Origin of the sequence: Enterobacter chuandaensis (genome assembly GCF_039718975.1) — a bacterium.
GTDB lineage: Bacteria > Pseudomonadota > Gammaproteobacteria > Enterobacterales > Enterobacteriaceae > Enterobacter > Enterobacter chuandaensis.
In genome coordinates, this window is record NZ_CP097173.1 from 1,769,162 (window position 1) to 1,881,723 (window position 112,562).

Annotated in this window: 115 protein-coding genes, 2 tRNA genes, 4 other RNA genes and 1 riboswitch (2 of these 122 running past the window's edge); of the genes, 70 read left to right on the forward strand and 51 right to left on the reverse strand. The window is 56.0% G+C overall.

Translation table 11 applies throughout. The annotated features are described in order from the left end of the window. On the reverse strand, positions 1–922 hold the 5' portion of the coding sequence (locus MX657_RS08465) for a magnesium transporter (protein WP_346808076.1). Its footprint begins 80 nt before the window's first position; only the first 922 of its 1,002 coding nucleotides appear in the window; it begins with the start codon at positions 920–922; its stop codon lies beyond the left edge, outside the window. Between the two features lie 60 nt (positions 923–982). Next, positions 983–1,152: riboswitch (M-box (ykoK) riboswitch) on the reverse strand. 154 nt (positions 1,153–1,306) lie between these two features. On the opposite strand from MX657_RS08465, the gene MX657_RS08470 reads away from it, so the two are divergent. Beyond that, positions 1,307–1,810 carry a DedA family protein gene (locus MX657_RS08470; protein ID WP_119914890.1) on the forward strand — a complete coding sequence of 168 codons (504 nt, stop codon included), beginning with the start codon at positions 1,307–1,309 and terminating at the stop codon, positions 1,808–1,810. 74 nt (positions 1,811–1,884) lie between these two features. Here MX657_RS08470 and MX657_RS08475 read toward each other — a convergent pair whose 3' ends face one another. After that, a complete protein-coding gene (locus tag MX657_RS08475) occupies positions 1,885–2,679 on the reverse strand; it encodes an SDR family NAD(P)-dependent oxidoreductase (protein WP_346808078.1) in 795 nt (264 codons plus the stop codon). A 125-nt stretch (positions 2,680–2,804) separates the two neighbouring features. Continuing rightward, on the reverse strand, positions 2,805–3,248 hold the full coding sequence (locus MX657_RS08480) for a winged helix-turn-helix transcriptional regulator (RefSeq protein ID WP_119914888.1): 444 nt from the start codon (positions 3,246–3,248) through the stop codon (positions 2,805–2,807). 152 nt (positions 3,249–3,400) lie between these two features. Between MX657_RS08480 and agp the strand changes: the two genes are divergently transcribed. Beyond that, complete coding sequence (gene agp, locus MX657_RS08485) at positions 3,401–4,642, forward strand: bifunctional glucose-1-phosphatase/inositol phosphatase (protein ID WP_119914887.1); 1,242 nt, start codon at positions 3,401–3,403, stop codon at positions 4,640–4,642. Positions 4,643–4,678: 36 nt separating this feature from the next. On the opposite strand, the gene MX657_RS08490 is transcribed toward agp, so the two are convergent. Then, a complete protein-coding gene (locus MX657_RS08490; protein WP_014883300.1) occupies positions 4,679–4,906 on the reverse strand; it encodes a YccJ family protein in 228 nt (75 codons plus the stop codon). Positions 4,907–4,926: 20 nt separating this feature from the next. Continuing rightward, positions 4,927–5,523: an NAD(P)H:quinone oxidoreductase gene (gene wrbA / locus MX657_RS08495; RefSeq protein ID WP_006809323.1), complete on the reverse strand. Its 597-nt coding sequence runs from the start codon at positions 5,521–5,523 to the stop codon at positions 4,927–4,929. 390 nt (positions 5,524–5,913) lie between these two features. Between wrbA and MX657_RS08500 the strand changes: the two genes are divergently transcribed. Then, positions 5,914–6,084 (forward strand): general stress protein, encoded by a 171-nt coding sequence (locus MX657_RS08500; protein WP_001273664.1) that lies wholly within the window; start codon positions 5,914–5,916, stop codon positions 6,082–6,084. Between the two features lie 116 nt (positions 6,085–6,200). Further along, entirely contained in the window at positions 6,201–7,124 is a 924-nt protein-coding gene (locus tag MX657_RS08505) for a DMT family transporter (protein WP_119914886.1), read from the forward strand. On the opposite strand, the gene rutG is transcribed toward MX657_RS08505, so the two are convergent. The 7 genes from rutG to rutA are packed head-to-tail and all read right to left on the reverse strand — an operon-like array spanning position 7,112 to position 12,546. Continuing rightward, positions 7,112–8,434, reverse strand: coding sequence for a pyrimidine utilization transport protein G (gene rutG / locus MX657_RS08510; protein ID WP_346808083.1), 1,323 nt, complete (start codon positions 8,432–8,434; stop codon positions 7,112–7,114). The two genes, MX657_RS08505 and rutG, sit on opposite strands and share 13 nt — an antisense overlap. 21 nt (positions 8,435–8,455) lie before the next feature. Next, a complete protein-coding gene (gene rutF, locus MX657_RS08515) occupies positions 8,456–8,950 on the reverse strand; it encodes an NADH-dependent FMN reductase RutF (RefSeq protein ID WP_119914884.1) in 495 nt (164 codons plus the stop codon). Positions 8,951–8,959: 9 nt separating this feature from the next. Continuing rightward, positions 8,960–9,550: a malonic semialdehyde reductase gene (locus MX657_RS08520; RefSeq protein ID WP_346808085.1), complete on the reverse strand. Its 591-nt coding sequence runs from the start codon at positions 9,548–9,550 to the stop codon at positions 8,960–8,962. 9 nt (positions 9,551–9,559) lie between these two features. After that, entirely contained in the window at positions 9,560–10,360 is an 801-nt protein-coding gene (rutD, locus tag MX657_RS08525) for a pyrimidine utilization protein D (RefSeq protein ID WP_265194120.1), read from the reverse strand. Between the two features lie 7 nt (positions 10,361–10,367). Further along, positions 10,368–10,754: a pyrimidine utilization protein C gene (gene rutC, locus MX657_RS08530; RefSeq protein WP_008499822.1), complete on the reverse strand. Its 387-nt coding sequence runs from the start codon at positions 10,752–10,754 to the stop codon at positions 10,368–10,370. 11 nt (positions 10,755–10,765) lie between these two features. After that, a complete protein-coding gene (gene rutB, locus MX657_RS08535) occupies positions 10,766–11,455 on the reverse strand; it encodes a pyrimidine utilization protein B (protein ID WP_119914881.1) in 690 nt (229 codons plus the stop codon). Beyond that, on the reverse strand, positions 11,455–12,546 hold the full coding sequence (gene rutA, locus MX657_RS08540; RefSeq protein ID WP_041910549.1) for a pyrimidine utilization protein A: 1,092 nt from the start codon (positions 12,544–12,546) through the stop codon (positions 11,455–11,457). The genes rutB and rutA overlap by 1 nt, the downstream gene beginning before the upstream one ends. A gap of 245 nt (positions 12,547–12,791) precedes the next feature. Between rutA and rutR the strand changes: the two genes are divergently transcribed. Beyond that, complete coding sequence (gene rutR, locus MX657_RS08545) at positions 12,792–13,430, forward strand: HTH-type transcriptional regulator RutR (protein ID WP_346808089.1); 639 nt, start codon at positions 12,792–12,794, stop codon at positions 13,428–13,430. On the opposite strand, the gene MX657_RS08550 is transcribed toward rutR, so the two are convergent. After that, positions 13,427–13,822 (reverse strand): lysozyme inhibitor LprI family protein, encoded by a 396-nt coding sequence (locus MX657_RS08550; RefSeq protein ID WP_346808091.1) that lies wholly within the window; start codon positions 13,820–13,822, stop codon positions 13,427–13,429. The two genes, rutR and MX657_RS08550, sit on opposite strands and share 4 nt — an antisense overlap. Positions 13,823–13,873: 51 nt before the next feature. Then, positions 13,874–17,836, reverse strand: coding sequence for a trifunctional transcriptional regulator/proline dehydrogenase/L-glutamate gamma-semialdehyde dehydrogenase (gene putA, locus MX657_RS08555; protein WP_346808093.1), 3,963 nt, complete (start codon positions 17,834–17,836; stop codon positions 13,874–13,876). Between the two features lie 422 nt (positions 17,837–18,258). Between putA and putP the strand changes: the two genes are divergently transcribed. Together putP and MX657_RS08565 are read left to right on the forward strand one after the other, a co-directional pair. After that, a complete protein-coding gene (gene putP / locus MX657_RS08560) occupies positions 18,259–19,767 on the forward strand; it encodes a sodium/proline symporter PutP (protein WP_218728867.1) in 1,509 nt (502 codons plus the stop codon). A gap of 75 nt (positions 19,768–19,842) precedes the next feature. Then, a complete protein-coding gene (locus tag MX657_RS08565) occupies positions 19,843–20,262 on the forward strand; it encodes a DUF3574 domain-containing protein (protein WP_217479830.1) in 420 nt (139 codons plus the stop codon). Between the two features lie 47 nt (positions 20,263–20,309). Here MX657_RS08565 and MX657_RS08570 read toward each other — a convergent pair whose 3' ends face one another. Continuing rightward, positions 20,310–21,494, reverse strand: coding sequence for a NupC/NupG family nucleoside CNT transporter (locus tag MX657_RS08570; protein WP_080327587.1), 1,185 nt, complete (start codon positions 21,492–21,494; stop codon positions 20,310–20,312). A 251-nt stretch (positions 21,495–21,745) separates the two neighbouring features. Between MX657_RS08570 and efeU the strand changes: the two genes are divergently transcribed. From efeU to MX657_RS08595, 5 genes are all read left to right on the forward strand, one after another. Continuing rightward, positions 21,746–22,579 (forward strand): iron uptake transporter permease EfeU, encoded by an 834-nt coding sequence (gene efeU, locus MX657_RS08575; RefSeq protein ID WP_119914874.1) that lies wholly within the window; start codon positions 21,746–21,748, stop codon positions 22,577–22,579. A gap of 40 nt (positions 22,580–22,619) precedes the next feature. Then, entirely contained in the window at positions 22,620–23,747 is a 1,128-nt protein-coding gene (gene efeO / locus MX657_RS08580; protein ID WP_080327584.1) for an iron uptake system protein EfeO, read from the forward strand. A gap of 5 nt (positions 23,748–23,752) precedes the next feature. After that, positions 23,753–25,036 carry an iron uptake transporter deferrochelatase/peroxidase subunit gene (gene efeB / locus MX657_RS08585; RefSeq protein ID WP_119914873.1) on the forward strand — a complete coding sequence of 428 codons (1,284 nt, stop codon included), beginning with the start codon at positions 23,753–23,755 and terminating at the stop codon, positions 25,034–25,036. 499 nt (positions 25,037–25,535) lie between these two features. Beyond that, positions 25,536–26,327, forward strand: coding sequence for a phosphate starvation-inducible protein PhoH (gene phoH, locus MX657_RS08590; protein ID WP_173647354.1), 792 nt, complete (start codon positions 25,536–25,538; stop codon positions 26,325–26,327). A gap of 367 nt (positions 26,328–26,694) precedes the next feature. Continuing rightward, positions 26,695–28,200 (forward strand): alanine/glycine:cation symporter family protein, encoded by a 1,506-nt coding sequence (locus MX657_RS08595; protein ID WP_119914872.1) that lies wholly within the window; start codon positions 26,695–26,697, stop codon positions 28,198–28,200. 64 nt (positions 28,201–28,264) lie between these two features. On the opposite strand, the gene MX657_RS08600 is transcribed toward MX657_RS08595, so the two are convergent. The 7 genes from MX657_RS08600 to MX657_RS08630 form a co-directional block, all read right to left on the reverse strand. Beyond that, positions 28,265–28,401: non-coding RNA, RtT sRNA (locus MX657_RS08600), on the reverse strand. Positions 28,402–28,446: 45 nt separating this feature from the next. Further along, positions 28,447–28,583: non-coding RNA, RtT sRNA (locus tag MX657_RS08605), on the reverse strand. Positions 28,584–28,627: 44 nt separating this feature from the next. Continuing rightward, positions 28,628–28,764: non-coding RNA, RtT sRNA (locus tag MX657_RS08610), on the reverse strand. A 44-nt stretch (positions 28,765–28,808) separates the two neighbouring features. Next, positions 28,809–28,945: non-coding RNA, RtT sRNA (locus tag MX657_RS08615), on the reverse strand. A 44-nt stretch (positions 28,946–28,989) separates the two neighbouring features. After that, positions 28,990–29,077 (reverse strand) — tRNA-Ser (locus MX657_RS08620). A gap of 137 nt (positions 29,078–29,214) precedes the next feature. After that, a complete protein-coding gene (locus MX657_RS08625) occupies positions 29,215–29,892 on the reverse strand; it encodes an isochorismatase family protein (protein ID WP_080327580.1) in 678 nt (225 codons plus the stop codon). Between the two features lie 20 nt (positions 29,893–29,912). Further along, positions 29,913–30,773, reverse strand: coding sequence for a pirin family protein (locus MX657_RS08630; protein ID WP_336238513.1), 861 nt, complete (start codon positions 30,771–30,773; stop codon positions 29,913–29,915). Positions 30,774–30,882: 109 nt separating this feature from the next. Here MX657_RS08630 and MX657_RS08635 point away from each other — a divergent pair, with 109 nt between their 5' ends. Further along, the gene (locus tag MX657_RS08635; RefSeq protein WP_346808099.1) at positions 30,883–31,788 is read left to right on the forward strand and encodes a LysR family transcriptional regulator; all 906 of its coding nucleotides are present in this window, start codon (positions 30,883–30,885) and stop codon (positions 31,786–31,788) included. A gap of 132 nt (positions 31,789–31,920) precedes the next feature. Here the strand turns inward: MX657_RS08635 and MX657_RS08640 are convergent. Further along, a tRNA-Ser gene (locus MX657_RS08640) sits at positions 31,921–32,008 on the reverse strand. Between the two features lie 232 nt (positions 32,009–32,240). On the opposite strand from MX657_RS08640, the gene ghrA reads away from it, so the two are divergent. The 4 genes from ghrA (at position 32,241) to MX657_RS08660 (ending at position 35,155) form a co-directional block, all read left to right on the forward strand. Further along, positions 32,241–33,179, forward strand: coding sequence for a glyoxylate/hydroxypyruvate reductase GhrA (gene ghrA / locus MX657_RS08645; protein WP_080327577.1), 939 nt, complete (start codon positions 32,241–32,243; stop codon positions 33,177–33,179). An 84-nt stretch (positions 33,180–33,263) separates the two neighbouring features. Next, entirely contained in the window at positions 33,264–34,001 is a 738-nt protein-coding gene (locus MX657_RS08650) for a phosphatase (protein ID WP_119914868.1), read from the forward strand. Between the two features lie 20 nt (positions 34,002–34,021). Further along, on the forward strand, positions 34,022–34,576 hold the full coding sequence (locus MX657_RS08655) for a TorD/DmsD family molecular chaperone (protein ID WP_080327575.1): 555 nt from the start codon (positions 34,022–34,024) through the stop codon (positions 34,574–34,576). Between the two features lie 96 nt (positions 34,577–34,672). After that, a complete protein-coding gene (locus MX657_RS08660; protein WP_133300898.1) occupies positions 34,673–35,155 on the forward strand; it encodes a DUF1097 domain-containing protein in 483 nt (160 codons plus the stop codon). Positions 35,156–35,198: 43 nt separating this feature from the next. Here the strand turns inward: MX657_RS08660 and csgG are convergent, their stop codons facing one another. Genes csgG through csgD form a run of 4 tightly spaced genes read right to left on the reverse strand, consistent with a single transcriptional unit; the run spans position 35,199 to position 37,540 of the window. Beyond that, positions 35,199–36,032 (reverse strand): curli production assembly/transport protein CsgG, encoded by an 834-nt coding sequence (csgG, locus tag MX657_RS08665; RefSeq protein WP_119914866.1) that lies wholly within the window; start codon positions 36,030–36,032, stop codon positions 35,199–35,201. Between the two features lie 26 nt (positions 36,033–36,058). Next, positions 36,059–36,472 carry a curli production assembly/transport protein CsgF gene (gene csgF, locus MX657_RS08670; RefSeq protein ID WP_219367011.1) on the reverse strand — a complete coding sequence of 138 codons (414 nt, stop codon included), beginning with the start codon at positions 36,470–36,472 and terminating at the stop codon, positions 36,059–36,061. A 23-nt stretch (positions 36,473–36,495) separates the two neighbouring features. Then, complete coding sequence (gene csgE, locus MX657_RS08675) at positions 36,496–36,885, reverse strand: curli production assembly/transport protein CsgE (protein ID WP_080327572.1); 390 nt, start codon at positions 36,883–36,885, stop codon at positions 36,496–36,498. A 4-nt stretch (positions 36,886–36,889) separates the two neighbouring features. Further along, positions 36,890–37,540, reverse strand: coding sequence for a biofilm master transcriptional regulator CsgD (csgD, locus tag MX657_RS08680; protein WP_346808537.1), 651 nt, complete (start codon positions 37,538–37,540; stop codon positions 36,890–36,892). Between the two features lie 755 nt (positions 37,541–38,295). Here csgD and csgB point away from each other — a divergent pair. The 5 genes from csgB to ymdB all read left to right on the forward strand — a co-directional run bounded on the left by csgB (position 38,296) and on the right by ymdB (position 40,773). Continuing rightward, positions 38,296–38,751: a curli minor subunit CsgB gene (gene csgB, locus MX657_RS08685; protein ID WP_346808104.1), complete on the forward strand. Its 456-nt coding sequence runs from the start codon at positions 38,296–38,298 to the stop codon at positions 38,749–38,751. A 41-nt stretch (positions 38,752–38,792) separates the two neighbouring features. Further along, a complete protein-coding gene (csgA, locus tag MX657_RS08690; RefSeq protein WP_080327570.1) occupies positions 38,793–39,251 on the forward strand; it encodes a curli major subunit CsgA in 459 nt (152 codons plus the stop codon). A gap of 60 nt (positions 39,252–39,311) precedes the next feature. Then, the gene (gene csgC / locus MX657_RS08695) at positions 39,312–39,644 is read left to right on the forward strand and encodes a curli assembly chaperone CsgC (protein ID WP_346808106.1); all 333 of its coding nucleotides are present in this window, start codon (positions 39,312–39,314) and stop codon (positions 39,642–39,644) included. Positions 39,645–39,863: 219 nt separating this feature from the next. Continuing rightward, the gene (locus MX657_RS08700; RefSeq protein ID WP_254629696.1) at positions 39,864–40,124 is read left to right on the forward strand and encodes a type 1 fimbrial protein; all 261 of its coding nucleotides are present in this window, start codon (positions 39,864–39,866) and stop codon (positions 40,122–40,124) included. Between the two features lie 106 nt (positions 40,125–40,230). Then, a complete protein-coding gene (ymdB, locus tag MX657_RS08705) occupies positions 40,231–40,773 on the forward strand; it encodes an O-acetyl-ADP-ribose deacetylase (RefSeq protein ID WP_119914863.1) in 543 nt (180 codons plus the stop codon). A gap of 35 nt (positions 40,774–40,808) precedes the next feature. On the opposite strand, the gene mdoC is transcribed toward ymdB, so the two are convergent. Beyond that, positions 40,809–41,948 carry a glucans biosynthesis protein MdoC gene (gene mdoC / locus MX657_RS08710; protein ID WP_346808109.1) on the reverse strand — a complete coding sequence of 380 codons (1,140 nt, stop codon included), beginning with the start codon at positions 41,946–41,948 and terminating at the stop codon, positions 40,809–40,811. A 254-nt stretch (positions 41,949–42,202) separates the two neighbouring features. On the opposite strand from mdoC, the gene mdoG reads away from it, so the two are divergent. The 3 genes from mdoG to MX657_RS08725 all read left to right on the forward strand — a co-directional run bounded on the left by mdoG (position 42,203) and on the right by MX657_RS08725 (position 46,589). After that, positions 42,203–43,756 (forward strand): glucans biosynthesis protein MdoG, encoded by a 1,554-nt coding sequence (gene mdoG, locus MX657_RS08715; protein WP_080327565.1) that lies wholly within the window; start codon positions 42,203–42,205, stop codon positions 43,754–43,756. Next, entirely contained in the window at positions 43,749–46,277 is a 2,529-nt protein-coding gene (gene mdoH / locus MX657_RS08720; protein WP_346808111.1) for a glucans biosynthesis glucosyltransferase MdoH, read from the forward strand. The genes mdoG and mdoH overlap by 8 nt, the downstream gene beginning before the upstream one ends. An 84-nt stretch (positions 46,278–46,361) precedes the next feature. Beyond that, positions 46,362–46,589 (forward strand): YceK/YidQ family lipoprotein, encoded by a 228-nt coding sequence (locus MX657_RS08725; RefSeq protein WP_013097162.1) that lies wholly within the window; start codon positions 46,362–46,364, stop codon positions 46,587–46,589. A 6-nt stretch (positions 46,590–46,595) separates the two neighbouring features. Here the strand turns inward: MX657_RS08725 and MX657_RS08730 are convergent, their stop codons facing one another. From MX657_RS08730 to MX657_RS08740, 3 genes are all read right to left on the reverse strand, one after another. Further along, the gene (locus MX657_RS08730; RefSeq protein ID WP_023311118.1) at positions 46,596–46,970 is read right to left on the reverse strand and encodes a MysB family protein; all 375 of its coding nucleotides are present in this window, start codon (positions 46,968–46,970) and stop codon (positions 46,596–46,598) included. A gap of 97 nt (positions 46,971–47,067) precedes the next feature. Continuing rightward, positions 47,068–48,285, reverse strand: coding sequence for a multidrug efflux MFS transporter MdtG (gene mdtG, locus MX657_RS08735; RefSeq protein ID WP_080327546.1), 1,218 nt, complete (start codon positions 48,283–48,285; stop codon positions 47,068–47,070). A 140-nt stretch (positions 48,286–48,425) separates the two neighbouring features. After that, positions 48,426–49,352, reverse strand: coding sequence for a Kdo(2)-lipid IV(A) acyltransferase (locus tag MX657_RS08740; protein WP_346808114.1), 927 nt, complete (start codon positions 49,350–49,352; stop codon positions 48,426–48,428). A 222-nt stretch (positions 49,353–49,574) separates the two neighbouring features. On the opposite strand from MX657_RS08740, the gene MX657_RS08745 reads away from it, so the two are divergent. After that, complete coding sequence (locus MX657_RS08745; RefSeq protein WP_080327544.1) at positions 49,575–50,624, forward strand: rhodanese-related sulfurtransferase; 1,050 nt, start codon at positions 49,575–49,577, stop codon at positions 50,622–50,624. 41 nt (positions 50,625–50,665) lie between these two features. Here the strand turns inward: MX657_RS08745 and MX657_RS08750 are convergent, their stop codons facing one another. From MX657_RS08750 to mdtH, 9 genes are all read right to left on the reverse strand, one after another. Further along, on the reverse strand, positions 50,666–51,244 hold the full coding sequence (locus MX657_RS08750; RefSeq protein ID WP_080327543.1) for a YceI family protein: 579 nt from the start codon (positions 51,242–51,244) through the stop codon (positions 50,666–50,668). 1 nt (position 51,245) lies between these two features. After that, positions 51,246–51,812 (reverse strand): cytochrome b, encoded by a 567-nt coding sequence (locus MX657_RS08755; RefSeq protein ID WP_080327542.1) that lies wholly within the window; start codon positions 51,810–51,812, stop codon positions 51,246–51,248. Positions 51,813–52,030: 218 nt separating this feature from the next. Continuing rightward, a complete protein-coding gene (locus MX657_RS08760) occupies positions 52,031–52,144 on the reverse strand; it encodes a YceO family protein (RefSeq protein ID WP_080328158.1) in 114 nt (37 codons plus the stop codon). 60 nt (positions 52,145–52,204) lie between these two features. Beyond that, a complete protein-coding gene (solA, locus tag MX657_RS08765) occupies positions 52,205–53,323 on the reverse strand; it encodes an N-methyl-L-tryptophan oxidase (protein ID WP_346808116.1) in 1,119 nt (372 codons plus the stop codon). A gap of 116 nt (positions 53,324–53,439) precedes the next feature. Next, positions 53,440–53,694 (reverse strand): biofilm formation regulator BssS, encoded by a 255-nt coding sequence (gene bssS, locus MX657_RS08770; protein WP_003858012.1) that lies wholly within the window; start codon positions 53,692–53,694, stop codon positions 53,440–53,442. A 273-nt stretch (positions 53,695–53,967) separates the two neighbouring features. Further along, entirely contained in the window at positions 53,968–54,213 is a 246-nt protein-coding gene (gene dinI / locus MX657_RS08775) for a DNA damage-inducible protein I (protein WP_218728880.1), read from the reverse strand. A gap of 74 nt (positions 54,214–54,287) precedes the next feature. Then, the gene (pyrC, locus tag MX657_RS08780) at positions 54,288–55,334 is read right to left on the reverse strand and encodes a dihydroorotase (RefSeq protein WP_346808119.1); all 1,047 of its coding nucleotides are present in this window, start codon (positions 55,332–55,334) and stop codon (positions 54,288–54,290) included. A gap of 126 nt (positions 55,335–55,460) precedes the next feature. Next, positions 55,461–56,021, reverse strand: a complete 561-nt coding sequence (locus MX657_RS08785) for a lipoprotein (RefSeq protein ID WP_217479805.1) — start codon at positions 56,019–56,021, stop codon at positions 55,461–55,463. A 124-nt stretch (positions 56,022–56,145) separates the two neighbouring features. Further along, on the reverse strand, positions 56,146–57,354 hold the full coding sequence (gene mdtH / locus MX657_RS08790; protein WP_080327536.1) for a multidrug efflux MFS transporter MdtH: 1,209 nt from the start codon (positions 57,352–57,354) through the stop codon (positions 56,146–56,148). Between the two features lie 236 nt (positions 57,355–57,590). Here mdtH and rimJ point away from each other — a divergent pair, with 236 nt between their 5' ends. The 4 genes from rimJ to murJ all read left to right on the forward strand — a co-directional run bounded on the left by rimJ (position 57,591) and on the right by murJ (position 61,426). After that, on the forward strand, positions 57,591–58,175 hold the full coding sequence (gene rimJ / locus MX657_RS08795; protein WP_080327535.1) for a ribosomal protein S5-alanine N-acetyltransferase: 585 nt from the start codon (positions 57,591–57,593) through the stop codon (positions 58,173–58,175). Between the two features lie 9 nt (positions 58,176–58,184). Beyond that, entirely contained in the window at positions 58,185–58,835 is a 651-nt protein-coding gene (locus MX657_RS08800; RefSeq protein WP_346808122.1) for a YceH family protein, read from the forward strand. A 2-nt stretch (positions 58,836–58,837) separates the two neighbouring features. After that, positions 58,838–59,761 carry a Gfo/Idh/MocA family protein gene (locus MX657_RS08805; RefSeq protein ID WP_346808124.1) on the forward strand — a complete coding sequence of 308 codons (924 nt, stop codon included), beginning with the start codon at positions 58,838–58,840 and terminating at the stop codon, positions 59,759–59,761. Between the two features lie 129 nt (positions 59,762–59,890). After that, positions 59,891–61,426 (forward strand): murein biosynthesis integral membrane protein MurJ, encoded by a 1,536-nt coding sequence (gene murJ / locus MX657_RS08810; RefSeq protein WP_080327532.1) that lies wholly within the window; start codon positions 59,891–59,893, stop codon positions 61,424–61,426. 59 nt (positions 61,427–61,485) lie between these two features. Here murJ and flgN read toward each other — a convergent pair whose 3' ends face one another. From flgN to flgA, 3 genes are all read right to left on the reverse strand, one after another. Next, positions 61,486–61,911, reverse strand: coding sequence for a flagella biosynthesis chaperone FlgN (gene flgN / locus MX657_RS08815; protein ID WP_008500818.1), 426 nt, complete (start codon positions 61,909–61,911; stop codon positions 61,486–61,488). Between the two features lie 4 nt (positions 61,912–61,915). Then, a complete protein-coding gene (gene flgM, locus MX657_RS08820; protein ID WP_014883360.1) occupies positions 61,916–62,209 on the reverse strand; it encodes a flagellar biosynthesis anti-sigma factor FlgM in 294 nt (97 codons plus the stop codon). A gap of 93 nt (positions 62,210–62,302) precedes the next feature. Continuing rightward, the gene (gene flgA / locus MX657_RS08825; protein ID WP_080327531.1) at positions 62,303–62,962 is read right to left on the reverse strand and encodes a flagellar basal body P-ring formation chaperone FlgA; all 660 of its coding nucleotides are present in this window, start codon (positions 62,960–62,962) and stop codon (positions 62,303–62,305) included. A gap of 157 nt (positions 62,963–63,119) precedes the next feature. Between flgA and flgB the strand changes: the two genes are divergently transcribed. From flgB to flgL, 11 genes are all read left to right on the forward strand, one after another. Next, positions 63,120–63,536 (forward strand): flagellar basal body rod protein FlgB, encoded by a 417-nt coding sequence (flgB, locus tag MX657_RS08830; RefSeq protein ID WP_014883362.1) that lies wholly within the window; start codon positions 63,120–63,122, stop codon positions 63,534–63,536. A gap of 3 nt (positions 63,537–63,539) precedes the next feature. Then, the gene (flgC, locus tag MX657_RS08835) at positions 63,540–63,944 is read left to right on the forward strand and encodes a flagellar basal body rod protein FlgC (RefSeq protein ID WP_013097138.1); all 405 of its coding nucleotides are present in this window, start codon (positions 63,540–63,542) and stop codon (positions 63,942–63,944) included. Positions 63,945–63,955: 11 nt separating this feature from the next. Further along, positions 63,956–64,666, forward strand: coding sequence for a flagellar hook assembly protein FlgD (gene flgD / locus MX657_RS08840; protein WP_080327530.1), 711 nt, complete (start codon positions 63,956–63,958; stop codon positions 64,664–64,666). Positions 64,667–64,692: 26 nt separating this feature from the next. Continuing rightward, the gene (gene flgE, locus MX657_RS08845; RefSeq protein WP_346808126.1) at positions 64,693–65,943 is read left to right on the forward strand and encodes a flagellar hook protein FlgE; all 1,251 of its coding nucleotides are present in this window, start codon (positions 64,693–64,695) and stop codon (positions 65,941–65,943) included. A gap of 20 nt (positions 65,944–65,963) precedes the next feature. Then, the gene (locus tag MX657_RS08850; RefSeq protein ID WP_346808128.1) at positions 65,964–66,719 is read left to right on the forward strand and encodes a flagellar basal body rod protein FlgF; all 756 of its coding nucleotides are present in this window, start codon (positions 65,964–65,966) and stop codon (positions 66,717–66,719) included. Between the two features lie 11 nt (positions 66,720–66,730). After that, a complete protein-coding gene (gene flgG, locus MX657_RS08855) occupies positions 66,731–67,513 on the forward strand; it encodes a flagellar basal-body rod protein FlgG (RefSeq protein ID WP_000625853.1) in 783 nt (260 codons plus the stop codon). A 57-nt stretch (positions 67,514–67,570) separates the two neighbouring features. Next, entirely contained in the window at positions 67,571–68,269 is a 699-nt protein-coding gene (gene flgH, locus MX657_RS08860; RefSeq protein ID WP_023311139.1) for a flagellar basal body L-ring protein FlgH, read from the forward strand. A gap of 12 nt (positions 68,270–68,281) precedes the next feature. Beyond that, positions 68,282–69,379: a flagellar basal body P-ring protein FlgI gene (locus MX657_RS08865; RefSeq protein ID WP_080327528.1), complete on the forward strand. Its 1,098-nt coding sequence runs from the start codon at positions 68,282–68,284 to the stop codon at positions 69,377–69,379. Then, positions 69,379–70,332: a flagellar assembly peptidoglycan hydrolase FlgJ gene (gene flgJ, locus MX657_RS08870; protein WP_119914851.1), complete on the forward strand. Its 954-nt coding sequence runs from the start codon at positions 69,379–69,381 to the stop codon at positions 70,330–70,332. The genes MX657_RS08865 and flgJ overlap by 1 nt, the downstream gene beginning before the upstream one ends. A gap of 75 nt (positions 70,333–70,407) precedes the next feature. Next, positions 70,408–72,048 carry a flagellar hook-associated protein FlgK gene (gene flgK, locus MX657_RS08875; protein ID WP_346808131.1) on the forward strand — a complete coding sequence of 547 codons (1,641 nt, stop codon included), beginning with the start codon at positions 70,408–70,410 and terminating at the stop codon, positions 72,046–72,048. Positions 72,049–72,062: 14 nt separating this feature from the next. After that, the gene (gene flgL, locus MX657_RS08880; RefSeq protein ID WP_080327525.1) at positions 72,063–73,016 is read left to right on the forward strand and encodes a flagellar hook-associated protein FlgL; all 954 of its coding nucleotides are present in this window, start codon (positions 72,063–72,065) and stop codon (positions 73,014–73,016) included. Positions 73,017–73,090: 74 nt separating this feature from the next. Here the strand turns inward: flgL and MX657_RS08885 are convergent, their stop codons facing one another. Continuing rightward, positions 73,091–74,305, reverse strand: coding sequence for an MFS transporter (locus MX657_RS08885; RefSeq protein WP_346808133.1), 1,215 nt, complete (start codon positions 74,303–74,305; stop codon positions 73,091–73,093). A 145-nt stretch (positions 74,306–74,450) separates the two neighbouring features. Between MX657_RS08885 and MX657_RS08890 the strand changes: the two genes are divergently transcribed. Then, positions 74,451–75,353, forward strand: a complete 903-nt coding sequence (locus MX657_RS08890) for a LysR family transcriptional regulator (protein ID WP_429844764.1) — start codon at positions 74,451–74,453, stop codon at positions 75,351–75,353. Between the two features lie 41 nt (positions 75,354–75,394). Here MX657_RS08890 and rne read toward each other — a convergent pair whose 3' ends face one another. Continuing rightward, positions 75,395–78,505 carry a ribonuclease E gene (rne, locus tag MX657_RS08895; protein ID WP_346808137.1) on the reverse strand — a complete coding sequence of 1,037 codons (3,111 nt, stop codon included), beginning with the start codon at positions 78,503–78,505 and terminating at the stop codon, positions 75,395–75,397. Positions 78,506–79,077: 572 nt separating this feature from the next. Here rne and rluC point away from each other — a divergent pair. Continuing rightward, the gene (gene rluC, locus MX657_RS08900) at positions 79,078–80,025 is read left to right on the forward strand and encodes a 23S rRNA pseudouridine(955/2504/2580) synthase RluC (protein WP_059311031.1); all 948 of its coding nucleotides are present in this window, start codon (positions 79,078–79,080) and stop codon (positions 80,023–80,025) included. A gap of 78 nt (positions 80,026–80,103) precedes the next feature. Here rluC and MX657_RS08905 read toward each other — a convergent pair whose 3' ends face one another. Further along, positions 80,104–80,688 carry a Maf family protein gene (locus tag MX657_RS08905; protein ID WP_346808139.1) on the reverse strand — a complete coding sequence of 195 codons (585 nt, stop codon included), beginning with the start codon at positions 80,686–80,688 and terminating at the stop codon, positions 80,104–80,106. 140 nt (positions 80,689–80,828) lie between these two features. On the opposite strand from MX657_RS08905, the gene yceD reads away from it, so the two are divergent. From yceD to ptsG, 14 genes are all read left to right on the forward strand, one after another. Then, the gene (gene yceD, locus MX657_RS08910; protein WP_021240759.1) at positions 80,829–81,350 is read left to right on the forward strand and encodes a 23S rRNA accumulation protein YceD; all 522 of its coding nucleotides are present in this window, start codon (positions 80,829–80,831) and stop codon (positions 81,348–81,350) included. A 16-nt stretch (positions 81,351–81,366) separates the two neighbouring features. Next, positions 81,367–81,540 carry a 50S ribosomal protein L32 gene (gene rpmF / locus MX657_RS08915; RefSeq protein WP_003857964.1) on the forward strand — a complete coding sequence of 58 codons (174 nt, stop codon included), beginning with the start codon at positions 81,367–81,369 and terminating at the stop codon, positions 81,538–81,540. Between the two features lie 80 nt (positions 81,541–81,620). After that, complete coding sequence (plsX, locus tag MX657_RS08920; protein ID WP_218728890.1) at positions 81,621–82,655, forward strand: phosphate acyltransferase PlsX; 1,035 nt, start codon at positions 81,621–81,623, stop codon at positions 82,653–82,655. A 6-nt stretch (positions 82,656–82,661) separates the two neighbouring features. After that, the gene (locus tag MX657_RS08925) at positions 82,662–83,615 is read left to right on the forward strand and encodes a beta-ketoacyl-ACP synthase III (RefSeq protein ID WP_041910515.1); all 954 of its coding nucleotides are present in this window, start codon (positions 82,662–82,664) and stop codon (positions 83,613–83,615) included. 15 nt (positions 83,616–83,630) lie between these two features. After that, positions 83,631–84,560: an ACP S-malonyltransferase gene (gene fabD, locus MX657_RS08930; protein ID WP_119914846.1), complete on the forward strand. Its 930-nt coding sequence runs from the start codon at positions 83,631–83,633 to the stop codon at positions 84,558–84,560. Positions 84,561–84,572: 12 nt separating this feature from the next. Continuing rightward, positions 84,573–85,307, forward strand: a complete 735-nt coding sequence (gene fabG, locus MX657_RS08935) for a 3-oxoacyl-ACP reductase FabG (RefSeq protein WP_080327518.1) — start codon at positions 84,573–84,575, stop codon at positions 85,305–85,307. A gap of 154 nt (positions 85,308–85,461) precedes the next feature. Then, positions 85,462–85,698 carry an acyl carrier protein gene (acpP, locus tag MX657_RS08940; RefSeq protein WP_003857954.1) on the forward strand — a complete coding sequence of 79 codons (237 nt, stop codon included), beginning with the start codon at positions 85,462–85,464 and terminating at the stop codon, positions 85,696–85,698. Positions 85,699–85,789: 91 nt separating this feature from the next. Next, positions 85,790–87,031 (forward strand): beta-ketoacyl-ACP synthase II, encoded by a 1,242-nt coding sequence (gene fabF, locus MX657_RS08945; protein ID WP_032653212.1) that lies wholly within the window; start codon positions 85,790–85,792, stop codon positions 87,029–87,031. Between the two features lie 121 nt (positions 87,032–87,152). Then, entirely contained in the window at positions 87,153–87,962 is an 810-nt protein-coding gene (pabC, locus tag MX657_RS08950; RefSeq protein ID WP_346808143.1) for an aminodeoxychorismate lyase, read from the forward strand. Positions 87,963–87,964: 2 nt separating this feature from the next. After that, complete coding sequence (gene yceG / locus MX657_RS08955) at positions 87,965–88,987, forward strand: cell division protein YceG (RefSeq protein WP_252001404.1); 1,023 nt, start codon at positions 87,965–87,967, stop codon at positions 88,985–88,987. After that, complete coding sequence (gene tmk, locus MX657_RS08960; protein ID WP_346808144.1) at positions 88,977–89,618, forward strand: dTMP kinase; 642 nt, start codon at positions 88,977–88,979, stop codon at positions 89,616–89,618. Before yceG ends, tmk begins: the two co-directional genes overlap by 11 nt. After that, the gene (holB, locus tag MX657_RS08965) at positions 89,615–90,619 is read left to right on the forward strand and encodes a DNA polymerase III subunit delta' (RefSeq protein WP_346808145.1); all 1,005 of its coding nucleotides are present in this window, start codon (positions 89,615–89,617) and stop codon (positions 90,617–90,619) included. The genes tmk and holB overlap by 4 nt, the downstream gene beginning before the upstream one ends. Before the next feature lie 10 nt (positions 90,620–90,629). Continuing rightward, positions 90,630–91,424, forward strand: a complete 795-nt coding sequence (locus MX657_RS08970) for a metal-dependent hydrolase (protein WP_080327513.1) — start codon at positions 90,630–90,632, stop codon at positions 91,422–91,424. 297 nt (positions 91,425–91,721) lie between these two features. Then, entirely contained in the window at positions 91,722–93,155 is a 1,434-nt protein-coding gene (gene ptsG, locus MX657_RS08975; protein WP_028012724.1) for a PTS glucose transporter subunit IIBC, read from the forward strand. A gap of 70 nt (positions 93,156–93,225) precedes the next feature. Here ptsG and fhuE read toward each other — a convergent pair whose 3' ends face one another. After that, complete coding sequence (gene fhuE, locus MX657_RS08980) at positions 93,226–95,415, reverse strand: ferric-rhodotorulic acid/ferric-coprogen receptor FhuE (protein ID WP_346808148.1); 2,190 nt, start codon at positions 95,413–95,415, stop codon at positions 93,226–93,228. Between the two features lie 350 nt (positions 95,416–95,765). Here fhuE and hinT point away from each other — a divergent pair, with 350 nt between their 5' ends. The 8 genes from hinT to MX657_RS09020 all read left to right on the forward strand — a co-directional run bounded on the left by hinT (position 95,766) and on the right by MX657_RS09020 (position 101,853). Then, positions 95,766–96,125 carry a purine nucleoside phosphoramidase gene (hinT, locus tag MX657_RS08985; protein ID WP_006809243.1) on the forward strand — a complete coding sequence of 120 codons (360 nt, stop codon included), beginning with the start codon at positions 95,766–95,768 and terminating at the stop codon, positions 96,123–96,125. A 1-nt stretch (position 96,126) separates the two neighbouring features. After that, positions 96,127–96,501, forward strand: a complete 375-nt coding sequence (locus tag MX657_RS08990; RefSeq protein ID WP_080327511.1) for a YcfL family protein — start codon at positions 96,127–96,129, stop codon at positions 96,499–96,501. Positions 96,502–96,514: 13 nt separating this feature from the next. Beyond that, complete coding sequence (gene lpoB / locus MX657_RS08995) at positions 96,515–97,159, forward strand: penicillin-binding protein activator LpoB (RefSeq protein WP_217479942.1); 645 nt, start codon at positions 96,515–96,517, stop codon at positions 97,157–97,159. Continuing rightward, complete coding sequence (gene thiK / locus MX657_RS09000) at positions 97,140–97,964, forward strand: thiamine kinase (RefSeq protein WP_217479791.1); 825 nt, start codon at positions 97,140–97,142, stop codon at positions 97,962–97,964. Before lpoB ends, thiK begins: the two co-directional genes overlap by 20 nt. A gap of 11 nt (positions 97,965–97,975) precedes the next feature. Beyond that, entirely contained in the window at positions 97,976–99,001 is a 1,026-nt protein-coding gene (gene nagZ / locus MX657_RS09005; RefSeq protein WP_346808538.1) for a beta-N-acetylhexosaminidase, read from the forward strand. Positions 99,002–99,035: 34 nt separating this feature from the next. After that, positions 99,036–99,578 carry an alpha/beta hydrolase YcfP gene (ycfP, locus tag MX657_RS09010; protein ID WP_080327509.1) on the forward strand — a complete coding sequence of 181 codons (543 nt, stop codon included), beginning with the start codon at positions 99,036–99,038 and terminating at the stop codon, positions 99,576–99,578. A gap of 237 nt (positions 99,579–99,815) precedes the next feature. Then, positions 99,816–101,120 (forward strand): NAD(P)/FAD-dependent oxidoreductase, encoded by a 1,305-nt coding sequence (locus MX657_RS09015; protein ID WP_346808151.1) that lies wholly within the window; start codon positions 99,816–99,818, stop codon positions 101,118–101,120. Between the two features lie 193 nt (positions 101,121–101,313). Beyond that, positions 101,314–101,853, forward strand: a complete 540-nt coding sequence (locus MX657_RS09020; protein WP_028012731.1) for a glycine zipper 2TM domain-containing protein — start codon at positions 101,314–101,316, stop codon at positions 101,851–101,853. 63 nt (positions 101,854–101,916) lie between these two features. Here the strand turns inward: MX657_RS09020 and MX657_RS09025 are convergent, their stop codons facing one another. Further along, entirely contained in the window at positions 101,917–102,552 is a 636-nt protein-coding gene (locus MX657_RS09025) for a TetR/AcrR family transcriptional regulator (RefSeq protein ID WP_080327507.1), read from the reverse strand. A gap of 244 nt (positions 102,553–102,796) precedes the next feature. On the opposite strand from MX657_RS09025, the gene bhsA reads away from it, so the two are divergent. Continuing rightward, on the forward strand, positions 102,797–103,054 hold the full coding sequence (bhsA, locus tag MX657_RS09030) for a multiple stress resistance protein BhsA (protein WP_217479789.1): 258 nt from the start codon (positions 102,797–102,799) through the stop codon (positions 103,052–103,054). A 73-nt stretch (positions 103,055–103,127) separates the two neighbouring features. Here bhsA and ldtC read toward each other — a convergent pair whose 3' ends face one another. From ldtC to MX657_RS09045, 3 genes are all read right to left on the reverse strand, one after another. After that, positions 103,128–104,093: a L,D-transpeptidase LdtC gene (gene ldtC / locus MX657_RS09035; protein WP_080327506.1), complete on the reverse strand. Its 966-nt coding sequence runs from the start codon at positions 104,091–104,093 to the stop codon at positions 103,128–103,130. 157 nt (positions 104,094–104,250) lie between these two features. Further along, a complete protein-coding gene (gene mfd, locus MX657_RS09040) occupies positions 104,251–107,697 on the reverse strand; it encodes a transcription-repair coupling factor (RefSeq protein ID WP_346808154.1) in 3,447 nt (1,148 codons plus the stop codon). Between the two features lie 149 nt (positions 107,698–107,846). Continuing rightward, positions 107,847–108,920 (reverse strand): acyltransferase family protein, encoded by a 1,074-nt coding sequence (locus tag MX657_RS09045; protein ID WP_080327504.1) that lies wholly within the window; start codon positions 108,918–108,920, stop codon positions 107,847–107,849. 256 nt (positions 108,921–109,176) lie between these two features. Here MX657_RS09045 and lolC point away from each other — a divergent pair, with 256 nt between their 5' ends. The 4 genes in view from lolC to nagK are tightly spaced (at most 54 nt apart) and all read left to right on the forward strand, a layout consistent with a single transcriptional unit that may run on beyond the window. Next, the gene (lolC, locus tag MX657_RS09050) at positions 109,177–110,376 is read left to right on the forward strand and encodes a lipoprotein-releasing ABC transporter permease subunit LolC (RefSeq protein ID WP_119914839.1); all 1,200 of its coding nucleotides are present in this window, start codon (positions 109,177–109,179) and stop codon (positions 110,374–110,376) included. Then, complete coding sequence (gene lolD / locus MX657_RS09055; protein WP_346808156.1) at positions 110,369–111,070, forward strand: lipoprotein-releasing ABC transporter ATP-binding protein LolD; 702 nt, start codon at positions 110,369–110,371, stop codon at positions 111,068–111,070. Before lolC ends, lolD begins: the two co-directional genes overlap by 8 nt. After that, a complete protein-coding gene (gene lolE, locus MX657_RS09060) occupies positions 111,070–112,314 on the forward strand; it encodes a lipoprotein-releasing ABC transporter permease subunit LolE (RefSeq protein WP_346808157.1) in 1,245 nt (414 codons plus the stop codon). Before lolD ends, lolE begins: the two co-directional genes overlap by 1 nt. 54 nt (positions 112,315–112,368) lie before the next feature. Next, positions 112,369–112,562, forward strand: partial view of an N-acetylglucosamine kinase gene (gene nagK / locus MX657_RS09065; RefSeq protein ID WP_080327501.1) — the 5' end (the start) only. The gene runs 718 nt beyond the window's last position; only the first 194 of its 912 coding nucleotides appear in the window; the start codon lies at positions 112,369–112,371; the stop codon falls past the right edge of the window.

The following is a 112,562-nucleotide window of genomic DNA, read 5'->3' on the forward strand; positions in this document are numbered from 1 at the left end:
GCGCGGAGACGACCGCCGGGTCAATGCCGCAGCGCTTGAGCACCATCGGAATCACTGACGACACAATCGCGCTCCAGAGCGTAATGCACACCAGCGTCAGGCTGACGATAAGCGTGATTTCCAGCCCAATCCCCATCATCCAGGCGCGGATGCACCCGGCAATACCGAGCGTGACGGCAATCATCAGCGAGGTGGTCATCTCTTTTCGCAGCACGCGGCCCACGTCGAGCAGATGGACTTCCCCCAGCGCCATGGCGCGCACCAGCGTGGAGGTGATCTGCGTTCCGCTGTTGCCGCCCGTGCCGATCAGCAGCGGAATGAAGAATGCCAGCGCGATGGCGGATTCCAGCGCCTCTTCAAAATGCTGGATCACCGAGCTGGTGTAGGCTTCCGCGACAAACAGCAGCAGCAGCCAGACGGAGCGTTTCTTCCACAGGCTGAAGGCGCTGGTTTCCAGATAGGGCTTCTCCAGCGGCAGCGTCGCCCCCTGAAGCTGAGCATCTTCGGTGACATCATCTTCCAGCAGATGGGCGATTTCGCGCTCGGTCAGGCAGCCGACGAGCTTGCCGTGGGTGACCACGGGCACTACATCTGCGCCGCCGTGCGCCAGCAGTCCGGCAACATCGGCACGTTCATCCTCCGGTTTGACCTGCAAAAATTGTGAAATCATCAGGCTTTTAATTGGCTGCACGGTATCCGTGACCTGCAATAATTTGCGCACCGCAATCATGCCCGCCAGGCGACCCTGGTCTTCAATAAAAATATGCGACGGAATATCATCGTCTTTTAATTTTTCGAAAAATTGCTCGCGCGCCAGCGCCACGCATAATGAAATATCAAGGACGATAAAATCGGTATTCATATATTGCGCTACCGCGCTGTCATTGAATGCCAGGTTTTGGTTGTGAATAGCGTAAGACATAGTGAATTCCCTTTGAATAATAACATCTCTCAGGGGCGAGCAAGACAGGGCATGTCGAAGAGGAGATCCCCACGTCCTGGGTTCAGCACTGTACACCGTATCCCGCAAGGGAAGTTATACTGACAAAGCCTTGATTCGACAGTGCCTGTTTTACCCTGTGCCGGTTCTCTCGAACCCACCAGAGCGATAACGTGTATTTGTACAGGAGCCTCGCCATAACGAGATCGTTGTAAAGCGTGAGGGATAATACACTTATTTAATTTCACCGCTCAGAAAATTAAATAATGTTTAAGAACGGTTTAGATGAATCTTATTAATAAAATGTTGAGGGTTTATTTAAGGTTATTCCTTTTAAATAGAGGATTGATTAACGGGGGAAGGAAAATGGCGTGGTTTGATAATTTGCTGAATCATTTTGCGCATTATCCGGCACATCTGTTCGCGCTGTTATTCGTGATGGCGCTGAGCAAGTCCACGGTACTGATCTCCTCCGTGCTGCCGCCCGCCTCGGTGATGCTGCTGGCGGGTATCGGCGTCAGCCAGGGGAGTATGCATCCCGCGCTGGCGTGGCTCGCCGTGGTGCTGGGGGCATCGGCGGGTTCGGCGCTGAATTACCATATCGGCCAGCTGATGGGGCACACCCGGCTGGTCGCGCGCTTTACGTCGAAGCATGCCGCTACGTTTTTACGGATTCAGCATCAGCTGCAAAAGAACGGCGTCATCGTACTGTTTACGTCGCGCTTTCTGGCGGTGTTGCGTTATGTTGTGCCGCTGGCAGCGGGGATGCTCAGGCTGAACGCCGTCAAGGTCTACGCCGTCAGCCTGCTTTCCGCCTGCGCATGGGCGGCGCTGTATGTCGGCGCGGTCACCGGCATCAGCGCCTTTTGAGTTACAGACTCCCCATTCCGCCGTCCACCAGCAGCTCCGTTCCTGGCGTGTAGCTCGACTCGTCTGACGCCAGACTACGCTTTAACGTAGCGCGGTGCCGGAATCCCGGTGCGCGCGCTGTTAAACAGCTCAAGGCGTGCCGCTTCGTAGCGAGTCCACAAGGTGGCGTCATGCATCGGCGGAATAGTGATTGTTTCGCCCTGATCCAGACCCGCCAGCGACGCATCCACCATATCGTCGGTGGTCATCACCGACCCTTCCGGCAGGTCGTTCACCGTAACCCCTGAATGGCTCCAGATCTCCGTCGCGGTAGCGGCGGGCAGTACGGCCTGAATACGCACGTTGCTGTCGGTAAATTCTTCCTGTAACCCACGAGTAAAGCTCAACACCCACGCTTTAGTGGCGCTGTAGAGCGCGCTGCCCGCGCGGACATGGAGCGATAACACCGAGGCGATATTGATCAGCGTCCCACGATTGTTCTGCGCCAGGCGGGGCAGGATGGCGTAGGTCAGACGCATCAGCGCCGTGGTGTTGAGGGTGTTGATGGCCTGATGCTGCGCCACATCGCCCGCGAGGAACGGGGCCATCTGCGCGGTGCCCGCGTTGTTTACCAGCGTATCGATGGCGGTATTGCGGCGCAGCTCATTTTCCACGACGCGGATCCCGGCTTCATCGCTGAGATCGGCCACCAGAATATCGACGGCCACGCCGTAGCGCGTGCGCAGGTCGGCGGCGAGGGTTTTCAGGCGATCCTCGCGGCGGGCGACCAGCACCAGGTTAGCGCCGCGCGCGGCAAGACGATCGGCATAGACGGCACCAATCCCGGAAGAGGCACCCGTGATCAGGGCTGTGGTGATTTGCGTAGTCATCGTGTATTACCTCAAAGCAAAGTGGGTTATTTGGTTTCAATATGAAACTTAATTAACTCTCTGCTATTTGGTTTTATAATGCAACCAATTTACTGGGCATTTTGTGCTTTTGCCGTCTGGAACGATCAGGAGGGGAGTTTAGCCACGATCTCTTCAGGCGTCAGCTGGCTCCCATCGTCGGCGATAAGCGCCAGCTTGCGCAGGGGTTTGCGTTGTTCGCTATCGACGAGAACGGTGCCGCATTCGTTTTCAGCAAACAGGAATTCATTGCCCCACTGGGAGAGGGCAACCAGCACCGTCTGGAGCGCGCGTCCCTTGTCGGTCAGGACGTATTCCTGCCAGGCGCTGCCGTCGGAGGCGGGCTGAAGCCGAAGGATGCCTTCGTCGACCAGCAGTTTTAGCCGCGAGGTGAGCATGTTTTTCGCGATACCGAGGCTTTTCTGAAACTCGCCGAAGCGTTTAACTCCGCGCAGCGCGTCGCGAACGATCAGCAACGACCACCAGTCGCCGATGATATCCAGCGAACGGGCGACGGGGCAGGTACTCTCTTCAAGGCGGGTGCGTTTCACAGTCAGGTCTCCGGTCAGGTATGGTTTTATTATAAAACTAATTGGCACACCGCGTAAGCACGTTAATCATCAGTTTGAGAAATGCTTCCCGGAAAATTGTCACGAATCTGTCACACTGAACGCGACATTTTAAAACGAGTGAGGAATTAGGGATGAGAAAAGCACTACTCGCGCTGGCAGTCGCCGGTTCCATTTCAGCAACGTTTGGCGTGCAGGCACAAGAGACGCCGGAAGGGTATCAGCTGGAGCAAGTTTTAATCATGAGCCGCCATAACCTGCGCGCGCCGCTCGCCAATAACGGCAGCGTGCTGGAGCAGTCCACGCCGAAGCAGTGGCCGGAGTGGGAGGTGCCGGGCGGTCAGCTCACCACCAAGGGCGGCGTGCTGGAAGTCTATATGGGCCATTATATGCGCGAGTGGCTGGCGAAGCAGGGGATGGTGAAGACGGGAGAATGCCCAGCGGCGGATAGCGTTTATGCTTACGCCAACAGCCTGCAGCGTACCGTTGCCACCGCGCAGTTCTTTATCACCGGCGCGTTCCCGGGCTGCGACGTTCCTGTGCACCACCAGGAAAAGATGGGCACCATGGACCCAACCTTTAATCCGGTGATTACCGATAACTCGCCGGAATTCCGCGAAAAAGCGCTGAAAGCGATGGAGACCGAGCGGCAGAAAATGCAGCTCGCAGAAAGCTATAAGCTGCTTGAGCAGATGACGAATTACGCGGATTCCCCATCCTGCAAAGAGAAAAAAGTCTGCTCGCTGGCGGACGCGAAAGATACCTTCAGCGCCGACTATGAAAAAGAGCCTGGCGTATCCGGGCCGCTGAAGGTGGGTAACTCGCTGGTGGACGCGTTCACGCTGCAGTATTACGAAGGCTTCCCGGCCGACCAGGTGGCCTGGGGGGAAATCAAAACCGACCAACAGTGGCGCGTGCTGTCGAAGCTGAAGAACGGCTATCAGGACTCGCTGTTTACCTCCACCGAGGTGGCGCAAAACGTGGCGAAGCCGCTGGTGAAGTACATTGATAAAACCCTGGTCACCGAACAGGCGAAAGCGCCTAAGATAACCCTGCTGGTGGGGCATGACTCAAACATTGCTTCCCTGCTGACGGCCCTGGATTTCAAACCGTATCAGCTGCACGACCAGCAGGAGCGCACGCCGATTGGCGGCAAAATTGTCTTCCAGCGCTGGCACGACAACAATGCCAACCAGGATCTGATGAAAATTGAGTATGTCTACCAGAGCTCAGAGCAGCTGCGTAACGCCAGCGTGCTGTCGCTGCAGTCGCCCGCGCAGCGCGTGACGCTGGAGCTGAAAGGGTGTCCAGTGGATGCGAACGGCTTTTGTCCGGTCGATAAATTCAATGCGGTCATGAATAACGCGGCGAAATAAAAGGGAACCCCCCGCGTGATGGCGGGGGGAAAACGCTTAGACGTTTTTACGTTCGATGGTTTGCTCGCCCCAGAAGAGCGAGTCTTTGTCCGTTTTTTCGAAGGCGCGCACCAGCACCTCATCACTACCTTCTTCCCAAATCTGCTCGGCCAGCTTTTCATCGTACTTTGCGACTTCAAAGATGGCTTCGGCAATCTCCGGAGAGGTATTGCGTAAACTTGCCCATTCACCCACGCGGTGAGCTTTGGATTCTTGAGTTGGCATGCTTGTCCTCCTGTTGGGTGTTAGCCGTTCAGTTTTTTGGCGAGACCCGCGACGTATTCACCCTGATAGCGGGCGATAGAGAGTTCTTCATTGCTTGGCTGACGTGAGCCGTCTCCACCGGCAATGGTGGTTGCGCCGTACGGCGTACCGCCGCGCACCTGGGAAACGTCAAACAGCTCCTGCGCGCCGTAGCCAATCGGCACAATCACCATCCCATGATGAGCAAGGGTAGTCCAGGTTGAGGTGATCGTCTGCTCCTGACCGCCGCCGGTGCCGGTAGAGCTGAATACGCTGGCGAGTTTGCCGTAGAGCGCCCCGGATGCCCAGAGCCCGCCGGTTTGATCGAGGAAGGTACGCATCTGGCCCGACATATTGCCGAAGCGGGTCGGGGTGCCGAAGATAATGGCATCATAATCCGCCAGCTCCTGCGGGGTGGCAACGGGGGCATTTTGTGTTTTCCCCCCGGCTTTGGCGAACGCTTCCGCCTGCATGGTTTCCGGTACGCGTTTTACCACAACCTCAACGCCGTCCACTCTGTTTGCGCCTTCTGCTACCGCGTGAGCCATGGTTTCAATGTGTCCATACATGGAATAATAGAGCACCAGAACTTTTGCCATTTTGCATCACTCCTCGTTGGTTTTTCTGACAGCGGATCGCTGCGTTCTTTTAAAGATATGACATCACAGCCAGACTGCAAAAATGAACGGCATTTCTTTGATTTATAACAACATGGTTACAATAAGGTGCTGTAGCAAAATGAAACAACTTTCTGGACGCCGAATTTTGAAATGATAAGAAAGGCTTATGGATTTCCGTCGCGTTTTCTCACCCGAAAGGCTGAGATCATGTTGCAGGATATTACCTGCGGCTTGCCGGATAGCCTCAGTCCACTAAGCTTAGTTTCACGCGGCACAGATAAAGGCCCTGTCCTTTAGCCGCGCGGTGAAAGAATCCTCTTTTACTGAATGCAATATGATGTCTAATGTTTCACACTCTGGAGGTTAGAGATGGCAAACCATCGTGGTGGTTCAGGTAATTTCGCTGAAGACCGTGAAAGAGCATCAGAAGCAGGTCGTAAAGGTGGCCAGTCTAGCGGGGGTAACTTCAAAAATGACCCTCAGCGTGCATCAGAGGCTGGTAAAAAAGGGGGTAAAAACAGCCACGGCAGCAACAAGTAGTACGCCGGGTTAACTCCCTGCCGCCGGGTTTCCCGGCGGTTTTTTTATTTCTGCAACATTGAACTGTAACCAAAGGCAACGCACACTACAGAATTGTTCTCACTTGCTGGTGTCGCATGTCTGTTTCACGTTTTAAATTCTCCGTAAAACCGCAGGAAGCCATCCTGATTCTCATCACCATGTTCTGGGGTGGGACCTTTCTTGCCGTCCAGTACGCGGTGTCCCTCAGCGATCCGTTCTTTTTTGTCGGCCTGCGCTTTGCGACAGCGGCGATAGCCGTTGGGCTGATCTCCCTTAAAACGCTGCGGGGTCTGACGCTGAAAGAGCTTAAAGCGGGCGTAGCGATTGGGGTGGCGATAGCGATGGGCTACAGCCTGCAGACGTGGGGATTGCAGACCATCTCCAGCAGTAAATCCGCCTTTATTACCGCCATGTACGTACCGCTGGTGCCGCTATTGCAGTGGCTCTGTCTCGGCAGAATTCCGGGCCTGATGTCGTGCGTCGGCATCGTGCTGGCGTTTATCGGCCTGATTTTATTAGCCGGGCCGGAGAACAACCTGCTGGCGCTGGGGCCGGGGGAGATCATTACCCTCGTCGGGGCAATTGCTATTGCGGCGGAAATTATTCTGATCAGCGCCTGGGCGGGCAACGTGGACGTTAAGCGCGTGACGGTGGTGCAGCTCGCCACCGCGTCGCTGGTGGCGTTTGCGACGATGGTTCCGGCAGGCGAGTCCGTGCCGCCGATGTCCACGGGGCTGGTGGTGGTCGCGCTGGGGCTGGGGATCTTCAGCGCCATTATTCAGGTGACCATGAACTGGGCGCAGCGCAGCGTATCGCCAACGCGCGCGACGGTGATTTATACCGGCGAACCGGTGTGGGCGGGTATTTTCGGACGACTCGCTGGCGAGCGTTTGCCGCTGCTGGCGCTGGCTGGCGCGGCGTTTATTGTCGTCGGCGTGCTGGTGAGCGAGTTAAAGCTCAAGCGGAAGAAAAACGCGCTGCCAGAAAATGACAGCGCGACGTTAAATCACGAATCCTGATGCACGACGGCGCCCTGCGGCGCGGCGGCCATCCGGCGGCTCAGCAGGGCGTTAAGCACGATCGCGCCGAAGGTCGCCGTACCAATCCCGCCAATCGTAAACCCGCCCAGCGTCAGGGCAAAATCGCCCGCGCCCAGCACCAGCGTGACGGCCACCATGATCAGGTTGCCGTTCTGGCTGAGATCGACCCGGTGCTGCACCCAGATGTGCGCTCCGGCCACGGCGATCAGCCCGAACACCACAATCGATGCCCCGCCGATGACCGGTGACGGAATGGTGTGGATCAGCGCGCCGAACTTCGGTGAGAAACCAAGCAGCATCGCCATTACCGCCGCCGCCACGAAAACCAGCGTGGAGTAAACTTTAGTCACCGCCATCACGCCGATGTTTTCCGCGTAGGTGGTCACGCCGCTGCCGCCCACGGAACCGGAGAGCATGGTCGCCAGACCGTCGCCGACGAACGCGCGGCCCATATACGGATCCATGCTGCGTCCGGTCATTCCCGCCACGGCCTTCAGGTGCCCTAAGTTCTCTGCCACCAGGATCACTGCGACAGGCGCGATAAGCATCATCGCCTGGGTATTAAAGGTGGGCGAGGTCACCTGCGGCAGACCGAACCAGGCGGCCTGATGCAGCAGGGTAAAATCGACCGGCTTGCCCATGCCGAACACGTTCGCCAGCAGGGCGTAGATCAGGCAGGCGACAATCAGCCCGACCAGAATCAGCAGCCGCTGGATCATGCCCCGCGTGAACACCGCCACCAGGCCGATGCACAGCACGGTGATCACCGCCATCCAGCTTTCAAACGGCGAAGCGGAGACGCTTTTTACTGCAATCGGCGCGAGGTTAAGGCCGATCGCCATCACCACCGCGCCGGTGACGACGGGAGGCATCATCCGTTCGATCCAGCGCGTGCCGATCTTCATTACCACCAGGCCAATCAGGGTATAGACCAGCCCACAGGCGATGATGCCACCGAGGGCCACGCTCAGGTTGGGGTTGATCCCCTGGCCGTTAAACCCGGTGGTAGCGATAACGACGCCCACAAAGGCAGCGCTGGATCCGAGATAGCTGGGCACGCGCCCGCCGGTGACGAAAAAGAACAGCAGGGTGCCGATACCCGACATCAGAATAGACAGGTTGGGATCGAGCCCCATCAGCATCGGCATCAGCACCGTCGCGCCGAACATGGCGACCGCATGCTGGACGCCCATCACCATCGTCTGCCCGAGCGGGAGGCGTTCATCCGGCGCGACCACGCCTGCTTCTGTGGAGGTCGATTTCAACTGCCAGTGGGGAAATCCGAACATGGTCTGTCTCCTTAAAGCGCCTTAGCAGGCGGGTCGCATAAGCGCGTGGTAGCCGCGGTCAAACCACACCAGACCTTGCGGCTCGGGGTGGCGAATAATGGAAACGATGTCGCAAAACAGAATGTCGTGGGTACCGACGCTCACCACCTGGCTGATGCGGCAGTCAAACGAGGCCAGCGCATCCTCCAGACGCGGGCAGCCCGTGTCGCCCGTCTGCCAGCGGGCGGCGGCAAAGCGCTCGTCCATCGGCGTTTTGCCGCCAAACAGATTGGATAAAGGCTCCTGTCCGGCGCTCAGGGTATTCACGCACAGGGTGCGGTTTTCGCTGAACGTGGGCCAGACCGACGCGCCGCGGTTCAGGCACACCAGCAGGGTGGGAGGGGAATCCGTGACGCTGCATACCGCGCTGGCGGTAAAGCCCGCCATCCCCGCCGGGCCGTCGGTGGTGATGATGTTGACCGCCGCGCCAACGCATGCCATGGCGTCGCGAAAGGTTTGTTTATCCGGTGTCGTCATAATCGCTCCTTACGCCAGCCCGCAGGCATCGTCGAAGTCCAGACGCGGCAGGCGCCCGTAAAGTTTGCGGGTATCGCCGTAGCCAATGTTGATCAGCAGATTGCTTTTAAGCGTGGTGCCGGTGAAAAAGGCCTCGTCGACCTTTTGGCGGTCGAAGCCCGACATCGGGCCGGTATCCAGCCCGAGCGCGCGACAGGCGAAAATCAGGTACGCGGCCTGCATTGCGCTGTTGCGAAAGGCGGTCTCTTCCGCATGCGCGGGGCTGGTGGTAAACCAGCTCTTTGCATCGCCGTGCGGGAACAGCTCGGGCAGGCGCTCGAAGAATTCCCCGTCCCAGGCCACGATGGCCGTAACCGGGGCGGTGAGCGTTTTCTCGAGGTTGCCGCTGGAGAGCGCCGGGCGCAGCTTCTCTTTTCCCTCTGCGCTTCGCACAAACACAATCCGCGCCGGGGAGCAGTTGGCGGACGTTGGCCCCCATTTCATCAGGTCATAAATCTCGCGTAGCGTCTCGTCGCTGACCGGCAGATCCTGCCAGCCGTTGTGGGTGCGGGCGCCGGTGAACAGCGTTTCCAGCGCGGCGGGGGTAATGGCTTCGCTCATTAAAGCTCCTTATAAAGCGTGTTCATGGCTGTGCAGCAGGCTGGCAAGCCCGTTCAGCAGCAGGGTGTTAAAGGTGTCCGGCTCGGTGACGTTGCAGGCATGCCCGCCCTGGCGCATGACCGTTTTGTGGGCGTGCGGGAGGGCGGTGTGCAGTTCAGCGGAACAGACGGACGGCACCAGCATGTCGTCGGCGGAACAGATAATGTGAACCGGGCAGCGAATACGTGCGGCATGGCGGCAGAAGTCGGCTTTTTTCAGGGCGCTGAGCCTGCGCAGCAGGTTGCTTTTGCCCTGGAAATGGGCCAGCGCCAGCGCTTCTTCGGCCTCCAGACGCGGCGCGCGGGCGGCCATCCAGTCTGCCGGGTAGAGAAACAGCGGCTGCGCCTCGACCCACGCCTGCGCGCCGCCGGAATGCAGCAGCCGCTCGCGAACGTCAAAACAGCGGCGGGTGTGGGCATTGAGGGTCAGCCAGCCGTTGACGCACACCAGCGCGGTGAGTGAATCGGGCCTGTCGAGCGCCAGCTGCAGGCCGACCAGCGCCCCCAGCGCGTGCCCGACGACGCTGTAGCGCGCAATGCCTGCGTCAGCCAGCGCCTGGGCCAGCTCGTCCGCCATCTGCGCAAGGCTGTACCCTTCTGGCAGGGTGTCAGGGTTATTGCCCGTTCCCCGCTGGTCATAGCACACCACCTGATATTCCGGTTCAAGCGCGGCCTGCTGGGGCAGCCAGTAGCTGCCGCTGCCCCCGAGTCCGGCAATCAGCACCACCACGGGCGCGCCCTCGAACGGGGGCGGCGAGACGGAAAGTTTCATGGCTGCCTCACTTCGCGATGTGCGCAACGGTGGCGATCTCAACCAGCGCGTCCGGTTTTACCAGCCCGCACTGAATGCAGAACCGCGCCGGTTTATCGCCGGGGAAGAACTCGGCGTAGATTTCGTTAATCGCGGCGTAGTTTTTCCAGTCGGTGATAAAGATGCTGTTGAAGGTCACGTCCTCCATGGTGCCACCCGCCGTTTCGATCACGGTTTTGATCGTTTCCAGCACGTGGCGGGTTTGCGCCTTTGGGTCGTTGATAAACACCACGTTGTTGTCTTTATCAAACGGCAGCGTGCCGGAGACATACACCACGCCGTCGGCGAGGGTGCCGGGAACAAACGGGGCAATGGGTGTGCTGGTGCCCGGCGGAATAATCACGGATTTCGGCATCAGGCGTCTCCTCAGGCGATACGGGCGAGCGGCGGGGTCAGGGCGTCGCAGAAATCGGCAACGTTACTGACCCAGCCAAAAAAGGTTTCGATATTGAACAGGGCGGCTTTCTGGGCGAACTCCGGCCCGGCCTGATGGGTCGCGTCCTCCAGCACCACGCCGAAATACTCAAGGAAAAAGCCGTCGCGCAGGGTCGACTCCACGCAGACGTTGGTGGCGATACCGGTGAAGACCAGATGGCGAATGCCCCGGCTGCGCAGCAGGCTGTCGAGCGGGGTGTTGAAAAAGCCGCTGTAGCGCGGTTTCGGCAGGACGATATCGCCCGCCTGCGGTACCAGCTCGTCCACCAGCTGATAGTCCCAGCCGCCTTTGGCCAGCAGCTTGCCCTGCAGGTCTGGGTTTTTGCGCATGGTTTTCAGGGCGTTGGACTTGTGGAAGTTGGGCGAGCCGGGGCCGCCGGCCTCAACGTACTGGTCATCCCAGCCGTTCTGGAACCAGATGATGAGCATGCCCGCCGCGCGCGCGGCGGCGACGGCGGTTTTAATGTTCGCGATCACGGGCTGGGTGGCGGAGACGTCGAACCCCGCCAGATCCAGATAGCCGCCCTTGCTGGCGTAGGCGTTTTGCATGTCCACCACGATCAGCGCGCTCTGCTGCGGCGCAAAGGTGATGGCTTCCGGGCGAGCGTTTAAGGTCGTCATTACGCCACCTCCTTCGTGACGGCAGGGATATGGGCGCGGCACTGCATCAGCGGCTGAATGCGTTCGCCGAAGGTCTCCACGCCAGTGAGGAAATCATCGAAGGTCAGCAGGACGCCCTCCGCGCCGGGTACGGCCGCCACTTCGTCGAGCATTCTGGCGACGCTGGCATACGAGCCAACCAGCGTGCCCATGTTGATATTGACGGCGGAGGTCGGGTCGGCCATCTGGCGCACGTTGGTGTCCGCGCCGGAACGGGTGTCCTTCTGGCTCTGCTCGGTCAGCCAGCTCAGGGCTTCGTCGTCAGCGCCGTCCTTATACCGCTCCCATTTGGCGCGCGCGGCGTCGTCGGTTTCATCGGCAATGACCATGAACAGCACGTAGGAGCCCACGTCGCGCCCGGTCTTGTCGGCGGCCTCTTTCATTCGCGCGGCGGTCGGGGCGAAGGCGGCAGGGGTGTTAACGCCTTTGCCGAAGCAGAAGTTGAAGTCGGCGTATTTGGCGGAAAATTCCATCCCCGCGTCGCTCTGCCCGGCGCAAATCACCTTCATCGGCACCGACGGCTGCGGGCTGACGCGGCAGTCGTTCATGGTGAAGAAGTCACCCTTGAAATCGCTTTTTCCGGTGCCCCACAGGTCGCGCAGCACCTGCACGTATTCGGTCAGGTAGTCGTAGCGCCGCGAGAAATAATCGTCGCCCGGCCAGAGCCCCATCTGCTCGTACTCCGGCTTTTGCCAGCCGGTGACCAGGTTAACGCCAAAGCGGCCGCCGGAGATGGAGTCGATGGTCGAGGCCATGCGCGCCACGATCGCGGGCGGCAGGGTGAGGGTGGCCGCGGTGGCGTAGATTTGGATCCGCGAGGTGACCGCGGCCAGCCCGGCCATCAGGGTGAAGGACTCCAGGTTGTGGTCCCAGAATTCAGTTTTGCCGCCGAAGCCGCGCAGCTTGATCATCGAAAGCGCAAAGTCGAAATGGTAGTGCTCCGCCTTCTGCACGATGGCTTTATTCAGCTCAAAGGTCGGCATGTATTGCGGTGCAGTGGTCGAGATAAGCCAGCCGTTGTTGCCGATGGGTACAAATACGCCAATTTTCATCACGAACCTCTCTTCATTACGTCGCAGGTGTAACGGTGGTTTTGCAAAGGCAGTGCCAGTTTTGAAAATGGCTGTGTTATTAATGTGTTAATCAGAAGTTGGGGAGTTGATGCCGCTAAAAGTGGACTAAATGGTCAAAAACATTGCACAGAAAACAGGCACTCATGCGCGATGGGAGTGCAGAATGTCGTGGCGAGACGGGGGTTTTGCTATGCTGAGGGCAACGCAGAATAAGGAGAGCGGGAATGGCACAAGGCGCAGTGAAAACACCAGGTAAACGTTCGCAGGCGGTGAGCGCTAAGAAACAGGCGATCCTCAGCGCGGCGCTGGAGACCTTTTCACAGTTTGGCATTCACGGCACGCGCCTGGAGCAGGTGGCGGAGCAGTCTGGCGTGTCTAAAACCAATCTTCTCTATTACTACCCCTCGAAAGAGGCGCTGTACGTGGCGGTGATGCAGCAGATTCTCGATATCTGGCTGGCGCCGCTTAAGGCGTTTCGCGAAGAGCTGGCCCCGCTGGTGGCGATCGAGGAGTACATACGCCTGAAGCTGGAGGTATCGCGTGATTACCCGCAGGCATCAAGGCTGTTCTGCCTGGAGATGTTGCAGGGCGCGCCGCTGTTGCAGGCGGAGCTGACCGGCGATTTAAAGCAGCTGGTGGACGATAAATCGGCCATTATTGCCGGATGGGTCGCCAGCGGAAAACTGGCGCCCGTCGATCCGCATCATCTGATCTTCATGATTTGGGCCTCAACCCAGCACTACGCTGACTTCGCGGCCCAGGTCGAGGCGGTGACCGGTAAAACGCTCCAGGACGAGGCGTTTTTCCAGAGTACGCTGGATAACGTGCAGCGGATGATTATCGAAGGGATCCGTGTGCGCTAATCAGCCGGTTGGAAAGGGCAGCTTAAATTGCCCTCTTCACACTGCATCAACGAGGCCAGAAAGGCTTCGCGCTCCGCTGTTTTCTCCGTCAGGCACTGGTTGATAATCATCGGCTGAATAGTGCCACCTTCGGTTCCTGAACCCATCAATTTACAGTCTGCGTCACGCAGGGCGATCCACGCCTGCTGCGCCTTTTTCAGCAGGTCGCGCTGAGGGGCTGCCGCGCGTTTGATGGCGGCCTGGTACGTCTGGTTGAGCTTTTTATCCGCAGCCTGGTACTGCTCTGCCGCACAGGCACTGAGTTCTGTCTGGGTGGTCGCTTTGTCGTACTCGTCGGCCAGCGCGCTGGCGCTGAGCAGCAGTGCCGCACCGGCGATAAGATATCGTTTCATATACTCCTCAATAAAATAAGGCTCCGTCTCCGGAGCCTTATTAGCACAGCGTTAGCCTATTGTCATCAGGCTGGCGTTACCGCCCGCCGCCGCGGTGTTGACGCTGAGCGAGCGCTCCACGTACAGACGCTCCAGCAGCAGGTTGGTTTCCCCGCGCGCAAAGCCCTGCACCGAAACAATCGCGCCGCTGCGGGCCGCGACCTGCTCGCACAGTTCGCGCAACTGGTCGGAATCACCGTGGTAAATCACCGCGTCAAACGGCTGGGTCAACAGGGCATCGGCCTTCGCAAAGCGAATGCGGGCCGAGACTGCTTTCGGCAGCTGTTTGGCGAGGTCGCGATGCAGCGCATCTTCCGGCCACAGCACTTCACAACCGGTTGCCATCGCCGCGGCCAGTTGCACCAGCGCGTCCTGCTCGTTATCCGCCACGCACAGCACGCGCTCGCGCGGCATCAGCGTCCAGGTGTTGCGCTCGCCGGTTGGCCCCGGCAGCAGACGCTGGGTGCCAGCCTGCGCCAGTTCGCCGTACTGCCGGGCAACCGCACGCAGCTCAGGACGTTTTTCCGCCCAGGCGATCAGCGCCTCCAGCGGCTGGGTCAGCACGGTTTTCACCTGCGTATCCACCGGATAGTGTGCGTCCTGGCGCGCCAGCGTTACGCCCAGCGCGTTTTCCGGACGGTTCGCCAGCAGGCGGTACAGGTAGAGCGGGCCGCCCGCTTTCGGGCCGGTGCCGGAGAGACCTTCACCGCCGAACGGCTGCACGCCCACGACCGCGCCAACCATGTTGCGGTTGACGTACAGGTTGCCGACTTTGGCCGTGCCGGTGACCTGCGCAATGGTCTCGTCGATACGGGTATGCACGCCGAGCGTCAGGCCGTAGCCGGAGGCGTTGATCTGATCGATAAGCTCGTTCAGGTTGTTACGGTTGTAGCGCACCACGTGCAGTACCGGACCGAAGACCTCTTTTTTCAGCTCGTCAAAGCTTGCCAGCTCAATCAGCGTAGGCGGCACGAAGGTGCCGGTCTGCCACTCGCGGGCATCTTCGCTGTTCTCGCGCACCGCCTGGAATACCGGACGGCCTTTGGCGCGCATGGTCTGAATGTGGTTTTCAATGTTGGCTTTGGCTTCCGCGTCGATCACCGGCCCGATGTCGGTGGTGAGACGGCCCGGGTTGCCCATGCGGCATTCGGCCATCGCACCGCGCAGCATCTTCAGCGTGTGGTCTGCCACGTCGTCCTGCAGGCACAGCACGCGCAGGGCGGAGCAGCGCTGACCGGCGCTGTCGAAGGCGGAGGCCAGCACGTCGACCACCACCTGCTCGGTGAGTGCGGAGGAGTCAACGATCATGGCGTTCATGCCGCCGGTTTCGGCGATGAGCGGGGTAGGACGGCCCTGCGCATCCAGACGGGTAGCAATGTTGCGCTGCAGCAGGGAGGCTACTTCGGTCGAACCGGTAAACATCACGCCGCGCACGCGATTATCGGAGGTCAGTTTGGCGCCGACGGTTTCACCGCGGCCCGGCAGCAGCTGGACCACGCCCGCCGGCACGCCTGCCTCCAGAAGAATGTTGATGCCCTGGGCGGCAATCAGCGGGGTCTGCTCTGCCGGTTTTGCCAGCACGCTGTTGCCTGCGGCAAGCGCGGCGGCTATCTGGCCGGTGAAGATCGCCAGCGGGAAGTTCCACGGGCTGATACACACGACCGGACCCAGCGGACGGTGGGTTTCGTTATCGAAATCATCGCGTACCTGACCGGCGTAGTAGTGCAGGAAGTCGACGGCCTCGCGCACTTCGGCGATGGCGTTGCTGAAGGTTTTACCCGCTTCGCGCACCAGAATGCCGATGAGCGACTGCATCTGATCTTCCATCAGTACCGCCGCGCGTTCCAGAATCGCGGCACGCTCCTGCGGCGGGGTGGCGAACCAGATTGGCGCGTTGTTCACCGCACTCTCCAGCGCCTGGTCCACTTCCGCTTCGGTGGCTTCACGCACGTAGCCAACGATATCCTTCGGCTCTGCAGGGTTGATCACCGGCTGCATGTCGCCGTCCTCGACGGCCTGCTCCAGAATCGGTTTGGCCTGCCACTTCTGCAATGCGCTGTTGAGCAGGGCAGAGGAGAGGGACGCCAGACGGTGTTCGTTGGCCAGATCCAGACCGGCTGAATTGACGCGGCCTTCGCCATACAGTTCGCGCGGCAGGGCAATCTTCGGATGCGGCAGGCCAATCTGGCCTTCCAGCGCCGCCATCTTCTCTACGGCCTGCACCGGGTCGGCCACCAGTTCGTCCAGCGGCAGGGTGGTATCGGCGATGCGGTTAACAAAGGAGGTATTCGCGCCGTTTTCCAGCAGACGACGCACCAGGTACGCCAGCAGGGTTTCGTGGGTTCCCACCGGGGCATAGATGCGGCAAGGGCGGTTCAGCTTGCCGTCCGCCACTTTACCGGTTACCTGCTCGTACAGCGGTTCACCCATGCCGTGCAGGCACTGGAATTCATACTGGCCCGGATAGTAGTTCTGACCCGCCAGGCTGTAAATCGCCGCCAGGGTATGTGCGTTGTGGGTCGCGAACTGAGGATAGATCAGGTTCGGCACGCCGAGCAGCTTTTTCGCGCAGGCGAGGTAAGAGACGTCGGTATAGACCTTGCGGGTATAGACCGGATAGCCTTCCAGCCCTTCCATCTGGGCGCGTTTGATTTCGCTGTCCCAGTAGGCACCCTTCACCAGGCGGATCATCAGGCGACGGCGGCTGCGGCTTGCCAGGTCGATCAGGTAGTCAATGACGAACGGACAGCGTTTCTGGTAGGCCTGGATAACGAAGCCAATGCCGTTCCAGCCTGCCAGCTCCGGCTCGAAGCACAGTTTTTCCAGCAGGTCGAGGGAGATCTCCAGACGGTCGGCCTCTTCGGCGTCGATGTTAATGCCGATGTCGTACTGGCGCGCCAGCAGGGTCAGGGACTTCAGGCGCGGATAAAGCTCTTCCATTACGCGGTCGTACTGCGCGCGGCTGTAGCGCGGGTGCAGGGCGGAAAGCTTAATAGAGATGCCCGGGCCTTCATAAATACCGCGACCGTTGGAGGCTTTACCAATGGCGTGGATCGCCTGCTGGTAAGAGACCATATAGGCCTGCGCGTCGGCGGCGGTCAGCGCCGCTTCGCCCAGCATGTCGTACGAGTAGCGGAAACCTTTATCTTCCAGCTTGCGGGCGTTCGCCAGCGCTTCGGCAATGGTCTCCCCGGTAACGAACTGCTCGCCCATCAGGCGCATCGCCATGTCCACGCCCTTGCGGATCAGCGGCTCGCCGCTCTTGCCGATGATGCGGTTCAGGGAGCGTGACAGGTTGGCTTCGTTATGGGTGGAGACCAGCTTGCCGGTAAACAACAGGCCCCAGGTGGCGGCGTTGACGAACAGCGACGGGCTGCGGCCAATGTGGGAGTGCCAGTTGCCGTTGCTGATCTTGTCGCGGATCAGCGCGTCGCGGGTGGCTTTATCCGGAATACGCAGCAGCGCTTCCGCCAGGCACATCAGCGCCACGCCTTCCTGTGAGGAGAGGGAGAACTCCTGCAGCAGGCCCTGCACCATCCCGGCGCGGCCGGTGGCGGTTTTCTGGTTGCGCAGCTTGTCGGCTAACTGATACGCCAGGCTGTGCGCCTGGGCGGCAATGGCTTCCGGCAGGCGGGCCTGCTCCAGCAGCATCGGCACGGCGTCGGTTTCGGCGCGGCGGTAAGCCCCGGTAATGGCGGCGCGGCTGACGGACTGCGGCAGGATCTGCTCGGCAAATTCGAGGAACGGCTGGTGGTTCTCTTCCACCGCCGTCGCGGCGTCTTCGCTTTCGTTCGCTGCACCCGCCAGCAGGGCAGGCAGCTCCGGCAGGCCGTCTTCGCTCTCCAGCCTTTCCAGATAGTTAAAAATGGCCTGCTTGATTAGCCAGTGCGGTGTGCGGTCAATGCGGGTTGCTGCGGTCTTAATCCGTTCGCGGGTTGCGTCATCCAGCTTCACCCCCATGGTGGTCATCCCCATGCCAAAACTCCTGTTGTTCTGTAATAGCGTTCTGTTGATAGCGTGAAATATCCACCATGTTGCAACTTTGTGCAACCGTGTTAAATGTGACCTGGTTTGCAAGCTGGAAAATGAATGGATTGTTAACGAATGGTTAGCTGGAAAAAAGCGCTGGCTTCTGCATGCGAACCCTGGTTTTATGCGGTACTTAACACTTTTCAAAGGTGCAACCCGTATAAATGTGAGCGAGTGCAACCTATAGGAAAGACGTATAAAACCAGGGATGAAATTCATGTAAATGCAGTGTTAAATCGTTTGTCAGTGGGATGCGTATACGGCAGGATAGCGCGCCCAACAGAAACACATACACACATCACTACGTTCCGGTGATGACATAACAAGGCAGCCCGGACGGCTGTCGCTCGACATTTTGGAGAATTTGAATGGCTATTAGCACACCGATGCTGGTGACATTTCTCGTTTATATTTTTGGCATGATCCTGATAGGGTTTTTGGCATGGCGTTCGACAAAGAACTTTGACGACTACATTCTGGGCGGCCGCAGTTTAGGCCCGATGGTCACCGCGCTCTCTGCGGGCGCATCCGACATGAGCGGCTGGCTGCTGATGGGGCTGCCGGGCGCGATTTTCATCTCCGGTATTTCCGAAAGCTGGATCGCCATCGGCCTGACCGTGGGCGCGTGGATCAACTGGAAGCTGGTGGCAGGCCGTCTGCGCGTGCACACCGAAGCCAACAACAATGCCCTGACGCTGCCGGACTACTTCACCGGACGCTTTGAAGATAACAGCCGCATTCTGCGTATTATCTCCGCGGTGGTGATCCTGCTGTTCTTCACCATCTACTGTGCCTCCGGCATCGTGGCCGGTGCGCGCCTGTTCGAAAGCACCTTCGGCATGAGCTACGAAACCGCCCTGTGGGCCGGTGCGGCGGCGACCATCCTCTATACCTTCGTGGGCGGGTTCCTGGCGGTAAGCTGGACCGACACCGTGCAGGCGAGCCTGATGATCTTTGCCCTGATCCTGACCCCGGTGATTGTGATTTTCACCGTCGGCGGCTTTGGCGAATCGCTGGAAGTGATTAAGCAGAAGAGCATTGAAAACGTCGATATGCTGAAAGGGCTGAACTTCGTGGCCATCGTCTCCCTGATGGGCTGGGGCCTGGGCTACTTCGGTCAGCCGCACATTCTGGCGCGCTTTATGGCGGCGGACTCTCACCACACCATCGTTCATGCCCGTCGCATCAGCATGACGTGGATGATTCTGTGTCTGGCGGGCGCGTGTGCGGTCGGCTTCTTCGGTATCGCCTACTTCAACAACAACCCGGCGCAGGCGGGCGCGGTGAACCAGAACGCCGAGCGCGTGTTCATCGAGCTGGCGCAGATCCTGTTTAACCCGTGGATTGCCGGTATCCTGCTCTCCGCGATCCTGGCGGCGGTGATGTCCACCCTGAGCTGCCAGCTGCTGGTGTGCTCCAGTGCGATCACCGAAGACCTCTACAAAGCGTTCCTGCGTAAGGGCGCGAGCCAGAAAGAGCTGGTGTGGGTAGGGCGCTTTATGGTGCTGGTGGTGGCGCTGGTGGCTATTGCGCTGGCGGCCAACCCGGAAAACCGCGTGCTGGGGCTTGTGAGCTACGCGTGGGCGGGCTTCGGTGCTGCGTTTGGTCCGGTGGTGCTGTTCTCCGTCATGTGGTCACGCATGACCCGTAACGGCGCGCTGGCGGGGATGATTATCGGTGCGGTGACCGTCATCGTCTGGAAACAGTTCGCGTGGCTGGGCCTGTACGAAATCATTCCGGGCTTCATCTTCGGCAGCATCGGCATTGTGGTGTTCAGCCTGCTGGGTAAAGCCCCGTCTGCCTCTATGCAGAAGCGCTTTGCGGAAGCGGATGCGCATTACCACACTGCGCCGCCGACTAAGCTTCAGGCAGAATAAAAATATCCCCCCCTCACCCTAACCCTCTCCCCAAAGGGGAGAGGGGACAGACCGTTCACCAGTTCGAGATGATAAATGATGATTAAAACAGGGTTAATGGTGGCAGCATTAATGCTTCTGGCGGGTTGTAACGCTCCCACGCAGCGCGCGGCGGTAGAGACCTGCAAAGCGGAGAACCAGATGCAGCAGACCACGCTCTATTTTGGCTTGAATCGCCCTGCCGGGGCGCAGATCACCAGCAACGAGTGGCAGCAGTTTGTTGACCAGGACGTGACGCCGCGCTTTCGCGATGGCTTAACGGTATTTGATGCGCGCGGGCAGTGGCTGGGGAACGACGGGAAAGTGGCGCGTGAGCCCAGCAAAGCGTTGATGCTGATCCACGGTAAAGACGCGCAGAGTGAAACAAATATCGAAGCGTTACGCGGGATTTATAAATCACGCTTCGCGCAGGAGTCGGTAATGCGCGTCGACCAGCCGGTGTGCGTGCAGTTTTAATAAAAACGGCGGGAAATCCCGCCGTTATTATTTTGTAGCAAAGCAATTTACAACACCAATCCCGCAAAGCTCGCCGACAGCAGGCTCACCAGCGTCGCGCCGTACACCAGGCGCAGACCAAACCGCGACACCACGTTCCCCTGCTGCTCGTTCAGACCCTTAATCGCCCCGGCCACAATGCCGATGGACGCGAAGTTCGCGAACGATACCAGGAAGACGGACAAAATGCCCAGCCCGCGCGGTGACATCTGATGAGCGATTTTTTGCAGCTCAATCATCGCCACAAATTCATTCGCTACCAGCTTGGTTGCCATAATGCTGCCCGCGTTTAAGGCATCGCTCAGCGGAATACCAATAAGCCACGCCAGCGGATAAAACACATAGCCTAAAATCTGCTGGAAGCTCATGCCGAATACGCTGGAGAAGAGGGCGTTAACGGCGCTAATAAGGGCGATAAAGCCAATCAGCATCGCCAGAATAATCATCGCCACCTTAAAACCGGCCAGAATATACTCGCCCAGCATTTCGAAGAAGCTCTGGGATTCGTGCAGCTTTTCCAGCCTGATATCCGGCTCCGCTTCCGGACGCACCGGGTTAATGACCGAGAGAATAATAAAGGTGCTGAACATGTTCAGGATCAGCGCCGCGACGACAAATTTGGCGTCCAGCATGGTCATATAGGCCCCGACAATCGACAGGGAGACCGTCGACATGGCGGTTGCGGCCATGGTGAACAGACGACGCGAGGAGAGATCCCCCAGCACGCCCTTGTAGGCAATGAAGTTTTCCGACTGGCCGAGGATCAGCGAACTTACCGCATTAAAGGATTCCAGCTTGCCCATGCCGTTCAGTTTTGACAGCAGCGTTCCGATAATCCGAATAAATATCGGCAAAATTCGCCAGTGCTGGAGAATACCAATCAGCGCGGAAATAAAAATTATCGGGCACAACACGCCAAGGAAAATGAACGCCAGTCCTTTTTCACCCATGCCGCCAAAGACGAAATTTGTCCCTTCAGAGGCGAATTTAAGCAGCGATTCAAAGAAGCCGGAGACGTATTTAATAATAAACAGGCCGCTTTCTGCGTGCAGGAAAAAAAATGCCAGAGCAATTTCAATAACGATCAGCTGTAAAACATAGCGAAGGCGAATTTTTCGGCGGTCGAAACTCACCAGCCAGGCAAGCGCAAGAATAATCACGAGCGCCAGCAGGAAATGGACAATTTTAAACATGGTTTATTTTCGGTTGGTTTTCGAGGCGGACATTTAGCCACAGCGTTGATTAACCGTAAATGGGCATTTTCGCTATAACTTATAAACGCAATCGTAACGATTGGAATTATTATCCTGCGATGCGGTTACAACTCGTCATCAAATCACCACACATTTCGCTTGTGTTTCTTTTCGCCGTAATGATAATCACTATCACAAGGATTTACCTTTCTTTGCATCAGTTGACCGCGATAAACATTTAAGGTGTCGGCATGTTTGTTCCATTTCTCATTATGTTACGTGAAGGGCTTGAAGCGGCCCTGATTGTCAGCCTTATCGCCAGCTATCTGAAGCGCACCCAGCGCGGGCGCTGGATTGGCGTGATGTGGGTTGGCGTCTTCCTTGCCGCGGCGCTCTGCCTGGGGCTGGGTATTCTCATCAATGAAACCACCGGCGAATTCCCCCAGAAAGAGCAGGAGCTGTTTGAAGGTATCGTCGCCGCGATTGCGGTATTCATACTGACGTGGATGGTCTTCTGGATGCGCAAAGTTTCCCGCAACGTGAAGGTGCAGCTGGAGCAGGCGGTGGATAACGCCCTGCAAAAAGGCAACCATCACGGCTGGGCGCTGATCCTGATGGTCTTTTTCGCCGTCGCGCGTGAAGGCCTGGAGTCTGTTTTCTTCCTGCTGGCGGCGTTTCAACAGGATGTCGGCATCTGGCCGCCGGTTGGCGCTATGCTCGGGCTGGCAACCGCGGTGGTGCTGGGCTTTCTGCTTTACTGGGGCGGCATTCGTCTTAACCTCGGCGCGTTCTTCAAGTGGACCAGCCTGTTTATTCTGCTGGTGGCGGCAGGGCTGGCGGCAGGGGCGATCCGCGCCTTCCACGAGGCGGGCCTGTGGAACCACTTCCAGGACGTGGCGTTCGATCTCAGCCACGTTCTCTCCACCCATTCTCTGACCGGCACCCTGCTCGAAGGCATCTTCGGCTACCAGGAAACGCCAAGCGTCAGCGAAGTGGCGATGTACTTTATCTATCTGGTTCCGGCGCTGGTGCTGTTCGCGATGCCGCCGCGTACCGGCTCGCAGGCGTCGCGCGTCGCGCCATAATTATCGCTTTAGTTACAACATACTTTTTAAGGGAAGAGTCATGGCAATTCAGTTCCGTCGTAATGCGTTATGCGCAGGCATTGCCGCGCTGTTCGCTTCTACTTTCACCGCTCAGGCGGCAGATATTCCGCAAGTAAAAGTCACCGTTAACGATAAGCAGTGTGAGCCGATGACCATCACGGTTAACAGCGGCAAAACCCAGTTTATCATTCAGAACCACAGCCAGAAGGCGCTGGAGTGGGAGATCCTTAAAGGCGTGATGGTGGTGGAAGAGCGCGAGAATATCGCGCCGGGCTTCAGCCAGAAGATGACCGCCAACCTGCAGCCGGGTGAATACGACATGACCTGCGGGCTGCTGACCAATCCGAAAGGCAAGCTGATCGTGAAGGGCGACGCCACGAAGGATGCCGCGAAGGGCGATGCCCTGCTGAGCCTGGGTGAGGCCATCACCGCCTATAAAGCCTACGTCACCAAAGAGACGGCGGACCTGGTCGCGGGCACCAAAGCTTTTACCGACGCGGTGAAAGCGGGCGATATCGAGAAAGCGAAATCCCTGTACGCGCCAACTCGTCAGCATTACGAGCGCATCGAACCGATTGCCGAGCTGTTCTCTGACCTTGATGGCAGCATTGATGCCCGTGAAGACGACTACGAGCAGAAGGCCGCCGATCCGAAATTCACCGGCTTCCACCGTCTGGAAAAAGCACTGTTTGGTGATAACTCCACCAAAGGGATGGAGAAATACGCCGGGCAGCTGAACACCGACGTGCTGGAGCTGCAAAAGCGCATCAGCGAGCTGGCCTTCCCGCCGTCGAAGGTGGTGGGCGGCGCGGCCGGTCTGATTGAAGAAGTGGCTGCCAGCAAAATCAGCGGTGAAGAGGATCGCTACAGTCACACCGACCTGTGGGACTTCCAGGCTAACGTCGACGGCGCACAGAAGATTGTCGATCTGCTGCGTCCTCAGTTGCAAAAAGAGAACGGCGAACTGCTGGCGAAAGTGGATGCCAACTTCAAAAAAGTCGACACCATCCTGGCGAAGTATCGCACTAAAGACGGTTTCGAAACTTATGACAAGCTAACCGACGCCGACCGTAACGCGCTGAAAGGCCCGATTACCACCCTGGCGGAAGATCTCTCCCTGCTGCGTGGCGTTCTGGGTCTGGACTAAGCACGATGAACAAGCACGACGAGTACGACGTGGCGGAACCTTCCCGACGTCGTTTGCTAAAAGGGGTAGGGGCGCTGGGCGGCGCGCTTGCCCTGGCCGGTGGCTGCCCGGTGGCGCACGCGGCAAAACCGCAAAGCGCGCCCGGCACGCTGTCGCCGGATGCCCGCATGGAGACGCAGCCGTTTTACGGGGAGCACCAGGCGGGTATTCTGACGCCACAGCAGGCTTCCATGATGCTGGTGGCCTTTGATTCGCTGGCCAGCGATAAGGCGGATCTGGAGCGTCTGTTCCGCCTGCTGACGACGCGCATCGCGTTTCTTACCGCGGGCGGTCCGGCACCGGAGACGCCGAACCCGCGCCTGCCGCCGATGGATTCCGGTATCCTCGGGGCGTTTATCGCCCCGGATAACCTGACCATTACCGTCTCGGTGGGCGAGTCGCTGTTTGATGAGCGCTACGGCCTGGCAAAACAGAAGCCGAAAGCGCTGCAGAAAATGACGCGCTTCCCGAATGACTCCCTCGACGCGGCGCTGTGCCACGGCGATCTGCTCCTGCAGATTTGCGCCAATACCCAGGACACGGTGATCCACGCCCTGCGCGATATCATCAAACATACGCCGGATCTGCTGAGCGTGCGCTGGAAGCGGGAAGGGTTTATCTCCGATCACGCCGCGCGCAGCAAAGGCAAAGAGACGCCGGTAAACCTGCTGGGCTTTAAGGACGGTACGGCCAACCCGGACAGCAGCGATGCGGCGTTGATGAAAGACGTGGTGTGGGTGACGGCGAACCAGGACGAACCGGCGTGGGCGGTGGGCGGCAGCTATCAGGCGGTGCGCATTATCCAGTTCCACGTGGAGTTCTGGGACCGCACGCCGCTTAAAGAGCAGCAGACCATTTTTGGCCGCGACAAGCAGAGCGGGGCGCCGCTGGGGATGAAGCACGAGCATGACGTGCCTGACTACGCGAGCGATCCGGATGGCGACGTTATCGCGCTCGACAGCCATATTCGCCTTGCCAACCCGCGCACCAAAGAGACGCAGTCCAGCCTGATGATGCGCCGTGGCTACAGCTATTCGCTGGGCGTGACCAACTCCGGCCAGCTTGATATGGGGCTGCTGTTCGTCTGCTATCAGCACGATCTGGAGAAAGGCTTCCTGACCGTGCAGAAGCGGCTGAACGGCGAAGCGCTGGAAGAGTATATAAAACCTATCGGCGGCGGCTATTTCTTTGCTCTGCCTGGCCCGCGCGACCGGAACGCGTACCTCGCACAAGGGCTGATCGAAGCCTGATAATTGTCCCTGCGATAGTTCGCGGGGACATTATTTTTTCATATGACTATCTTGTTGTTATATTTCTGTAATATTCATATATGAGACTGATTCCGCTGCAGGAGTAGTCTTAAAAGTTGCATTCAGGTAAAATAAATGTTGCATTTATGATAACTCCTGATGTACTTAAGATAAGACAGCGGTAGTTCCCGGCAGTGATGCTGAATCACTATGGAGATCGCGAATGGTTGCGTCCTGTACTGGACAAGGTAAACATAACAACCGCAGCACCCGGCGCGGAGGCTCAGACTCCGGCAGCGATTTCCTCACCACTAAATTCTCCCCCACACCTCAAGAATCTGATTCGACCGACGTGCAGAACGGTGCGCGTAGCCGTTCCGTATTGTCATCCGATAAAGCAAGCAATGGCTTACAAGGAAGCCAACCCTCTGATGTTCGTGCGCATAATCGTGCCGAAGCTGGCGCGTGTGATGAATACCAACAACTCAAGGTGCTATCCATGGGAAGACAAAAAGCAGTGATCAAAGCTCGTCGCGAAGCAAAACGTGTGCTGAGACGGGATTCACGTAGCCATAAACAGCGTGAAGAAGAATCGGTCACCTCGCTTGTGCAGATGAGTGGCGTAGAAGCAATTGGCATGGCCCGAGACAGCCGTGATAATTCTCCAATTGTGGCGCGCAATGAGGCTCAGGCGCACTACCTGAATGCTATCGAGAGTAAACAGCTCATCTTTGCAACCGGTGAAGCCGGATGCGGTAAAACCTGGATCAGTGCGGCCAAAGCGGCGGAAGCGCTGATCCATAAGGACGTGGAACGCATTATTGTTACCCGTCCTGTACTGCAAGCTGATGAAGATCTCGGTTTCCTGCCCGGGGATATTTCGGAGAAGTTTGCTCCGTACTTCAGGCCCGTCTATGACGTGCTGGTGAAGCGACTGGGTGCATCCTTTATGCAGTACTGCCTGCGACCAGAGATTGGCAAGGTGGAAATCGCGCCGTTCGCCTATATGCGCGGACGTACATTTGAAAATGCGGTCGTCATTCTTGACGAGGCTCAGAACGTGACCGCTGCGCAAATGAAGATGTTCTTAACGCGCCTCGGGGAGAACGTGACGGTTATCGTTAACGGCGATATTACCCAGTGTGACCTGCCATCCGGCGTGAAGTCCGGGTTGAGCGACGCGATGTCACGTTTTGAGGAAGATGAGATGATTGGGGTGGTACGTTTCACCAAAGAGGACTGTGTGCGTTCAGCGCTGTGTCAACGGACGCTGGAAGTGTATTCCGATTAAGATCATTCTTTTTAAGCCATTTCTTCCCGGCGTTATGCCGGGAAGCGTTATTTATTCTTTGCATACCTCACCTGTTATTCATAATTAATCATTTCGATTATTTATTTATATTCGGCTGGTTTTTATTTGAGTGGTAGAAGTGTGACATGTGTTTATAATACCCACAAAATATCTATGAATATAATGATCGCGCTAATTGTTAGTTAAAAATTAAACGTGAATGTTGTCACAGAACATTACTACGAAGTAAAAATTAAGTTGGTGTCTTCAGGGGAGTTATCTATGTTTCGTACTTGTTCGCACAAAATTCTAAGAAGAAACACAACAGGGGATCCGTTTCCCCGAAACATCACGCTGAGGGTCACACATGAACGAACTGGTTGGTGCTATTAATGGAGTAATCTGGAGTCCTGCGTTAATATTTTTATGTCTGGGTGTTGGCCTCTATTTCTCACTTCGTAGTCGCTTTCTGCAATTACGTCACATGAAACATATGATTACCCTGATGTTCCAGGGGCGTCCTACCGATGCAGGCGTATCGTCGTTTCAGGCGCTGACGATGACGCTGGCAGGCCGCGTGGGGACAGGGAATATCGCCGGTGTGGCTACGGCAATTACCTTTGGCGGGCCGGGCGCGCTTTTCTGGATGTGGATAGTGGCGTTTTTAGGCGCTAGTTCAGCATTTGTCGAATCTACTCTTGGTCAGGTTTATAAAGAAAAAATAAACGGGGAATATCGCGGTGGTCCTGCCTTTTATATTGAAAAAGGGTTAGGGGTGAAGTGGTACGCATGGTTATTTGCGATTGTGACTATTTTCTCCTGCGGGTTATTACTTCCGGGCGTACAGGCAAACTCGATTGGTGCGAGCCTGGATATTGCCTTTGGTCTGAGTCCGAACGTCACGGCGGCATTACTTGCGGTGCTGTTAAGTTTTATTATTTTCGGTGGTGTGAAAAGGATCGCCAGTTTTAGCAGCATGGTGGTGCCATTTATGGCTCTCGGCTATATTATTGTCGCCTGCGTTATTATCGCCATTAATATTAACCAACTCCCTTCAGTGATTCTGCTGATCTGGAAAAGTGCATTCGGCCTGGAAGCAGGCTTTGGCGCCATCCTCGGTCAGGCAATTATGTGGGGCGTTAAGCGCGGGGTTTATTCCAACGAGGCGGCGCAGGGAACCGGACCGCACGCGTCATCGGCGGCGGCGGTGAGCCATCCGGTGAAGCAGGGGCTGGTTCAGGCATTCTCGGTCTACATTGATACGCTGTTTGTCTGCTCCGCGACAGGGTTCATGCTGCTGATTACCGGGTTGTATAACGTGCAGGGCGTCGACGGCGCGGCGCTGTATACCGGGATTGCAGGCGTGGCCGCGGGGCCGGGCTATGTCCAGACGGCGATGGAAAGTATGATGCCGGGCTTTGGTAATTACTTTGTTGCCATTGCGCTGTTCTTCTTTGCCTTCACCACGATCATTGCTTATTACTACATCGCTGAAACGAATATCGCCTACATCAACCGTAAAATTCACCGCCCGTGGCTGACCTTCCTGCTTAAGTTATGTCTGATGGCTTCGACGGTGTATGGCACGGTTCGTACCGCGGATCTGGCCTGGGGCCTTGGGGATATTGGCGTAGGGCTGATGGCATGGCTCAACATTATTGCCATTGTTCTGCTGCATAAAAAAGCGTTTGCCAGCCTGAAGGATTATGAAATTCAGAACGCGCAGGGGCTGGATCCACAGTTTGACCCCATTCGGCTGGGGATTAAAAATGCGGATTACTGGCTGGAGGAGCGTAGGGATGAGAATATTGCTAATCCTGGGCAGGTTTCATCTCCCGAAGGAAAGCAGCCGGCAGGGAAGTTGAGTAGCTGAGGAATAGAATAAGAAGGCCCGTGCTTTTGTACGGGCTTTCTTTTTTAGTAGGTGAGGTAGCTCGTGTCGCACCGGGGGGGATTGACTCGCTTCGCTCGCCCTACGGGCAGCCTGTTCGCTTCGCTCTCAGTCTGTCCAACTGGCTGCGCCAGTTGTCGAACCCCGGTCGGGGGTTCTCATCCCCCCCCTTACGAAGAATATAAAAGAAAAAAGCCCGTACTTTCGTACGAGCTCTCATCTTAAATATGGCGGTGAGGGGGGGATTGACTCGCTTCGCTCGCCCTGCGGGCAGCCTGTTCGCTGCGCTCTCAGTCTGTCCAACTGGCTGCGCCAGTTGTCGAACCCCGGTCGGGGGTTCTCATCCCCCCACAGGCGTGCAACATGCGAAAAAAAAGCCCGCATTTTCATGCGAGCTCTTCTTTAAATATGGCGGTGAGGGGGGGATTGACTCGCTTCGCTCGCCCTGCGGGCAGCCTGTTCGCTGCGCTCTCAGTCTGTCCAACTGGCTGCGCCAGTTGTCGAACCCCGGTCGGGGGTTCTCATCCCCCCACAGGCGTGCAACATGCGAAAAAAAAGCCCGCATTTTCATGCGAGCTCTTCTTTAAATATGGCGGTGAGGGGGGGATTGACTCGCTTCGCTCGCCCTGCGGGCAGCCTGTTCGCTGCGCTCTCAGTCTGTCCAACTGGCTGCGCCAGTTGTCGAACCCCGGTCGGGGGTTCTCATCCCCCCACAGGCGTGCAACATGCGAAAAAAAAGCCCGCATTTTCATGCGAGCTCTTCTTTAAATATGGCGGTGAGGGGGGGATTCGAACCCCCGATACGTTGCCGTATACACACTTTCCAGGCGTGCTCCTTCAGCCACTCGGACACCTCACCATATTGTTTTGCTGCCTGACCGCTTGGGGGGCAACGGGGCGCTACTATAGGGAGTTGCGCGAAAGCGGTCAAGCAGATTTTCTGCATTCGTGCTTGTTCGGTTAAGCCTTAATCAGCTTATGCCGCACAGCGGAGGATTAACGCTGTGAATCGAGCACTTCGCTGTTTTTCACCACTTCCTGCGCTTTGCCGTAGCTTTCGATCAGCAGCTGGTAAGCCGGGAAGATGTGGGTGTATACCTCAGCCCATTCACCCGCATCTTCACGGTTCCAGGTTCGCTGGATCTCAGAGGCCACCGCAGCGGTATCCATCGGTACCACACCGGCCTGAACCACGCGCGCCAGGGTGATCTCCTGCGCCATTTTGCTGTAGGTGCCGGAAGCATCAATCACCGCAAACACTTTATACCCGTCCGCCACCGCGCTGATGGACGGGAAGGCCATGCAGACGCTGGTGATCGTGCCCGCGATAATCAGCGTTTTACGGCCCGTGGCTTTCACCGCCGCCACGAATTCCGGGTTATCCCAGGCGTTGATTTCACCTTTGCGGGCCACATACTGCGCATGCGGTGCGTTGGCGTGGATCTCCGGGATAAGCGGGCCGTTCGGTCCCTGTGGAACGGAGGCGGTGGTGATCACCGGGATCTTCGCCAGCGTGGCGATCTTTGCCAGCGCCGCCGCACGGGCGCGCAGCTCCGGCATGGGCATGTCGCCGACGGTCTGGAACAGCCCGCTCTGGTGGTCGATAAGCAGCATGACAGCATCATTTACGTCAATGACGGGACGTGCACCGTTGAAGTTTGCAGGGGTAGACATATTGCGCTCCTTTATTACGTTTAGATCTGGCCAAAGCGGCCGGAGTTGAAATCGCGAATAGCCTCGGCGATCTCGGTTTTACTGTTCATCACAAACGGGCCGTAGCCCACAATGGGTTCATTCAGCGGCTCACCGGCCATCAGCAGCACTTTCGCGTCGCTGTTCGCTTCCAGATGCAGCCTGTCGCCGCTCTGACTCAGCACGACCAGCTGCGCTTCACCCGCTGGCGTGCTGCCGTTGACCGTAACGCTGCCCTCAAGTACTACCAGCGCCGTGCTCCAGCCTTCGGGCTGATTCAGCGTCAGATGGCTGCCCTGGTGCAGCGACAGATCCCACACGTTCAGCGGTGAGAAGGTATGGGCCGGGCCCGTCACATCCTCAAAACGGCCAGCGATGACCCGCAGCGTGCCGCTGTTATCCGGCAGCGTGACCACCGGGATATCGGCTTTGGTGATGCTCTGGTAACCGGGCGTCGCCATTTTGTCCCTGGCGGGCAGGTTGACCCACAGCTGCATCATTTTCAGTTCGCCGCCTTTCTGTGCGAAGGCGCTGGAGTGAAACTCCTCGTGCAGGATGCCCGCGCCCGCGGTCATCCACTGGACATCGCCGGGGCCGATGACGCCGCCTCTGCCGGTGGAGTCGCGATGCTCCACTTCGCCGGAGTAGACGATAGTGACCGTTTCAAAGCCGCGATGAGGATGCTCGCCCACGCCGCGTTTCGCGCCGTCCGCCGGGAAGGTGTACGGCCCGGCATAGTCCAGCAGCAGAAACGGGCTCAGCGGCTCGCCGTGCGTCTGGTACGAAAACATCGAACGAACCGGAAAACCGTCACCGACCCAGTGCGGACGAGGTGCGGTATAAACGCCTGTTACGTTTTTCATGATTAACTCCTGATGTTCTGTTGATGTAATTAGCTTATATTCAGAGTTAATATCCCGGTAGATAGTGAAAATGACATTCACTGTTCTGAAAATGGAACGATGAGGGCGTATGCAGGATCTCAATGATTTCGCGTGGTTTGTGAAGGTGGTGGACCATGGCGGGTTTGCGGCGGCAGGACGGGCGCACGATCAGCCTAAGTCAAAACTGAGCCGCCGGATTGCCCAGCTGGAAGAGCGCCTTGGCGTGCGGTTGATCCAGCGTACCACCCGGCAGTTTACGGTGACGGAGGTGGGGCAGACCTTCTATCAGCACTGCAAGGCGATGCTGGTAGAGGCCGAGGCGGCGGAAGAGGCAGTGGCGGCGTTGCAGGCTGAGCCGCGCGGCGTGGTCAGGATCACCTGTCCCGTCACCTTGCTGCACGTGCACGTTGGGCCCATGCTGGCGCGGTTTATGGCGCGCTATCCGGGGATCAATCTTCAGCTTGAAGCCACCAACCGGCGGGTTGATCTGGTGGGTGAGGGCATCGACGTGGCGATCCGCGTGCGTCCACGTCCGTTTGACGACAGCGATCTGGTGTTAAGGGTGCTGGCAGACAGAGGGCACTGTCTTGTGGCGAGCCCTGCGCTGATTGAGCGGATGGGCAACCCTGCCGTGCCCTCTGAACTGAGTGAATGGCCGGGTTTGAGCATGGGGGTGGGAAAGCAACTGCACAGATGGGAGCTGAGCGGGCCTGAGGGGGCGAAAGCCGCGATTCATTACGCGCCGCGCTTTATTACCACCGACATGCTGGCGCTGCGTGAAGCGGCGATGGCGGGGGTGGGCGTGGTGCAGCTGCCGATTTTAATGGTCAAGGATCAGCTGGCATCAGGGGAACTGGTACGGGTGCTGGACGCATGGGAACCCCGACGGGAAGTGATTCACGCTGTTTATCCCTCCAGGCGAGGTTTGCTGCCGTCCGTCAGAACGCTGGTGGATTTTCTTACCGAAGAATATGCGCGGATGGTGGAGGAGTAAATTCTTTGTAGGTCGGGTAAGCGCAGCGCCACCCGACACATTTACCGCAGAGGCTGCAAAGTTCGAATCCCCCCTTACGGAGAATATAAAAGAAAAAAGCCCGTACTTTCGTACGAGCTCTCAACTTGAATATGGCGGTGAGGGGGGGATTCGAACCCCCGATACGTTGCCGTATACACACTTTCCAGGCGTGCTCCTTCAGCCACTCGGACACCTCACCATATTGTCATCCCGTTGTTGTCGGGACGGGCGCTAATGTAAGGAAAAGCCGAACTGCCGTCAACCCACTTTTTCAGTAATTTAGCGCGTTTAGACAAACTTCAGGCAACATGATTCCGAAATGTGCGAAAAGCGCCTCTTTTATCAGCAGCACGGCTTCCTGAGAAATTTGTTATGCTGGCAATCCGGTTGAAAATGAAAACAAAACAGCGCAAGAAAAGGCAGGATTGACTATGGATATACTCTTCTATCACCCCACTTTTGATACGGCTTACTGGATTAAAGCACTTTCTGCGGCTCTGCCGGGCGCTCGCGTTCGTGAGTGGAAGCGGGGCGATAACGAACATGCTGACTACGCGCTGGTCTGGCATCCGCCGGTAGAAATGCTCCAGGGCCGTAAGCTGAAGGCCGTGTTCGCGCTCGGAGCCGGCGTGGATTCCATTCTGAGCAAGCTGAAAGCACACCCCGAAATGCTGCCGGAAGATATTCCCCTGTTCCGCCTCGAAGATACCGGTATGGGCCAGCAAATGCAGGAATATGCCGTCAGCCAGGTTCTGCACTGGTTCCGCCGCTTTGATGACTATCAGGCGTTTAAACAGCAATCTCACTGGGAGCCGCTGCCAGAATATCCCCGCGAAGCGTTTACCGTTGGTATCCTCGGCGCGGGCGTGCTGGGTTCGAAAGTGGCAGAAGCGCTCGCGCCGTGGGGCTTCCCGCTGCGCTGCTGGAGCCGCAGCCGCAAAGATTATCCTGGCGTAGAGAGCTTTGCCGGAACGGATGAGCTTCCGGCCTTTCTGAACGGCACACGTGTGCTGATCAACCTGCTGCCAAACACGGCGGAAACGGTGGGTATTATCAATGAAGGACTGCTCAACCAGCTGGACGATCAGAGCTACCTGATGAACCTGGCGCGCGGCGTGCATCTGGTTGAAGCCGATCTGCTGAAGGCGCTGGACAGCGGCAAGCTAAAAGGGGCCATGCTGGATGTCTACAGCCGTGAGCCGCTGCCGGAGGAAAGCCCGCTGTGGCGACACCCGCGCGTGGCCATGACACCGCACGTGGCCGCCGTGACGCGACCGGCTGAGGCCGTGGCTTACATCTCCCACACCATTGGCGAACTTGAGAAGGGTAACCCGGTCACCGGACAGGTCGACCGACAGCGCGGCTACTGAGAGAAACCCGGCGTTCGCCGGGTTTTTGCTAATATTCGCCGCTGATAACTGCTATCCTTTGGAAAAAACGCAGAGGAGAGAAAGATGTATCCCGTTGACCTGCATATGCACACCGTCGCCAGCACCCACGCGTATAGCAACCTCCATGATTATATCGCCCAGGCGAAGCTTAAGGGCATCAAGCTGTTCGCGATCACCGATCACGGTCCGGATATGGCGGATGCGCCGCACTACTGGCATTTTGTGAATATGCGTATCTGGCCACGTCTGGTGGACGGCATTGGGATACTGCGCGGCATTGAGGCGAACATCAAAAATACCGACGGTGAAATCGACTGCACCGGCCCGATGCTGACCTCGTTAGATCTGATCCTCGCCGGTTTCCATGAGCCGGTTTTCCCGCCGCAGGATAAAGAGACCAATACCGCGGCGATGATTGCCACTATTGCCAGCGGCAACGTGCACATCATCAGCCACCCGGGCAACCCGAAGTACCCGATTGATATTCAGGCCGTAGCGCAGGCCGCGGCGAAACACCGCGTGGCGCTGGAGATTAATAACTCCTCGTTCGTGCACTCGCGTAAAGGCAGTGAAGCCAACTGTCGTGAAGTCGCTGCCGCCGTGCGGGATGCCGGTGGTATGGTGGCGCTGGGCTCGGATTCGCACACGGCCTTCACGCTGGGGGATTTTAGCGAGTGCCTGAAAATACTGCAGGACGTCGATTTCCCCGAAGCGCAGATCCTGAACGTCACGCCGCGTCGTATGCTCGACTTCCTTGAATCGCGCGGCATGACGCCGATTGATGAATTTGCCGATCTTTAATTGAATAACGGAATAAAACAATGAATGAATTCTCCATCCTTTGCCGCGTGCTGGGTTCTTTATACTACCGCCAGCCGCAGGACCCGCTGCTGGTTCCGCTGTTTACGCTGATTCGCGAAGGTAAGCTGGCGCAGAACTGGCCGCTGGAACAGGATGAGTTACTGGAACGCCTGCAGAAAAGCTGCGATATGCAGCAGATCTCAACGGATTATAACGCGCTGTTCGTGGGGGAAGAGTGCCGCGTATCGCCGTATCGTTCTGCCTGGCAGGAAGGGGCAACCGAAGCGGAAGTGCGTGCATTCCTCTCCGCGCGTGGGATGCCGCTGAGCGATACCCCAGCCGATCATATCGGTACGCTGCTGCTGGCCGCGTCCTGGATCGAAGACAACGCTGGTGACGATGAAAATGAAGCCATCGAGACTCTCTTCGAGACGTACCTGCTGCCGTGGGTGGGAACCTTCCTTGGCAAAGTTGAAGCGCACGCCACCTCTCCGTTCTGGCGAACGCTGGCCCCGCTGACGCGTGACGCCATCGCAGCAATGTGGGACGAGTTGGAAGAAGAGAACGAAGAGTGATTTAAGTCACAAAAAATCTGCAACGATACATTTCAACTTGCACGTAATGTGCTTCTGATCTCATTTCCATGGCGCGCTTCTGCTAAGATGCGCGCCATGAACATATTACTTTGTATTGCGATTACGACGGGCATTCTCTCCGGCATTTGGGGATGGGTGGCGGTGTCTCTCGGTTTGTTAAGCTGGGCTGGCTTTCTGGGCTGCACGGCCTATTTCGCCTGCCCGCAGGGCGGGCTGAAAGGACTCTTTATCTCGGGGTGCACCCTGATGAGCGGCGTTATCTGGGCGCTGGTTATCATGAAGAGCAGCGCGCTGGCGCCGCATCTTGAGATACTGGGGTACGTCATGACGGGTGTCGTCGCCTTCCTGATGTGCATCCAGGCGAAGCATCTTCTGCTGTCGTTTGTACCGGGTACCTTTATGGGAGCCTGCGCGACCTTTGCCGGGCAGGGGGACTGGAAGCTGGTGGTTCCTTCCCTGGCGCTGGGCTTGCTGTTTGGCTATGCGATGAAGAACAGCGGTCTTTGGCTGGCGGCGCGACGAGAAAAAACGCAAAACATCACCGCGGTGAGTGAATAAAAAAAGGCGAGATAATCATCTCGCCTTTTTTATGCGCTTCCTGTCAGGATTCCGGAGGCACCGACATATCACGGTATTTCACCAGGATCGGGTTCTGCACGTCTGCTTTGTTTTGCAGATCCCACAGTCCGCGCTCGATTCCATCGTTGATTAAGAAGATCACGCCGGTTTCGATGGCTGACATCAGACACATCATGACCGGTTCATTAGAGGTGTAACCAATTTCACCCTCCAGCAGGCGCTGGTAATCGATGAAGCGGAATACCCCGGCCTGAACTTCATAAGACAATATCGTTTTGCTGGTGTTGACCGAAGAGAGCACTTCACCGGTGCTAACGTTAACGACGCGCAGGTTAACCGCAATTTGGTCGAGCTGGTATTGGGTATCTGCGCCGATACCGAAGTAGCGAGCCCCCACGCCGCCCGATTTCACGTTGCTCTCGTAGCCGATAATCGACCCTTCAATCATCACGTTTGCCGCCGCCAGAGACTGCAGAGGCGTGCGGTTATTGTCCGCGACGGTGCCATTCTCCTGCGCGGCACGAATAATTTTTCGTTCATTTAACAGGTTTTGCAATCCCTGGCGTTCCAGCGGAATAAACCAGTGCGAATCTTTAAGTGCAGTCACCAGCATGGCGGTGGCGCTTTGCGGCACCGCGGTGGAGAAGTTACTTGCCGGGTAAGGCTTAAATTGCCCGGTTTCATCCTGAATGTTGTATACCGAGACAAATATCTTGCCCGTAGGTGAAGGCAAATGGGTTAAATCACGATAACTCTGGGCCCGCGGCATTAATGTGGGTTTTGCAGCTTCTTTAGGCGGAGCAGTTAAACAACCGCTCAATAAGCACACTGCAACAAATATCAGGAAGCGCTGCATGATCGTTGTCCTTATTTAGCTATTGTTTAAAAGTCAGTTGAATTATTTTGCAGACCGGAAACCTCAATGGTGGAGGTTTTACCGGTTTTACGATCGGTCACGTTCAACTGAAGCTGCCCGTCCCTGTTGGCGATGTCGACAATAAAGTCGTTGGTCATCATTCGCCCGGGCTTGCCGGTATTAATGTTGGTCAGTAAGCCTCCCAAAATCTGCGACTGGATGGCCTGGGTGAAGTTATCCAGTGCGGAAGGGGTATCAACGGTAAAGTCCTTATAACTCGGATCTTTATAGGAGTTTTGCGCCTGGGCCTCATTCAGCAGGAAGGCGCCGTTGTTGGGGTTACCGCCAAAGTTAGGGTTACGGAACTGGAAGGTCATATTTCCGGCCCAGCTCAGGGGAACAATAAGCATGATCGAAACAACTGCATATGCAATACGCATGACAGCCTCCGCATATCGGTTCGCTAGAACTCGTCTTTTGCTAAATCGCTGGTGCTTAATAGCGCTTTATCTATTTGCAGGCGATTAATAGCGTCTTCAGTTTGAGCCAGTGCTAAGGCTACGTTTTTATCGAAGTCTATTTTCGTCGGGAATAAAAAGGTCTGATAAATAACGTCCTGATTGGTCGTTATAGTTATCCAGCTTCCCCAACGTGCACTGGGCCGCTCGTTGATTGTTAAATTACCCGTATAGCTACTGTCCCATTTATCGCTGAAGGCCCGATAAAAACTGTGCCCAATCGATGAGACGGTGTGGTCAGTTAACAATCCGGGAACTTCAACCTCAACGGCCTGAAGGTTCCCTGCAGCGAGCAGGAAACTCGCTGCGGCGATCCAACTCAACGTGCGCTTCATGTGTTTAACGCCTGAGGTTATCGTTTGCCCATGAAACAGCCTGAGTTCGGTTTTTAACAGCTATCTTCTTGAAAAGGTTATAAAGGTGCGTCTTTACCGTATTTTCGCTGATAAATAACGAACGGGCGATTTCAATATTTGAAGCACCAATGCGTAGTTTGTTCAGGATCTCTTTCTCACGGTGCGTGAGCAGTGCGGATTCCGAACTGCTATAGCGGTAATTTCCGGAGTGCGTGATGAGGTAGCTGGCGAGCTTTTGCGAGAAATAGCACTCGCCTCGCAGTATGCCTTGCAGACCATCCACCACCCGAACTTCTTCTTCAGTGACGTAGAACACGCCATTGATATGCGGCCAGCTTTCAATATCTCTGAAAGGGTATTCGTCAGGCGTATTCAATAATAACACCCGGATATTATTGTTTTTCCTGCTTAAGTTATCTTGCCAGTAATGGATAAGCTTTTTATCGGCTTCCATCATATCAAACAGAATGATGCTGCCAGGCGCAATATCATCAAAAGAACGTTGAATATTATGCAATTTTCCGTTCAGTGATAAAGATTGCTTTAAATGTTGTAATAACGCTGTCGCTTGCAGAGAAGGTTTTGTGATCAACAGTAATGTATGACCATGTAAACTATGGACTTCATTATACATGATGAAACCCCACTTATTTTTGGCACCTGACAGCTGCCCTCCCGTAAAGAAGAGGGCGCCAGAAGTACTGACAGATGTTGCACTGCTGTGTGTAAAATCAGAACATAACCTCCGCAGGGAGGTAAATATAAAACCAATTTCGTACATCTAATTTCAATCTAGCTTTTACGAATTTTAAAGCAAGTGTTAATCATGTAACGAGATGTAAAAATCAATATTAATTTGTGAAAATTGCGGATTTTTAAAGTCGTTATTTGATATGAAAGTTGTACATGTAAATAGCAATGCACAGATTTTAAAAATCATACAAATATTCTCAATATGCTGAAATTTATGAATATTTATTATTCTATATCGTTTTTGTTCAGGTATGAGTGACTGATGCTTTCTAAGTCCTGGCGTTCTGTGCTTTCCAGCTTAAGAAAAGTCGCCTTGTGTCACGCACTAAAAAAAATGTCATCCTGCCGTTACGCTTAAACAACGCGGGAGGCGGCATGGACAGCCTTCTCGTCGTTGTACAACATGTCAGGCATACATATTCTATAAAAAAATAAAACCAACATTCGGAATGTGTTTTATGGTGCAAATTACAACTTTGTGGTGACCTGAAAAATAAAAATAAGCCGCGCGGGTGAGATATTTAAAATGTTTCCGCAGACATACTCTTCACCGTAACGACGCGTTAACAAACAAACGGGTCGTTTAACGCGAAATATGATTATGGTGTTTTCAGGTAGCGGGTCCAGGGTGACAACATGAAAAACACAACGTTATTTATGATGTTTACATTACTGGGTGCGCCTGGATTTGTAACCGCGGCTAATTCAGATTTGGCTAATGCTGAATATAATTTCGCGGTTAATGAATTGAGTCGTTCATCATTAAATCAGGCAGCCATTATTGGTCAACAGGGCGTATTTAATGACGCTCAAATTCACCAGGAAGGTTCGAGACTCTTATCCGTCGTTTCCCAGGACGGGGCAGGCAACAGAGCGAGAGTTGATCAATCAGGGACTTACAATATTGCCTGGATCGATCAGAGCGGTAACGGGAACGATGCAGGTATTACGCAAGCTGGATATGGTAATAGTGCGAAAATTATCCAGAAAGGGTCGGGTAACAGAGCAAATATTACGCAGTACGGTACGCAGAAAACCGCAGTTGTAGTGCAGAAACAGTCGCAAATGGCAATTCGCGTTATCCAGCGCTAGTTATTTCGCGGCGACGTTAATCAATCCGATGGGGGTTTACCATGAAATTTATCAAAGTGGCAGCACTTGCAGCAATCGTCGTTTCTGGTAGTGCTATGGCGGGTATGATTAATCAGGGTGGATGGGGGCATGGACACGGTCATGGCCAGGGCGGATACAGTGGTCCAAATTCAACCCTGAATATTTATCAGAATGGTGGCGGTAACTCCGCGCTGGCGCTGCAGACTGATGCCAGAAATTCCGTTCTGAACATTAGCCAGACCGGTGGTGGTAACGGTGCTGACGTTGGGCAGGGTTCTGACGACAGTAAAATCAACCTGACCCAGAACGGTTTTGGCAACAGTGCGACACTCGATCAGTGGAACAGCAAAAAATCCGTTATGAATGTTAGCCAGTACGGCGGGCTTAACGGCGCGCTCGTAGACCAGACTGCGTCTAACTCAACCGTCAACGTTACCCAGATCGGCTTTGGTAACCACGCGACAGCGCATCAGTACTGAAACTGAAATTTGTGCCACAAAAAACAGGGCTGATGCCCTGTTTTTTTTCGGGGGTTCACCATGAATACCTTAATTCTCCTTGCCGCACTTTCCAGCCAGATCACCTTTAAAACGTCACAGCAGGAAAATATCACCACCATTATTCCGCAGGTCATATTGGCGGAACCGTGTGATTGCCAGGTTCAGATTGTCGCTTTGCGGAAAGGGCAGAGTGGGCAAAGTACTTCGCGGCAGCAAAATATATTTTTTATTCCCGCTAATCAGCCGATTGATTTAATGCGCCTGCGTTTAACTATTACTGCGGGAGACACGGTAAAAATCGTCGTCACCGTCACTGATGGAAAAACACTTCATTTATCACAGCAGTGGTCGCCTGCGGGGAGCGCGCTCTAATTATTCATGAAATCAATGTGTTGCGAATGTGGCGACTCTTCGCCCTTGAGCTATGCTGTTATCAGGAACTGAGTCGTAATGTTCCGTAACGTGAGACTTCGTTTGCATAATGAAGCGCGTTTGCCCCTCAAGGACGATTTTCATTGAGGAGTACATATCGTGACCTATACTTTTGCTCATCTTATTTCAGGTTTGGGCCTGATCGTTTCTGCTTTTATTATGCCAGCTTATTCCGCCACCCTGGCGGAAGGCGGTGTCATTCATTTTCGCGGTGCAATTGTTGCCGATCCTTGTGAAGTTACGCCGCAACAGCAGCATTTTGCAATGTCATGCCCGGAAAATAACCATATGCAAACGCGCAGGGTGAGCTACGAAGAGGCGCTTAACGGCAAGGTGACCGATTCCAGCCTCGCGACGCTCAGTATGAAGTACCTTAATCCTGAAAAAACGCTCGCGGTTGTGCAGATCCAGTACCGTTAGTCCTCGGGCTTTCGACAGTCGGCGGAAGCGGTTTTTGTCTGATAGTTTTTTCTCAAGAACACCTCTGCGATACACTTAAGAAAAAGGCGGGTAGCAGAGGGGTTTTATGAAACCGCAAATAGAAGTGATTCATGGCGATATTACGACAATGCACGTCGATGTCATCGTCAATGCGGCCAATCCTTCCCTGATGGGGGGAGGCGGTGTGGATGGCGCTATTCACCGCGCTGCCGGACCGCAGCTGCTGGAAGCCTGTAAAATCGTGCGGCAGCAACAGGGCGAATGTCCTCCGGGCCATGCGGTCATTACGCTTGCGGGCAACCTTCCTGCCAAAGCGGTGATTCATGCTGTCGGGCCAGTCTGGCACGGCGGCGACCAGCATGAAGCGAGCCTTCTGGAGGAGGCATACCGAAACTGTCTGCGGCTCGCCGCCGACAACGGCTACAAAACAATGGCGTTTCCGGCCATCAGCACCGGCGTGTATGGTTATCCAAAGGCAGCTGCGGCGGCCATCGCCGTAGATACCGTCTACCGTTATCTGTCACTCAAACCGCTGCCAGAGAAGGTGATTTTTGTCTGTTTTGACGACGACACCACGCATCTTTATCAGCGACTTTTGACTCAGCGCAGACAAGAGCTGGAGAGCTGAAGCGAAGGCGGCGCACCGTGAGTGCGCCGCGCGGGTCAGGCGGCTTTCGCCTGTGGTTTTCCTGAAAACAGGAAGCGCAGGAGAGGGATCCGCAGATGGATCTCATAGAGTACGATGGCAACCCCCACCACAAACACCAGCCCGGTAAAAAAGCCCAGCGTGTTCGAGGCGATATGCGGCGTGATGTATGCCCCGAAGAACAGCGTCAACGGGTGGTGCACCAGATAGATAAACAGTGAGGCATTGACGAAGTAGGTCACGCGGCTGGACTTAAAGTTCAGCAAACGGTGGCCGAGCGCGAACACCACGTTCACCATCCACAAGCCCAGCAGCATGGTGATCACGCTTTCCGTTTCATACATCCAGGCGTCGCCGCTCCCGTAGCGCTGGTTCAGCAAGTAGGCCGCAAACGCGATGGCCGCACCCAACGCGCACCACGGTGACGGGGTGGTAAACAGCGCTTTAAGCTTCGGATGAATAAAGGCCAGCGCGCCAATTAAAAAGAACGGAATGTAGAACAGCGACTGCATCACCACAAAATTAAACAGGCCGTCGCTCAGTATCGGTGGATAGACGATAAACAGCGTGCGTCTCACCGCGGCATAGGCGATCCCCAGCAGTAAGAAGAGCACCGACAATTTGCCCAGGGTGATGTTGGCGAAGAAGGTGTCTGCTGTCGTGCTGAGATGACGGCGCAGGCGGCTGAAAATCACCAGACTGACCGTGGTGAGCACCACCAGCACCAGCAGGAACCAGAGGTGAGACACCAGCTCCCAGACCAGCGTGTTGTACTTTTCATACAGCGAGAGATTCGGCCAGTTCTCCGCCTTGCCTTTAACGTACTGCAGCATAATGAACTGCGGCAGCGTCAGCAGCGGGATGGCGGTCAGCATGGGAATGCCCACGCGTTCGACGCGCACTTTCCACCACCGCTTAAGCGGATAGCGTAAAAACAGCATGTACGAGAAATAGCCGGAGATGACAAAAAACACCTGCATGCGGAAGGCGTGAATAAAGTCATTAAACAGCGTCAGCCACCAGGAAGGCATCTGGCTATTAACATGCCACGTGTGGCTGGAGTAAATCAGTGAAATATGAAAGGGGATCCCCAATAGCATCAGCCATGCCCGGATCGAGTCGAGGAAATATTCCCGTTGTATCGGTGTTGTGCTCATATAACGTTGTGCATTCTCAGACTTTTCGCCTTATCCCTAAGGCTCATAATGGTTACATTCGAAGCCAACCCTACACCAAGACCGACACACTGTCTCCAGGATAAGCACGCAAAGTGAATCGCGGGTTCTTTCATTTGCTTAATCCATGAGCCAGCAGCTGAACAAAGCAGTGATTATGTTGTCGGATTGCCTGAGTTTCCATTAAAATGGATCGGATCGATATAAGCACACAAAGGGGGAAGTGCTTACTTATTATGAAACATAAACCACAGATGATGAAAATGCGTTGGTTGGGTGCTGCAGTGGTGTTATCACTGTATACCTCATCGGCACTGGCCTTTAACATCGACGATGTCGCAAAACAGGCAAAATCGATGGCAGGCAAGAGCTACGAAGCGCCGAAAAGTAACTTGCCCTCCGTTTTCCGCGACATGAAGTATGCGGACTATCAGCAGATCCAGTTCAACCACGATAAAGCGTACTGGAACAACATTAAAACCCCGTTCAAGCTTGAATTTTATCATCAGGGTATGTACTTCGACACGCCTGTTGCCATCAATGAAGTGACGGCGACCGCGGTACGCAAGATCAAGTACAGCCCGGATTACTTCAATTTTGGCAATGTGCAACACGACAAAGATACGGTAAAAGACCTGGGCTTCGCAGGCTTCAAGGTGCTTTACCCGATCAACAGCAAAGATAAAAACGACGAAATCGTCAGCATGCTTGGCGCCAGCTACTTCCGCGTGATTGGCGCGGGGCAGGTGTACGGGCTTTCTGCGCGCGGTCTGGCTATTGATACCGCGCTGCCATCAGGTGAAGAGTTCCCGCGTTTCCGCGAGTTCTGGATTGAACGTCCAAAACCAACGGACAAACGTCTGACTATTTACGCGCTGCTGGATTCTCCACGCGCAACCGGTGCCTATCGCTTTGTGATTATGCCTGGCCGTGACACGGTCGTAGACGTGCAGTCTAAGGTTTACCTGCGTGACAAAGTGGGCAAACTGGGCGTAGCGCCGCTGACCAGTATGTTCCTGTTTGGGCCGAACCAGCCGTCTCCTGCAACCAACTTCCGCCCGGAACTGCATGATTCCAACGGTCTGTCTATTCATGCCGGTAACGGTGAGTGGATCTGGCGTCCGCTGAATAACCCGAAACATCTGGCGGTCAGCAGCTTTGCGATGGAAAACCCGCAGGGCTTTGGCCTGTTGCAACGTGGCCGTCAGTTCTCACGCTTTGAAGATCTCGACGACCGCTATGACCTGCGCCCAAGCGCCTGGGTTACGCCGAAAGGCGACTGGGGTAAAGGCAAGGTAGAACTGGTTGAAATCCCAACCAACGACGAAACCAACGACAACATCGTCGCATACTGGACGCCGGATCAGCTGCCGGAAGCCGGTAAAGAGATGAACTTCAAGTACACCATTACCTTCAGCCGCGACGAAGATAAGCTGCATGCGCCGGATAACGCGTATGTGATGCAAACTCGTCGCTCTACGGGTGACGTGAAGCAGTCTAACCTGATCCGTCAGCCTGACGGTACGGTGGCGTTTGTCGTGGACTTCACCGGCCAGGATATGAAGAAACTGTCTCCGGATACTGCCGTGTCGGCCCAGGCCAGCATCGGTGATAACGGTGAGATCGTTGAAAATACCGTGCGTTACAACCCGGTAACCAAAGGCTGGCGTCTGACCCTGCGCGTGAAAGTGAAAGATCCGAAACAGACCACTGAAATGCGTGCTGCGCTGGTCAGTGAAGATCAGCCGCTGAGTGAAACCTGGAGCTACCAGCTACCTGCCAATGAATAATACATCTGAATATATTGATGCCATGCCGCTGACGGATATCGAAAAAGCGGCACTGCCTGAGAGCAACATCCGCGCGGTTCATACCGCGCTGGATGGCGAACATCGTCAGTTTTCCCGTGATGATGATACGCCGCTGGGGTCAGTCAAGGCGCGTCTGGAGCAGGCCTGGCCGGACTCGCTGGCGGAAGGGCAGTTGATTAAAGACGACGAAGGGCGCGATCAGCTTCAGGCGATGCCGAAGGCGACGCGCTCCTCCATGTTCCCAGATCCATGGCGCACCAACCCGGTGGGCCGCTTCTGGGATCGCCTGCGCGGGCGTGACGTCACGCCGCGCTATCTGTCACGCCTGACGAAAGAAGAGCAGGCCTCTGAGCAGAAATGGCGCACCGTGGGGACAATCCGTCGTTATATCCTGCTGCTTCTGACGCTGGCGCAGACGGTTGTCGCGACCTGGTACATGAAAACCATTCTGCCTTACCAGGGCTGGGCGTTTATCAACCCGACTGACATGATGGGCCAGGATCTCTGGGTCTCCTTCATGCAGCTGCTGCCGTATATTTTGCAAAGCGGCATACTCCTGCTGTTCGCGGTTCTCTTCTGCTGGGTGTCGGCCGGTTTCTGGACCGCGCTGATGGGCTTCCTGCAGCTGCTGATGGGACGGGACAAGTACAGCATTTCGGCGTCAACGGTCGGGGATGAACCCCTCAATCCTGAGCACCGTACCGCGCTGATTATGCCTATCTGTAACGAAGACGTTGACCGCGTATTTGCGGGGCTGCGAGCAACCTGGGAGTCCGTGAAGGCAACCGGTAATGCGGCGCATTTCGACGTTTACATCCTGAGCGACAGTTACAACCCGGATATCTGCGTAGCAGAGCAAAAAGCGTGGATGGAGCTGATTGCGGAAGTGCAGGGCGAAGGTCAGATCTTCTACCGTCGCCGCCGCCGTCGCCTGAAGCGTAAAAGCGGTAACATCGATGACTTCTGCCGTCGCTGGGGTAACCAGTACAGCTACATGGTGGTGCTGGATGCTGACTCCGTCATGAGCGGAGACTGCCTGAGCGGTCTGGTGCGTCTGATGGAAGCCAACCCTAACGCGGGTATCATTCAGTCCTCGCCAAAAGCGTCCGGTATGGACACGCTCTATGCGCGTTGCCAGCAGTTTGCCACCCGTGTTTATGGCCCGCTGTTTACGGCCGGTCTGCACTTCTGGCAACTGGGTGAATCCCACTACTGGGGTCACAACGCCATTATTCGCGTGAAGCCGTTCATTGAACACTGTGCGCTGGCACCGCTGCCGGGCGAGGGTTCGTTTGCCGGTTCTATTCTGTCGCATGACTTCGTGGAAGCGGCGCTGATGCGTCGTGCTGGCTGGGGCGTCTGGATTGCCTACGACCTGCCGGGATCGTACGAAGAGCTGCCGCCGAACCTGCTGGACGAGCTCAAGCGTGACCGCCGCTGGTGTCACGGTAACCTGATGAACTTCCGCCTGTTCCTCGTAAAAGGGATGCACCCGGTTCACCGTGCGGTGTTCCTGACGGGCGTGATGTCTTATCTCTCCGCACCGCTGTGGTTTATGTTCCTCGCGCTCTCCACTGCGCTGCAGGTCGTTCATGCCCTGACGGAGCCGCAATACTTCCTGCAACCGCGCCAGCTGTTCCCGGTGTGGCCGCAGTGGCGTCCTGAGCTGGCGATTGCGCTGTTTGCCTCCACCATGGTGCTGCTGTTCCTGCCTAAGCTGCTCAGTATCATCCTGATCTGGTGCAAAGGTTCGAAAGAGTACGGCGGTTTCTTCCGCGTAACCCTTTCTCTGCTGCTGGAAGTGCTGTTCTCGGTGCTGCTGGCGCCGGTACGTATGCTGTTCCACACCGTGTTCGTGGTCAGTGCGTTCCTGGGCTGGGAAGTGGTCTGGAACTCACCGCAGCGTGATGATGACTCCACGCCATGGAGTGAAGCCTTTATGCGCCACGGTTCTCAGCTGCTGCTGGGTCTGGTGTGGGCTGCCGGAATGGCGTGGCTGGATCTGCGTTTCCTGTTCTGGCTGGCACCGATTGTCTTCTCACTGATCCTGTCGCCGTTTGTGTCAGTCATCTCCAGTCGTTCAACGGTGGGGCTGCGAACCAAACGCTGGAAACTGTTCCTGATCCCGGAAGAGTATTCTCCGCCGCAGGTGCTGGTGGATACCGATCGCTATCTGGAGCAGAACCGCAACCGCACGCTGGATGATGGCTTTATGCACGCCGTGTTTAACCCGTCATTCAACGCCCTGGCGACGGCGATGGCCACTGCGCGTCACCGCGCAAGCCAGGTGCTGGAGATTGCTCGCGATCGTCACGTTGAGCAGGCGCTTAACGAGACGCCGGAAAAACTCAACCGCGACCGTCGTCTGGTGCTGCTGAGCGATCCGGTGACAATGGCAAGGCTTCACTATCGCGTGTGGTCCGCTCCGGAGAAGTATTCTTCGTGGGTGAACTACTATAAGGACGTGAAGCTGAATCCGCTCGCACTGAAGGCGAAGTAAGTTGTTAAGCAGGGCGGGTAGGTAAAGCGCCACCCGCCAGATAAAATACCGGCTGTAAGGCCGGTATTTTTTTAGAGGTTACTGATGAAAATAATCATCGTCGTCATGATGGCATGCCTGCTGAGCGGCTGCGGCAGCATCATCAGCCGCACCATTCCAGGTCAGGGGCATGGGAATCAGTATTACCCGGGCGTGAAATGGGATGTACGGGATTCCGCATGGCGCTACCTGACGGTACTCGATCTGCCGTTCTCGCTGATTTTCGACACGCTGTTGCTGCCCATCGATGCCAGCCACGGCCCGTACGAGTAGCGTAAATTAACGCTCGTCCCATTCATCGGCTGCGGTTTGACCTTCTTCCGTATCCAGCGGTGGCTCGAGCTGAAATTCACCCTCATCCCACTCGTGCAGGGTGTTCTCTTCCAGCCATTCCTGCCGAAGTTCGATTTCGTCATAATCGCCATCAAAGACCGCCTGCGCACCTTCACCACTTAATATCGGCAAACATTCCCCTTCTTCACCTTCATCAGCGAAGAATTCGGCCTGCCACATAATATCCCCATCCTGCAGAACATATTTTTGGATATTAAGTTGTTGCACGTCAGCATCTTCTTCCTCAACGCCGGGATTATCGGCAAGGAACTCTTCACGAGCGGCATCAATAGCTTCTTCCAGCGTGGCGTACATGGTCATTGGTGTCTCCCTGTTTTCCAGAAGGTTTCAGGGAAAGAATAGCTGAATATCAGATTCTGCAAGTATGAAAGCGAAAATAAGCTGTCAGGCGTTCGACTTATTCCGTCGCCGGGCGTAACGTCCGGGATAAACTGAACCACGAATAGACCGCGTTGAACAGCACCACGCCTGCCGTCACGATAAAGACGGCGCGAAAACCGAAGCTGGCGGAGATGCCTGCGCCGAGAAGCGGCCCGGTGACGTTGCCGATATCGCGAAACGACTGGTTATAGCTAAAGATACGTCCGGCAATCTGGTTCGTGGAGTTGTAGACCAGCAGAGTTTGTACGGCGGGCAGCAACGCGCCGTCGGCGGCACCCAGCAAAAAGCGCAGTACGCCAAGCTGCCATGGCGTTTGCACCATCGACATGGGGATAAGCAGCAGGACGGAAATGATCAGCGCACAGATCAGGATCTTTTCCGGACCGACCCGGTCACCCAGCTTCCCCAGTCTCGGTGCGCTAAGCAGCGCCGCCACGCCGGGCACGGAGGCAATCAGCCCGCTGATAAACGCAATATTGCTGACGTTACCCGCCAGGTCACGTACGTACAGGGTGAGAATAGGCGCGATCGATCCGGTTGCCACCTGAATAATCAGGGTCGTCACGAACAGACTCAGCACCAGTCTGGGATTTTTAAGCGAGGTCAGCACGTCTCTGGCGTGGAGCATCTCTTTTTTGGCGACGGGCGTAAATTTTTCACGAATGCAGAGCAGGGTGACGATAAAGCACAGGAACAACACGCTGGCGGTGATGAAAAAGACCGGGCGCAGGCCGTAGTTATCCGCCAGCAGTCCACCGGCCAGCGGCCCCAGCAGGGCACCGCTCACGCCACCGGTTGACAGCGTGCCAAGCGCCCAGCCGCTCTTATGGCGTGGAATTTGCGTGGCGATCAGGGCGTTCGCATTGGGGATAAATCCCCCCAGCAAGCCCAGCAATGCGCGCAATATCAGGAACTGCCAGACGTTCTGCGCCACGCCCATCAGCGCCATGATAATCGCCATCCCCAGCGCCGAGCGCAGCAGCATGATTTTACGTCCCTTACGGTCCGCAAGGCCGCCCCAGAAGGGCGAGGCTATCGCAGAAAAGAGAAACGTGACGCTGAATACCAGGCCAGACCACATATTGAGCGCGCTGTGGCCCGTTACGCCCAGCTGTTCGACGTAGAGCGGCAGGAAAGGCATGACCAGGCTAAACGCCGCGCCGGTAAGAAAACAGCCAAGCCACGCAACCGTAAGGTTACGCTTCCAGTTTATGGGGGCATCTGAGGGTGACATAACAATCCGCATAGTGAGGTGCAGAGCACCTGAAGCATGAAGTAATAAGCCTGCTAATTATGCGCCTGGGTTATGATTGCCGCAATGAGGGAGAGCTTTTAAAGCTAAAACAGCATGCGGCCCTGAAGGCCGCAGGAGGATCAATAGCGGGACGGCGTGCCTTCAGGCCGGGTTTTAAAGCGGCGATGCAACCACATGTACTGCTCAGGCGCCAGCATGATGCACTTCTCCACCACGCCGTTCATCCAGCGCGCGGTGGTTTCAGCATCGTCAAGCGGCGGCGCGAGTTCCGGCTCAAGCATCATCAGCTCGTAGCCTGAGCCATCCGGCAAGCGGCGGGGCACAAAGGGAACGATGGCGGCTTTGGACATGCGTGCCAGCATCCAGGTGCCGGTCGTGGTGGCGGCCTCGTCGACGGCGAAGAAGGGGACAAAGACGCTGGATTGCGGACCGTAGTCGTGATCGGGAGCATACCAGACCACTTCACCGGATTTCAGAGCGCGGATCATGCCCTTCAGATCCTTACGGTCGATCATGCTTTTGTTGGAGCGCATGCGGCCGTTGGTCTGGATGAGATCGATAACCGGGTTATCGTTTGGACGGTAAACGCCAATGCCGGGTGCCTGCATGCCAAACATACGCGCCCCGATTTCCAGCGTCAGGAAATGGACGCCGATCAGCAGAACGCCCGTCTGATTAGCCTGAAGCGTATGCACCGGCTCCATGCCGGTCCCTGTAACCTTGCTCCAGCGCGCCATGCGTTTGTCCGGCCAGAACCATGCCATGCCGGTTTCCATGAGCCCCATGCCGACGGATTCGAAATTTTTCGAGACCATATCATGGCGCTCTGCCTCGCTCATCTGCGGAAAACACAGCTCAAGATTTCGATACGCGATGCGGGCGCGACGATTCATAAACGTTTGCGCGAGTCGGCCTAAAGATTTACCTAACCGGAAAATAACAGGGTAGGGAAGCTGTACCAGTAGCCATAAAAAGCCAATGCCAAGCCAGGTCATCCAATAGCGGGGGTGCAAAAGGGCGACGGTAAATTTTGGTAACTGGGTCATGTCTTTCCTGTGTTCTAACGTCCTGTTATGCCATTGTCGCATTTTTTGAGACATAGCCAAAATATCTGCCGCCGAAACTTGCACGACCGCAGTAATTGTTAACCCTGATTAATCAGGGTGTGTGAAATGTAGCGTAAATTGTGTGGATGTAAATTGGTTTTGTTTGCTATATGATGCCGACCGATTTTTAATTCTCTCTGACGATTCCAGGACTTGTACACCATGCCAGTGTTACACAACCGCGTTTCGAATGAGATGTTAAAGGCGCGTATGTTGGCTGAAACCGAACCGCGCACGACCATCTCATTCTACAAATACTTCACCATCGACGATCCACAGGCGACGCGCGATGCGCTTTATCAGGCCTTCACGGCGCTGAACGTTTTCGGGCGCGTCTATCTTGCCCGCGAAGGCATTAACGCGCAGATTAGCGTGCCGGAAAGCAAAGTGAACGCGTTCCGCGACGCGCTTTATAACTTCGATCCGGCCCTCAACGGCTTGCGCCTGAACATTGCGCTGGATGATGACGGGAAATCCTTCTGGGTGCTGCGCATGAAGGTGCGTGAACGCATCGTGGCGGACGGTATTGACGATCCTGAGTTTAACCCGGCGGACGTCGGTGAATATCTGAAAGCTGCGGAAGTGAATGCGATGCTGGACGATCCGGATGCCGTGTTCATTGATATGCGTAACCACTACGAGTATGAAGTGGGGCACTTCGAGAACGCGATGGAAATCCCGGCCGATACCTTCCGCGAGCAACTGCCGAAAGCGGTGGAGATGATGCAGGAACATAAAGATAAAAAAATCGTTATGTACTGCACCGGCGGTATCCGCTGCGAGAAGGCCAGCGCGTGGATGAAGCACAATGGGTTCAACAAAGTCTGGCACATTGAAGGCGGCATTATCGAATACGCCCGCCGCGCCCGCGAGCAGGGCTTACCGGTTCGCTTTATCGGGAAAAACTTTGTCTTTGACGAGCGCATGGGTGAGCGTATTTCGGAAGATGTGATCGCCCAGTGCCACCAGTGCGGCGCGCCGTGCGACACTCACACCAACTGCAAAAACGACGGGTGTCATCTGCTGTTTATCCAGTGTCCGGCCTGTGCCGAGAAGTTTAACGGCTGCTGTAGCGAATTGTGCAGCGAAGAGAGCATCCTGCCGGAAGAGGAACAGCGTCGTCGTCGCGCAGGACGTGAAAACGGCAACAAGATTTTTAATAAATCACGCGGCCGTCTGAATACCAAACTGGGTATCCCTGACCCGGAATGAGAATACCGCCCGGCACGGTGAAAGCCTGCCGGGCGAATCTATTATGACTTCTGCTGTACACCTTCAACGGAAATAACCAGCTCAACGTCCTGCGACGCCGGGCCTAAATCCGTAGTGATATTAAAATCTTTCAGGTGAATTTTACCTGCCGCTTCAAAACCTGCGCGCTTACCACCCCACGGATCGTCACCCTGACCGATCAATTTCGCATCCAGAGTAACGGGTTTGGTTACGCCATTCAGCGTCAGATTACCGGTAATAGCCAATTTATCACCGTCTTTTTTCACTTCCGTAGAGGCGAAGGTCGCCTGCGGGAATTTTGTCACGTTCAGGAACTCTGCGCTGCGCAGGTGTTTATCGCGCTCAGCATGGTTCGTGTCGACGCTGTTCGTATTAATGGTCACGTTGACTTTATCAGCCGCAGGATTTTTATCGTCAAAAGTGAATGTGCCGTCAAAATCCTTAAAGGTGCCGTACAGCCAGCTATATCCCAGATGCTGAATACGGAAATTGACGAAAGCGTGCTGGCCTTCTTTATCAATTTTATAATCAGCCGCCACGGCGGAACCGGCGGTAAATAACAGAGAACCCAGGGCGATACCCAGCAGGTGTTTTTTCATTTTATGCTCCAGAGTCAACTGACGAGCGGCCAAGCATGCGCTTAAGCGTATCGTCTTTATCAATAAAATGGTGTTTAAGGGCGGCGAGCCCGTGCAGCACGGACAGGATCACCACGCTCCAGGCAAGCCAGAGGTGAACGACGCCTGCGGTGTCAGCCTGAGCTCCTGCATCGCTGAGCGTGGCCGGGACGTCAAAGAGGCCGAACACGCTAATCGGTTTACCGTCTGCCGTCGAGATGAGGTAACCGCTGATCAGGATGGCAAAGAGCAGCGCGTAGAGCGCAATATGCGCGGCAACGGCGCTGACGCGGGTAATTTTACCGTATGTCTTTAGTGGCGCAGGTGGCGGGGAAATATGTCGCCAGACAGTGCGAAAAACCAGCCCCAGCATCAGCAGAACGCCGATGCTTTTATGCAACTCGGGAGCCTGATGATACCAGCCGTCATAATAGCTGAGCGTCACCATCCAGAGTCCAAGTCCGAACATACCATAGACGGCAATGGCAAATATCCAGTGTAAACTTATGGATATTATTCCGTAGCGCCGGGAGGAGTTACGCAATTGCATCAGAATGTCCATTTTCAAATTAACCGAAACGTAAAAATGAACGGGAAGACGTGATATTGCAACTGAAATAATTGACTATTGATTTTTATTTTATTTATTTCAGCGATTTTGAAAAGAATCGGCAAGATTAATTCAATGGCTTCGTGCAAGAGGCAATAGGCGGAAGAAAAAAGATTAAATAAACATAAAGTAACGTCAATTAATGTCAGTCAGTGATTTCAATAAAACACAACGTAAATAACATCAATGATAGCCAGCAGCGCCCACAATAAGATATAGAGCATCAGGTGCTCGCGAATATTATTGATGAGAAAAGAAACGATCCTGCGCATAACGCCCCGCCACTGAGTATGAAGAAAATGGACCCCGGTATTGCCGGAGCCCATTGCCGATTATCCGTTAAAACGCGAGAGTGAGAAGGGGGTCAGATCAAACTGCGGCGTGATACCCTGGGCAAACTGCGCGGCGATTTCACCCAGCACGGATGCGAATTTGAAGCCATGGCCGCTCAGCCCGGTGATCAGCAGGGTATTGTCATGTCCCGGCAGCGTATCAATGATAAAGTCTTCATCCGGCGTGTTGTCGTAGGTACAGGCCGCGCCATACAGTAAGCCACCAACGCCCGGGAGAATATTGCGCAGGAACGAGAAGGCTTCTGAACCATCCTGCGGGTAGGCGCCAAACGGTTTGCGCTCCTCAGGTGAGGAGATAACCTGCCCGCCGTTGTGTTTCCCAATCTTGAGCGCGTCTTTCTCGGAAGGGAACCCGTAAAACTGATCGCCATTCGTTAATTCGCCAGTGAATGCCGGGAATTTATTCTGCGCGCTGTAGCGACCATCCGACTGGAACCACGAGAAGACCTTACGTACCGGCTGGATGGGCAGATCTGGCAGCAGGCGGGTGACCCAGGTTCCCGCGCTCACCAGCAGGCGGGACGCGGAATAGTCGCCGTCAGGGGTCGTCACCGTGACGCCATTAGCATCATGCGTGATGGCATTCACCGGGCAGTTAAACAGCTGCGCGCAGCCCGCTTTGGCGGCAAGGTCGATCCAGGTTTTGATCGCCGTTTCACAGTGCAGCACGCCGGAGTTGGCTTCAAAAAGGCCGATATAATCATCCGGGACGGTAATTTCAGGCCAGCGGGCGGTAATGCCCGTCGCGTCCAGCGTCTCAACGTCAAGATTAAAGGCTTTCGCGCTGCGTTCGACGCTGGCGAGAAATTCTGAACGAGCCGGACCGAGGTTGATCACCCCCGTGCGCTCGAAAATGCGCTCTTCAGTCTGTTTCGCCAGCTCGTCCCACAGCGTCTGGGCGCGAAGCACCAGCGGAACATAGCGTTCACCTTCGCCATAGGCATGGCGAATGAGGCGTGTGTCCCCGTGATGACTGCCTTCCTTGTGGGGCGGCAGATGGGCGTCAATCATCAGGACGTTAAGCCCTGCCTGTGTCGCGTAATAACCGGCGGCCGATCCGACGGAGCCGCTACCAATAATGATTAAGTCGTATCTCATATGCATCTCGTAAACTAACGTTTTGTTAGCAGAGTAATTAACAACGCGGGCGTAAACAAGCGGGAAATAAATAAGGCACCGCGAGGGTGCCTGTAGAGTGAAAAGTGGGCATAACGTTAGTGCCGTTTATACTCATTTTCCTGATAGTCGCCAGATTCTATTTTTGCAATACCTGCCTCTAAAATAGAAATAAACTGACGGGCGACGTCTGTTGTTAGCCACAACGTCTGTCCAACTTCCGCTTCGTCACGGTTGAGTTGATTCGGGGTCTGGTAGTGCAAACGCAGCATCAGCGCATCGTAGCTATCTACGGTACTGATATCCCAGCCAACGAGTGGGTGGGTCTGGATGACTTCGCTATTCTTTTCCATTATAACCCCCTAAATGCGTGTTAGAAGACAACGGCTCTGAGGTTCAATGCATGTTTTTCTGAAAGCATCTTCAGTATACCAAGTAATAAGGGTTCCAACGGGAAAAATAAACAGGTAGCAACACATTTTTCTGCTTTTTAGGATTGTTCGAACAATAAAACACCATCTCGTTCACGATTTTTTAAGAAGACGCTGAATTAATTTGAACTTTAGGAATTTCGGACAAAAAAAAGCCGGGGCGACCCGGCAAAAAAACACAATGAGGGAGCAGTGTTAATCCGTGATGAACCAGTCGTCCGCGCTTTCCCACGTTTCCTGCAGGATTTCGCTGATGCGATCTTTATCTTCTTTCGCGGCACCCATGACGGAGAGGTTGTTCGCAGCGGCGTAACGCACCGTTACGGCGCCCGCGTTGTCGGGAAATGTGCTGTTAATACGGCGGGATAATTCGCCTGCCAGAGCGTCAAGCGCGCCAGCAGGCAGAACGGTAGTTTTGGCTATGGTGACTTCAATACGCATAAATGCCCCCTGTGTAATATACTGTTTATTTATACAGGTATATTATCGTTTTGACAACAAGGGGCACTGATTTTTTAACGTTTTACCGTCCAGTTGACGGTTTCACCCGCCAGGAAAGGGATCAGCGTGTCATCCGTCAGGGCAATGGACTCCTCAACGTGGCTCGCTTTGCGCTCCAGTTCAATGAAGGTGTCGTTGACCGGCAGGCCGTAGAAGCGCGGACCGTTAAGAGAGCAGAACGCTTCAAAATGTTCCAGCGCGTTCATCTCTTCAAAGACGGTCGCGTAGCTGGCAAGCGCCGTTGGGGCGTTGAAGCAACCTGCGCAGCCGCAGCTCGCCTCTTTACGATGGCGGGCATGAGGCGCAGAGTCCGTGCCCAGGAACGCGCGAGAGAAGCCGCTGGCAACCAGCTCGCGCAGCGCTTGCTGGTGTACGTTGCGCTTGAGGATCGGCAGGCAGTACAGGTGGGGACGCACCCCGCCCACCAGCATATGGTTACGGTTAAACATCAGGTGCTGCGGGGTGATGGTCGCGGCAATCAGCTCGTTGCCGTCACGCACATACTCTGCCGCGTCTTTCGTGGTGATATGTTCAAACACCACTTTGAGCGCGGGCAGACGCTGGCGCAGGGGCTCCATGACGGTTTCGATAAAACGGGCTTCACGGTCGAAGATGTCAATCTCCGCATGCGTCACTTCACCATGCACCAGCAGCGGCATGCCCAGCTTCTGCATACGTTCCAGCACCGGCATGATGGCATCAATGCTGGTAACGCCGTGGCTGGAGTTGGTGGTGGCATTTGCCGGATAGAGTTTCGCCGCCGTAAATACGCCTTCGTTAAATCCGCGTTCCACTTCATTTGGATCCAGCGAATCGGTGAGGTAGCAGGTCATCAACGGGGTGAAATCATGTTCCGCCGGAACGGCATCCAGAATGCGCTGGCGGTAGGCGATCGCGGCATCGACGGTGGTGACTGGCGGAACCAGGTTTGGCATGACAATCGCGCGGCCATAAATTTCGCTGGTATAGGGCACGACGGTTTTCAGCATATCGCCATCACGCAGATGGATATGCCAGTCGTCAGGGCGGCGGATTTTAAGAACCTGGGGTTGTGCAGTCATGGAAGCTCCGGCTTGTCAGGAATCAGTCATAAGGATGGCTGTTTTTGCCGGACACAAATCATAAGCGGAAACGTTTTCGTTTGCACACTTTTCCGTAAAAAAAAGGGCGCCGCAGCGCCCTTCAGGTTAATCGGTGAAAGGAATGATGATTTCTCCCGGCTTCACCTCTATGCCTTTTGCGTATTTTTTCGCCAGAGCTTCGCCCTTGCTGTTGTCTTCGCTTAAGACGTACGCTGGCTGCTGGTTAAAGTAATTTCGCAGCGACTGGTTCAGATAGGGCATCAGGGTTTGCAGAACCGGCGCCATCTTGTCCGGCGAAACCTGCGCATCGACCACCTCCATCTCCTGGAGGAAAATTGCCCCTTTTTCTTTATTGAACACGGGAAGCGCCTTCAGCTTGAGCTTGATGTTGGCCTTCTGATTACCAAAAAGAGAGGTCATATCAAGAGCGGCATCACCGGCCAGAGTGACTTTATTCGGCTCTTCACGACCAATCTGGCTGGTGAGATTGGTGAGAACGATGTGGGCATCGGCTAGCCCCGGCACGCCAATGTCTTTAGAGAAATTATTATGTTTTTCCAGCGCCTGATTAATTTCCTGCTCACTGACGGTGTATTGCGTAAGCTGGTTACAGCCCACCAGCAGACCGCTGACAATAAATGCGGCGGCAATGACAATTTTCTTCATAGTGTTCCTCAACGAAAAATCGGCGCTTCTGTCCTGTTACGCAAGTATGTCAGTGTGAAATGGCAGAAACCAGCAGAAAATACTGAGAAGTGAGGCGGGAGTTTTCTCCCGCCGGAGGGAAAGGCTACGCGCCAGGCTCGAGCATGCCGCTCGCGCTGCGCTTCTGGCTGAACTGCCACCACAGGGCGAAAAGCGTCATGACGCCCACCACGCCGAGCATCATCCAGGGAAGCTCCGGCTGGTTCAGCGCCTTGCCGGCATCGAACAGCCAGCCGCCGCCGGTGTAGCCCAGCGCACCGCCAAAGGCCAGACCCAGGCGGCTGAAGCCCATATAACTGCCGCGCGCACGCGCATCGGCGAGTGAGGCGCTCAGCGTTTCGCGGGCGGGCTCGGCGATGATGGAGCCGATGTAGAAGGTGCAGATCAGCGTAAAAAGCTGCTGAAGCGTGTTTACCAGACCAATCGGCATCATGCTCAGCGTCATCAGAAACAGCCCGGCCATCAGACGATGCTCCAGGCGAAAACGCCGTTCACTCCAGCGGGCAATGGGGTAGAGCAGCGTTAACGACAGGCAGGCTTCAATGGCGTACATCCATTTCACCGCAGCAGGCGTGCCCGCAATATCGTTCACCATGATCGGCAGCATCAGCATCACCTGTACGGCCAGCATGTAATACCCGGTTAAGGTCAACACGTAGGTAACAAAACGCTTGTCGCGCAGCACGCGTCCGAGCCCCTCGCGCACCGGCGCTTTCACCGTCGACAGCTTCCAGGCAGGAAGATAGAGGCCGTTAAACAGCGCGCACAGAATAAAGAGCACTGCCCCGGCCGCACAGACGAGGCGGAAATCGTACTGCAGCAGCCAGCTGCCCAGCAGCGCGCCGACAACTGCCCCGGCACTGTCCTGCATCATCAGAATGGAGAAGAAGCGACCACGATGCTGCGGACGAATCAGCTTCACCACCAGCGCGGTGCGCGGCGGATCAAACAGGGTGCCCCCAATACCGGAGAGGAAGCAGGAGAACCAGAGCAGCCAGGGCTCGTGGGCAACCGCCATCGTGGCAAAGCCTGCCGCGCGCAGCAGCATACCGGTAACGATCATCGGTTTAGCGCCAAAGCGGTCAGCGATTGCGCCGCCAAAGACGCCCAGACCCTGCTGAACAAACTGGCGTAGCCCCAGCGCAATACCGACCATCAGCGCCGCCCAGCCCATTTGATCGACAAAGCGGATCGAGATGAGGGGGAACACGACAAAAAAGCCGAGCACGACCAGCATGTTATCGACTAAGAGGAAATATTTACCCAGGCTCCTCGCCTGTGATACGCGGGACATTTTCCCTCCAGGGAAAATAAGAAGGTGAGCACGCTAACATTCTGCGGTGTCGCCGCGTTTTTTCCCACCCCTCGGCGCGACAATATTTTTTTATCAAAAAGGTGCTTTGATAGAGAGTTCTCATCGAAAAATGTGAAAAGAGGTCAAAATGGTATGTCACTGTTTTCACAGACGGCACAGGCGCAGGTATAGTAAAGCTAATGGGTAAGCAGAAGTGACGGGAAGGAGTGGTATTGATGTTTGGCTATCGCAGTAATGTGCCAAAAGTGCGTCTGACAACGGACCGGCTGGTCGTTCGTCTGGTGCATGAGCGTGATGCCTGGCGTCTGGCGGATTATTACGCCGAGAATCGCCAGTTTTTAAAACCCTGGGAACCCGTTCGGGATGAAAGCCATTGTTACCCCTCCGGCTGGCAGGCGCGCCTCGGCATGATTGCTGAGTTTCATAAGCAGGGCAGCGCATTTTATTTCGCGCTGCTGGATCCAGAAGAGAAAGAGATTATCGGCATCGCCAATTTCTCGAACGTGGTGCGCGGGTCGTTTCACGCCTGCTACCTTGGCTACTCCATCGGCCAGAAATGGCAGGGGCAGGGGCTGATGTACGAGGCGTTGACGGTGGCGATCCGCTATATGCAACGCACGCAGCATATTCATCGCATCATGGCGAACTACATGCCGCATAATCAGCGCAGCGGCAATTTGCTGGCGCGTTTAGGGTTCGAGAAAGAGGGTTATGCCAAAGACTATCTGCTGATAGACGGAGAGTGGCGCGACCACGTTCTGACGGCATTAACCACCCGTGACTGGACTGCAGGTCGTTAAGGAGAAAAGATGAAATATCAGCTAAACGGTACGGAAGCGCGCGTAATTGGGTGCTTACTTGAAAAACAGGTCACCACGCCGGAGCAGTATCCGCTCTCTGTTAACGCCGTGACCATGGCCTGCAACCAGAAGACCAACCGTGAGCCGGTGATGAACCTCAGCGAGCATGAGGTTCAGGACGTGCTGGATGCGCTGGTAAAACGCCACTATCTGCGCACCGTCAACGGCTTCGGCAACCGCGTGACCAAATACGAACAGCGCTTTTGTAACTCCGAATTTGGCGACCTGAAGCTGAGCAGTGCGGAAGTGGCGGTTATTACCACGCTGCTGCTGCGTGGGGCGCAAACGCCGGGGGAGTTGCGTTCGCGCGCCTCCCGTATGCATGAGTTCAGCGACATGCAGGAGGTCGAGCAGACGCTGGAAGGGCTGGCCACGCGCGATGATGGCCCTTACGTAGTGCGTCTGGCGCGCGAGCCGGGTAAACGTGAGAGCCGCTATATGCATCTGTTCAGCGGTGACGTTGACGCCGAAAGCGTGGCGACGGAATCGGATCGCCCTGCAAACAGTGACGACCTTGCCGCGCGCGTAGAGGCACTGGAAGACGAGGTGGCCGGGCTGAAACAGCGTCTGGATGCACTGCTGGCACATTTGGGAGACTAACGGTGAAAAAATTACGCATTGGCGTGGTGGGGTTGGGTGGTATTGCGCAGAAAGCCTGGCTGCCCGTCTTGGGCGCTGCGTCTGACTGGACGCTGCAAGGGGCATGGTCACCTACCCGAGAAAAGGCAGAACGCATCTGTGAAACCTGGCGTATCCCGTATGCCGCATCGATCCAGGACCTGGCCCGCGAGTGCGATGCGGTATTTGTGCATACCTCAACGGCAACTCACTATCAGGTGGTGAGCGAACTGCTTAATGCGGGGGTTCACGTTTGCGTGGATAAACCGCTGGCGGAAAATGTTCAGGACGCCGAACGGCTGATTGAGCTGGCGGCACGTAAAAACCTGACGCTGATGGTCGGTTTCAACCGCCGCTTCGCCCCGCTTTACCAGCAGTTGAAGGTGCAGTCGGGCAATCTGGCCTCGCTGCGTATGGACAAGCACCGTACCGACAGCGTGGGTCCGAACGATCTGCGCTTTACCCTTCTCGATGACTACCTCCACGTCGTGGACACCGCGCTGTGGCTGACTAACGGCGAAGCGCAGCTGAAAAGCGGTACGCTGGTCACCAATGAGCAGGGGCAGATGGTGTATGCGGAACACCATTTTGCCGTTGAGCATCTTCAGGTCACCACCAGCATGCACCGTCGCGCGGGCAGCCAGCGGGAATCCGTGCAGGCGGTGACCGACGGCGCGCTGTATGACATTACGGACATGCGTGAGTGGCGGGAAGAGAAGGGCAGCGGCGTGGTGATGCAGCCGGTTTCCGGCTGGCAAAGCACTCTGGAGCAACGTGGTTTCGCAGGATGTGCCCGCCACTTTATCACCTGCGTGCAAAATCAGACGGTTCCTGAAACGTCCGGCGAGCAGGCCATTCTGGCGCAGCGGATTGTGGAAAGGCTCTGGCGCGATGCCATGAGTGAATAACCCGCTGTAACATCTGCGGATAGTAATTCGTTGAAATCCGGTTAGACTAAGCGCCGCTTGTTGGCTTTGCCGGGTGGCGCTTACGCGTACCCGGCCTACAAATCCGTATGGTTCTGGAAATTCACGTTAATGAACTTATTAAAATCGCTGGCGGCCGTCAGCTCGATGACCATGTTCTCTCGCGTTCTCGGTTTTGCGCGCGATGCCATTGTGGCAAGGGTCTTTGGTGCAGGGATGGCAACGGACGCCTTTTTCGTTGCGTTCAAACTGCCGAACCTGCTGCGTCGTATTTTTGCTGAAGGGGCGTTTTCCCAGGCATTCGTACCTATTCTGGCGGAATATAAAAGCAAGCAGGGTGAAGATGCCACGCGGGTCTTTGTGTCGTATGTCTCCGGGCTGTTGACCCTGGCGCTGGCCGTGGTGACCGTCGTCGGGATGCTGGCCGCGCCGTGGGTGATTATGGTGACCGCGCCCGGCTTTGCCGACACGGCGGATAAATTTGCCCTGACCTCGCAGCTTCTGCGCATTACTTTCCCCTATATTTTGCTCATCTCGCTGGCCTCGCTGGTGGGGGCGATCCTGAACACCTGGAACCGCTTTTCCGTTCCGGCGTTTGCGCCGACGTTCCTCAACGTCAGCATGATCGGTTTTGCCCTGTTCGCCGCGCCGCACTTCAACCCGCCGGTGCTGGCGCTGGCCTGGGCGGTTACCGTGGGCGGCGTGCTGCAGCTGGCGTATCAGCTGCCGCATCTGAAGAAAATCGGCATGCTGGTACTGCCGCGCATCAACCTTAAAGATGCCGGGGCGATGCGGGTCATCAAGCAGATGGGGCCTGCCATTCTCGGCGTTTCCGTCAGCCAGATCTCGCTGATTATCAACACCATCTTTGCCTCGTTCCTCGTGTCGGGCTCTGTTTCCTGGATGTACTACGCTGACCGCCTGATGGAGTTCCCTTCCGGCGTGCTGGGCGTGGCGCTGGGGACCATCCTGCTGCCGTCGCTGTCGAAAAGTTTTGCCAGCGGCAACCATGATGAATACTGCCGCCTGATGGACTGGGGCCTGCGTCTCTGCTTCCTGCTGGCCCTGCCAAGCGCGGTGGCGCTGGGCATTCTGGCCAAGCCGCTGACGGTGTCGCTGTTCCAGTACGGGAAATTCACTGCCTTCGACGCCGCGATGACCCAGCGCGCGTTGATCGCCTATTCGGTTGGGCTGATGGGGCTGATAGTGGTCAAAGTGCTGGCGCCGGGGTTCTATTCCCGTCAGGACATTAAAACGCCGGTGAAAATTGCCATTGTAACGCTGATCATGACCCAGCTGATGAACCTGGCGTTTATTGGCCCGCTAAAGCATGCCGGTCTGTCACTGTCTATCGGTCTGGCGGCCTGTCTCAATGCCGGGCTGCTGTACTGGCAGTTGCGCAAACAGGATATCTTTACGCCGCAGCCGGGCTGGGCGAGTTTCCTCGTGCGTTTAGTTGTGGCAGTGCTGGTGATGTCTGCTGCGTTACTCGGGATGATGCATGTCATGCCGGAGTGGTCCCTGGGCACGATGCCTTATCGTCTGATGCGGCTGATGGCCGTGGTAGGCGTTGGGGTTGTTGCTTACTTCGCCACGCTTGCCGTGCTGGGCTTCAAAGTGAAAGAGTTTGCCCGCCGGACGGCATAAACGCCAAATGGGGAGTCCACCTTAGGGTGCTCCCCACTGCATGATTTGTCGCTCAGGCTTTAAATCGAAATCTTTTTAACACCCGCAATACGTGCCGTCGCCGTCTGACCATCCGCACCGTACAATCCGGTTTCTTTATGCGGCTTTAACACCTCAAGCGCCTGCTGATTGCGCTCAATCTGGCCTTCAAGCAGCCAGCCGTTATGCTGGTTGAGATCGCGCAGATGCTGGGTTTTTTCGGTAATGGTCTGCCAGCGCTCAATAATGTCGTCGTTAGCGCTGCGCTTAGGATCCTGCTCAGCGCGACGCTGTTGCTCCAGGTAATCCAGCGTTGCCAGAAGCGAACTCTTATCTTCAGTAATACGCTGCAGCGCGCTGCCGTTAATGTGACCGGAAGAGAGATGCTGCTGTTCAGCGTCCATTACCGTTTTCAGGTCGTTCAGGACAACCGTCATTTGATCCAGTATTTCTGACAGTCGACTCATACGGTTAGTTACTCTGTAAGAAACTCTGTGCTTCCTGAATCAGGGCGTCAGCGATTTTGCTGGTGTCCATTTTCAGCTCACCGTTGCGAATAGCCGTTTTCAACGCTTCAACGCGTTCCATGTTGATATCGTTGCTGCCTGGCTGCATCAGTTTTGCCTGGGCATCGCTCAGGGTCACGCTGGTGCTGTTAGACGTGGACGGTTTTTCCAGACGCGTTTTCTGTGGGGTAGCGTCGTTCGTTTCGCGAGGCTGTACAGCGCTTACCGGCTTCAGGGCTGATGTACGATCAATGCTCATAGTGTTGTCCTCATCGAGGGTTCGCGGCGTTTGCGCCTGACATCATCATTAGTGGAATATTTATCGGCACGCGCCGCGAAATCTTTAAAAAGATTATAGGTTAATCAGAATATTCCCATCAGAATCGACGGTTCCGCTCACCACCTGGCCTGAGGACATTCTGACGCGGGCGTTTTGCGCCACCGCAGCATTGTTTAACGCTTTCCCTTCACTGTTGATACTAAAGCCGTCTCCGTTGGCAACCACCATCACCTGCTGTCCCGCTTTGACACGCCACGCCTGGCGCAGCATGGAGAGTTGAATCGGCTGGCCCGGTGCGACATCGCGCAGGCTGACGGCGTCCTGTGCCTGGTTAATGTCCAGCATTGTGCGCGGCGGGAGCTGATCCAGACGCCCGCGCTTTAACGTCACGCTGTTTGCCTGCAGCGCGCTACCACGCGCAATGGGAACGGCGGCGACAACATAATTGCCCGTCGCCTGAACTGCAACCTGTAAATAACGTTTTTCGTTGGCGCAGCGTGCCAGGACGTTCACATTGCCCCACAGCTTCGTGGTCCCCGTCACGCTAAAGGACGGCTGCTCGCAGGTCGGATACAGATTCTGCGGCGTGCGGATGGTCACGTTAACGTCATCGCTAAAGCCCGCCAGCTTCTGCGCGAAAAAATCCGTCAGCGCATTCTGTAGATCTCCGGCCTGCACCAGAGGGCTAAACAGCAAGAAGGTTGCCATCAGGCCACGTTTTAACGTTTGCATCGCAAGTTCCACCGTTACCAGAGTTGAGTGAATTCTACCTGCAGTGGTTTTGCATCAACGGAATAAATAGCGACGCATTTTGCGCTTATTCCGTCGATAGGGGAGACGGGGTGAGATTTAAGCTGTGAACTGAAATTTTGCCATCAGCGGAGGAGACATGCTCGATAAACTCGACGCCGCGTTACGTTTTCAGCAGGAAGCGCTCAATTTACGCGCCCAGCGGCAGGAGATTTTAGCCGCCAACATCGCTAACGCCGATACGCCCGGGTATCAGGCGCGCGATATTGATTTTTCCAGTGAACTCAAAAAGGTGATGGAGCGTGGACGTGCCGAAGGAACGGGTGTTGCACTTGCCATGACATCCTCTCGCCATATTCCCGCTCAGGCGATGACCGCGCCAGCGACCGATTTACTTTATCGCATTCCCGACCAGCCTTCACTCGACGGTAACACCGTGGATATGGACCGGGAGCGTACGCAGTTTGCCGATAACAGCCTGAAATACCAGACGGGCCTGACCCTACTCGGCGGACAAATCAAAGGCATGATGAACGTCCTGCAGGGGGGCAACTGATAAATGGCCTTGCTGAATATTTTTGATATCGCCGGCTCGGCGTTAACCGCCCAGTCCAAACGTCTGAACGTGGCGGCCAGTAACCTGGCTAACGCCGACAGCGTGACCGGACCTGACGGGCAGCCTTATCGTGCCAAACAGGTGGTGTTTCAGGTTGATGCTGCGCCAGGCGCGGCAACGGGCGGCGTGAAGGTATCTGATGTGGTTGAAAGCCAGGCGCCGGACAAGCTGGTCTACGAGCCCGGTAACCCGCTCGCGGACGCTAACGGATACGTGAAGATGCCCAACGTGGACGTGGTAGGTGAGATGGTGAACTCCATGTCGGCATCCCGTAGCTACCAGGCGAACGTCGAAGTGCTTAATACCGTGAAGAGCATGATGCTCAAAACACTCACTCTCGGCCAGTAAAGGAGACATGCATGTCCATCGCCGTAAATGTGAATGATCCGACGAACTCGGGTGTTAACAACACCAAAAGTTCGACGAATTCCAGCTCCCTGACGGGAAGCAATGCCTCCGATCTGCAGAGCAGCTTTCTGACCCTGCTGGTGGCGCAGCTTAAGAATCAGGATCCCACGAACCCAATGCAGAACAACGAACTGACCACGCAGCTTGCGCAGATCAGTACCGTGAGCGGCATTGAGAAACTGAACACGACCCTCGGTTCCGTCTCCGGCCAGATTAACAGCGCCCAGTCTCTGCAGGCGGCAAGCCTGATTGGTCACGGGGTGATGATCCCGGGAACCACGATCCTGGCGGGCACCAGCACCACCGACGGTACGTCGACCACCACCACAACGCCGTTCGGCGTTGAGTTGCAACAACCGGCTGACAAGGTTACCGCAACGATCACGGATGCCAACAACGTGGTAGTACGCACCATTGAAATTGGCGAGCTGAAAGCGGGCGTTCACACCTTTACCTGGGATGGCAGCCTGACCGACGGCACGAAAGCACCAAATGGCTCCTACAAAGTCGCGATTAGCGCCAGCAACGGAACGACCCAGCTGGTGGCGCAGCCGCTGCAGTTCGCGCTGGTTCAGGGCGTGATTAAAGGGGGCGACGGCAACAAACTGGATTTGGGTACCTCGGGTACCACCACACTCGACGAAGTTCGGCAGATTATCTAAGCCTTAACACTTATCAGGAGTAAGTCATGGCCTTTTCTCAAGCGGTCAGCGGCCTGAATGCTGCGGCCACCAACCTGGACGTCATTGGCAACAACATCGCCAACTCCGCGACCTATGGTTTTAAATCCGGTTCTGCGTCCTTTGCAGACATGTTTGCCGGTTCCAAAGTGGGTCTGGGCGTAAAAGTTGCGGGCATCACTCAGGACTTTACCGACGGCACCACCACCAACACCGGTCGTGGTCTGGACGTTGCCATCAGCCAGAACGGTTTCTTCCGTATGGTCGATTCCAACGGCTCTGTGTTCTACAGCCGTAACGGTCAGTTCAAGCTGGATGAAAACCGTACGCTGGTTAACATGCAGGGCATGCAGCTGACGGGCTACCCGGTAGCGGGTACGCCACCAACCGTTCAGACCGGTGCGAACCCTCAGGCGATTACTATCCCGAATACCCTGATGGCGGCGAAATCGACCACCACCGCGTCGCAGCAGATCAACCTGAACTCAACCGATCCTGTTCAAACGGCCCCCTTCGATGCGACTAACCCGGATACCTATAACAAAAAAGGGACCGTGACCGTATTCGACAGCCAGGGTAACGCCCATAACATGTATGTCTACTACGTTAAGACGGCCGACAATAAATGGGATCTTTACACTCAGGACGGCAGCGTTGCGGGTTCTACAGCGGCCAAAGCGGCGCAGATGAACTTTGATGCGAACGGTAACCTGGCGGGTGTCTATAACTACGACGCTGCGGGTGTACTGAGCACAACGCCAAACGCCACGCCGGCAATTAACATCACCACGGGTTCTGTCAGCGGTGCGACGGCTGCGACCTTCTCCCTGAGCTTCCAGAACTCCATGCAGCAGAACACCGGTGCAAACAATATCGTGGCGACCAACCAGAACGGCTTCAAGCCGGGCGACCTGGTGAGCTATCAGATTAACGATGACGGCACCGTCGTCGGGAACTACTCCAACGAGCAGACTCAGGTGCTGGGCCAGATCGTGCTGGCAAACTTTGCCAACAACGAAGGCCTGAAATCTGAAGGTGATAACGTCTGGTCGGCTACCCAGTCCTCCGGCGTGGCGCTGCTGGGTACGGCGGGAACCGGTAACTTCGGCACGCTGACCAACGGCGCGCTGGAAGCCTCTAACGTGGACCTGAGTAAAGAACTGGTGAACATGATTGTCGCGCAGCGTAACTATCAGTCGAACGCGCAGACCATCAAGACTCAGGACCAGATCCTCAACACGCTGGTTAACCTGCGTTAAGCGGCTAACAGGAAAGCGCAATGGATCACGCAATATATACCGCGATGGGCGCGGCAAGTCAGACGCTCAACCAGCAGGCCGTTACCGCCAGCAACCTGGCCAACGCCTCGACGCCGGGCTTTCGCGCGCAGCTGAATGCGCTGCGTGCGGTGCCGGTGGAAGGGCTCTCCCTGCCGACCCGTACGCTGGTGGCGGCATCCACCCCTGGCGCAGATATGACGCCAGGGCAGATGGATTACACCTCACGCCCGCTGGACGTTGCCCTGCAGCAGGACGGCTGGCTGGCGGTGCAGACCGCCGACGGCGGTGAAGGCTATACCCGAAACGGGAATATCCAGGTCAGCGCCACCGGCCAGCTGACGATTCAGGGCCATCCGGTGATGGGTGAGGCGGGCCCGCTGACCGTGCCGGAAGGCTCTGAGCTGACCATCGCGGCTGACGGTACCATTTCGGCGCTGAACCCGGGCGATCCGGCCAACACCGTTGCCCCCGTCGGGCGTCTGAAGCTGGTCAAAGCGGAAGGCAAAGAGGTGCAGCGTGGCGATGACGGCATGTTCCGTCTGACCCAGGCCGCTCATGCCACCCGTGGTGCCACATTACAGGCCGATCCGAGCATCCGCGTGATGTCCGGCGTTCTGGAAGGCAGCAACGTTAAGCCGGTAGCCGCCATGAGCGACATGATCGCCAGCGCCCGTCGTTTTGAAATGCAGATGAAGATCATCAGCAGCGTGGACGAAAACGCGGGCAAGGCTAACCAACTTCTGTCGATGAGTTAACAGGACTCTTTATGATCAGTTCTTTATGGATCGCGAAAACTGGCCTGGACGCGCAGCAAACCAACATGGACGTGATTGCCAACAACCTGGCAAACGTGAGCACCAATGGTTTCAAGCGTCAGCGTGCCGTTTTCGAAGATTTGCTTTATCAAACCATCCGTCAGCCGGGCGCGCAGTCATCTGAACAGACGACGCTGCCGTCAGGCCTGCAGATTGGTACCGGCGTTCGTCCGGTGGCGACCGAGCGTCTGCACAGCCAGGGCAACCTGTCTCAGACCAACAACAGCAAAGACGTGGCGATCAAAGGCCAGGGCTTCTTCCAGGTGCAGCTGCCTGACGGGACCTCTGCCTACACCCGTGATGGTTCCTTCCAGGTCGATCAGAACGGTCAGCTGGTGACGGCGGGCGGTTTCCAGGTTCAACCTGCGATCACCATTCCGGCGAACGCCCTGAGCATTACCATCGGCCGTGACGGCATCGTGAGCGTGACCCAGCAGGGGCAGGCCGCGCCGGTTCAGGTCGGACAGCTCAACCTGACCACCTTCATGAACGATACCGGTCTGGAGAGCATTGGTGAGAACCTCTACACCGAAACGCAATCCTCCGGTACGCCAAATGAAAGCACGCCAGGCCTGAACGGTGCGGGTCTGCTGTATCAGGGGTATGTCGAAACCTCCAACGTGAACGTGGCGGAAGAGCTGGTGAATATGATCCAGGTCCAGCGCGCGTATGAAATTAACAGTAAAGCAGTCTCGACGACCGATCAGATGCTGCAGAAACTGACGCAACTCTAAGGTGTAGCCCGGTGCGGTAAACGCCGCACCGGCTCCCTGTTTTCGAAGATGAAGGCAATGCAAAAAAACGCGGCGTTTCGTTATCCGATATTGACTGTTCTGGCTGTCACCCTCAGCGGGTGTGCCTTGATCCCGTCTAAACCATTGGTCCAGGGTGCGACGACTGCCCAACCCGTTCCTGGCCCTGCGCCAGTTGTTAACGGCTCCATTTTCCAGACCGCGCAGCCGATTAACTACGGTTATCAGCCGCTGTTTGAAGATCGCCGCCCGCGTAATGTTGGCGATACACTGACCATTGTGCTGCAGGAAAACGTCAGCGCGAGCAAGAGCTCGTCAGCGAACGCCAGCCGCGATGGCAAAACCAATTTTGGCTTCGACACCGTTCCACGCTATCTGCAGGGCCTGTTCGGCAATGCCCGTGCGGATGTTGAGGCCTCCGGCGGCAACACCTTTAACGGTAAAGGTGGCGCGAACGCCAGCAACACCTTCAGCGGTACGCTGACGGTCACGGTTGACCAGGTGCTGGTTAACGGCAATTTACACGTCGTGGGTGAAAAACAGATCGCCATTAACCAGGGCACTGAATTCATTCGCTTCTCGGGCGTGGTGAATCCACGCACCATCAGCGGCACCAACACCGTTCCGTCCACGCAGGTGGCGGATGCGCGCATTGAGTACGTCGGTAACGGCTACATTAATGAAGCGCAGAATATGGGTTGGCTGCAGCGCTTCTTCCTTAATTTATCGCCGATGTAAGCGAGGTGACCCATGTTTAAATCGATCTTCGCCGCGGCGCTGGTTCTTGTTGCAACGTTTGCCCAGGCCGACCGCATTCGCGATCTTACCAGCGTCCAGGGCGTTCGCGAAAACTCGCTGATTGGGTATGGCCTGGTCGTGGGGCTGGACGGCACGGGTGACCAGACGACCCAGACGCCGTTTACCACACAAAGCTTAAACAACATGCTTTCCCAGCTCGGCATTACCGTGCCGGCGGGAACTAACATGCAGCTGAAAAACGTGGCCGCGGTAATGGTTACTGCGTCCTACCCGGCGTTTGCGCGCCAGGGGCAGACCATTGACGTGGTGGTCTCTTCAATGGGTAACGCCAAAAGCCTGCGCGGCGGTACGCTGCTGATGACCCCGCTGAAAGGCGTCGACAGCCAGGTCTACGCGCTGGCGCAGGGCAACATTCTGGTTGGCGGTGCAGGCGCATCCGCTGGCGGAAGCAGCGTGCAGGTGAACCAGCTGAACGGCGGGCGCATCACCAACGGTGCGATCATCGAGCGTGAACTGCCGACTCAGTTTGGTGCGAGCAACACCATCAACCTGCAGCTGAATAATGAAGACTTCACGATGGCGCAGCAGATTGCGGACACCATCAACCGCAACCGCGGCTACGGTAATGCGACGGCGCTGGATGCGCGTACCGTGCAGATCCGCACCTCGACTGGCAGCAGCAACCAGGTGCGCATGCTGGCAGATATCCAGAATATGGAAGTGAACGTCTCGGTGCAGGATGCCAAAGTGATCATCAACTCCCGTACGGGATCGGTAGTGATGAACCGGGAAGTGTCGCTGGATAGCTGCGCCGTGGCGCAGGGTAACCTGTCGGTGACGGTTAACCGTTCTGCCAACGTCAGCCAGCCTGACACGCCGTTTGGCGGTGGCCAGACGGTGGTGACGCCGCAAACGCAGATTGATTTGCGTCAGAGCGGCGGTTCCCTGCAGAGCGTGCGCTCCAGCGCCAACCTGAACAGCGTGGTGCGCGCCCTGAACGCGCTGGGTGCCACGCCGATGGATCTGATGTCGATTCTGCAATCCATGCAAAGCGCGGGCTGCCTGCGCGCCAAACTGGAAATCATCTGATGCTGACCGATAGCAAACTGTTGACCAGTGCCGCCTGGGACGCCCAGTCGCTCAACGAACTGAAATCCAAAGCAGGCAAAGACCCGGCGGCGAATATCCGCCCGGTTGCCCGCCAGGTGGAAGGGATGTTTGTACAGATGATGCTGAAAAGCATGCGTGAAACCCTGCCGAAAGACGGAATGTTCAGCAGCGATTCAACGCGTCTTTACACCAGCATGTATGACCAGCAGATTGCGCAGCAGATGACCGCCGGTAAAGGCCTCGGTCTGGCTGACATGATTGTCAAACAGACCGCCGCCGCACAGGGTATTGCGCCAGAAGCTCAGCCGCAGCAGGTGCCGATGAAGTTCGACCTGGAAACGGTGACCAGTTATCAGAACCAGGCGCTGACGCAGATGGTGCGTAAAGCGATACCGAAGGCAACCGGCGGCGGCGATGAGGCGCTTTCCGGTGACAGCAAAGACTTCCTGGCGCAGCTTTCTCTGCCTGCGCGACTGGCCAGTGAACAGAGCGGCGTGCCTCACCACCTGATTCTGGCCCAGGCCGCGCTTGAGTCGGGCTGGGGCCAGCGCCAGATCCGCAAGGAAAACGGCGACCCGAGCTTCAACATCTTCGGCGTGAAGGCTACCTCCAGCTGGAAGGGGCCGACCACCGAGATCACGACCACGGAATATGAGAACGGCGCGGCGGTGAAGGTGAAAGCCAAATTCCGCGTTTACAGCTCTTATCTGGAAGCGTTGTCTGACTATGTGGGTCTGCTGAGCCGAAATCCGCGTTATACCGCCGTTACGCAGGCGGCAACGGCGGAGCAGGGCGCTCAGGCCCTGCAAAACGCGGGCTACGCGACCGACCCGAACTACGCGCGCAAGCTCACCAGCATGATCCAGCAGCTGAAATCCATGGGCGAGAAGGTCAGCAAAGCCTATAGCACAGATATCGAAAATCTGTTCTGAAAGTTCTCAAGTCCCGGTGGAGGTTGCCGATAACCTTCATCAGGACTCGTGTCTGAACGTATAAAAGGAACCCCCATGTCCAGTTTGATTAACAGCGCCATGAGTGGCCTCAGTGCCGCGCAGTCGGCACTCAATACCGTCAGTAATAATATTTCAAGCTATAACGTGGCAGGTTACACCCGCCAGACGACGGTGCTGGGTGCATCTAACAGCACGCTGACCGGCGGTGGCTGGGTGGGTAACGGGGTGTATGTCTCCGGTGTCCAGCGTGAATATGACGCTTTCATCACCAACCAGCTGCGCGCCGCGCAGACCCAGAGCAGCGGCCTGACGACGCGCTATCAGCAAATGTCAAAAATTGACGATGTGCTCTCCGATACCACCAATTCCCTTTCCACCACCCTGCAGGATTTCTTTAAAAGCCTGCAAACGCTGGTGAGCAACGCGGAAGACCCGGCTGCACGTCAGACGGTGCTGGGAAAAGCGGGCGGTCTGGTCAATCAGTTCAAAACCAACGATCAGTATCTCCGCGATCAGGATACGCAGGTGAATACGGCGATCGGTACCAGCGTTTCGCAGATTAACAACTATGCCAAACAGATTGCCAATCTGAACGATCAGATTTCCCGCCTCACCGGCGTCGGCGCGGGCGCATCACCTAACGATCTGCTCGACCAGCGCGATCAGCTCGTCAACGAGCTGAACAAAATCGTGGGTGTGGAAGTTTCGGTTCAGGATAGCGGCACGTTTAACATCTCTTTCGGCAACGGCTACAGCCTGGTGCAGGGCAGCAAAGCTAACCAGCTGGCTGCCGTGAAGTCCAGCGCCGATCCTTCCCGTACCACTATCGCCTACGTCGATGAGGTTGCGGGTAATGTCGAGATCCCGGAAAAGATGATCACCACCGGTTCGTTAGGTGGTTTGCTCACCTTCCGCGCGGAAGATCTGGACAAGGCTCGTAACACCCTGAACCAGATGGCGCTGGCGTTTGCTGACGCAATGAATAAGCAGCATGAGGCCGGTTTTGATGCGAACGGCGATGCGGGCGGTAAACTGTTCGGCTTTGGTTCTCCGGCTGTGCTTTCCAACAGCAAAAATAGCGGCACGGCTGTCGTCAATGCCACCGTTGCGGACAGCACCAAAGTTCAGGCAACGGATTATAAGCTGCAGTTTAACGGCACCGACTGGACCATCACCCGCACGTCGGACAAGACCAGCTTTACGATGAGCCCGGATGCCAGCGGCAATCTGTCGTTTGACGGTCTCAACGTGAACGTCAGCGGTTCGGCTAACGCCAAAGACAGCTTTACCGTGAAGCCTGTGTCCGACGTCATCATGAACATGGAACTGTCCATCAGCGACGAATCCAAACTGGCCATGGCTGCGGTGCAGAACGGCGGTGAAAGCGATAACCGCAACGGGCAGAAAATGCTCGATCTGCAAAACAGCAAAGTGGTCGGCGGGAACAAAACCTTCAACGATGCCTACGCCTCGCTGGTGAGCACCGTGGGGAGCACCACCGCTTCACTGAAAGTCAGCAGCCAGACGAAAGCCAATGTGGAAACGCAGTTAATTAAGCAGCAGCAGACCATCTCCGGGGTAAACCTCGACGAAGAGTATGGCAACCTGCAGCGTTATCAGCAGTATTACCTCGCCAACGCGCAGGTGCTTCAGACTGCCAGTACGCTCTTCGATGCAATTATCAACATTCGTTAAGGTTGAGGTGAAAAATGCGTATTAGCACCCAGATGATGTATGAGCAGAACATGCGCGGGATCACCGATTCCCAGAGCAGATGGCTGAGCTATGGTGAACAAATGTCCACCGGCAAGCGCGTTAACCGTCCGTCGGACGATCCTATTGCGGCTTCACAGTCTATTGTTCTGTCGCAATCCCAGTCTCAAAACAGCCAGTTCGCGTTAGCGCGCACCTTTGCCACGCAAAAAGTGTCGCTGGAAGATAACGTGCTGACCCAGGTGAACACCGCGTTATCAAGCGTGCGTGAGAAGCTGGTCTACGCGTCAAACGGCACCTTAAGCGATGACGACCGTCTCTCTCTGGCGACCGATATCCAGGGGATCCGCGACCAGCTGATGAACCTGGCTAACACGACGGATGGCAATGGTCGCTTTATCTTTGCGGGTTACAAGACCGAGAGCGCTCCGTTTGATGCCGTGAGCGGCACCTACAATGGCGGCGCTGAGGCGATCACTCAGCAGGTCGATACGGCGCGAAATATGGCGATCAGCCATACCGGCCAGCAGATCTTCGAGAGCATTACCAGTAATGCGGAAGAGTTGCCGGGCGGGGGCTATGGCGATACCAACATGTTTAAAATCCTTGATTCCGCCATTGCTTCGCTGAAGACGCCGATTGAGAACGATCCGGCCGCGGCCGCCGCGCAGGGCCAGGTGATTTCCAACGCGCAGATCGGTATTAAAAACGCGCAGAACAACGTCCTGACGGTCGTTGCGGATGTGGGTACCAAGCTGAACGAGCTGGAAAAACTCGATACCCTGGGTGACGACCGCGCGCTGGGTCAGACTAAGCAGATGAGCGACCTGGTGGACGTGGACTGGAACGAAGCGATTTCCTCTTACACCATGCAGCAGGCGGCTCTGCAGGCCTCTTATAAAGCGTTTAGCGATATGCAGGGCATGTCTCTGTTCCAGCTGAACAAATAACATCTTGACCTCTTGGAACATGTCTTGAAACTGGGCATGTTTTACTGCCCAATCCGTCTGGATTGGGCATTTTTTTACGCCATTTCTGCTGGTGCTGAGGCGACGCGCGCGCTTTCAATCATACGGATTGCCAGCGCAATGATGCCGCAGACCGTTGCCAGCGCCCCCACACCCGTCCAGCCAGCCAGCGTGTAAATATTGCTGCCCAACGCGGAACCCAGCGCCATGCCGATAAAGATCACCGTAAAGAGCAGGGCGTTCAGGCGACCCCGCGCCTGTGGTTCAAGGCTGTAGACCAGATTCTGGTGCGCGACCAGGCTGGACTGGAGGCCCAGATCGAAGCCGATGGCAGAGACGGCAATCAGGATCAGCTGTCCGTGAACCCCCAGGGCGGGCATCAGGAACATCAGGGCAAACGAAACGGTCACGAGGACGGCACCAAGCTGTGTGACTTTTCCGGCACCCAGCTTATCCGCCAGGCCGCCCGCCAGTGGAGCTGCTAACGCACCGGCTGCACCTGCGATACCAAAACCACCGGCGACGGCACTCCCGAGGTGATAGCGTTCCAGCAGCATGACCGCAAGGGTAGACCAGAAGGCGCTAAAGGCTATCGACAGAAAACCCTGTGCCAGCGCGGCACGGCGCAGAGCGGGATAACGACGCCACAGATGTTCCATGGAGCGCAGCAGAGCGGGATAGCTCAGCGTGGAGTGAATGGCGAAACGAGGGAGTACGACCCACATCACCACGCCGATAAAGGCAATACTCGCCGCGGCCAGCTGGTACATCACGCGCCAGCCAAACGCTTCGCCCACCACGCCGCTGACGGTTCTGGAGAGCAAAATGCCCAGCAGCAGACCGGTCATCACCGTACCCACGGTTTTCCCCTGTTTGCCTTCCGGTGCAAGGATCGCCGCAGCCGGGACAATATCCTGCGCCATGGTGGCGGCCATGCCGATGAGCAAACTTGCCAGCAGCAGAGAGTGGATCTGTCCGGTCAGGCTACAGCCCAGCAGGAACAGCGCCAGGGCCGCACTTTTAAACAGAATCAATGTTCTGCGGTCGTGGCGGTCGCCGAGCGGCAGCAGGAACAGGATCCCCAGGGCATATCCCGCCTGGGTAAGCGTCGGGACCATGCCCATTCCTTCGATGCTCAGGTGAAGGTCTGCGCCCATCAGCGGCAGCAGCGGCTGGGCATAATAGATGGATGCCACGCTGAAGCCCGCACCGAGCGCCAGCATTAAGATGACCCAGCGGCTTACGGCATGGGCGGCGGTTGTTGTGTTCATAAGATGTTCCTCATTCATCGTGTGTGGCTATTTTTTATCACTACGCCTTGCGGCGGTAGCGGGCCTGGTGGTAAAACGCTTATACGTTGAACGTATAAGTGAAAATGCGATGAAAAGAGCTGAGCGTATAGACAGGGTGGAGCTGATGCGGACGTTTGTCCGTATTGTTGAGGCAGGGTCACTCTCTGCGGCGGCACGGCAGCTGGCAACAACCCAGGCCACGGTGAGCCGGCGGTTGCAGTCGCTTGAGACCATGCTCGGCGTGCGCCTGCTTTTGCGCACCACCCACACGACGCGGCTGACGGATGACGGTGAGCGCTGCTATCAGCATGCCCGTCGGGTGATTGACAGCTGGCTGGCGCTGGAAGATGAGGTGGGGCACACGGAAGACGAACCGGTAGGCGTACTGCGGGTGCGCGCCCCGCACGCGTTTGGTCAGGATCAGCTTCTGAAACCGTTAACCGAATTTTTGCAGCGCTACCCGCAGCTCTCGATTGAGTGGATGCTCAACGATCGGTCGGCTGACTTCCTCGGCGATAACCTTGACTGCGCTATACGGGTGGGGGTGGAGGTCGATCCGGCGACCGTCTCCGTGCTGCTGGCCGAAGTGCCGCGCTCGGTGGTGGCTTCTCCGGCATTGCTGGACCGTTTTCCGACGGTTAACACACCGGAAGATCTGCAGCAGCTCCCCTGGATTGCCATTAGCTCTTTCTACCAGCGTCATGTGGAGCTTTTTCACGATGCATCGTCAGCCACCGCGCGAGTGGCGATTACCCCCCGTCTGAGCACCGACAGTCTGTATGTCGCACGCAATACGGCACTCACCGGTCTTGGCGTGGCGGTGGTATCCAGCTGGACGGTACAGGATGATATTCAGGAAGGTCGGCTGGTGCATTTGCTGCCGGAGTGGCAGCCTTCGGCGTTACCGGTGCATCTGGTTTACCCCTGGTCCCGGTATTATCCGGCGCGTTTGCGGCGTTTTCTGGAGTTGATGCGGCAGATAATGCCTGAGGTCACCGGGATGAGAAAGCCTGTGCAGCAGCCATAAAAAAAGCCGACCCGAAGGTCGGCTTTTTGACTTAACGTACGTTATTCAACTGACTGCGGACGGGTTGCTGGTGCAGTCGCCTTGTGCGTAGCACTGTGGCCACCGGCAGCACCTTTACCATCGAAGTTGAATTCCGGGCGAACCCAGTCGCTGTGACGCGGCGCTTCAGGCACATACTCAGGCGCAGGAGCGCGAGTCATTGGCGCTGTCGCAACGTGAGCAGGCGCGGCAGCAACCTTAACCGGCTCTGGTTTCACTTCCGGCGCTTTCTCGCCTTCAACAACAGGCTCAACCTGAATCTCAACGTCCTGAACAACCTCTTCGGTCGTTGTTTCAACGATGGTTTCAGCAGTTTCTTCCACTGCTGTTACAGGTTCAGCCTCTTCAGCGACTTCCTCAGCCACCACGGCATCTTCTTCGGCAATAAGCTGCGGTGCGGCATCAACCGACGCGGCAATCACTTCTGGATGGGTGGTTTCCACTTCTACTGCATGAGGTGCTTCAGCTTCTACAACCTGAGGTTCAACCACGGTTGCTGCTTGAGTCTCGACGTTTTCTACCGCTACTGCTGGTGCAATCACCTCTTCAGCCACAGCCTGTTCTTCAACAGCCTGCTCCGGGCGAGCAACCGGATAACGGATCCAGACTTTACCGGATGCCATTTCAGGTGACGCGCACGCCACGGTCATTGGCATTGGGGACTGCGTCGGGTAACGCTCGTCACGGTAGCGACGACGACGCTGGCCACTCACGCGCAGATGACGTGGAGAGCGGCGGGAGCGACGCGGCATACCCGCGTTGTCACGGTTTTCACCGTTTTCATCCTGCTCTACGTGAGTTTCCACTACGGCTGGCAGGTCAACTTTCGCAACCTGGGTACCCGTTGCGGTTTCTGTTGCTTCTGCCGCTACCACTACGGTTTCTTCTGCCTGAGCAGAGCCGATGCGCACTTTCTGTGCCAGCTGGCGCTGCTTACGGCGTGGCATCACCTGAGTACGCTCTTCCTGCTCGCCGTCCTGCTGCTCGGCAGGCGCTTCGCGGTTCAGATTTTTAACTTCCTGCTGCGCCTGACGCTTCTCGTCGTTACGACGACGGTTGCGTTCGCGACGTGGTTGCTGCTCGTCGCGCTGTTTGCTCTTCTCAGACTCATCGCCCGCCTGCTGGCGAATTTCACGATCCTCAACATTCTGCTGTTGTTTCTCGCGACGGTTGCGATGGTTGTCTTCGCGTTGCTCACGGCCTTCGTTATTCTCAGAACGGCTATCACGACGCTCGCTGCGGTCATTACGATCGTTACGATCATTACGGTCGCGGCGGTTGTTCTGACGCTTACGACGGTCCTGCTGACGTTCAGGCTTGGCGGCTTTTGGTTCTTCTTTCGGCTGCTCTGGCTGCACTTCTTCGCCAGCAAACATCTTCTTCAGCGCGCCGAAGAAGCGGCTCAGCAGACCCGGTTGCGCAGGCTGGGCTTTGGCTGCCGCGACTTCTGGTTTCTGTGCCGCCGGTTTGGCTGCCGGTTTTTCCAGCGCCGCTTCCGGTGGTGCTTCTGGCATGATGAAGGTTGCTAATGCAGGCTGCTCTGGCAGTTTGCGCTCGGCAGGTTCTTCATCGGAAGGCAGCGCCATCTCTTCTTCATGCAGCTTCGGCAGCAGGTAGCTGAGAGTGCTGGTTTCTTCGCCTTTACGGACACGCAGCACGTGATAGTGCGGGGTTTCCATCTGGTCGTTTGGCACGATGATGCAGCGAACGCCGCCCTGACGCGCTTCAATGGCACTTACCGCTGCACGTTTTTCGTTCAGCAGGTAAGAGGCAATTGGCACAGGGACAATCGCGTGAACCTCTTTGGTGTTCTCTTTCAGCGCTTCTTCTTCAATCAGACGCAGGATGGAGAGGGACAGAGATTCGTTATCACGCACGGTACCGGTGCCGGAGCAGCGCGGGCAGACGTGATGGCTGGACTCACCCAGCGACGGGCTCAGACGCTGGCGGGACATCTCCAGCAGGCCAAAGCGCGAGATATGGCTAATCTGGATACGCGCGCGATCCTGACGCACCGCTTCGCGCAGACGGTTTTCAACCGCACGCTGGTGGCGAACAGGCGTCATGTCAATGAAGTCGATAACAATCAGACCGCCCAGGTCGCGCAGGCGGAGCTGGCGGGCGATTTCATCAGCGGCTTCCAGGTTGGTGTTGAAGGCCGTCTCTTCGATGTCGCCGCCGCGAGTTGCACGCGCGGAGTTGATGTCAATAGCGGTCAGCGCTTCAGTGGTATCGATAACGATAGAACCGCCAGACGGGAGGCGCACTTCACGCTGGAAGGCCGACTCAATCTGGGATTCGATCTGATAATGGCTGAACAGGGGGATTTCACCGGTGTACAGCTTAATTTTGCTGGTGAAATCCGGACGACCCAACGCGGCGATGTGCTGGCGAGCCAGCTCAAGCACTTTCGGGTTATCGATTAGAATCTCACCGATGTCCTGACGCAGGTAATCACGGAAGGCACGCACGATAACGTTGCTTTCCTGGTGGATCAGGAACGGAGCAGGGCGGCTTTCTGCGGCTTTCTGGATAGCTTCCCAGTGCTTCAGACGGAAGCTCAGGTCCCACTGCAGCGCTTCGGCAGATTTGCCCACGCCAGCGGTACGCACGATAAGCCCCATGCCATCCGGCAGCTCAAGGCTAGCCAGCGCTTCTTTCAGCTCGGTACGGTCATCACCTTCGATACGGCGAGAGATGCCACCCGCGCGCGGGTTGTTTGGCATCAGCACCAGATAGCTCCCCGCCAGGCTGATAAAGGTGGTCAGTGCGGCACCTTTGTTGCCGCGCTCTTCTTTATCAATCTGAACGATAACTTCCTGACCTTCACGCAGAACATCTTTGATGTTTGGGCGGCCATGGGCGTTGTAGTTTGCAGGGAAATATTCGCGGGCGATTTCTTTCAGAGGGAGGAAACCATGACGCTCAGCACCGTAATCGACAAATGCAGCTTCAAGGCTTGGTTCAATGCGGGTGATTTTACCTTTGTAAATGTTCGCTTTTTTCTGTTCGTGTCCAGGACTTTCGATATCCAGATCGTACAGGCGCTGCCCATCCACAAGGGCGACACGCAACTCTTCTTGCTGAGTTGCGTTGATTAACATTCTTTTCATCGTAACTTACTCGTTATTCTTACATTGACGACAAAGCTGCGGGCAAGGTGACGCTTTCCGGGGTATGAACCGATGGCCTCGTGTCTGTTCACGTCGCCAACCTCACGGTTGTCGCTCGCTTAAGAGGCGCAGAGTGTCGGTTGCCTGTATTTCATACGGAAACACAGCGCAATTATCAGGGGAATTGCCTGGGTAGAACTCTCCAGAAAACAATCCTTATACCGGGAAGTACTGCAACCCGCAGCCCGCTAACTGCCTGAAAGATCAATACGTCTTACGCCATTGCTGCGTGGATGATCGGTCAGACAAAATTGGTCATTCCGTCGACATCCTTACAAAACCCGGATTTAACGCGGAAAACAGCCTCATTATTCCACTGCTCGCCGGGTTATAGCAAGATGACTTTTACCAATTATCACCCGGTTACTCACAGTTTCTTCACCTCAAGGTGGTGATTGGTTTAATAACCACCAAATCGATTGCGTGAAACGGGGCGCAGGCCGGATAAAAGTAAATATAAGCATAGAAAAATGAGTGGCGCTAATGGCTGACGATATTTAGAATCGCCAACCATGAAAACAGAGACTCCAGCCGTAAAAATGGTTGCTATCGCGGATGACTACGCGGGGCAACGCATCGATAACTTCCTGCGCACCCAGCTGAAGGGTGTGCCGAAGAGCATGATTTATCGCATCTTGCGTAAGGGCGAGGTGCGGGTGAATAAAAAACGCGTGAAGCCTGAGTATAAGCTCGAAGCCGGTGATGAAGTGCGTATCCCGCCGGTGCGCGTGGCTGAACGTGAAGAAGAGGTGGTTTCGCCGAAGCTGCAAAAAGTGGCCGCGCTGAGTGACGTCATTCTTTATGAAGATGACTATATCCTTGTGCTGAACAAACCGTCAGGGACAGCCGTACACGGCGGCAGCGGCCTGAGCTTTGGCGTGATAGAAGGGCTGCGTGCGCTGCGCCCGGAAGCCCGTTTCCTTGAACTGGTGCATCGTCTCGACCGGGATACCTCCGGCGTGCTGCTGGTGGCGAAAAAGCGTTCCGCGCTGCGTTCTTTGCATGAGCAACTGCGTGAAAAAGGGATGCAGAAAGATTATCTGGCGCTGGTGCGCGGTCAGTGGCAGTCCCACGTGAAGGTGGTGCAGGCGCCGCTGCTGAAGAACATTCTGCAAAGCGGCGAGCGCATTGTGCGCGTTAATCAGGAAGGGAAACCGTCTGAGACGCGCTTTAAGGTTGAAGAGCGCTACGAATTTGCCACGCTGGTGCGCTGCAGCCCGGTGACGGGACGTACCCACCAGATTCGCGTCCATACGCAGTTTGCGGGCCATCCGATTGCGTTTGATGACCGCTACGGCGACCGCGAATTTGATAAACAGCTGGCCGGTACGGGCCTGTCGCGTCTGTTCCTCCATGCGGCCGCGCTGAAGTTTACCCATCCTAATACCGGTGAAATCATCCGTATTGAAGCGCCGCTGGATGAGCAGTTGAAACGCTGTCTTAAGGTTCTGCGCGGCTGATTATGTGCCGGGTGGCGCTGCGCTTACCCGGCCTACGAAACCCGTAGGCCATGCAAGTGAAGCGCCGCTGGGCGAAAGTCACATGGACAGCGGATTACATTCTTCTCTTCTTAACATCTGGCACAGCGCAATCAATGGCAGCCCCACCAGCGTATTCGGGTCTCGCCCATCCAGCTTGTCAAACAGCGCAATCCCCAATCCTTCACTTTTAAAGCTCCCTGCGCAGTTCAGCGGACGCTCCCGGCGCACGTAATCCATAATCTCTTGCTCGCTGAGGTGGCGGAAGTGTACGTCGAACGGCTCGCATTCGGTTTGCAGATGGCCAGTGGCGGCGTTATAGAGCGCCAGGCCGGTATAAAAGGTCACGATACTGCCGCGCGCGCGCAGAAGCTGCTGGCAGGCGTTCTCTTCCGTATGGGGCTTGCCGGTGATTTCGCCGTCCAGCACGCAAACCTGATCGGAGCCTATAATCAAATGTGCGGGATAACGTGCGGCCAGCGATTGCGCTTTCTCCTTAGCGAGACGCGTCACCAGATGACGCGGCGATTCACCCGGCTGCGGCGTCTCATCAACGTCCGGCGCGGCACATTCAAACGGGATCCCGAGCTTTTCCAGCAACATTCGACGGTAGGGAGAAGTGGAAGCAAGTACGAGATTTGGCATATTTTTATCACCAGATATAGCGTATCGATGCCAGCCATTTTAAACTACAGGCCGCAATGTGTGCGAATAATTGGCAAAAGGCAGCTCTGGTTGCCTTTTTCTTTGACTCTATGACGTTACAAAGTTAATATGCGCGCCCTATGCAAAAGGTAAAATTACCCCTGACTCTTGATCCGGTTCGTACGGCTCAGAAACGCCTCGATTATGAAGGTATCTATACTTCCGATCAGGCTGAGCGTATTGCCGAATCCGTAGTCAGTGTGGACAGTGATGTAGAATGCTCCATGTCGTTCGCTATCGACAACCAGCGTCTCGCCGTTTTAACCGGTGATGCAAAGGTAACGGTAACGCTCGAGTGTCAGCGTTGCGGGAAACCGTTTGTACAGCATGTTCACACAACGTATTGTTTCAGTCCGGTTCGTTCTGACGAACAGGCTGAAGCACTCCCGGAAGCGTATGAGCCGATTGAGGTTAACGAATTCGGTGAAATCGATCTTCTGGCTCTGGTTGAAGATGAAATCATCCTCTCCTTGCCAGTGGTTCCGGTGCATGATTCTGAACACTGTGAAGTGTCCGAGGCGGACATGGTCTTTGGGGAACTGCCTGATGAAGCGCAAAAACCAAACCCATTTGCCGTATTAGCCAGCTTAAAGCGTAAGTAATTGAGGAGTAAGGTCCATGGCCGTACAACAGAATAAACCAACCCGTTCCAAACGTGGCATGCGTCGTTCCCATGACGCGCTGACCGCAGTTACCAGCCTGTCTGTAGACAAGACTTCTGGTGAGAAACACCTGCGTCACCACATCACCGCTGACGGTTTCTACCGCGGCCGCAAGGTTATCACTAAGTAATCGCGCGAAAGCGTGATTAGGCTTAGTGAGGATTTCCCCGTGCAAACGGGGAAGTTACCGAACCAGGCTGCGACGATACCTTGACACGTCTAACCCTGGCGTTAGATGTCATGGGGGGAGATTTCGGCCCTTCCGTGACAGTGCCTGCAGCATTGCAGGCACTGAATTCTAATTCGCAACTCATACTTCTTTTAGTCGGCAATCCCGACACAATCACGCCATTACTTGCAAAAGCTGACTTTGAACAACGTTCGCGTCTGCAGATTATTCCTGCGCAGTCAGTTATTGCCAGTGATGCGCGCCCCTCGCAGGCTATTCGCAATAGCCGCGGCAGCTCTATGCGCATCGCGCTGGAGCTGGTAAAAGAAGGGCGAGCGCAGGCTTGCGTCAGCGCCGGAAATACCGGTGCGCTGATGGGGCTGTCGAAATTATTGCTCAAGCCGATTGAAGGCATTGAGCGTCCGGCGCTGGTGACGGTGTTGCCGCACCAGCAGAAGGGGAAGACGGTGGTGCTCGATTTGGGCGCTAACGTGGATTGTGATAGTACCATGCTGGCCCAGTTCGCCGTGATGGGGTCGGTGCTGGCAGAAGACGTGGTCGGGATCAACAATCCCCGCGTTGCGTTATTGAATATTGGTGAAGAAGAGACCAAAGGCCTGGACAGCATTCGCGAAGCTGCTGAATTGCTCAAACAGGTTCCCTCCATCAACTATATTGGTTATCTCGAAGCCAATGAGTTGCTGACGGGAAAAACGGATGTTCTGGTGTGCGATGGCTTCACCGGAAACGTAACGTTGAAGACCATGGAAGGGGTCGTGCGCATGTTCCTCTCTCTGCTGAAATCTCAGGGAGAAGGCAAAAAAAGCGCCTGGTGGTTGATTTTATTGAAGCGTTGGTTACAAAAAAGCCTGACGCGGCGATTCAGTCACCTCAACCCCGACCAGTATAATGGCGCCTGTCTGTTAGGATTGCGCGGCATCGTGATTAAGAGTCATGGGGCCGCCAATCAGCGAGCATTTTCTGTCGCCATTGAACAGGCAGTGCAGGCGGTGCAGCGACAAGTCCCTCAGCGGATTGCCGCTCGCCTGGAATCTGTATTAGCTAAAAGTGACTGAGCGTACATGTATACGAAGATTTTAGGTACCGGCAGCTACCTGCCAAAACAAGTGCGTACCAACGCCGATCTTGAAAAAATGGTAGATACGTCTGACGAGTGGATTGTCACGCGCACAGGTATCCGTGAACGTCGTATCGCCGCGCCAGACGAAACCGTGTCCACCATGGGTTACGAAGCCGCACAGCGTGCTATCGAAATGGCGGGCATCGATAAAGAAGAGATTGGTTTGATCGTGGTCGCCACGACGTCTGCCACGCATGCTTTCCCAAGTGCGGCGTGCCAGGTGCAGAACATGCTCGGTATTAAAGGCTGCCCGGCGTTTGACGTTGCCGCCGCGTGCGCAGGCTTCACCTACGCGCTGAGCATTGCCGATCAGTATGTTAAATCTGGCTCCGTCAAATATGCGCTGGTCATCGGTGCTGACGTGCTGGCGCGTACCTGCGATCCAACCGATCGCGGAACGATCATTATTTTCGGTGATGGTGCCGGTGCGGTGCTGCTGGGGCAGTCCGAAGAGCCGGGTATCATCTCCACGCATCTCCATGCCGATGGCCGCTACGGCGAGCTGTTAACGCTGCCTAACGCCGATCGCGTTAATCCGGACAGCTCCATCTACCTGACCATGGCGGGTAACGAGGTGTTCAAAGTGGCGGTGACGGAGCTTGCGCACATTGTCGATGAGACGCTGGAAGCGAACAACCTTGAACGCACCGCGCTGGACTGGCTGGTGCCGCATCAGGCGAACCTGCGTATCATCAGCGCCACCGCTAAAAAGCTGGGCATGTCGATGGATAACGTTGTGGTGACGCTGGATCGTCATGGCAACACCTCTGCGGCGTCGGTACCGTGCGCATTTGATGAAGCGGTACGCGATGGACGAATCAAACGGGGCCAGCTGGTCTTGCTTGAAGCCTTCGGTGGCGGGTTCACCTGGGGTTCCGCGCTGGTTCGTTTCTAGGATAAGGAATAAAAAATGACGCAATTTGCTTTTGTGTTCCCGGGCCAGGGTTCTCAAACCGTTGGGATGTTGTCTGAAATGGCAGCAAACTACCCGGTAATTGAAGAGACTTTTCGTGAAGCCTCTGACGCGCTGGGTTATGATCTGTGGGCACTGACCCAACAGGGGCCAGCCGAAGAGCTGAACAAAACCTGGCAGACTCAGCCAGCGCTGCTGACTGCATCCGTTGCACTGTGGCGCGTATGGCAACAGCAGGGCGGTAAAGCGCCTGCGCTGCTCGCAGGCCATAGCCTGGGTGAATATTCTGCGCTGGTGTGTGCTGGTGTGATCGCGTTTGCGGACGCGGTGCGCCTGGTGGAACTGCGCGGTAAATTCATGCAGGAAGCGGTGCCAGAAGGTACGGGTGGCATGTCTGCCATCATCGGCCTTGATGATGCCGCGATTGCAAAAGCGTGTGAAGACGCCGCTGAAGGTCAGGTGGTTTCTCCGGTTAACTTCAACTCGCCGGGCCAGGTTGTTATTGCTGGTCATAAAGAAGCGGTTGAGCGTGCCGGTGCCGCCTGTAAAGCTGCTGGCGCAAAACGCGCCCTGCCGCTGCCGGTCAGCGTACCGTCTCACTGCGCACTGATGAAGCCCGCTGCCGAGAAACTGGCGGCTGAGCTGGAAAAAATTACCTTTAACGCACCGACGATTTCCGTTGTGAATAACGTCGATGTGAAATGCGAAACCGCGCCGGAAGCCATCCGTGACGCACTGGTTCGCCAGCTCTACAGCCCGGTACAGTGGACCAAAACCGTTGAGTTTATGGCCGCTCAGGGCGTTGAGCACCTGTATGAAGTCGGTCCTGGTAAAGTCCTCACCGGTCTGACTAAACGTATTGTTGACACCCTGACTGCCTCGGCGATTAACGAGCCGGAAGCGATGTCAGCGGCACTCTCGCAATAAAAGAGGAATACCATGAGTTTTGAAGGAAAAATCGCCCTGGTCACTGGCGCAAGCCGCGGTATCGGGCGCGCAATTGCTGAAACACTGGTTGCGCGCGGCGCGAAAGTGATTGGTACAGCAACCAGCGAGAAGGGCGCTCAGGCCATCAGCGAGTATCTGGGTGCGAACGGTAAAGGTCTGGTACTGAATGTGACCGAACCTGCATCTATCGAATCTGTTCTGGAAAATATTCGCGCAGAGTTTGGCGAAGTGGATATTCTGGTCAATAATGCCGGGATCACTCGCGACAACCTGCTGATGCGAATGAAAGATGATGAGTGGAACGATATTATCGAAACCAACCTGTCATCTGTATTCCGTCTGTCAAAAGCGGTAATGCGCGCTATGATGAAAAAGCGTCATGGTCGTATTATCACTGTTGGTTCTGTGGTTGGTACCATGGGAAATGCTGGTCAGGCTAACTACGCTGCGGCGAAAGCAGGTCTGATCGGTTTCAGTAAGTCGCTGGCGCGTGAAGTCGCGTCCCGCGGTATTACTGTAAACGTTGTTGCTCCGGGCTTTATTGAAACGGACATGACGCGTGCGCTGACCGATGATCAGCGTGCGGGTACACTGGCGGCAGTTCCGGCGGGTCGTCTTGGCGACCCTAAAGAAATCGCCAGTGCGGTTGCATTTTTAGCCTCTGACGAAGCGGGTTACATCACTGGTGAGACCCTCCACGTCAACGGCGGGATGTACATGGTTTAATCACGATCGAAAATATTTGCGTTATTAGGGCGAATGGCCTCAAAATAACGTAAAATCGTGGTAAGACCTGCCGGGATTTAGTTGCAAATTTTTCAACATTTTATACACTACGAAAACCATCGCGAAAGCGAGTTTTGATAGGAAATTTAAGAGTATGAGCACTATCGAAGAACGCGTTAAGAAAATTATCGGCGAACAGCTGGGCGTTAAGCAGGAAGAAGTTGTGAACTCCGCTTCCTTCGTTGAAGACCTGGGCGCAGATTCTCTTGACACCGTTGAGCTGGTAATGGCTCTGGAAGAAGAGTTTGATACTGAGATTCCGGACGAAGAAGCTGAGAAAATCACCACCGTTCAGGCTGCCATTGATTACATCAACGGCCACCAGGCGTAAGTGAACATCTCCAGGCGGTCATTCGACCGCCTGAGTTTTATCTTTTTTAGTCCCACGAATCTCTTTTTTTATCCCTCCCTGGAGGACAAACGTGTCTAAGCGTCGTGTAGTTGTGACCGGACTTGGCATGTTGTCTCCTGTCGGCAATACCGTAGAGTCCACCTGGAAAGCTCTCCTTGCCGGTCAGAGCGGCATCAGCCTAATCGACCATTTCGATACTAGCGCCTATGCAACGAAATTTGCTGGCTTAGTAAAGGATTTTAACTGTGAAGAGATCATCTCGCGCAAAGAACAGCGCAAGATGGATGCCTTCATTCAATATGGAATTGTCGCTGGCGTTCAGGCCATGCAGGATTCTGGCCTTGAAATTACGGAAGAGAACGCAACCCGTATCGGCGCCGCTATCGGCTCCGGGATTGGCGGTCTTGGCCTGATCGAGGAAAACCATACATCGCTGATGAATGGCGGACCGCGTAAGATCAGCCCGTTCTTTGTTCCGTCCACGATTGTTAACATGGTGGCAGGTCACCTGACCATTATGTTCGGTCTGCGTGGGCCAAGCATTTCTATCGCTACCGCATGTACGTCTGGCGTACATAACATCGGCCAGGCCGCGCGCATCATTGCGTACGGCGATGCAGATGCTATGGTTGCGGGCGGTGCTGAAAAAGCCAGTACCCCGCTCGGTGTCGGTGGCTTCGGCGCGGCGCGTGCGCTGTCTACCCGTAACGATAATCCTCAGGCGGCGAGCCGTCCGTGGGATAAAGATCGCGATGGCTTCGTGCTGGGCGACGGTGCGGGCATGATCGTACTGGAAGAGTACGAACATGCGAAAAAACGTGGCGCGAAAATTTATGCTGAAGTCGTTGGCTTTGGTATGAGCAGCGATGCTTACCATATGACGTCTCCTCCGGAGAACGGTGCGGGTGCTGCGCTGGCGATGGAAAATGCGATCCGTGATGCGGGTATTACCCCGGCACAGATTGGCTACGTTAACGCGCACGGCACTTCTACGCCTGCAGGCGATAAAGCAGAAGCGCAGGCGGTTAAGTCTATCTTCGGCGAATCGGCGAGCCGCGTAATGGTCAGCTCCACGAAATCCATGACCGGTCACCTGCTGGGTGCGGCGGGTGCCGTAGAGTCAATCTACTCTATCCTTGCGCTGCGCGATCAGGCTGTACCGCCAACCATCAACCTGGATAACCCGGATGAAGGTTGCGATCTGGACTTCGTTCCGCACGAAGCGCGCCAGGTTAGCGGTATGGAGTACACCCTGTGTAACTCCTTCGGCTTTGGCGGCACGAATGGTTCTCTGATCTTCAAAAAGGTCTGAGCCTGACTGCCCGAAAGCTATAAAAAAAGGTCCGCTTGCCGGGCCTTTTTTATTAGGGAGAATTCCCTTGTCCGGCTTTTAACATCCTGCCAGACTGAGCCACCACGCATAAGGAGCCACCATGTTTCTCATTAATGGCGTTGAGCAAGAAATGCTGCCGGCAAGCGACAGGGCGACCCAGTTCGGCGATGGCTGTTTCACCACTGCGCGTATTCTCGATGGCGGCGTGTGCCTGCTTGACGCCCATATCCGTCGTTTACAAAAAGCCTGTGAGACGTTATTGATCCCCTTCACGCAGTGGGACATTCTGGAGCGCGAGATGCGTCGGCTGGCGGCAGATAAAACAAACGGTGTCTTAAAAGTTATCCTCAGCCGCGGCAGCGGCGGGCGAGGGTATAGCGGTTCTGCCTGTCAGCATCCCACGCGGATTGTTTCCGTATCAGCGTATCCTGCTCACTATGCGCGCTGGCGTGTAGAGGGGGTGACGCTGACGCTGAGCCCGGTACGGCTGGGGCGAAACCCAATGCTCGCCGGAATAAAACATCTTAACCGCCTTGAACAGGTGCTTATTCGTACTCATCTTGAACAGACGGACGCCGATGAGGCGCTAGTCCTTGACAGCGAAGGGTTCATTACGGAATGCTGTGCGGCTAATTTACTCTGGCGAAAGGGCCGTGACGTATTCACGCCTTCGCTGGAACAGGCTGGGGTTAACGGCATCATGCGTCAGTTTTGTTTGCAACAGCTGGCACATGCGGGCTTTCGCGTTGTCGAAGTAAACGCAAAGGAAGAGGCGCTGCTGTCCGCCGATGAAGTTGTTATCTGCAATGCGTTGATGCCTGTTGTGCCCGTTCGCGGTTATGACCACAGGTTCTGGTCATCCCGCGAGCTGTTCCAGTTTTTAGCCCCGATATGTGAGCAAACCAGATAGTCATGAAGAAAATGTTGCGCTTTGTCCTTCTCCTTATTGTTGCGCTGGGTATCGCTGGCGGAGCGGGAGTATGGAAAGTTCGCCAGCTGGCGGACAGTAAAATCCTGATTAAAGACGAAACGATTTTTACCCTGAAAGCCGGTACCGGGCGCGTTGCGCTGGGTGAACAGCTTTATGGGGACAAGGTCATTAACCGCCCGCGCGTATTTCAGTGGTTACTGCGTCTTGAGCCTGAACTCTCTCATTTCAAAGCCGGGACGTATCGCTTTACCCCAGACATGACCGTCAGGCAGATGCTGCAGCTGCTGGAAAGCGGTAAAGAGGCACAGTTCCCGCTGCGCTTTGTTGAAGGAATGCGCTTAAGCGATTACCTCAAACAGCTGCGCGACGCGCCTTACATCAAGCATACGCTAAAAGACGATCGCTATGAGACGGTTGCCGAGGTGCTGAAATTTGAACATCCTGAGTGGGTGGAAGGCTGGTTCTGGCCCGATACCTGGATGTACACGGCAGGGACGACGGATGTTGCTATCCTCAAGCGCGCGCATAAAAAGATGGTTGAGGCCGTCGATGCAGCCTGGGAAGGGCGCGTGGAAGGTCTGCCTTATCAGGATCAAAACCAGTTTGTCACAATGGCCTCGATCATTGAGAAAGAGACGGCCGTTGCTGCCGAGCGTGACCGTGTCGCTTCGGTATTTATCAACCGCCTGCGCATCGGCATGCGTCTGCAAACCGACCCTACCGTCATCTACGGTATGGGCGAGAGCTATGCCGGAAAGATCTCCAGAAAAGATCTGGAAACGCCAACGGCGTATAATACCTACGTGATTAGCGGCTTGCCGCCTGGGCCGATTGCGACACCGAGTGAAGCATCGCTGAAGGCTGCCGCGCACCCGGCCAAAACACCGTATCTCTATTTTGTGGCTGACGGAAAAGGCGGGCATACCTTTAATACCAACCTTGCCAGCCACAATCGCTCTGTTCAGGATTATCTGAAGGCACTTAAGGAAAAAAATGCGCAGTAAATACATTGTCATTGAGGGACTCGAAGGGGCGGGTAAAACCACCGCCCGTAACGTGGTAGTGGATACGCTGAAATCGCTTGGCGTCGCTGACATGCTCTTTACTCGCGAGCCGGGCGGTACGCAGCTGGCGGAGAAACTGCGTAGCCTGGTGCTGGATATTAAATCCGTTGGCGACGAGGTTATTACTGACAAAGCCGAAGTGCTGATGTTCTATGCGGCGCGTGTACAACTGGTTGAGACCGTGATTAAACCTGCTCTGGCCGAAGGCAAGTGGGTGATCGGCGACCGTCACGATCTGTCGACTCAGGCGTATCAGGGCGGCGGACGTGGGATTGACCAGACGATGCTGGCAACGTTGCGCAATGCCGTACTGGGTGATTTCCGCCCCGACCTGACGCTCTATCTGGATGTGACTCCGGAAGTGGGCCTCAGGCGTGCCCGCGCGCGCGGCGAACTGGACCGCATTGAGCAAGAGTCCCTGGACTTCTTCAACCGCACGCGTGCACGCTATCTTGAACTGGCCGCACAGGACCGTTCAATTCGTACCATTGATGCCACGCAATCTCTGGACGACGTCACGCGCGACATTCAACAGACCGTTACGCAGTGGCTACAGGAGCAGCAGGCATGAAATGGTACCCATGGTTGCGCCCGCACTTTGAACAGCTGATCGGCAGCTATCAGGCCGGGCGGGGGCATCATGCGTTACTGATTCAGGCGTTGCCGGGAATGGGGGATGATGCGCTGATTTACGCCATCACCCGCTTCCTGATGTGCCATCAGCCGGAAGGGCACAAGAGCTGCGGTAAATGCCGCGGCTGCCAGCTGATGCAGGCGGGCACGCATCCTGACTACTACACGCTTGAGCCTGAGAAGGGCAAAAGCGCGCTCGGCATTGATGCCGTGCGTGAAGTCAGCGAGAAACTGTACGAACATGCGCGTCTGGGCGGGGCAAAAGTGGTCTGGCTCAACGATGCCGCCTTGCTTACCGAGGCAGCGGCGAACGCGCTGCTTAAAACCCTGGAAGAGCCGCCGGAAAAGACGTGGTTTTTCCTTTCCTGCCGGGACCCGGGACGTTTACTGGCGACGCTGCGTAGCCGTTGTCGTCTTCATCACCTGGCCGTACCTCAGGAATCATGGGCGTTAAGCTGGCTTGAACGAGAGGTGACAACGTCACAGGACAGCGCGCTGTCTGCGCTGCGTCTGAGCAGCGGTGCGCCCGCTGCGGCGCTGGCGTTACTACAGCCTGACGTCTGGTCACAGCGCGAAACGCTCTGCCGGGCCGTCGAATCTTCACTTAACAGCCAGGACTGGCTCAGCTTACTGCCTGCGCTTAACAGCGACCGGGCCGTTGAACGTCTGCACTGGCTGGCCTCTTTATTGCTTGATGCGCTAAAAATACAGCAAGGAGCAACGCTGCTGACTAACCCGGACGCGTGGTCGCTGGTGAACATGCTGGCGAATCGCCTGTCAGGCACGTCTCTGCACGCTATCCTTCATGATGTTTGCCAGAGCCGCGAACAGCTTTTAACCGTGACGGGTCTTAATCGTGAGCTTTTACTGACCGACCAGTTACTGCGTATTGAACACTACCTGCAACCAGGCGTTACGCCGCCGGTTTCCCACCTCTGAGAGAGACACTATGTTTTTAGTCGACTCACACTGCCATCTCGATGGCCTGGATTACCAATCCCTGCATAAAAATGTGGACGACGTGCTGGCGAAAGCCGCCGCGCGCGATGTGAAATTTTGCCTGGCCGTGGCGACCACGTTGCCGGGTTACCGCTCCATGCGTGAACTGGTAGGCGAGCGCGATAATGTCGTTTTCTCCTGCGGCGTGCATCCGCTGAACCAGGATGAAGAGTATGACGTAGAAGATCTGCGCCGACTGGCAGCAGAAGAGGGCGTCGTGGCGATGGGTGAAACCGGGCTGGATTATTTTTACACGCCGGAAACGAAAGCGCGCCAGCAGGCATCCTTCCGCAACCATATCCGCATTGGCCGCGAACTGAACAAACCGGTCATCGTACATACCCGTGATGCGCGCGCCGATACGCTGGCGATCCTTCAGGAAGAAAACGTGACGGATTGCGGTGGCGTACTACACTGTTTCACAGAAGACAGAGAAACGGCGGGTAAACTGCTTGATTTAGGGTTTTATATTTCGTTTTCCGGGATCGTGACGTTCCGTAACGCTGAGCAGCTCCGTGATGCCGCGCGTTATGTACCGCTCGATCGTATTCTGGTGGAAACAGACTCTCCGTATCTGGCGCCGGTACCGCATCGCGGTAAAGAGAACCAGCCGGCCATGACGCGAGACGTCGCAGAGTATATGGCCGTGCTTAAAGGCGTCAGTATTGAAGAGCTGGCCCGCGTCACGACAGAAAACTTCTCTGCGCTGTTCCATATTGACCCCGCCCGCCTGCAATCTGTCTGATACACCTGTTATTTTTAGGCTCGTAATTAATAAATAAAACGAGTAAAGTTCACCGCCTCATTTGGGGCGGTGAAGGTGTTTTTAGACACATCCAGACATGCTTTTTGTAAATAACTGAAAGTTTTTCGACCGTCTTAAGCTGAAACGTGATAGCCGTCAAACAAACTCAGAGGGAATTATTTTACTCTGTGTAATAAATAAAGGGCGCTTAGATGTCCTGTCCACGGCACGGTACTCCCCCCGGGCCAATGCGTGAAAGCGTAAAAAAAGCACAAATACTCAGGAGCACTCTCAATTATGTTTAAGAATGCATTTGCTAACCTGCAAAAGGTCGGTAAATCGCTGATGCTGCCAGTATCCGTACTGCCTATCGCAGGTATCCTGCTGGGTGTCGGTTCTGCTAACTTCAGCTGGCTGCCAGCCGTAGTTTCCCATGTGATGGCTGAAGCAGGCGGTTCCGTCTTTGCTAACATGCCTCTGATCTTCGCTATCGGTGTGGCGCTGGGCTTCACCAATAACGACGGCGTTTCTGCGCTGGCTGCAGTGGTTGCTTACGGCATTATGGTGAAAACCATGGCTGTGGTTGCGCCGCTGGTTCTGCATTTACCGGCAGAAGAGATTGCCGCTAAACACCTGGCAGATACCGGTGTTCTGGGCGGTATCATCTCCGGTGCGATTGCAGCGTATATGTTTAACCGCTTCTATCGCATCAAGCTGCCTGAGTATCTGGGCTTCTTCGCGGGCAAGCGTTTCGTTCCGATCATCTCTGGTCTGGCAGCGATTTTCACTGGCGTGATCCTGTCCTTCATCTGGCCACCAATCGGTTCCGCTATCCAGACCTTCTCTCAGTGGGCGGCTTACCAGAACCCGGTTGTGGCGTTTGGTATCTACGGCTTCATCGAGCGTTGCCTGGTGCCATTTGGTCTGCACCACATCTGGAACGTTCCATTCCAGATGCAGATTGGTGAATTCACCAACGCAGCAGGTCAGGTGTTCCACGGTGATATCCCACGTTACATGGCGGGCGACCCAACTGCAGGTAAACTGTCAGGTGGCTTCCTGTTCAAAATGTACGGCCTGCCGGCTGCTGCGATTGCAATCTGGCACTCTGCTAAACCAGAGAACCGTGCAAAAGTGGGCGGTATCATGATCTCCGCAGCGCTGACCTCGTTCCTGACCGGTATCACCGAGCCGATCGAGTTCTCCTTCATGTTCGTTGCGCCAATTCTGTACATCATCCACGCTGTACTGGCTGGCCTGGCGTTCCCAATCTGTATCCTGCTGGGTATGCGTGACGGTACGTCCTTCTCTCACGGTCTGATCGACTTTATCGTTCTGTCCGGTAACAGCAGCAAGCTGTGGCTGTTCCCAATCGTGGGTGCGTGCTACGCCGTTGTTTACTACACCATCTTCCGCGTGCTGATCAAAGCACTGGACCTGAAAACGCCGGGTCGTGAAGATGCAACTGAAGACAGCAAAGCAGGCGCGACCAGCGAAATGGCACCGGCACTGGTTGCTGCGTTCGGCGGTAAAGAGAACATCACTAACCTGGACGCGTGCATCACTCGTCTGCGTGTGAGCGTTGCCGACGTTGCGAAAGTAGACCAGCCGGGTCTGAAAAAACTGGGCGCAGCGGGTGTGGTTGTTGCAGGTTCTGGTGTTCAGGCTATCTTCGGTACGAAATCCGATAACCTGAAAACCGAAATGGATGAGTACATCCGCAACAGCTAAGCTGTGACCTGGGGAGACTAAGGCAGCCGAATGGCTGCCTTTTTTATTGCTGTGGTTGTTGTGCCAACACTCAGAAGTCGTAGCTCGCGCTCACCGAGACGTTCAGCGGTGCGCCATAAACTACGTAAGAACCGACGTAATCGTAATACTCTTTGTCGAACAGGTTGTTGATGTTCGCCTGAACGGCAAAATCTTTGGTGACCTGATAACGGCTGAACAGGTTAACCAGCCCGTAGCTGCCTTGCTCAGCACGGTCGCGTCCAGCCGGGCCGCCGTCCACATCCGTCCACACTTTGTTCTGCCAGTTTACGCCACCGCCCACCGTCAGCGCTGGCAGCATTGGCAGTTGATAACGGGTAAACAGCTTCATTGTCGTGCGCGGCTGATCGGAACTGACAGCGTTGCCGTTCTTATCTTCCGCAATGTAGCGGGTCGCGCCGAAGGTCAACTGCCAGTTATCGGTCAGTGCGCCGTTTAGCTCGAACTCAATCCCTTTACTGACCACGCCGTCCAGCGATTCATAAATCGACTCACCGCTCGGCATGTAGGTATAGGTGTTGCTCGCCACGTTATCCTGCTCAATGCGGAATATCGCCAGCGAGGTGGTCAGACGGGTATTGAACCAGTCCGCCTTCACGCCGGCCTCGTAACTTTTGCCCGTGGTTGGATCGAGATAGCGTCCGCTGGCGTTACGCTTGTCCTGCGGCTGGAAGATGGAGGTATAGCTGACGTAGGTCGACCAGTCTTCGTTGATGTCGTAGACCAGGCCCGCGTAAGGCGTTACGTCATCTTTGGTGCTTTCCAGACGGGTGTCAGGAGAGCCCGCCGGGTTATAGCGAATGTTGTAGTTGGTGTAGCGCGCCCCGAGGATCAGGTGCAGCGGGTCGGCCAGCGAGAAGCGGGCGGAGGTATACGCTGAGGACTGGCGAATGTCGTCCTGGCTGTAGAGCTTCCACGGCGTCCACTGCGGATCGGCGATATTTCCGTTCCAGTTTTTGAAATTCCCCACGTCCACCATGCCGTACAGCGCATCCGGCATTCTGTTGTCATAGTGGTTGCGCTGTCGGCTGAAGCTGCCGCCAAACATCATCTCATGCTGGCGGCCAAAAAGATCGAAGCCGCCGCGCAGGAAGGCATCAACCGCATCCTGTTTGCGTTCACCTCTGTTCCAGCCGCCGTAGCCCACCATGCCCGCCCCGGTCTCTTTATCAGGATAGCCGGACATATACATCAGCTTGCTGTCGAAGTTGGTCTCCGCGTGCATGCCGTTGACGTGCGCTTCCCAGCCGTTATCGAAACGCTGGGTCAGGTTAGCTAAGATGCGGGTGGTGTCCTTGTCCGACCAGGCCCAGTCAGGTGCGACGGTCTGGCTGCGGTTGTAATCGGTTTTACTGCCATCGCTGTACCAGGTTGGCAGTCCGCCCCAGGTCGGGTCGGCGGTGTGGCTTTCCTGATATTCGTAGCCCACCGAGAGGGTGGTGCTGTCGGTGACATCCGCATCCACCACGCCGTAGAGGAATTTCTTCCGGTAATGATAGTTATCCACGAAGCTGTCGTTATCCTGATAACCCGTAATCAGGCGTCCCCGTACCTTACCGGACTCAACCAGCGGTGCCTGGAGATCCAGCACGTAGCGCTGCTTGTCCCAGCTGCCGTAGCTGGCAGAGACATTTCCTTTGAATTCATTGCTATCCGCATGCTTACGCACCATATTGACGTATGCCGCCGGGTTGCCCGTACCGGACATCAGGCCGGTTGCGCCGCGTACCACTTCAATACGGTCGTAAATCGCGGTATCGGCGGCGGTGTCGCCGAAGTTCCACACCTCACTGATGGAGGTTGGCAGGTCGTCATACGCGTAGTTACTGACGAAAAATCCGCGCGAGTAAAATACGGTGCGGTCGCTGTCCTGCACCTGCGCCGTTACGCCCGTGGTGTTAGTCAACACCTGACTAATGGACTGCAGGTTCTGATCGGCTATGCGCTGCTGGCTAATCACGCTGACGGACTGCGGGATATCGCGGGGAACCAGCAACAGTTTTGTACCGGTGGTGGTGGTTTTTACGCTGTAATCCCGGTCCTGACTTGCGGAAGGATCCTGCGTATTGTCAAAACCTCCATCCACGACGACGGTGTCTTCGGTTGCTGATGCAGCGAAAGCGGCGGCTGGCGTCAATGCCATAGCAATGCAGACTGCCAACAACGAAGGCGTTGCGACAGGCTGACGTTGCCCATCCCTGGTGTGATTAATGAAAGACATTATCAAACCCTTATGAACGGTGAAGAGGGTATGCGTCAGTTCCACAAATACGGGCTGACGTCGTTTTCTATGTTAAAAATGCGCATGAAAATGCAAATGCGAAATATACGCATTGCTATTAGTGCTGTAAACAGATGTGTCGACCGGAACTGAAATAATGTTTCAGCCTGTTAAGACGCGCGAGCGGTCACTCTTCAGTCAGCTGATGAATATTCAGGAAAGAATTCGGGGGAGGAGGTTGAAAGGACAGGAGAAACTCGCTCATACTCTTGAATTGTGTCACACACTCATCCAGAGAGTGTATTAACAGCGGACGCATCGCGCCAGATTAAACTAAAAAGGAAAAGGTCATGGCTGAAGAAACGATTTTCAGTAAAATTATCCGCCGCGAAATCCCGTCGGATATCGTCTATCAGGATGAACTGGTGACGGCTTTCCGGGACATTTCCCCTCAGGCACCGACACACATCCTTATCATTCCCAATATTCTGATTCCGACCGTAAACGACGTAAAAACCGAGCACGAAGTGGCGTTAGGTCGTATGCTGACGGTGGCCGCGAAAATTGCTGAACAGGAAGGCATTGCGGAAGACGGTTACCGTCTGATCATGAACTGTAATCGCCATGGCGGCCAGGAAGTTTATCATATTCACATGCATCTGCTGGGTGGACGTCCGCTGGGACCGATGCTGGCTCACAAAGGTCTTTGACATGTTTAAAGGGCGTATTGCAGCGCTGGTAATGACGTTGGCTATTGTGGGGTGCAGCACGCGCCCGGCAATTCCCGTGAGTGATGAACAGACGCTGGTGATGGAATCCTCCGTGCTGGCTGCGGGCATCACGGCGCAGCAGCCCGCGCTGACTATCAGTGAAATTAAATCTTCTGCCTCCTCTACGCTCTTTAACGAAAGAAATGAACCAGTGACGGTTCACTACCGTTTCTTCTGGTATGACGTAAGAGGTCTTGAAATGCACCCGCTGGAGGCGCCGCGCAGCGTCACTCTTCCGGCAAGGTCGTCGGTAACGCTCTATGACAGCGCCAGCTATCTGGGTGCGCATAAGGTGAGACTTTATCTTTATCTCTAAGGGGTGAACCTTGATTAAAAATATGAGCCGTTATGCGCTTGTGACCGCATTCGCGCTGTTCCTTGCAGGGTGTGTGACCCGTACAGAACAGCCAGCACCTGTGGAAGAGGCAAAGCCGGGTACCGGGCAGCCGGCACCACCAACGCAGACCCAGCCGACCGTGCCGTCTGTACCGTCTATTCCGTCACAGCCAGGCCCGATTGAACATCAGGACCAGACGTCACAGCCTGCGCCGCGCGTGCGCCATTACGACTGGAACGGCGCGATGCAGCCGATGGTCGGTAAAATGCTGCAGGCACAGGGCGTGACGGCAGGCAGCGTGCTGCTGGTCGATAGCGTGAACAACCGCACCAACGGTTCACTGAACGCGGGCGAAGCGACCGAAACGCTGCGCAATGCGCTGGCAAACAACGGTAAGTTTACGCTGGTCTCTGCTCAGCAGCTCGCGGTAGCCAAACAGCAGCTGGGGCTGTCGCCGCAGGACAGTCTCGGTACCCGCAGCAAGGCGATCGGCATTGCCCGCAACGTTGGCGCCCAGTATGTGCTGTACTCTAACGCGACCGGCAACGTGAATACCCCAGCCCTGCAGATGCAGCTGATGCTGGTTCAGACAGGCGAAATTATCTGGTCAGGTAAAGGTGCGGTTACGCAACAATGACGCCACGCGTGAAGAGATTCTGACGCGTTATTTTCCGCAGTACCGCCTTATCGCGCCGCAGGCCCACTCCGGGCTTAGCGGCGCGAGTTGCATTATAGAGCAGGGCGCGCACCGTCTGGTCTTGCGGCAGAACCACGATCCCTTCGCCCCGGCTTTCCAGTTTCGCCGTCAGTTTCGCGCTCTCAAACGCCTTCCGTCGGATCTCGTGCCTGAACCCCGATTTTTCAGACAGGGCTGGATGGCCGTCGAGTATCTGGAGGGGGAGGTGAAAAGCGCGCTGCCGGACACGCCAGCGCTTGCGGCGATGCTGTATCATCTGCATCGTCAACCGCGGCTGGGGTGGCGGGTCACCCTTCTGCCATTGCTGGAATACTACTGGCAGCAGGCTTCCCCGGACAGACGAACGCCCGGCTGGCTTGCCCAACTTAAACGGCTGCGTAAAACGGGCGAGCCGCAACCGATTCGGCTCTCACCGCTCCATATGGATGTCCATGCCGGGAATATTGTGCACACGCCAGAGGGTGGCAGGCTTATCGACTGGGAATACGCCGGAGACGGCGATGTGGCGCTGGAGCTGGCCGCTGTCTGGACGGAAAGTGAAGCCGCGCGGCAGAAGCTGATCAAAGAGTATGCCAGAGTGGCACATCTTGACGCCGACGCGCTGGAATGCCAGGTAAGACGCTGGCGCCCCTGGGTCATCATGCTGATGGCTGGCTGGTTTGAAATGCGTTTACAGCAGTCCAGAGAAAAACAATTTATTGCGCTGGCAGACGATGCCTGGCGTCAGTTACAAACAAAAGGATAAGAGAGGTGAGTGTGGGTCCAGTCATGTTGGATGTTGAAGGGTTTGAGCTGGATGCGGAAGAGCGTGAAATTCTCGCGCATCCGCTGGTGGGCGGCCTGATCCTGTTTACCCGCAACTATCACGATCCGGCGCAGCTGCGTGAACTGGTGCGTCAGATCCGCGCCGCATCGCGTAACCATCTGGTGGTGGCCGTCGATCAGGAAGGCGGACGCGTACAGCGTTTTCGCGACGGTTTTACCCGCCTGCCGGCAGCCCAGTCTTTTGCCGCGCTGCTCGGCACGGAAGAGGGGGGAAAACTGGCCCAGGAGGCCGGCTGGCTGATGGCCAGTGAAATGATTGCCATGGATATCGATATCAGCTTTGCCCCGGTACTGGATGTGGGCCACATCAGCGCCGCGATTGGCGAGCGCTCCTACCATGAGGATCCGCGTATTGCGCTGGCAATGGCGACCCGGTTTATCGACGGCATGCACGAGGCGGGAATGAAAACCACCGGCAAGCATTTCCCGGGACACGGGGCAGTGACGGCGGATTCCCACAAAGAGACGCCGCGCGACCCGCGTCCGGAAGCGGAAATTCGCGCCAAAGATATGTCGGTGTTCCGCTCGCTTATCACCGATAACAAGCTGGATGCCATTATGCCCGCGCACGTGATCTACAGCGACGTTGACCCGCGTCCTGCCAGCGGCTCTCCGCACTGGCTGAAAACCGTTCTGCGCCATGAGCTAGGTTTCAACGGCGTGATTTTCTCCGACGATCTGTCGATGGAAGGGGCGGCAATTATGGGCAGCTACGCGGAACGCGGCCAGGCGTCGCTGGATGCAGGTTGCGATATGATCCTGGTCTGCAATAATCGTAAAGGTGCCGTTAGCGTGTTGGATAACCTGTCACCGATCAATGCAGAGCGTGTTACGCATTTGTATCATAAAGGTTCATTTAGCCGTCAGGAGCTGATGGATTCGGCGCGCTGGAAGTCGGTCAACGCCCGACTTGAAGACCTGAATGAGCGCTGGCAGGCACATAAAGCCAGCCTGTAAACCCTCCCGGAAGGCGTAGCGTGGTGAGAAGACGATGATCATCTATTTACACGGTTTTGACTCAAACAGTCCTGGTAATCATGAGAAGGTGCTGCAACTGCAGTTTATCGATCCGGATGTACGGCTGATCAGCTACAGCACGCGCCATCCGAAGCATGATATGCAGCATCTGCTCAAAGAGGTGGACAAGATGCTGCAGCTCAACGTTGACGATCGCCCGTTGATCTGCGGCGTGGGGCTGGGCGGCTACTGGGCGGAGCGTATTGGCTTCCTGTGCGACATCCGTCAGGTTGTCTTCAACCCTAACCTGTTCCCGAACGAGAACATGGAAGGCAAAATTGACCGTCCGGAAGAGTATGCCGATATTGCCACTAAGTGCGTGAGCAACTTCCGTGAGAAAAACCGCGATCGCTGCCTGGTGATCCTTTCGCGTAATGATGAAGCGCTCAACAGCCACCGGGCTGCAGAGCTGCTGCATCACTACTATGAGATCGTCTGGGACGAAGAGCAGACCCACAAGTTTAAGAACATCTCCCCGCACCTCCAGCGCATTAAGGCTTTCAAAACGCTGGGCTAAACCACAGCCTGACACCTCAGTAACCCGGTCGCGAACGCGCACCGGGTTTCTTTTTGTCCAGAATTGTCTACTTTTAAGCCATCAAAACTTGATGCATATCAATTTTGGTATGACCAATGCGCCTGACGTGGTATTCTCAATGCACCTGAATGGTTTCAGTGCTGTAACCTGTTGTTAATTAAGGGTTATTTTTATAACTTTTAATTAACAATTGGTTAATAATTTGAGGGGGTCACGTTGACTACGCCATTGAAAAAGATAGTGATTGTAGGCGGTGGTGCTGGCGGGCTGGAGCTGGCCACACAGTTGGGCAAGAAGCTGGGTCGCGGTAAAAAAGCCAAAATCACGCTGGTGGATCGTAACCACAGCCACCTGTGGAAACCGTTGCTGCACGAAGTGGCGACCGGTTCACTGGATGAGGGCGTGGACGCGCTGAGCTATCTGGCGCACGCGCGCAACCATCATTTCCAGTTCCAGCTGGGCTCGGTGGTGGATATCAACCGTGAAAGCAAAACCATCACTCTGGCCGAGCTGCGTGATGAGAAAGGCGAGCTGCTGGTTCCCGAGCGCAAGCTGGCGTATGACACGCTGGTGATGGCGCTGGGCAGCACCTCCAACGACTTCAACACGCCGGGCGTGAAAGAGCACTGTATCTTCCTCGATAACCCGCACCAGGCGCGTCGTTTCCATCAGGAAATGCTGAACCTGTTCCTGAAGTACACCAGCAATCTGGGTGCGAACGGCAAGGTTAATATCGCGATTGTCGGCGGCGGCGCGACGGGTGTAGAGCTCTCCGCAGAGCTGCACAATGCGGTGAAGCAGTTGCACAGCTACGGTTACAAAGGGTTAACCAACGACGCGCTCAACGTGACGCTGGTAGAAGCGGGCGAACGCATCCTGCCTGCGCTGCCTCCGCGTATTTCCGGTGCGGCGCACAATGAACTCACTAAACTGGGCGTGCGCGTACTGACGCAGACCATGGTGACCAGCGCTGACGAAGGTGGCCTGCACACCAAAGACGGCGAGTACATCAAGGCGGATCTGATGGTCTGGGCGGCAGGTATCAAAGCGCCTGACTTTATGAAAGATATCGGTGGTCTGGAAACGAACCGCATTAACCAGCTGGTCACCGAGCCAACGCTGCAAACCACGCGTGACCCTGAAATCTTCACTATTGGTGACTGTGCCTCCTGCGCACGTCCTGAAGGGGGCTTCGTGCCGCCGCGCGCGCAGGCCGCGCACCAGATGGCAAGCCTGGTGCTGCATAACATTCTGGCGCAGTACAAAGGCAAGCCAATGAAAGCCTATGTCTACAAAGACCACGGTTCACTGGTATCGCTGTCAAACTTCTCTACCGTCGGCAGCCTGATGGGTAACCTGATGCGTGGCTCCATGATGGTGGAAGGGCGCATTGCACGCTTTGTGTATATCTCCCTGTACCGTATGCACCAGATCGCGCTGCACGGCTACTTCAAAACCGGGCTGATGATGCTGGTGGGCAGAATCAACCGCGTGATCCGTCCGCGTCTGAAGCTGCACTAATCTTTCACTCCCTCCGGGCCCTCCGGAGGGAGTTTTTAGCATTTCATGCTGCAGATCACAGTTTGATTGCTTAAGAGTTCTCCTAAACACGATATATCTCTCCTCAATGTCCACTTTTTGATCCTTTGTCTTATTGGCGAAGCCGTGCCTCCATTGCAAAATTGTTACCAATAGCAACAAAGGAGGAAGTCCCGTGAATAAATCAATGTTGGCGGGTATAGGGATTGGTGTCGCAGCTGCGTTAGGTGTGGCTGCCGTTGCCAGTCTCAACGTATTAGATCGCGGCCCGCAGTATGCGCAGGTGGTTTCTGCTACTCCAATTAAAGAAACTGTGAAAACCCCTCGTCAGGAGTGCCGTAACGTCTCCGTGACCCATCGTCGTCCGGTACAGGATGAAAACCGTATTGCCGGCTCTGTTCTGGGCGCGGTAGCGGGCGGGGTGATTGGCCATCAGTTTGGCGGCGGTCGGGGTAAAGATGTCGCGACTGTGGTCGGCGCGCTGGGTGGCGGCTATGCCGGTAACCAGGTGCAGGGTGCGATGCAGGATAACGATACCTACACCACAACTCAGCAGCGCTGTAAAACCGTCTATGACAAGTCGGAAAAAATGCTGGGCTATGACGTGACGTACAAAATTGGCGATCAGCAGGGCAAAATCCGCATGGATAAAGACCCGGGCACCCAAATTCCACTGGATGGAAACGGCCAGCTGGTACTGAATAACAAAGCGTAAAAAAAGATGTTCTCTGAACTTAGCTCCTCAAGCGCTCAGGCTGAGGAGCTTTTTTTTTTTGCGTCAGATTTTCAGCAGTTCAGGCCACAGGCGCAGCGTGGTATCGCTAATATTCTGCAGTTTTTCCAGCGTCGCCCCTTCACGGGCGCTGATCGACATTCCCTGCAAAATGCAGCTCAGATACTGCGCCAGCATCTGAGGCTGGCAGTGCGCGGGAATTTCACCGCGCTGTTGACGCTGGGCCAGAAATGCGCTGAGCGTCTCCTCCTGCATCGCATGACGCGATTTCACCGTTTTGGCGATCTCTTTTGACGATGCCGCCAGGGTGGCTGAGGTGTTAATCATAAAGCAGCCCGCAGGCGTCTCTTTACTGGTGAAGCAGGTGGCGACGGCGGTGAAGTAGTCCCGTAGCGCCTGTTCCACGCTTTTCTCTTCACAAAAAAGTTGGGCTTCGTGTTTCGCCGCAAAGCGGGAAATGTACCTGTCCAGCACCGCTCTGAACAGCCCCTCTTTATTGGTGAATTCCGCATACAGCGTCGGCGCTTTGGCTCCGGTCGCTTCGACCAGATCGGAAAGCGAGGTCGCTTCATACCCGTATTGCCAGAAGAGCGTCATGGCCTTATCAAGCGCGGCATCCCTGTCAAACACTTTTGGTCGGCCACGGCTTTTCTTCGCACAACTCGTGACGTCGGTTGTCATTTGCCGTTGGTCCTCTGTTGGTTTGTTGAATAACCATTATAAAAATAAACGCTACCCATCACCAGCGCAGAATGCTTAAAAATAAATTAATCATATATGTATGAAAAATAACAACTTTAAAATTTAATTAATGTTCGTTATAAAATTATGTTGACGCGTGAGCTGGATCACATTTATGATTTACCTATCGATCGTTAACTAAATAGATAACGACCTCCAAATTCATCTGCCAAAGGTAAACATCATGAAAAACGTAAAAACCCTCATCGCTGCTGCTGTACTGAGTTCACTCTCTTTCGCAAGCTCTGCTGCTGTACAGGTACAATCCACCCCAGCTGACCAGCATAAAGTTGGGACGATCTCTGCCTCTGCCGGGACTAACCTGGGTTCACTGGAAGATCAGCTGGCACAAAAAGCGGAAGCAATGGGTGCAAAATCTTACCGCATCACCTCTGTGACCGGTCCTAACACCCTGCACGGTACCGCTGTTATCTACAAATAAGCCGGGCATAAACCCTCATTTATGCCACTGCAATGAAAAACGCCCTGCTTAGCAGGGCGTTTTTCTTTCTGTATTACATCGACTGTTGGGGGACATCATGGTGCCGGGTAACATCGGTCGGCATGCCAGACCGGGCTTCCATCGCGCGCTCCATCACCAGGCTATCGGTATTCGCGTTCGTTTTGAAGCTCACCATCGCGGCATTGAGGTTAATGGGTAACGTCTGCGGATCGTCGCCGATATTTTTCGATAATGGCTGGTGAATCTCAACCAGCCGCACGCCGCCTGGCTCCTCTGAGACCTTAATCGGCGTGTTGATAATATTCACCTTCGTTCCCGGCGTAACAACGTTAAACAGCGTTTTGATATCGTCATCGCGCAGACGAATACAGCCGGAGCTGACGCGCATGCCGATGCCAAAATCCGCGTTCGTTCCGTGCAGCAGGTAAACACCGCCGTATGCGGCCAGGCGGATCGCGTGGTGACCCATCGGGTTATCCGGGCCTGCCGGAACCACGGCAGGAAGATCGATACCCTGGGCCTTATAGCGGGCGCGAATGTTGGCCGTCGGGGTCCAGGTTGGATTCGCACGTTTATCTGAGACGGTGGTGACCATTGTCGGCGTCAGCGTATCGCCGCCCAGCTGACCAATGCCAATAGGGTAGACGGTCACTTCTTTTTTGCCCGGCGGATAATAATAGAGACGCAACTCCGCAAGGTTAATCACGATCCCCTCACGCGGGGCATCCGGCAGGATAGTCTGTAATGGTATGGTCAGTACGCTGCCCGCGCGCGGGACGTACGGGTCGACGCCAGGGTTCGCCTGCAGCAGAGCCAGAAAACCGACGTTATATTTTTTGGCTATCGCTTCCAGTGAACCACCATTGTTTTCAACCACATGAAAGCGGTTTTCGCCTACGACCTTGCTGCCGGGCGGCGGCAGGGGCCAGGTGTTTGCCCGCGCAGGAAGCGCAACTGCGACGGTGGCTGCCAGCGCAAACAGGGTTATCCAGCGGGTAAAACGCGAAGAGGTCATCATCACTATAATCCATATAAATGATAGGGTTATTGTTTTATAAGGCGTTAATGATAATTATGGCGAATGGGTGTGTCGGGAAGATCGGGTGAAGTGCAAAGAGTTTGTAAATTGTCCCCCGGCAGCACTGCGCTAACGGGGGGGGGGGGGGAAGGGCGAGTTACGCGATCGCGTTCTCTTCCAGCTGACGCATAAAGTTACGCACCCAGTCCATGCGGGTTTTGCGCTCCGTCAGCTCCTGGGTAAATTTCAGACGCGTTGGACCATCCAGACGGAAATGCTGCGGCTGTTTTTGCAGCAGACCGATCAGCCACATCGGGTTGACATGGTTCTTCTCGGCAAATTCTATCACGCCGCCTTTTTCGTTGCCTTCAAGCTTACGAATCCCCAGCTTCTGCGCCTGCTGACGCAGGCGCGCGATATCCAGCAGGTTACGCGCCGCATCGGGCAGCAGGCCGAAGCGGTCGATCAGCTCCACCTTAATCTCTTCCAGCTCGTTTTCACTCTTCGCACTGGCAATGCGTTTATAGAATGAAAGACGGGTATTCACATCCGGAATGAAATCGTCCGGCAGCAGGGAAGGCATTCGCAGCTCGACCTCGGTCTGCTGGCTGGTAAGATCCTCCAGAGACGGCTCGCGCCCGGCCTTCAGGGCATCCACCGCGTTTTCCAGCAGCTCCATATAGAGCGAGAAGCCGATGGTTTCCATGGAGCCGCTCTGGTCTTCACCCAGCAGTTCGCCGGCACCGCGGATCTCCAGATCGTGCGTGGCCAGCGCGAAGCCTGCACCGAGATCTTCCAGCGAGGCGATGGCTTCCAGGCGCTTTTGCGCGTCGGTGGTCATCGCTTTTGGATGCGGCGTCAGCAGCCAGGCGTAGGCCTGATGGTGAGAACGCCCGACGCGGCCTCGCAGCTGGTGAAGCTGGGCCAGGCCAAAGTGATCCGCGCGTTCAATGATGATGGTGTTCGCGGTCGGAATGTCGATTCCCGTTTCGATGATGGTAGTACACACCAGCACGTTAAAGCGCTGGTGGTGGAAGTCGTTCATCACCCGCTCCAGCTCGCGCTCGCGCATCTGTCCGTGACCGATGGCAACACGCGCTTCCGGTACCAGTTCCGCCAGCCTGTCGGCGGCTTTCTGGATATTTTCGACGTCGTTATACAGGTAATACACCTGGCCGCCGCGCAGCACTTCACGCAGGATCGCCTCGCGCACCACCAGATTGTCATACTCGCGGACAAAGGTTTTCACCGCCAGACGACGTGCCGGCGGCGTGGCGATAATCGACAGATCGCGCATGCCGCTCATCGCCATGTTCAGCGTGCGCGGGATTGGCGTGGCGGTCAGGGTCAGAATGTCGACGTCCGCGCGCATCGCTTTGATGCGCTCTTTATGGCGCACCCCGAAGCGGTGCTCTTCGTCGACGATCAGCAGCCCCAGATCTTTCCACTTCACGTCGCTTTGCAGCAGCTTGTGGGTGCCGATCAGAATATCGATCTTTCCTTCGCTTGCCTGTTCCAGAATCTGCGTCTGCTCTTTGGCGCTGCGAAAACGCGAGAGCATCTCAATGCGCACCGGCCAATTGGCGAAGCGGTCGCGGAAGTTGTCGAAATGCTGCTGAGCGAGCAGGGTGGTTGGCACCAGCACCGCCACCTGCTTGTTGTTTTCCACCGCAAGGAAGGCGGCGCGCATCGCCACTTCGGTTTTGCCGAAGCCGACGTCGCCGCAGACTAAGCGGTCCATCGCCAGCGGCTGGCACATGTCGCTCAGCACGGCGTTAATGGCCTGGGCCTGATCCGGCGTGGTTTCAAACGGGAAGCTGTCGCAGAACAGCTGGTACTGTTCTTTGTCGTGCTTAAAGGCGAAGCCCTCTTTGGCCGCGCGCTGGGCGTAGATATCCAGCAGCTCGGCCGCCACGTCGCGCACCTTCTCTGCCGCTTTCTGACGCGCGCGTGCCCAGGCGTCACCGCCCAGCTTGTGCAGCGGCGCATTCTCTTCGGCACCGCCCGCGTAGCGGCTGATCAGGTGCAGGGACGACACCGGCACGTACAGTTTGGCGTCGTTGGCGTAGGTCAGCATCAGGTACTCACCTTTTATACCGCCCGCCTCAAGCGTGGTCATACCCTGATAGCGACCCACACCGTGTTCCAGGTGAACAATCGGCTGGCCTGGATGCAGCTCGGCCAGGTTGCGGATCAGAGTGTCCGGGTTGATGGTCCGACGGCTGTCCTGACGGCGGCGCGCGACGCGCTCGCCCAGCAGGTCGCTTTCGCAAATCAGCGCCAGGTTGTTGAGCGTGTCAATGAACCCGTGCTCGGCGGCGCCAATCATCAGGTAACGACCGTTGCCGGTCGCTTCGCTCAGGCGAAGAATACGCTTCGGTGCCACCTTTATGCGTCCCAGAAGTTCACCGAGCGCCTCGCGGCGGCCCTCACTCTCAACGGAGAACACCACCGGCCCGGTAAAGGACTCCAGGAACTTGCGAAGATTATCCAGCGGAGATTTCTGCTGCGCCTGAACGGACAGGTCCGGCAGCGTGCGGAAGGCGAGGTTGGTGTTGGCGGCCTTATCGGCAAGCGAATCGGTTTTCAGCTGCATGCGCGGCCAGCGCTTAAGCTCGGCGTTGAGCTCGTCGGTGCGCAGCCACAGCGCTTCCGGCGGCAGGAGCGGACGCATCGGGTCAACGCCCCTGTTTTCGAAGCGCGCGCGGGTTTCGCTTTCAAAGCGGCTGGCGCTGGCGTCGATATCCCCGGTGTTAACAATCAGCGTATTTGCCGGGAAGTAGCTGAACAGGGCAGGCAATGGCTCGCTGAAGAACAGCGGCTGCCAGTATTCGATCCCGGCCGGAAGCGTACCCTTGCTGACCTGCTGATAGATATGTTCGGCATCACGCTTCACGTCGAACCTGTCGCGCCACTGGCTGCGGAACAACTCGATGGCGGTTTTGTCCGTCGGGAACTCGTGGGCAGGAAGCAGATTGATCGATTCCACCTCTTCGAGCGTGCGCTGGGTGTCGGCGTCGAACACGCGCAGGCTGTCGATTTCATCGTCAAAGAAATCCAGACGATACGGCTGGTCGCTGCCCATCGGGTAAAGGTCGAGCAGCGCGCCGCGGGTGGCGTATTCCCCGTGCTCCATAACCTGATCGACATGGCGATAGCCTGCACCGTCAAGCTGCGCGCGCAGGGCATCGCGCGACAGGCGCTGGCCTTTTTTCATCACCAGCGCGTGACCGTGCAGATAGCTGTGCGGGCAGACGCGCTGCATCAGGGTATTCACCGGCACAATCAGCACGCCGCGCTGCATGGTCGGGAGTTGATACAGCGTCGACAGGCGCGAGGAGATAATCTCCTGATGTGGAGAGAAGCTGTCATACGGCAGCGTCTCCCAGTCGGCCAGACTGAACACCAGGCTATCGGTGAACTGGCGAATTTCATCGTGCAGGCGCAGGGCATTTTGCATATCCGGGGCAACCAGGATCACCGGGCCAGGATGGCGCTCAGCGATTTCTGCCACCAGCGTGGCGCAGGCCGCGCCTGTGAGTTCGCCGAGCTGGCGCTGGTCGCCCGCTTTGACAGGCAAGGAATAACGATCGTGTTCAGGCATGGCTATGTCAGAGTCTCTTATGGATATACCAACAGTATTGGGGCATATCACTGATACGCAATGTCTTTATTATCCTCGATCGTTTTACATAAGCAAATCGTAACCGCACAGCAGGGCTAAACGCCCCCAATACGGGGGCGGAGCGGGCATTAACGCGTAGAGGGTGACAAGGTCTGCGTAGAGGGCGGAGAGAAGAAAACGTCCCCAAACAGGGCAGTGGAAAGTTTACGCACCCCGAGCCCGGCAAGGGTACAGATCAGCAGGCTGGCAAACGGATAGACCAGGATTAAGCACAGTTCGGCCCAGACCGGCCAGTAAGCGGCATTCATCTCGCCAATCAGGAACAGACTAAACGCCTCAATTAAGATGCGGTGGGTGGTATAAATCGCAATGGTGTTTGAGCCAATCACGTTCAGCAGGTTGTTCGGGTGAACGGCATAGCGCTGCTCGAGGCTGTAGAACAGCTTCATGATCAGCACAATCGACAACAATGAGAGCAGCAGCGGAACGTTAGCAAACCACAGCACCACGGAGACGGCGGCGAAAGCGCCGGTTGCCAGCCAGATGCGGCGCAGGTTGACGCTTTTCATCCACGCCATCAGCTCTGCGCCATACCACGCCCCGAGGCTGTAGTAGATCATGTTGCGTACCACGCTGTTCATTCCCCACCACGGCAGCGGCAGGAAGTTGATCGCGATGCTTGCCAGCGCCAGCAGTGCCAGTACCGGCAGCTTCCAGCGGCTCAGCAGTTTACACAGCGTGAAGTAGACCACCAGGGCGTACAGATACCACAGGCTGGTGCTGGCGGTGACCATCCCCAGCACAAATCCTGAGAACGAGTCGGCGTAGGCCGCGTTCGACGAGGTGGCAAGCTCACGCTCGGGTGCCAGCCAGGCGTTCAGGTGAGTCAACGCCTGCCATTGCAGGACGCCCCACAGCGCCAGCACCCAGACAATGCTCCAGATCCGTTTATCGAGACTGGTGCGCCAGTCCACCTCATCAATATAGCGACGGATCAGATAGCCGGAGATAAAGAAGAAGACCGGCATCCGGAACGGGGCGAGATAGAGGTTAAAATAGACCCAGCATTTCGCCAGGAGCCCAGATAGCGGGTGTTGCAGCCCGCTCAGATGCGGGTAGAAGGTGATGACCGAATGATAGATAACCACCAGGCAGATACACAGCCCTTTTATCTGGTTAATCCATAATGCTTTTTGCTTCATTGTTTGCGACTACCTTATTGCCATAAACGAACGAGCAATTGTTGTTAAACGGAACCGGGATGTAACGGGTAACAGTCTGTATCAGGTCGTTTTTCGGAAAAGGTGGAGGCTGCGAGGCGAGGATTCATCCAATAGCACGCTGATTTATCTGAATTTATCGGAAAAATGATTACCAAAGCTTACGGTTTCAGTCATTTACCCTTAACGGATTCGCTTATATACTCGTGGGTCTGCTATCAGCAAACAGACGGATTTCATGTATCAACCTGTCGCACTCTTCATAGGCTTACGTTACATGCGTGGGCGCGCCGCGGACCGCTTCGGTCGCTTTGTCTCCTGGCTTTCGACTATTGGCATTACGCTTGGCGTGATGGCACTGGTGACGGTGCTTTCCGTCATGAACGGCTTTGAGCGCGAGCTGCAAAACAATATCCTGGGGCTGATGCCGCAGGCCGTTCTCTCATCCACCAGTGGTTCGGTTAACCCGCAACAGCTGCCGGAAAGCGCGGCGAAGTTACAGGGTGTCACGCGCGTTGCGCCCTTAACCACTGGCGACGTGGTGCTGCAAAGTGCCCGCAGCGTGGCGGTCGGCGTGATGCTGGGTATCGATCCGGCACAAAAAGACCCGCTGACGCCGTATCTGGTCAATGTGAAGCAAACCGATCTCGAAGCCGGTAAATACAACGTCATCCTCGGCGAACAGCTTGCCGGGCAGCTTGGCGTCAACCGTGGCGATCAGCTGCGCGTCATGGTACCGTCCGCCAGCCAGTTTACGCCAATGGGGCGCCTGCCGAGCCAGCGCCTGTTTAACGTGATTGGGACCTTTGCCGCCAACAGCGAAGTTGACGGCTATCAGATGCTGGTGAACATTCAGGATGCGTCGCGCCTGATGCGTTACCCGGCGGGGAATATCACCGGCTGGCGCCTGTGGCTCGATCAGCCGCTGAAGGTCGATACCCTCAGCCAGCAAAAACTGCCGGACGGCACCAAATGGCAGGACTGGCGCGAGCGTAAAGGCGAGCTGTTCCAGGCCGTGCGCATGGAGAAAAACATGATGGGGCTGCTGCTGAGCCTGATCGTCGCCGTGGCTGCCTTTAACATCATCACCTCGCTGGGCCTGATGGTAATGGAGAAGCAGGGCGAGGTCGCCATCCTGCAAACCCAGGGGCTCACGCCGCGCCAGATCATGGCGGTGTTTATGGTGCAGGGGGCCAGTGCCGGTGTCATTGGCGCGTTGCTCGGCGCCGTGCTGGGGGCATTGCTTGCCAGCCAGCTTAATAATTTGATGCCGATCATCGGCGCGCTGCTTGACGGCGCGGCGCTGCCGGTGGCTATCGAGCCGCTGCAGGTGGTCGGTATTGCGCTGGCCGCGATGGCCATTGCGCTGCTTTCTACGCTTTATCCTTCCTGGCGCGCTGCCGCCACTCAACCCGCTGAGGCTTTACGTTATGAATAAGATCCTGTTGCAATGCGACAACCTGTCCAAACGCTATCAGGAAGGCGCTGTGCAAACCGACGTGCTGCACAATGTGAGCTTTAGCGTGGGGGAAGGCGAGATGATGGCGATTGTCGGCAGCTCCGGCTCCGGCAAAAGTACGCTGCTGCATCTGCTGGGCGGGCTGGATACGCCAACCGAGGGCGACGTAATTTTCTCCGGCCAGCCGATGAGCAAAATGTCCTCGGCAGCGAAGGCCGAGCTGCGCAACCGCGAGCTGGGCTTTATCTACCAGTTCCACCACCTGCTGCCGGACTTCACGGCGCTGGAAAACGTGGCGATGCCGCTGCTGATTGGCAAAAAGAAACCGGCAGAAATTAACGCCCGCGCCAGCGATATGCTGAAAGCGGTAGGGCTGGGCCACCGTGGAAATCACCGCCCGTCGGAGCTTTCCGGCGGTGAGCGCCAGCGCGTGGCGATTGCCCGGGCGCTGGTCAACAACCCGCGTCTGGTACTGGCGGATGAACCCACCGGTAACCTGGACGCGCGCAATGCGGACAGTATCTTCCAGCTCCTGGGCGAGCTGAATGCCTCGCAGGGGACCGCCTTTCTGGTGGTGACCCACGATCTGCAGCTGGCAAAGCGCATGGGTCGCCAGCTTGAGATGCGCGACGGCCATCTGAATGCGGAACTGACCCTGATGGGAGCAGAGTAATGGCGTCACCGTTATCGTTACTCATCGGGTTACGCTTTAGCCGCGGCCGCCGTCGCGGCGGCATGGTCTCGCTCATCTCCGTCATTTCGACCATCGGTATTGCGCTGGGTGTGGCGGTCCTGATTGTGGGCTTGAGCGCCATGAACGGCTTTGAGCGCGAGCTGAATAACCGCATTCTGGCGGTGGTGCCGCACGGGGAGATCGAGCCGGTTAACCAGCCGTGGATCAACTGGAGCGATGCGCTCGCTAAAGTTGAAAACGTACCGGGCATTGCCGCAGCCGCGCCCTACATCAACTTTACCGGGCTGGTAGAGAGCGGGGTAAACCTGCGCGCCATTCAGGTTAAAGGGGTTAATCCGGCGCAGGAAGAGCGTCTCAGCGCGCTACCGAAATATGTCCAGAACGGCGCGTGGACCAACTTTAAGGCTGGCGAGCAGCAGATCATCATGGGTAAAGGCGTTGCCGATGCCCTGAAGGTGAAGCAGGGCGACTGGGTGTCAATCATGATCCCGAACGCCAGCGCCGATCACAAATTACAGCAGCCCAAGCGCGTGCGTCTGCACGTTACCGGTATTCTTCAGCTGAGCGGTCAGCTTGACCATAGTTTTGCGATGGTTCCGCTGGAAGATGCGCGCCAGTATCTCGACATGGGCGACAGCGTGACGGGCATTGCCATTAAGGTGAACGACGTCTTTAACGCCAACAAACTGGTGCGTGATGCGGGCAGCGTCACCAATAACTATGTTTACATCAAAAGCTGGATCGGCACTTACGGGTATATGTACCGTGATATCCAGATGATCCGCGCGATTATGTATCTGGCGATGGTGCTGGTGATTGGCGTGGCGTGTTTTAATATCGTCTCAACGCTGGTGATGGCGGTCAAGGACAAGAGCGGCGACATCGCCGTGCTGCGTACTCTCGGGGCAAAAGACGGTCTTATTCGCGCCATCTTCGTCTGGTACGGTTTGCTGGCGGGGCTGTTTGGCAGCCTGTGCGGCGTGGTGATTGGGGTGGTGGTTTCCCTGCAGCTGACGCCAATCATCAACGGGATTGAAAAGCTGATCGGCCACCAGTTCCTGTCGGGTGACATCTATTTTATTGACTTCCTGCCGTCTGAATTGCACTGGCTGGACGTTTTTTATGTGCTGGTTACAGCACTTTTACTGAGTCTGCTGGCAAGCTGGTATCCGGCGCGTCGCGCAAGCCGAATTGATCCGGCGAGGGTATTAAGTGGCCAGTAATTACGTCATGGTGTAGCGGTCCTGAGGCCGCTATGTCAGAAAGAGGAATGCATTATGTATTATGGATTTGATATTGGCGGCACCAAGATTGCGCTCGGCGTGTTTGATAAAAATCTCAAACTGCAGTGGGAAACCCGCGTTCCGACGCCGCGCGAAAGCTACGACGAATTTTTAACCGCTATTGCCGCGCTGGTGGCGCAAGCCGACGAACGCTTCGGCGTGAAAGGCAGCGTCGGCATCGGTATTCC

Bases quoted from the DNA above. Each gene is read 5' to 3' on its own strand.
- MX657_RS08470 (WP_119914890.1), top strand. From the start codon at position 1,307: ATGGCGTGGTTTGATAATTTGCTGAATCATTTTGCGCATTATCCGGCA.
- MX657_RS08475 (WP_346808078.1), bottom strand. From the start codon at position 2,679: ATGACTACGCAAATCACCACAGCCCTGATCACGGGTGCCTCTTCCGGG.
- agp (WP_119914887.1), top strand. From the start codon at position 3,401: ATGAGAAAAGCACTACTCGCGCTGGCAGTCGCCGGTTCCATTTCAGCA.
- MX657_RS08490 (WP_014883300.1), bottom strand. From the start codon at position 4,906: ATGCCAACTCAAGAATCCAAAGCTCACCGCGTGGGTGAATGGGCAAGT.
- wrbA (WP_006809323.1), bottom strand. From the start codon at position 5,523: ATGGCAAAAGTTCTGGTGCTCTATTATTCCATGTATGGACACATTGAA.
- MX657_RS08500 (WP_001273664.1), top strand. From the start codon at position 5,914: ATGGCAAACCATCGTGGTGGTTCAGGTAATTTCGCTGAAGACCGTGAA.
- MX657_RS08505 (WP_119914886.1), top strand. From the start codon at position 6,201: ATGTCTGTTTCACGTTTTAAATTCTCCGTAAAACCGCAGGAAGCCATC.
- rutG (WP_346808083.1), bottom strand. From the start codon at position 8,434: ATGTTCGGATTTCCCCACTGGCAGTTGAAATCGACCTCCACAGAAGCA.
- rutF (WP_119914884.1), bottom strand. From the start codon at position 8,950: ATGACGACACCGGATAAACAAACCTTTCGCGACGCCATGGCATGCGTT.
- MX657_RS08520 (WP_346808085.1), bottom strand. From the start codon at position 9,550: ATGAGCGAAGCCATTACCCCCGCCGCGCTGGAAACGCTGTTCACCGGC.
- rutD (WP_265194120.1), bottom strand. From the start codon at position 10,360: ATGAAACTTTCCGTCTCGCCGCCCCCGTTCGAGGGCGCGCCCGTGGTG.
- rutC (WP_008499822.1), bottom strand. From the start codon at position 10,754: ATGCCGAAATCCGTGATTATTCCGCCGGGCACCAGCACACCCATTGCC.
- rutB (WP_119914881.1), bottom strand. From the start codon at position 11,455: ATGACGACCTTAAACGCTCGCCCGGAAGCCATCACCTTTGCGCCGCAG.
- rutA (WP_041910549.1), bottom strand. From the start codon at position 12,546: ATGAAAATTGGCGTATTTGTACCCATCGGCAACAACGGCTGGCTTATC.
- rutR (WP_346808089.1), top strand. From the start codon at position 12,792: ATGGCACAAGGCGCAGTGAAAACACCAGGTAAACGTTCGCAGGCGGTG.
- MX657_RS08550 (WP_346808091.1), bottom strand. From the start codon at position 13,822: ATGAAACGATATCTTATCGCCGGTGCGGCACTGCTGCTCAGCGCCAGC.
- putA (WP_346808093.1), bottom strand. From the start codon at position 17,836: ATGGGGATGACCACCATGGGGGTGAAGCTGGATGACGCAACCCGCGAA.
- putP (WP_218728867.1), top strand. From the start codon at position 18,259: ATGGCTATTAGCACACCGATGCTGGTGACATTTCTCGTTTATATTTTT.
- MX657_RS08565 (WP_217479830.1), top strand. From the start codon at position 19,843: ATGATGATTAAAACAGGGTTAATGGTGGCAGCATTAATGCTTCTGGCG.
- MX657_RS08570 (WP_080327587.1), bottom strand. From the start codon at position 21,494: ATGTTTAAAATTGTCCATTTCCTGCTGGCGCTCGTGATTATTCTTGCG.
- efeU (WP_119914874.1), top strand. From the start codon at position 21,746: ATGTTTGTTCCATTTCTCATTATGTTACGTGAAGGGCTTGAAGCGGCC.
- efeO (WP_080327584.1), top strand. From the start codon at position 22,620: ATGGCAATTCAGTTCCGTCGTAATGCGTTATGCGCAGGCATTGCCGCG.
- efeB (WP_119914873.1), top strand. From the start codon at position 23,753: ATGAACAAGCACGACGAGTACGACGTGGCGGAACCTTCCCGACGTCGT.
- phoH (WP_173647354.1), top strand. From the start codon at position 25,536: ATGGGAAGACAAAAAGCAGTGATCAAAGCTCGTCGCGAAGCAAAACGT.
- MX657_RS08595 (WP_119914872.1), top strand. From the start codon at position 26,695: ATGAACGAACTGGTTGGTGCTATTAATGGAGTAATCTGGAGTCCTGCG.
- MX657_RS08625 (WP_080327580.1), bottom strand. From the start codon at position 29,892: ATGTCTACCCCTGCAAACTTCAACGGTGCACGTCCCGTCATTGACGTA.
- MX657_RS08630 (WP_336238513.1), bottom strand. From the start codon at position 30,773: ATGAAAAACGTAACAGGCGTTTATACCGCACCTCGTCCGCACTGGGTC.
- MX657_RS08635 (WP_346808099.1), top strand. From the start codon at position 30,883: ATGCAGGATCTCAATGATTTCGCGTGGTTTGTGAAGGTGGTGGACCAT.
- ghrA (WP_080327577.1), top strand. From the start codon at position 32,241: ATGGATATACTCTTCTATCACCCCACTTTTGATACGGCTTACTGGATT.
- MX657_RS08650 (WP_119914868.1), top strand. From the start codon at position 33,264: ATGTATCCCGTTGACCTGCATATGCACACCGTCGCCAGCACCCACGCG.
- MX657_RS08655 (WP_080327575.1), top strand. From the start codon at position 34,022: ATGAATGAATTCTCCATCCTTTGCCGCGTGCTGGGTTCTTTATACTAC.
- MX657_RS08660 (WP_133300898.1), top strand. From the start codon at position 34,673: ATGAACATATTACTTTGTATTGCGATTACGACGGGCATTCTCTCCGGC.
- csgG (WP_119914866.1), bottom strand. From the start codon at position 36,032: ATGCAGCGCTTCCTGATATTTGTTGCAGTGTGCTTATTGAGCGGTTGT.
- csgF (WP_219367011.1), bottom strand. From the start codon at position 36,472: ATGCGTATTGCATATGCAGTTGTTTCGATCATGCTTATTGTTCCCCTG.
- csgE (WP_080327572.1), bottom strand. From the start codon at position 36,885: ATGAAGCGCACGTTGAGTTGGATCGCCGCAGCGAGTTTCCTGCTCGCT.
- csgD (WP_346808537.1), bottom strand. From the start codon at position 37,540: ATGTATAATGAAGTCCATAGTTTACATGGTCATACATTACTGTTGATC.
- csgB (WP_346808104.1), top strand. From the start codon at position 38,296: ATGAAAAACACAACGTTATTTATGATGTTTACATTACTGGGTGCGCCT.
- csgA (WP_080327570.1), top strand. From the start codon at position 38,793: ATGAAATTTATCAAAGTGGCAGCACTTGCAGCAATCGTCGTTTCTGGT.
- csgC (WP_346808106.1), top strand. From the start codon at position 39,312: ATGAATACCTTAATTCTCCTTGCCGCACTTTCCAGCCAGATCACCTTT.
- MX657_RS08700 (WP_254629696.1), top strand. From the start codon at position 39,864: ATGCCAGCTTATTCCGCCACCCTGGCGGAAGGCGGTGTCATTCATTTT.
- ymdB (WP_119914863.1), top strand. From the start codon at position 40,231: ATGAAACCGCAAATAGAAGTGATTCATGGCGATATTACGACAATGCAC.
- mdoC (WP_346808109.1), bottom strand. From the start codon at position 41,948: ATGAGCACAACACCGATACAACGGGAATATTTCCTCGACTCGATCCGG.
- mdoG (WP_080327565.1), top strand. From the start codon at position 42,203: ATGAAACATAAACCACAGATGATGAAAATGCGTTGGTTGGGTGCTGCA.
- mdoH (WP_346808111.1), top strand. From the start codon at position 43,749: ATGAATAATACATCTGAATATATTGATGCCATGCCGCTGACGGATATC.
- MX657_RS08725 (WP_013097162.1), top strand. From the start codon at position 46,362: ATGAAAATAATCATCGTCGTCATGATGGCATGCCTGCTGAGCGGCTGC.
- MX657_RS08730 (WP_023311118.1), bottom strand. From the start codon at position 46,970: ATGACCATGTACGCCACGCTGGAAGAAGCTATTGATGCCGCTCGTGAA.
- mdtG (WP_080327546.1), bottom strand. From the start codon at position 48,285: ATGTCACCCTCAGATGCCCCCATAAACTGGAAGCGTAACCTTACGGTT.
- MX657_RS08740 (WP_346808114.1), bottom strand. From the start codon at position 49,352: ATGACCCAGTTACCAAAATTTACCGTCGCCCTTTTGCACCCCCGCTAT.
- MX657_RS08745 (WP_080327544.1), top strand. From the start codon at position 49,575: ATGCCAGTGTTACACAACCGCGTTTCGAATGAGATGTTAAAGGCGCGT.
- MX657_RS08750 (WP_080327543.1), bottom strand. From the start codon at position 51,244: ATGAAAAAACACCTGCTGGGTATCGCCCTGGGTTCTCTGTTATTTACC.
- MX657_RS08755 (WP_080327542.1), bottom strand. From the start codon at position 51,812: ATGCAATTGCGTAACTCCTCCCGGCGCTACGGAATAATATCCATAAGT.
- MX657_RS08760 (WP_080328158.1), bottom strand. From the start codon at position 52,144: ATGCGCAGGATCGTTTCTTTTCTCATCAATAATATTCGCGAGCACCTG.
- solA (WP_346808116.1), bottom strand. From the start codon at position 53,323: ATGAGATACGACTTAATCATTATTGGTAGCGGCTCCGTCGGATCGGCC.
- bssS (WP_003858012.1), bottom strand. From the start codon at position 53,694: ATGGAAAAGAATAGCGAAGTCATCCAGACCCACCCACTCGTTGGCTGG.
- dinI (WP_218728880.1), bottom strand. From the start codon at position 54,213: ATGCGTATTGAAGTCACCATAGCCAAAACTACCGTTCTGCCTGCTGGC.
- pyrC (WP_346808119.1), bottom strand. From the start codon at position 55,334: ATGACTGCACAACCCCAGGTTCTTAAAATCCGCCGCCCTGACGACTGG.
- MX657_RS08785 (WP_217479805.1), bottom strand. From the start codon at position 56,021: ATGAAGAAAATTGTCATTGCCGCCGCATTTATTGTCAGCGGTCTGCTG.
- mdtH (WP_080327536.1), bottom strand. From the start codon at position 57,354: ATGTCCCGCGTATCACAGGCGAGGAGCCTGGGTAAATATTTCCTCTTA.
- rimJ (WP_080327535.1), top strand. From the start codon at position 57,591: ATGTTTGGCTATCGCAGTAATGTGCCAAAAGTGCGTCTGACAACGGAC.
- MX657_RS08800 (WP_346808122.1), top strand. From the start codon at position 58,185: ATGAAATATCAGCTAAACGGTACGGAAGCGCGCGTAATTGGGTGCTTA.
- murJ (WP_080327532.1), top strand. From the start codon at position 59,891: ATGAACTTATTAAAATCGCTGGCGGCCGTCAGCTCGATGACCATGTTC.
- flgN (WP_008500818.1), bottom strand. From the start codon at position 61,911: ATGAGTCGACTGTCAGAAATACTGGATCAAATGACGGTTGTCCTGAAC.
- flgM (WP_014883360.1), bottom strand. From the start codon at position 62,209: ATGAGCATTGATCGTACATCAGCCCTGAAGCCGGTAAGCGCTGTACAG.
- flgA (WP_080327531.1), bottom strand. From the start codon at position 62,962: ATGCAAACGTTAAAACGTGGCCTGATGGCAACCTTCTTGCTGTTTAGC.
- flgB (WP_014883362.1), top strand. From the start codon at position 63,120: ATGCTCGATAAACTCGACGCCGCGTTACGTTTTCAGCAGGAAGCGCTC.
- flgC (WP_013097138.1), top strand. From the start codon at position 63,540: ATGGCCTTGCTGAATATTTTTGATATCGCCGGCTCGGCGTTAACCGCC.
- flgD (WP_080327530.1), top strand. From the start codon at position 63,956: ATGTCCATCGCCGTAAATGTGAATGATCCGACGAACTCGGGTGTTAAC.
- flgE (WP_346808126.1), top strand. From the start codon at position 64,693: ATGGCCTTTTCTCAAGCGGTCAGCGGCCTGAATGCTGCGGCCACCAAC.
- MX657_RS08850 (WP_346808128.1), top strand. From the start codon at position 65,964: ATGGATCACGCAATATATACCGCGATGGGCGCGGCAAGTCAGACGCTC.
- flgG (WP_000625853.1), top strand. From the start codon at position 66,731: ATGATCAGTTCTTTATGGATCGCGAAAACTGGCCTGGACGCGCAGCAA.
- flgH (WP_023311139.1), top strand. From the start codon at position 67,571: ATGCAAAAAAACGCGGCGTTTCGTTATCCGATATTGACTGTTCTGGCT.
- MX657_RS08865 (WP_080327528.1), top strand. From the start codon at position 68,282: ATGTTTAAATCGATCTTCGCCGCGGCGCTGGTTCTTGTTGCAACGTTT.
- flgJ (WP_119914851.1), top strand. From the start codon at position 69,379: ATGCTGACCGATAGCAAACTGTTGACCAGTGCCGCCTGGGACGCCCAG.
- flgK (WP_346808131.1), top strand. From the start codon at position 70,408: ATGTCCAGTTTGATTAACAGCGCCATGAGTGGCCTCAGTGCCGCGCAG.
- flgL (WP_080327525.1), top strand. From the start codon at position 72,063: ATGCGTATTAGCACCCAGATGATGTATGAGCAGAACATGCGCGGGATC.
- MX657_RS08885 (WP_346808133.1), bottom strand. From the start codon at position 74,305: ATGAACACAACAACCGCCGCCCATGCCGTAAGCCGCTGGGTCATCTTA.
- MX657_RS08890 (WP_429844764.1), top strand. From the start codon at position 74,451: ATGCGGACGTTTGTCCGTATTGTTGAGGCAGGGTCACTCTCTGCGGCG.
- rne (WP_346808137.1), bottom strand. From the start codon at position 78,505: ATGAAAAGAATGTTAATCAACGCAACTCAGCAAGAAGAGTTGCGTGTC.
- rluC (WP_059311031.1), top strand. From the start codon at position 79,078: ATGAAAACAGAGACTCCAGCCGTAAAAATGGTTGCTATCGCGGATGAC.
- MX657_RS08905 (WP_346808139.1), bottom strand. From the start codon at position 80,688: ATGCCAAATCTCGTACTTGCTTCCACTTCTCCCTACCGTCGAATGTTG.
- yceD (WP_021240759.1), top strand. From the start codon at position 80,829: ATGCAAAAGGTAAAATTACCCCTGACTCTTGATCCGGTTCGTACGGCT.
- rpmF (WP_003857964.1), top strand. From the start codon at position 81,367: ATGGCCGTACAACAGAATAAACCAACCCGTTCCAAACGTGGCATGCGT.
- MX657_RS08925 (WP_041910515.1), top strand. From the start codon at position 82,662: ATGTATACGAAGATTTTAGGTACCGGCAGCTACCTGCCAAAACAAGTG.
- fabD (WP_119914846.1), top strand. From the start codon at position 83,631: ATGACGCAATTTGCTTTTGTGTTCCCGGGCCAGGGTTCTCAAACCGTT.
- fabG (WP_080327518.1), top strand. From the start codon at position 84,573: ATGAGTTTTGAAGGAAAAATCGCCCTGGTCACTGGCGCAAGCCGCGGT.
- acpP (WP_003857954.1), top strand. From the start codon at position 85,462: ATGAGCACTATCGAAGAACGCGTTAAGAAAATTATCGGCGAACAGCTG.
- pabC (WP_346808143.1), top strand. From the start codon at position 87,153: ATGTTTCTCATTAATGGCGTTGAGCAAGAAATGCTGCCGGCAAGCGAC.
- yceG (WP_252001404.1), top strand. From the start codon at position 87,965: ATGAAGAAAATGTTGCGCTTTGTCCTTCTCCTTATTGTTGCGCTGGGT.
- tmk (WP_346808144.1), top strand. From the start codon at position 88,977: ATGCGCAGTAAATACATTGTCATTGAGGGACTCGAAGGGGCGGGTAAA.
- holB (WP_346808145.1), top strand. From the start codon at position 89,615: ATGAAATGGTACCCATGGTTGCGCCCGCACTTTGAACAGCTGATCGGC.
- MX657_RS08970 (WP_080327513.1), top strand. From the start codon at position 90,630: ATGTTTTTAGTCGACTCACACTGCCATCTCGATGGCCTGGATTACCAA.
- ptsG (WP_028012724.1), top strand. From the start codon at position 91,722: ATGTTTAAGAATGCATTTGCTAACCTGCAAAAGGTCGGTAAATCGCTG.
- fhuE (WP_346808148.1), bottom strand. From the start codon at position 95,415: ATGTCTTTCATTAATCACACCAGGGATGGGCAACGTCAGCCTGTCGCA.
- hinT (WP_006809243.1), top strand. From the start codon at position 95,766: ATGGCTGAAGAAACGATTTTCAGTAAAATTATCCGCCGCGAAATCCCG.
- MX657_RS08990 (WP_080327511.1), top strand. From the start codon at position 96,127: ATGTTTAAAGGGCGTATTGCAGCGCTGGTAATGACGTTGGCTATTGTG.
- ycfP (WP_080327509.1), top strand. From the start codon at position 99,036: ATGATCATCTATTTACACGGTTTTGACTCAAACAGTCCTGGTAATCAT.
- MX657_RS09025 (WP_080327507.1), bottom strand. From the start codon at position 102,552: ATGACAACCGACGTCACGAGTTGTGCGAAGAAAAGCCGTGGCCGACCA.
- bhsA (WP_217479789.1), top strand. From the start codon at position 102,797: ATGAAAAACGTAAAAACCCTCATCGCTGCTGCTGTACTGAGTTCACTC.
- ldtC (WP_080327506.1), bottom strand. From the start codon at position 104,093: ATGATGACCTCTTCGCGTTTTACCCGCTGGATAACCCTGTTTGCGCTG.
- mfd (WP_346808154.1), bottom strand. From the start codon at position 107,697: ATGCCTGAACACGATCGTTATTCCTTGCCTGTCAAAGCGGGCGACCAG.
- MX657_RS09045 (WP_080327504.1), bottom strand. From the start codon at position 108,920: ATGAAGCAAAAAGCATTATGGATTAACCAGATAAAAGGGCTGTGTATC.
- lolC (WP_119914839.1), top strand. From the start codon at position 109,177: ATGTATCAACCTGTCGCACTCTTCATAGGCTTACGTTACATGCGTGGG.
- lolD (WP_346808156.1), top strand. From the start codon at position 110,369: ATGAATAAGATCCTGTTGCAATGCGACAACCTGTCCAAACGCTATCAG.
- lolE (WP_346808157.1), top strand. From the start codon at position 111,070: ATGGCGTCACCGTTATCGTTACTCATCGGGTTACGCTTTAGCCGCGGC.